Below are 115,343 nucleotides of genomic sequence, written 5' to 3'. Positions count from 1 at the left end.
GTTCTTTGAAAGCTGATAACTTCACCTAGTTCGGAGTACTATCCAAGATACGAAGCAAAACAGCGGAGAAAACCGTACTGCTCCTGCAGCACTGCGTGCTTCGTCGCAAAGACTTGCCCTCGCAGGCTTCGGGTAAGTCTTGCCTGCGGGAAAGCGAGACGGCTGAGACCCCGCAGGGAGCGTAGCGACTAAGGAGGCTTAGACGCGAGCCCGCGGCAAGCGCAGCTGTTTTGCGGAATATCGATTGCTGAAATTATTTATAGAAGATATAAAACTAACTCATCTTAACTAGCCGTAAAAAAAGACGCCCCTTTAATAGGCGCCTTTCAGCGTTTTCAAGACATCCATTTTGACCGGTGCCCAGCCTTTTCCGTCAATCCATTCCAAATGGACGCGGTATTTCTGGGATTCATCCTTGGATTGCACAACGCCGATCGATTTCTGTGGACCGCCGCCGTTTTTTACCATCATGATGTACATATTGTCTTCCGACAATCCGGTTGCATATGAAATCGCTTTGATTTTTTCATTCCAATCGGGTGACCCTTTTTGGTAGACCGAAACGTGTTCGCCTTTTTGGGTGGTCCCGACCGGCTCCCAGCTTGTGTTAATGACGGTCTCTTCCACGATCGGATCGCTTGAATCTTCACGGGTAATCGTTCCGCCGACCGTCACAGTGCCTTCTTCTGTTTCTTCAGCAGACTCTTCTTCTTTATCCGCCGGAGCTTCTTCGTTTTTGTCAGCTTCTTCGGTTTCATCTGCACCGTCTTCAGCCGGAGCTTCTTCGCCGCCTTCCGGTTCTTCAGCAGGCAGCTGCTCTTCCGACTCTGAGGCGATTTTCACGGATTCCGGCTCCTGGACGCTTTCTTCACCGCGGTCCAGGAAAATGAAACCTGCCGTGATCAAGATCAGCGTGAACACCAAGCCGATCATCATATTAAGAACGGAGTTGGAACGGTTCTTCTTATTCTTCAAGCGAGAAGGATATCTTTTTTCTTCATTTGCCATTCTTTCGCCCTCCTCTTCTAATTATTTAGGTCCAATGAACATAACAACTTTGACGTATTTTAGATAGGAATGTTTCAAAAGAACGCAAGTTTTTTTGAAAAACGGCCATTCAGACTCTGAATGGCCGACCTTATTAATTGATTGAAACGATTTTGATTTCCATTTCGCCGCCTGGCGTCAACACTTTGACAATTTCGCCGACTGTACGGCCGATCATGCTTTTCGCGATAGGGGAATCGTTGGAAATGCGGCCTTCAAGCGGATCCGCTTCAGCCGATCCGACGATTGTGTATGCTTCTTCGTCGCCGTCCGGAACTTCAACGAAAGTCACGGTCGTGCCCAAACGGACGATGTCTTTATTCAATTCGTTTTCATTTATAATAACTGCATTGCGAATCATCGATTCCAATGTTGAGATGCGTCCTTCTACAAAAGCCTGGTCCTCTTTCGCCGAATCGTATTCAGCGTTCTCGGAAAGGTCTCCGAAATCGCGTGCGATTTTGATGCGTTCAACCACTTCTTTGCGTTTGATCGTTTTCAGGAAGTCCAGTTCATCCTCCAACTTCTGCTTTCCTGCAGCTGTCATCGGAAATTGTTTTTCGTTAGCCATTTTTCCCCACTCCTTCAACTGCTGACTCTAGATGCCCAGCATCCGTCAGTCTCGTATCATCATATTATAAACTGTCAATCTATTCAAGAATTGTTTTAATTTTTGTAACCATCAAATCAATTGCCACTTCGTTCTGTCCGCCTTCGGGAATGATGACGTCCGCATAACGTTTCGTCGGCTCGATGAATTGGTTGTGCATCGGACGGACAACGGACAAGTACTGTTCGATGACAGAGTCGATCGTCCGTCCGCGTTCGTTGATGTCGCGCAGCAGCCGGCGGATGATCCGCAGATCCGCGTCGGTGTCGACGAACAACTTGATGTCCATTAATTCGCGCAAGCGCTGGTCCTCAAGCACCAGGATGCCTTCGAGGATAATGACGTCCTTCGGTTCAATGTGGATCGTCTCATCCGCACGCGTGTGCACCGCATAATTATAGACCGGCTTTTCGATCGCTTCGCGCTGCAATAGCTTGTTGACATGGCCGATCAAAAGGTCGGTGTCGAACGCCAGCGGATGGTCATAGTTCGTCTCCAGCCGTTCTTCAAATGCCAGATGGCTTTGGTCTTTATAGTAATAGTCCTGTTCGATGACCACTACGGAATGCTCCTTGAATACTTCATAAATGGAATTCGTTACGCTCGTCTTGCCTGAGCCCGAACCTCCTGCTATCCCGATTACGACTGGACGGTTTTTCGACATTATTTCAAGCTCCTTGCAAACTTCATTATTTTTTTTGGCTTTTCTTCCTGCAGACCATGATTCCGTCCCCGACCGGCAAGAGCACCGTCTCATAAGCGGGGTGGTCCAGCATATGTTCCCTGAACGCCTTCAGGTTGCGGATCATCGTCCGTTTTCTGCGGGGGATGTCCGATAGCGGCCCTTCAGCCATGCCGTGCATGTACATATTATCACAGTAGATGATGCCGCCTTCTGCCAGCAGCCCTTCGTACTTTTCGAAAAAGCGCTCATACTGCCCTTTTGCGGCGTCGATGAAAATGGCGTCATAGGCCGGCGCCAATTGGGCCAGGTCGAACTCCAGCGCATCGCCGTGGAAGATGCGGATCCGGTCCGACATGCCGGATGCCCGGACGAACTCCACGGCTTTTTGGAAGCGGCTGTCGTCCCGTTCGATCGTATCGATCCGGCTGTCCGGCAGGCCTTCCGCCATTTTGATGGCCGAAAACCCGATGGCTGCCCCGATTTCAAGGATCCCTTCCGGCTGCTGCTCTTCAAGCAGATGCACCAGCTCGCGGATGCCCTGCTCTTCCATGATCGGCACGTGGTGCTCCTGCGCGTATCTCCGGATCGATCCGAGCGTTTCACGTAATCTTTCTTGGTCCATCGTACAGCTCCTTTTCGCCTTTGCAAAAATTACTCCTATACTAACATAAAACAAGAAGGAATGCGAGGTCGCTTCCTTCTTGTCTAAGTTGAAACTTAAGAAATCATGAATTTTTCAGCTCTCTGTTTATTGTCCAGACTCCAACGGCCAGGTTCTCGGATCATAAGCCGACCTGGCTGCGCGGTAAACCACACACCGCTTCGCCAGTCCGTCTTATGACTGTCGAACCTGAACGGCCGTTTCCGCTTTTCTTAAGACATTTTATTGGCCGATATATTTGTCGCGGTTTTGCAGATGCTCTTCATAGGTGACCGCGAAATGGTTCTTCCCGGTGGAATCCGCCAGGAAATAAACATAATCGGTATCCGCTGGATCGAGCACAGCCTGGATGGAGCTCAGCCCGGCTGAAGCGATCGGCCCCGGCGGCAGGCCTCTGTTTGCATAGGTGCTGTACGGGTGCTCGAATTCATAATCTTTATTGAACAAACGCGCTTTATGCTCGCCTTTCGCATATAGGACGGTTGGGTCGGTCTGAAGCGGCATGTCCATCTCCAAGCGGTTATAGAACACGCTGGCAATCGTCTGCCGGTCGCTTTGCGCCGTCGCCTCTTCCTCGAGTAGCGAAGCGAACGTCAACAGCCAATGCGGCGTCTTGCCCATTTCGTCAAGCACTGCCTGGTACTGCGATACGTTCGACTGCGTCGCGTTGAGCATCTGTTCGATGATCAGGTTCAACGAAGGGTCTTCTTCGTAGAACGGATACGTCGCCGGGAATAAATACCCTTCGAGGGCAAATTTGACATTCTCGCCTTTGATCTCATCCGTCAACAGCGTCGGGTATTTCACCATCAGCTCTTCGATATAGGCTTCATCTTGCACTTTGGCCATGAATTCCTCGGCCGTGAAATCGGTTTTCTTCGCAATGACGTTCGTGCCGATTTCCTCAAGCGTCAGGCCTTCCGGCACCGTGATCGTAAACAACGGCTCGCGGTAGACTTTGCCGGTCTTCAAGGATTGCGTGATTTCGTCAAGCGTCATCGATTTCGTCAAGCCGTACGTCCCGGCCTGGAACTCCGACTCGTTATTGAACTTGACGTAGTATTTATAGACGCGTGCGTCTTCGATCAACCCGTTCTCTTCCAATAGCGCGGCGATCGAATCCAGGTTGGAGCCGATCGGCACTTCCAGGTTGACGACTTCCTCGGATTCCGGATCAACCGGCTTCAAGGCGTCCGTCACGAAATTGTATACCTGAAAGCCGGCGATGCCGACGATAATCAGGAGGACCAGCGCGATGATGGCTACAATGCGGCGCACGACTCTCACTTCTTTCTTCTTTTCTCTCATCCGTTCGTACATGATCTCTTTTTTCGATTGCTTGTCCACGGGTTCCCCCCCTTAACTTAACATTACCAGTATACAGAAATTCCGGCAAAAGAAAAAGGCGGAATCGACAATCAATTCCGCCCCTTTGCGTGATGAACTTAAAGTTCTTCGTTCTCTTCTTCTTCGTCAAGGAACGTGTTCAGCATTTCTTCGATCATGTCCCATTCTTCGTCGGTTTCAACCGGGCGCAATTCGCCGCCGGCGATTTTCCCGTCAACATCCGCGTTTTCCGTGAATGAAGAAGCCTGGATCTCGATTTCGCCTTCGTCATCTTCTTCCGCACCTACCGGGTAGTACAAGACGTAAGACTTGCCGAATTCTTCGCTTTCGAATGTGAACAATACTTCAAATAATTGTTCGTTGCCGTTTTCATCAACGACTGTGATGTGTTCTTGTCCGTGTTCCATCTGCGTCACCTCATATTTTTTTAAAATCAAGATAGCCTTGCAAAATCATGACTGCGGCCATCTTGTCGATCACTTTCTTGCGGTTCTTGCGGCTGACATCCGCGGAAATCAACATCTTCTCCGCAGCCATTGTCGTCAGGCGCTCGTCCCAAAGTACCACCGGTATATCATACGCTTCTTCGAGCAAAGCTGCAAACTTCTGCGATGCTTCCGCTCTCGGGCCGATGGTGTTGTTCATGTTTTTCGGAAAGCCCACGACCGCTTGGGTCACTTCATACTGCTTGATCAATTCGCCGAGGCGCGCCAGGCCGAAATCGTCCTGCGCCTCGTTGATCTTGACCGTCTCGATGCCCTGCGCCGTCCAGCCCAGTGCATCGCTGATGGCGACCCCGATTGTCTTCGAACCGACGTCCAATCCCATAATTCTCATTATTTTTCCTCATTATTCTTTTTGATATAGAATTTCACAAGCTCTTCCAAGATTTCATCCCGCTCGAGTTTGCGGATCAAATTGCGTGCATCCTGATGGCGAGGAATATAAGCCGGATCACCTGATAATAAATATCCGACGATCTGATTAATCGGGTTGTATCCTTTTTCTTCAAGTGCAGTATGAACCTGAAGCATCACTTGCTTCACTTCCTGCTCCATCGATTCATCAGACGGATTGAATTTCATTGTTTGATCAAATGAACTCACGACAAGCACCTCGCTTTCGGATTTAGATAGGAGAATCTCGCTCTCGCTGCCTGATTTACATTATAAACGATATGGAGCATTTATTAAACTTATTTGAGCAAGTCGTAGACAGATTCGAGAGCTGCATCCAATTTGCCAGGTTCTTTTGCACCGGCCATCGCCATGTCCGGGCGCCCGCCGCCTTTGCCGCCGCACTGCTCTGCTACATGTTTGACGATTTGTCCGGCATGATAGTTCCCGCCAACCAAATCTTTTGTCACACCGGCCACCAGCATGACTTTGTCGCCGTCAGCCGCACCGAGGACGATGACCGCTTTGTCGAATTTCTGTTTCAGCTCGTCCATCATCTGGCGCAGCTGGTTGTTGTCTTTCGCCTCTACGCGTGCCGAGAGGACCGTGATGCCGCCGACTTCGCGGGCAGCCGACAGGATTTCCGAAGACTGTGCATTCGAGATTTTAGCCATCAGCGATTCATTCTCGCGCTGCAGCCCTTTCATCTCCGCTTGGAAAGCCTGGACTTTTTGGACCATGTCTTTCGGGGAAGCTTTCATCAAGCCTGCCGCTTCCTCAAGCGTGCGTTCGCTTTCTTTTAAGCTGTCGTACGCGCCTTTGCCGGTGACCGCTTCGATGCGACGGATGCCTGCGCCGATGCCGCTTTCCGACACAATCTTGAAGACGCCGATCTCAGACGTGTTGACGACATGGACGCCGCCGCACAATTCCAGCGAATAGCCGCCGATTTCCACAACGCGGACAACGTCGCCGTATTTCTCGCCGAACAGCGCCATTGCGCCCATTTTTTTTGCTTCCTGGAGGTTGTGGTAGCCGGTTTCGACGCCGATGCCGCTCCAGATCTTCTCATTGACGATCGTTTCGATGCGCTCCAGTTCCTCTTTCGTGACGCCGCCGAAATGCGAGAAGTCGAAACGCAGGCGGTCAGGGCCGACGTACGAGCCTGCCTGGTTGACATGCTCACCGAGCACATCTTTCAGCGCCTGGTGGAGCAGGTGCGTAGCCGTATGGTTTTTCACCGTATGGCGGCGCAGCGAAGAATCGACTTCCGCGAGCACTTTCGCACGCGTCAGTTCGCCGGAATCGACGCGGACCGAATGGAGGTTCTGGCCGTTCGGCGCTTTTTTCACATCAAGCACGGACGCCTGCACCAAATCGTTGCTGAGCGTGCCGCGGTCAGCGATCTGCCCGCCGCTTTCAGCATAGAACGGCGTCTTGTCGAGGATCACCTGGACTTCGTCGCCTTCCTGTGCGCTGTCGACGATTTCGCCGTCTTTGACGATGACGAGGACATTTGCATCCGACAACGTCAAGTTATAGCCGATAAATTCGCTTGGCTCTTTGATATTGCCGAGCACTTCGGATTGCGTCTGCATCGAGTTGACGTTCTGGCGCGCTTTCCGTGCGCGGTCGCGCTGTGCTTGCATAGCCGCTTCAAAGCCTTCGTGGTCGATCGCCATGCCTTCTTCTTCCGCATACTCTTCCGTCAGTTCGACCGGGAAGCCGTAGGTGTCATACAGGCGGAATGCATCTTCGCCCGGGATTTCATTGTTCCCTGCAGCTTTTTGCGCTTTGATCACTTCGGACAAAATCGCCAGTCCGTCATGGAGTGTTTCATGGAAGCGCTCTTCTTCGAGCTTCATGACGCGGATAATAAAATCCTGTTTTTCGGTGACTTCCGGATAGAAGTCCTGCATGATGCTGCCGACAACCGGTACGAGCTCGTACATGAACGGCTTCTCGATGCCGAGTTTTTTCGCATAGCGGACAGCGCGGCGCAGCAAGCGTCTCAATACATAGCCGCGGCCTTCGTTCGACGGCAATGCGCCGTCGCCGATTGCAAACGCGACCGTGCGGACATGGTCAGCAATGACTTTGAACGCCATATCGGTTTCAGGGTTCTCGCCGTATTTGACGCCGGAGATCTCTTCGGTTTTCTGGATGATCGGCACGAACAGGTCTGTATCGTAGTTGGTCGGCACGTCCTGCACGACTGACGCCATGCGCTCGAGGCCCATGCCTGTATCGATGTTCTGCTTCGGAAGCGGTGTGTATGTGTTGTCCGGATTGTGGTTGAACTGAGAGAACACCAGGTTCCAGATTTCCAGGTAGCGTTCGTTCTCGCCGCCCGGGTACATTTCCGGATCACTCGGGTCATTCCCGTAAGATTCGCCGCGGTCGTAGAAAATCTCCGAGTTCGGTCCTGACGGGCCCTCGCCGATATCCCAGAAGTTGCCTTCAAGGCGGATGATGCGCTCAGCCGGCACGCCGACTTCGTTTAGCCAGATGCTGTAGGCTTCCTCATCTTCCGGATGGATCGTCACGGAAAGCAGTTCCGGATCGAAGCCCATCCATTTCGGATCGGTCAAAAATTCCCACGCCCAGTGAATCGCTTCTTTTTTGAAATACTCACCGATCGAGAAGTTCCCGAGCATTTCAAAGAATGTATGGTGGCGGGCTGTTTTTCCGACGTTTTCGATGTCGTTTGTACGGATCGACTTCTGCGCGTTGACGATGCGCGGGTTTTCCGGGATAACGCGCCCGTCGAAATATTTCTTGAGCGTTGCCACACCGCTGTTGATCCACAATAGCGACGGATCCTCGAACGGAACAAGCGGTGCGCTCGGCTCCTGGTCGTGCCCTTTTTCCTTAAAGAATTCAATGTACAGTCTTCTGATGTCTGCAGCTTTCATGTTTTTCATCCTTTTTCTCCTCCTCAGCATAATAAAAAGCCCTCATCTCTTGCGCGTGCGCAAGGGACGAAGGCTTTATTCGCGGTACCACCCTAATTACACGGACAAACTGCTCCGTGTCTCTCATTGCGCCTTAACGCGGCTAGAACGGCAGGGATTAGCTGCACTCCGGAGTAGCTTTCTAAAACAGCGGGGCGAAGGTCCTTTCAGCCTGGGAACCTCTTTCTGGACGCTTGCGGTCTTATACTTTCTCCATCTGGGTGTTGGTTTATTAAACTAACTTGAATTATATAGAAAAGGGTTCGGCTGTGTCAATAGTCAGGCGATTCGCGGTTCTGGAGTTGTGGTTTTCCGGCGAAAGCGGCGAATACGCACAGCGAAGGTTAAAATATGCTCAGCAAAGGTTAAAATACGCACGACGACCGAAGAAATACGCTCAACGAATGTTAAAATACGATTCTGCCTGACCAGACTGCAATAAAACCTGATCCCCTCCCCACGCAAAAAAGGAGCACCCGCGGGCGCTCCTCAGCTTTCGATGAAATCTTTCGGCTTGATGCCTTCCATGCCGATGAGCGGATGGATGGCATGGACGTTTTCTGAGGTCAGGCTGGCAGGACCGGATGGTTTCACCGGCTGCTTTGCCGGCTCGCCGAGCGCTGCAGCCTGCTGCGATGGTGCTGATGGCCCACTGCTCTCTTCTAGAATCTTTTCCACTGGTTCCGCTTCGAATTGCCTCAGCCGGCTTTTCAGCGTCGTCATGCGCTGCGTGTCGTCGGTGCGTTCAACGCCATAGCGGAACACCTGCGGGTCGCCGCAGAGGATCAGGAAGTCCTTGCTGCGGGTGATGCCGGTGTAGAGCAGGTTGCGCCGCAGCATCTTCATATAGCCCCGGACGACCGGCATAATGACCGTCGGGAATTCCGACCCCTGCGCCTTGTGGATCGAGCAACAGTAGGCGAGCGTCAGCTGGTTCAAGTCGCTGCGCTCGTAGGTCACTTCGATGCCGTCGAACGACGCGACGAGCATGTCCTGCTTTTCAACGGTTTCTTTTGCTTTCATGATGGCGATGACTTCGCCCATATCGCCATTGAAGACGTTGCTTTCGGGCTGGTTGACGAGCTGCAGTACTTTGTCGCCGATGCGGTACGTGATGTCGCCGAATACCAATTCTTTGCGTTTTCCGTCCGTATTCGGGTTGACCATCTCCTGGATCATGCGGTTCAGCGCATCGATCCCGGCAGGCCCTTTGTACATCGGGGCAAGCACTTGAATGTCTTTGATGGAATGGCCTTTGGCAAGCGCGCTTTTCACGACTTTCTCGACGACCGATGCAATCTGGTCGGGACCGGCTTTGATGAACGACCGGTCCGCGGTTTTGGCGGTGATGTCCGCCGGCAGCTGCCCGTTCTTCATTTGGTGTGCGAGCTCGATGATCGACGAACCCGACGACTGGCGGTAGATATCTGTCAGCTCGACCGTCGGAATGCGCTTTGATTCCAGCAGGTCGCGCAGCACTTGCCCCGGCCCTACCGGCGGCAGCTGGTCCTGGTCTCCGACAAAGATGATCTGGGCATCTTCCGGAACGGCCTTCAATAATTGATGGGCGAGCCATGTGTCGACCATCGACATTTCGTCGATGATGATCAGGCGGCCCTCGATGTCTTTTTCGGTTTCCTCTTCTTTTTCCTGGCCGTTAAAGCCGAGCAAACGGTGGATCGTCATCGCCGGCAGCTCCGTCGATTCACTCAGGCGCTTCGCCGCGCGTCCCGTGGGTGCAGCGAGTATGATCGGGAACGGCTCTTTTTTCTTGGCATAATCTTTCGGGTCGAGCGACAAGCCGTGGAGTTCGGCGTACACTTCGACGAGCCCGCGGACAACCGTCGTCTTGCCGGTACCTGGGCCCCCTGTCAGGATCATGACCGAGGAATTGATGCTCTGCTCGATGGCATCGACTTGCGTCTCCGCATAATTGACGCCAAGCCGCTCTTCCGCTTCGCCGAGCGCTTTACGGACTTCGGACGCCGGGAAGCGGTCGCGGTTCGCCTGGGATTCGAGCATCGTCTCCAGTTTCGACGCGATGCCGACTTCGGAATAATACAGCGACGGCAAATAAAGCCGGGTTTCTTCGCCCGCCACTTTGCCTTCTTCATTCAGTTCAATCATCGCCCTTGAGATCGCTTCAACCGGGATGTCCTCGCGCTGGCTTGCTTCAAGCATCCCTTTGACCATCGGGATAAGCGTCTTCGCATCGACGTAGACATGACCCTCAGACAACGATGCCTGGTTCAATAAATGCAGCACCGACGCCTTGATGCGGTCAGGGTGGCTGCCGGTGATGCCGAGCTTCGAGCCGAGTTCGTCCGCACGCTGGAACCCGATCCCTTCGATTTCCTCGATCAGTCGGAACGGATTTTTCGTGAGGATGTCGATCGTCTCTTCCCGGTATGCCTGGTAGATGCGCATGCCGATCTGCGGGCCGAAGCCCCAGTCATTGAGCTGGATCATGACGCGCTCTAGGCCAAGGTTCAGCTGCAGCGTTGAGCGGATCGTGTCTTTTTTGTCATCCGACAGCCGCGGAACAGCATCGAGCGCTTCCGGATCTTCAAGAATCTTCTTGATGGCATCCTTGCCGAGCTTTTTGACGATGTTCTCAGCCGTCTTCCGGCCGATGCCGTCGAACATATCGCTCGACAAATAATGGACGATGCCCTGCTCCGTCTCCGGCACTTCCTTCGTGAACGTCTCCACCTGGAACTGGACGCCGTAGCGCGGGTGGTTCTTTACCGCGCCCGTGAAGCGGTATTGCTCCTCAAGCGACAGTTTCGGGAAATAGCCCGAAACGATGATTTCTTTTTCGGTGTACGAGGTATTCGTTTCCTGGATCTTCACTTTCGCAATGGAGAAAAGGTTTTGGGGATTGTGAAAAATCGAGACGACCGGCCGGCCCAGCACGAATTGCACTTCTTCTTGGAATAAATCGATTTGTCCGGTCACACGAGCCGCCTCCTTTCACAATGGTTGATGGATTCTCATATTTTGATAATTGATACTTCGCAAACTGCTGCGCTTGCCGCGGGCGAGCGCCGAGCCTCCTCAGTAGCTTCGCTACTTGCGGGGTCTCGGCTTTCTCGCTTTCCCGCAGGCGTCTCCGCAGGTTTGCTACGTATCAAAATAGAAGTTGTAACTATTCCACTCTTACTTTTAAAGAGCTTTTCCAGCGCCAGCGCGCTCCCAGGGTTAGGCGGAGCAATGAGACGGGTGTTCTTCCCGGCTTATTGCGGGAGCCATGCCCAAAGCGCCGAAGCGGCGGTCAATAAACCACTTTTTTATATTACTTCATTACATATTTGTTTTATTGCGTCCTTCAACAATCATATCATACGCATAGCGCGCCATTTCGTTCGTTTCATCGAGCGTGTATGCCTGCTTCAAGTGGAACATGGCATCTTCGACGCGGTTCGTCGACACGGCATAGAGGACGCCGAGGTTGTAATGCGCATCCGCATGGCCCGGCTGCTGCATCAGCACTTCAGCGAACTGCGGCTCTGCAAGCTCGAAAAGCTCGAGCGAAGCGAGTGCAATGCCGTAGCTGAGGCGCGCCTGCACGTCTTCCCCGTCCAATTCGACCGCCCGTTGAAGATATGGAAGCGCCAGTTTCGGCTGGTCCATCTTCTCGAGGCATTTGCCGATCATGAAATGCGCGTCCGCGCCTTCCAATCCGTATTGGACGGCTTTTTCATACAGCTTCAATGCTTCCGCATAGCGCTCGGCATTGAAATAAAGGTTGGCGAGGCCATAATAGGCGGTCGCCGATGTTTCATCCAGCGTGATCGCTTTCTGGAAAAAGCGCTCGGCGCGCTCCGCATCGTCCATCGAAGTCAGGACGTGGCCGAAATTGATATAGCCAAGCGGATTGTCCGGCTCTTCCTCGATCGCTTTCGTGAAGGCTTCGACCGCTGCTTCCGTATTGCCTTCCTGCAGCGCCTGGATGCCTGTTTCATTGTAATTCATCGAATTCTCCCCCATCAGCCGACATACTCCAATCGTGCGCCGTTCTTGAAGACGCGGTCGATCGTGCCGCCGCCGAGGCATTCTTCGCCGTCGTAGAAGACGACTGCCTGGCCCGGCGTGATTGCACGTACCGGCTCGTCGAATGTCACAAGCGCTTCGCCGTCTTTCATTTCCACGGTGACGCCGACGTCAGCCTGGCGGTAACGGAATTTCGCCGTGCACGTGAATGTACCGGTCGGTGGCGTGTCAGACGTAAAGCTCAAGTTCACCGCAGACAGGCTGTCAGAGAACAGGGCTTCGTGCTGGATGTTCTGGCCGACGAATAAAACATTTTTTTCAAGGTCTTTGCCGATGACGAACCACGGGTCGCCCGCGCCGCCGATGCCAAGCCCTTGGCGCTGGCCGATCGTGTAATACATCAAGCCGTCATGCGTACCCATTTTCTTGCCGTCCATCGTCACCATATCGCCTGGCTGCGCCGGCAGATATTGGCCGAGGAACTCCTTGAAATTGCGTTCGCCGATAAAGCAGATGCCGGTCGAATCTTTTTTCGTCGCTGTGGCAAGGCCGGCTTCGAGTGCGATTTCGCGCACTTTCTTCTTTTCCATATGGCCGATCGGGAACATGACTTTCGACAATTGCTCCTGGTTCAGCTGGTTCAAGAAATAAGTCTGGTCTTTGTTATTGTCTTTGCCGCGCAGCATTTTCGTTTCGCCATTTTCAGCATGTTCAACTTGCGCATAATGGCCGGTCGCGAGGTAATCCGCGCCAAGGCTCAATGCGTGCTCAAGAAATGCCTTGAACTTGATTTCTTTATTGCACATAACATCCGGGTTCGGCGTGCGGCCTGCTTTGTATTCTTCGAGAAAGTACGTGAACACTTTGTCCCAATACTGCTTTTCGAAATTGACGGCGTAATACGGGATGCCGATCTGGTTGCAGACGCGGATGACATCTTCGTAATCTTCCGTTGCGGTGCAGACGCCGTTTTCGTCGGTATCATCCCAGTTTTTCATGAAGATGCCGATAACGTCATAGCCCTGTTCTTTCAATAAATACGCGGCCACCGAAGAGTCGACCCCTCCGGACATGCCGACGACAACGCGTGTATCTTGTGGTGCTTTTACGGTCATTTTTTCTCACCTTTTCATTTTTGCGCCAGTCGTTTATAGATCTGCGCTGTTTTTTGGGCGGCTTCTGCCACCGCTTCTTCCGTCAAGCCGAGGCCGAAACTGAAGCGGATTGAATTCCGCAGCTCTTCGGCATCGGCTCCGTACATGGCGACAAGGACGTGCGACGGATCGATCGACCCTGCCGTACACGCCGAGCCGCTTGAAGCCGAGATGCCGGCCAAGTCGAGGTTCACGAGGAACGATTCGATCTCGATGCCGGGCATGCTGATATTCAAGACATGCGGCAGCGGGTTCGTGCCATTTTCCTTGAACGGTACGCCTTCACTTCCTATGATGTCCCGGAAAATCCGCTTGTAGCTTTCGTAAGCTTCCGCTTTTTCTTCACGTTCAGTTGCGGAGATCTCCACCGCTTTGGCGAACGCCGTGATTGCCGGCACGTTTTCCGTGCCTGCGCGGCGCTTGCGTTCCTGCTCGCCGCCGTATAGGAGCGGCGCGAGCGTGGTGCCTTTTTTCTGGTACAGGAAGCCGATGCCTTTCGGTCCGTTCAGCTTGTGCGCCGATACGGACAAAAGATCCACGCCCAGGCTTTCCACGTCGATCGGCAGGATGCCGTATGCCTGGACAGCGTCAGTATGGAACGTCACATCGGTCCCTTTTAGGAGCTCCCCGATTTCTGCGACCGGCTGGACCGTCCCGACTTCATTGTTGCCAAGCATGATGGTCACTAGAATTGTATCGTCCCGCAGCGCATTTTTCACGTCTTCTGCTCGCACGAGCCCGTTTTCGTCAACCGGCAGGTACGTCACGTCATAGCCTTCGTGCTCCAGTTTTTCGCACGCATGCAAAACCGCATGGTGCTCGATGGCCGACGTGATGATGTGCTTGCCGTCCTTTTTCGCCGCTGTGCCGAAGATCGCGAAATTGTCCGCTTCGGTCCCGCCGCTGGTGAAAATGATTTCCGGGTCGTTCGCGCCGATGCTTTTCGCAAAAACGCGTCGCGCGTCATCGAGCGCCTTGCGCGCTTCGCGGCCGGTGCCGTGGATGCTCGACGGATTGCCGTACAGCGTGCCGAGCGCCTCTGTAAATACATCAGCCACTTCCGGATGCATCGGAGAAGTGGCTGCATGGTCCAAATAAATTCGTTTCATTGTGATTAACTCCTTATATATAGAACATATAATTATCGTTTTCCGTTTCGTTCTGGTTTGCCAGATCGTCGATCGTCGTCGTATCAAGCACGTTTTTGACCGCGTCACGGATGCGCACCCACAACTCGCGCTGCGGCTGGGCTTCGTCTTCGATGCCTTCGACCGGCTGGATTGGCCCTTCAAGTACGCGGATCACGTCGCCCGCTGAAATTTCTTTCGGGCTGCGCGTCAGCATATAGCCCCCGTATGCGCCCCGGACACTTTTGACGAGACCCGAATTGCGCAGCGGCCCCACCAATTGTTCCAGGTAGGCTTCCGACAGCTCGTAATCCTCCGCAATCTTGCGCAGCGGCATCGGCCCTTCGCCGTAATGTTTTCCTAATGCGATCATGATCGTCAGGCCGTAGCGGCCCTTGGTTGATATTCTCATCGTTACACCTCTAAGTCAGTTTCCGGTTATTCTCCCTAAAAGTATAGCATATCAAAGCAAAATGGACTTGCAATGACTTTTATTTCCCGAAACGATATACTAAAGAATAGAACGAATGTACGGAAGGGGTTTTTTGTTTGCAGAACGAACCATTGGCGTTCCGCATGCGTCCGCGGACCATCGACGAAGTCATTGGCCAGAAAGACGTCATCGGCCCGCATACGGCTTTATATAAAATGATCCACAACGGCCACGTGCCGTCCATGCTCCTCTACGGCGAACCGGGAATCGGCAAGACATCGATCGCCCACGCCATCGCCGGCACTTCGAAGCTGCCGTTCATCGCATTGAACGCGACGACGTCCGGCAAAAAAGACGTCGAAACGGTCGTCGCCGAAGCACGGCTGACCGGCAAAGTGCTGCTGTTCCTCGACGAGATCCACCGGTTCAATAAACTCCAGCAGGATGCGCTCCTGCCGCATGTCGAAAGCGGCGCCATCGTCCTGATCGGCGCGACGACGGAGAATCCGTTCCACGACGTCAATCCCGCGATCCGCTCCCGCTGCGGCGAGATCAAGCAGCTGAAGCGCCTGACGCATGACGATATTGTCCAGCTTCTGAATTCAGCCTTGACGGATCCGAAGCGCGGGCTCGGCAACTACCAGATCGAGATTTCCGAAGCGCAGGTAAACCGCATCGCGGACGGCACGAACGGCGACGCCCGAAAAGCTTTGACGATGCTCGAATCGATCGTTGTCGCATCCGACGAACGCGACGGCAAGTACATTGTCGAAGACGGAATGGTCGAACAGATGATCAAACGCGTCGGCGTCTTCGGCGATAAAAAAGGATCGCATTATTTCAATTTATTGAGCGCGCTGCAGAAATCCGTACGCGGCAGCGACGTCAACGCGGCGATGTATTATTTGGCGCATCTATTAGAGAACGGCGATTTGACCGCCGTGACGCGCCGTTTGCTCGTCATGGCATACGAAGACATCGGCCTCGCAAGCCCCGAAGTCGGCCCGCACGTCCTTGCCGCATGCCAGGCAGCGGACCGCCTCGGCTTGCCGGAAGCGCGAATTCCGCTCGCCCAGGCCGTCGCCGAAATGTGCTTGTCGGAGAAATCGAACTCCGCCTACAAAGCGATCGACGCCGCCATCGCCTCGATCAACAAAGGCGAAGTCGGCGACATCCCGATGCACCTGCGCGACACGCATTACGCCGGAAGCGCAGAACTCGGCCACGGCGGCTATAAATACCCGCACGACACGCCGCTCGGCTCGTTCGGCGGCTGGGTCGACCAGGACTACCTGCCAAAAGAAGTGAAAAAAGCGGAATTCTACAAGCCCGTCGTCGCCGGCGCCGAAAAGAAATTCGCCGGCATCTACGAAAAACTCAAATCGTTCCGCAAAAAATGAAGAATCTCCGGCCATTTCCTTTTTGGGAAATGGCTTTTTTGTTTTGTTTGCGTCCGTGGCGATTTATTTGCGTTCAGAACGTTTTATTTGCGTTCGCGCCGCGGTTATTTGCGTTCAACAAATTTCGACAAGTAAAACCGTCTCCTCCTCCGGGGGGTTATGGCTTTTCGCCCAGCGAAAAGCGCCCTTTCCCTTGGCATTCATCTTTCATGCCTTTCTGCTGGAACTTTATGCTCGTTTAGAAAATTTTATGATCGTTCAGCGGAGCGTTGTGATCGTTCAAAAAGTTTTATGATCGTTCAGCACTCTACCACCAATAAAACCAACGCAAAAGCCGGCCCAAAAACCGGGCCGGCTCGGAATCAATTATTGCGCACGCGATTCAAGGGAATCGAACGGGTGATGTCGTTGATGACCCAGCTCGCACAGATCAAGCCGACCGCAGACGGCGTAAACGCGTTCGAGCTCGGCGGCATCTGGGCTTTGCGGATTTCCGCATCCGGCTTGCCGACGGTGCCGACGACGTCTTCGCGGACAATGATCGGGCTTTCGTCTGAGAACACGACCGGAATCCCTTTGTAGATGCCTGCTGCCCGCAGCTTTTTGCGGATCACTTTCGCGAGCGGATCGGTGTGCGTCTTCGAGATGTCGACGATGCGGAAACGCGTCGGGTCCGTCTTGTTCGCGGCGCCCATGCTCGAGATGATCTTGATGCCGCGTTTGTAGCATTCCTGCATCAAGTGGACCTTGTAGATCATCGTGTCAGATGCATCGATGACGTAATCCGGTTTGTAGCTGAAAAATTCCTCATAAGTTTCTTCTGTATAGAACATGTGCAAGGAAATGACTTCGCATTCCGTGTTGATGTCGGCGATGCGCTTCTTCATCACTTCCGCTTTGGATTGGCCGACGGTCGACAAGTTCGCGACAAGCTGGCGATTGATGTTCGTGATGTCGACATTGTCCTTGTCGACGAGGATGATGCGGCCGACGCCGCTCCGTGCGCACGCTTCAGCGGCGAATGAACCGACGCCTCCGACGCCCAGGATGGCGACGGTCGTGCCTCTGACCATTTCAAGGCCTTCTTTGCCTATTGCAAGTTCGTTCCGGGAAAATTGATGTAACATAATCTGCCTGCCCTTCAAAGTTGATTGTTCTACTAGGGATTATACACAAATAAAAACCCCCCGACAAATTGCCGGGAGGCGAAAAGTTGAAATAACGGAGAATCCCAATCGTGCCGTCCGTTTTGGTGCGCATCGTTTTTGAACCCGCTTCTAGCAGGTGGGTGACCTCGTCATCACTTATAACTTCCGGTTAGGGCATGTTAGCCATGATGAAATCTGGTCTCCCGACGACAAAATGTTGGGTCAAAACTGAATAGCTCGTAACGAACACATCAGGATTCTCTACTACTTGTATGTTAGCACACCTTTTTTGCTGTGACAACTCTTTTACTCTGGTTCTTTCTCAGTATTCTGAACATTCAGAGATAGGCTTAATTCTTCAAGCTGTGCACCTGAAACTGGACTTGGCGCGTCCATCAGCAAATCGCTGGCGCTCGCCGTTTTCGGGAAAGCGATGGTGTCGCGTAGGTTCGTGCGCCCTGCAAGCAGCATCACCAGGCGATCCAAGCCGAAAGCGATTCCGCCGTGCGGAGGCGTGCCGTATTCGAACGCGTCCATCAAAAAGCCGAACTGTGCGCGCGCTTCTTCGTCCGAGAAGCCGAGCGTCTTGAACATTTTTTCCTGGATGTCGCGGCGGTAGATGCGGAGCGATCCCCCCCCGAGCTCATAGCCGTTCAATACCAAGTCATAAGCCTGGGCGCGCACGTTCTGCGGCTCCGAGTCCAATTTCTCGATGTCTTCTTCGAACGGCATCGTGAACGGATGGTGGGCGGCATAGTAGCGGCCGTCCTTCTCATCGTATTCAAACAGCGGCCAGTCCGTGATCCACAGGAATTTGTAGACCGAGTTGTCGATCAAGCCGAGCTCCTTTCCGAATTTCAGGCGCAAGGCACCGAGTGCATCTGCAACTACCGAAGCGGAATCCGCTACGAATAAAAGAAGGTCCCCCGCTTCGGCTTCAGCGCGCTCTGTGAGAGCTGCTGCCGCTTCGCCTTCGAAGAATTTCGCGATTGGGCCTTTGACGCCATCCGCTTCCACTTTCAGCCAAGCCAGCCCTTTCGCGCCGTACACCGCTGCAAACTCGCCGAGCGCGTCGATGTCTTTGCGTGAATAACTGGCTGCTACGCCTTTGACATTGATCAGTTTAACCTGGCCGCCGTTTGCGACAGCGCCGGAGAAGACTTTAAAGGAACTGTCCTTCACCAAATCGGAGACGTTCACAAGCTCAAGCCCGAAGCGCACATCCGGCTTGTCCGAACCGAAACGGTCCATCGCTTCCGTGTATTTCATGCGCTGGAATTTCGCCTCGATGTCGACGCCCTTGACGTCTTTCATCATCTGCACCATCAAGCGCTCGTTCATCTCGATGATTTCTTCCATTGTCTTGAAGCTCATTTCCATATCGACTTGCGTGAATTCCGGCTGGCGGTCTGCACGCAGATCCTCATCGCGGAAACAGCGGGCGATCTGGTAGTATTTATCGAATCCGGATACCATCAGCATCTGCTTGAACAATTGCGGCGACTGCGGAAGCGCATAGAATTCGCCGTCGTGCACGCGGCTTGGCACGAGATAATCGCGCGCGCCTTCCGGAGTTGACTTGGTCAAAATTGGCGTTTCCACTTCAAGGAAGCCTTCTTCGTCCAGGAAACGGCGGATCGATTTCGTCACGTCCGAACGCATCTTGAATGTCTCATACATCGCCGGGCGGCGGAGATCCAAGTAGCGGTATTTCAAGCGGAGGTCTTCATTGACATCGGTATTGTCCTCGATGGCAAACGGCGGGTTTTTCGCCGCGTTGATGATCGACGCATGGTCGACCTGCACTTCGATTTTCCCGGTCTTCATCGCGGCATTGACCTGCCCGTCCGCACGTGCAACGACAAGCCCGTCAATGTGCACGACAAACTCGTTGCGCAATTTCTCGCCGATCTGGGCCGCCGGCTCCGAAATTTCCGGATTGAAGACGACTTGGACGATGCCGCTGCGGTCGCGGACATCGACAAAGATCAACCCGCCCAGGTCGCGGCGCTTCTGCACCCACCCTTTTAATGACACGCGCTGCCCGATGGCTGCTTCACTGACTTCCCCACAATAATGCGTTCTCGACATATTTATTCCTCCAATGATTTCTTATTCTTGATCTCAGCTGCGATATCAGCGAATAAAACCTCTTGCTGTCCGCCGGTTGCCATTTCTTTCAATGCTGCTTTGCCGTTCGCGAGCTCCGTCTCGCCGATGACGATGACGTATTCGGCGCCTTTTCGGTCGGCCGATTTCATCTGCGCTTTCAGCTTGCGTCCGGTATAATCCATGTCCGCGGAGATTCCGTTGGCACGGAGGTCCTTGACGATGCGGAAAGCCTGTTTTTTCGCCGACTCGTCCATTGCGATGACGTAGACACCGAGGGCATCCGAACTGCCGATCTCGACTTCTTCCATCTGCAAGGCGAGCAGCAAGCGCTCGATGCTCATCGCGAACCCGATGCCCGGCGCTTCCGGTCCGCCGAGATCCTCGACAAGCCCGTTATAGCGTCCGCCGCCGCACAGCGTCGTGATGGCGCCGAAGCCTTCCGCGTCGCTCATGATTTCAAAAGCGGTGTGGTTATAGTAATCCAATCCCCGCACGAGGTTCGGGTCGACAACATAGTCGATGCCGAGCTCTTCGAGGTAGCCTTTCACTTCAGTGAAGTAGGCTTGCGATTCTTCGTTCAGGTAATCCGCTAGCGACGGCGCAGTCGCCATCAACGGGTGGTCGCGGTCGACCTTGCAATCGAGTATGCGCAAAGGATTTTTCTCAAGGCGCGTCTGGCAGTCGTTGCAGAACTCGTCGATGCGCGGTGCGAAGTGTGCCACGAGCGCTTCTTTGTGCGCGATGCGGCTTTCCGTGTCGCCGAGCGAATTGATGACCAGGCGCAGGCGCTTCAGTCCGAGTGATGCGTACAATTCCATCGCGAGTGAAATGACTTCCGCATCGATTGCCGGATCCTTCGAGCCGATTGCTTCGACGCCGAACTGCACAAACTGGCGCATGCGGCCGGCCTGCGGGCGCTCATAGCGGAACATCGGACCCGTGTAGAACAATTTCACCGGTTGGTCCGGAAGGCCGAACAATTTATTTTCCACAAACGACCGGACGACCGAAGCCGTTCCTTCCGGGCGCAGCGTCAGGCTGCGGTCCCCGCGGTCCTTGAATGTGTACATCTCTTTTGTCACGATGTCGGTCGTATCGCCGACGCCGCGCTGGAACAATTCCGTGTGCTCGAAGATCGGCGTGCGGATTTCCTTGTATTGGTAAAGGCGGCACAGCTCAATGATCTTTGCTTCGATTTCCTGCCATTTGGCGGACTGGTCCGGCAGCACGTCGTATGTGCCGCGCGGCGCTTGAATATTATTGCCCATTTTTCTTCACTCCTTCATTTTTCCATACAAAAAAGCCCCCGCCCCTTGCTTGCGCAAGGGACGAGAGCTCTGTATCAGCTTCCGCGGTTCCACCCTAGTTGATGCCAAAAAACATTGCCGGCATCCTCTCATTCCGGGTAACGGCCGGTTCCGTCCCCTCCTAATAAGCAGACATGCCGCCTTTCAGAAAGGAGCCTCGTAAGTGTTTTTCGTCGCAGATCCCTGTAAGGAAGTTTTCAGCCCAGGACTTCCCCTCTCTTGTCAGCCAATCTTGCAATTACTTTCTTCGTCAACAGCAAATATATAAGGATAATAAATTTAATCTTAAGGACTCCCCTATTCGTTGTCAACCTTTTTTGACAAACGGCCGTTTTTTTTTCATAATACAAGTAGATGGAATCTATAGGAGGTGCTAAATGTTCCGCAAGTGGTCTATTGGTCTTATTTTATTTATTTTATTGATTGCCGGCAATGTCCCGCTCCTTGAAGCGGAGCCAACACTGGCAAGGGCTGGCGACGTCGTCGTCACCGGTTCGACAGTCAACGTCCGCTCCGGGCCCGGCCTCTCCTACAGCGTGCAAGATGCGCTGAAAAAAGGGGATAAAGTCACGATCGTTTCCCAAAGCGGCGAGTGGTTCGAAATCGAATCAGGCGGCGGCACGGGCTGGATCGCTTCCTGGCTAACCGCGAAGGCTTCCGGCGGCGAGCAAAAAAGCGCCAGCGGCAAAAACGCCGTCTCCACCGTCGACCGGTTGAACGTCCGCAGCGAACCGGACCTGTCCGCATCGGTGCTGGCACAGATGAACGCCGGCGACGGGGCCAAAGTCATCGGGGAATCGAACGGCTGGCTCGAAGTGGAATTCCGGAATACGCGAGGGTTTGTGTCCAAACAATACATAAGCACATCCGAACCGACAAAAGCGGAACCTGCCCCTGCAAAAGGCGATGTCTCTTCATTCCAGATTGCAGTCGACGCCCTGAATGTCCGCAGCAAGCCCGACCTCAGCTCGTCCATTGAAACGACCGTGAAAAACGGCGAAGTGTTTCCAGTCGAGTCGATGGAAGGCAATTGGGTGGAGATCCGGCTTTCCGAAGGAGCAACGGGCTGGGTCTATGCCTTCCATGGCCACCTGTCGAATGAGTCTGTGAAAAAGGCGGCGAGCCCGAAAGAAGATACGGTTACCGTATTGACCGACGGCACGAACCTCCGGGCTGACGCCTCCACTTCATCTGGCGTGGTTGCCCGTGCAAATGCAGGCGACCAGCTTGGAGTCGTCAGCAAAAGCGGCGACTGGTACCAAGTTGCCCTTCCGGATGGACAGCAGGCGTTCATCGCCGAATGGGTCGTGACCAGCGATGAAACAAAAACGGCTTCAAAAAGCACAGAGAAAAAAGAAGTCCGCAAAGAAGGAACGCTGAACGGATTGACGATCGTGCTCGACCCGGGCCACGGCGGCAATGACGGCGGCACAGTCGGCGCGCGCGACACGAAGGAAAAAGACCTGACGCTCGAAACCGCCGAAACGCTGTCGCACCATCTGCGTTCAGCCGGCGCTGAAGTCATCCTGACGCGCCAGTCCGATACGTACGTCGATCTCCGGAAACGGGTTTCCGCCGGCCATCAAGTTGCGGCTGACGCGTTCATCAGCCTCCATTACGATGCGGCGGAAAACAGCAGCGTCTCCGGCTTCACAACGTATTACCAGCTCGATTATCAGCAGGCGCTCGCTGAATCGGTTAACGAAGCGCTCGGGCGCAAAATCGACCTCCGCAACCGCGGCGTGCGTGCCGGGAACTATCTGGTGCTGCGCGAAAACCGGCAAGCGGCCATCCTTGTGGAACTTGGCTACCTGAGCAATTTCAACGACGAACGGATTGTCACTTCCGGTCAGTTCCAGGAACAGGCTGCACTTGGCCTGTATAACGGAATCGTAAATTACTTCGATGCAAAATTAGATTGATCATGTTGAAAGCAGTACAGGAAATTTTCCTGCGCTGCTTTTTTATTGCCGGAGTTTTAGCGTGTTTTGCCGATTTGGTTCAAAAATTGGTTTATACGGATCTCCTCACCCAGTTCAAAATTGAAAATGGAATGCTGCACCTTCTCTTCACAAGAAGCGAATCTACGATTAGAAAAAATTGGTTAAGGGTAGTTTTTAAAATAAAGGCCGCTGATAAAGGAGGAATTGTTGATGATCATGGAAGAATTCCATTTGAAGACGATTGACCTTGGGGATATAAAAATCCGCCTGCGCCACGGCGGCAACGGGCCCCCGCTGCTGCTCCTCCACGGGCATCCGCAGACGCACATGATGTGGCACCGCATCGCGCCGCTTCTGGCAAAAGATTTCACCGTCATCATGCCGGACCTCCGGGGGTACGGCGACAGTTCGAAGCCGCCGACAACGAATGACCATTTCCCTTATTCCAAGCGGGCGATGGCAGGCGACCAGATCGCCTTGATGAAAGAATTCGGGTTCGACAAGTTCTCGGTCGTCGGCCATGACCGCGGCGGCCGGGTCGCTTACCGCCTCGCGCTCGATTTCCCGGAAGCCGTCACCCGACTGGCCGTGCTCGACATCATCCCGACCGGCGAAACGTTCCGGCGGGCTGACCGGGCATTCGGCCTCGGCTACTGGCACTGGTTTTTCCTGGCCCAGCCGTTTGACCTGCCGGAGAAAATGATCGGGGAGAACCCTGACAATTATTATTTCCGCGGCAATCTGGACCTGTTCCATCCGGAAGCGCTGGCCGATTATCTGCGCTGCATCCGCCAGCCGGGCACTGTCCACGCCATGTGCGAGGACTACCGGGCCGGCGCAACGATCGATTTCGAACTGGACGAAGCGGACCGGGGCAAGAAGAAAATCGGCTGCCCGATGCTCGCCCTCTGGGGCATGAAGAACTTCCTCCCCGAATGGTACGACGTACTGTCCGTTTGGCGGGACTGGGCTGACGACGTGGAAGGCCACGGCATCGACTGCGGACATTACCTGCCGGAAGAAGCGCCGGACGAAACGTACGAAGCGCTGCACGGGTTTTTGAAGAAGTAAGGCCAGAATATAAATAAAAACAAGCTGAAGAAAAATCTTCAGCTTGTTCCGATTTTAAAAGAAAGAATTAATTAAAATTTCCCTTATAGAAAACCTATCCAGCGCCGGCGCGTCCAAGGGCTAGGCGAAGCCAGGAGACGGGTGTTCTTCCCGGCTCATGGCGGGAGCCAAGGTGGTGCCGGGCACTTTCGGCAGCGCCTTTGCGACGAGCTTGCGCAGGAGCAATCGTCTTTGCTCTCCCCAAAGCCGCCGAAGCGATGTAAAAAAATTATTTTATTAATTAACTTAATATTAGAAGGTTGCTTGATAAGAAAAAAAGAGCCGGAGAACAATCTCCAGCTCTTTCTTCGTTTATTTCGATTCGACGATCATCGTCACCGGGCCGTCGTTGATGAGTTCGACGTCCATCATGGCGCCGAACACGCCGGTCTCGACTTTCAGCCCGTAGCCGCGGAGCGCGTCGTTGAACGCCTGCCAGAGCGGCTCAGCGGTTTCCGGGCGCGCCGCTGCGATAAAGCTTGGGCGGCGCCCTTTTTTGACGTCGCCGTAAAGCGTGAACTGCGAGATTGACAGGATGTCGCCGCCCGCTTCAAAGATCGAGCGGTTCATCTTGCCTTCATCGTCTTCGAAAAGCCGCATTTCGGCGATTTTCTTTGCGACGTATTTTGCATCTTCGACTGTATCTTCATGCGTGATGCCGACAAGCAGGACGTAGCCGGAATCGATCGCTCCGGCCACTTCCCCCGCTACCGTCACCGACGCTCTTTTGGAACGCTGTAAAATGACCCGCATAATGCCTCCTTAATTTGTCACGCGCACGACCGAATAGACATCCGGGATCTGCTTGATCTTTTCCACGACGCGGTTCAATTGCGAGATATGCGGAATCATGATGGTCATATTGATCGTCGCAATTTTATTGGAATCGGCTTTGCCGCTGACCGCCGTGATGGTCGTCTTCGCTTCGCTGACCATGTGCATGACTTCGTTGATCAAACCGGTGCGGTCATAGGCCTGCACTTCGATATCGATCTGGTAGTCTTTTTTGTCCGGCGAGCCGGCGTTCTCCCACTCGACCGGGATGAGCCGGTCGGTTTCGTCCGCCTGGACGTTCGGGCAATCGGCGCGGTGCACGGAAACGCCGCGGCCTTTGGTAATAAACCCGATGATGCTGTCGCCCGGAACCGGGTTGCAGCATCGCGACAGCCGGATCATCATATTGTCGATGCCCCGGACGATAACGCCCGATTCGGTCTGTTTGCGCGGTGTGTTCGATTTCATTTCCACCGTAATTTTTTCGATGGCTTCTTCCTGTTCGCGCTTTTTGCGCTGTTTTTCCGCCAGGCGGTTCACCACTTGCTGGGCGGTGATGCCCTGGAATCCGACAGCTGCGTACATATCGTCTTCGCCGGCGAAATTGAATTTATCACAGACGCGTTTGATGTTTTCGTTTGTCAGGACTTCCTTGACCGGGAATTCCTGGGCACGGATTTCCTTCTCGATCAATTCCTTGCCTTTAAGGACATTGTCCGCGCGCAATTGCTTTTTGAAGAATTGCTTGATCTTGTTTTTCGTCTGCGTGGACTTGGCGATTTTCAGCCAGTCGCGGCTCGGGCCGAACGACTGCTTCGACGTCAGGATCTCAACAATGTCGCCGGTCTTCAGCTCAGTATCAAGCGGCACCATCTTGCCGTTCACTTTGGCGCCGATGGTCTTGTTGCCGATCTCCGAGTGGACACGGTAAGCGAAATCGATCGGCACGGACCCGGCCGGCATCTCGATGACATCGCCTTTTGGCGAGAACACATAAACCATGTCCGAGAACAGATCGTATTTCAGCGATTCCATGAATTCCTCGGCGTTGTCCGATTCGTTCTGGAAATCCAGGATTTCCCGGAACCACGTCAGGCGGGAATCGACGGTGTTTTTCGGCATGTCGACTTTCCGGCCTTCTTTATAAGCCCAATGCGCCGCCACCCCGTATTCGGCGATGCGGTGCATCTCCTCGGTGCGGATCTGCACTTCCAGCGGATCGCCTTGCGGGCCGATGACGGTCGTATGGAGCGACTGGTACAGGTTTTGTTTCGGCATCGCGATGTAATCCTTGAAGCGGCCGGGCATCGGCTTCCAGGTGGAATGGATGATGCCGAGCACCGCGTAGCAGTCCTTGATGCTTTCAACCGTGATGCGCACGGCGAGCAGATCGTAGATTTCATTGAACTGCTTGTTCTGCAGCGCCATCTTGCGGTAGATGCTGTAAATATGTTTTGGACGGCCAAAAAGATCCGCCTTGATGTCGACTTCGTCGAGCTGAGTGCGAATTTCATTCATGACATTATTCAAGTACTCTTCCCGCTCGGTGCGCTTCTTTTTCATGAGATTGACGATGCGGTAGTATTGCTGCGGGTTCAAATAACGGAGGGCGGTGTCTTCCAGTTCCCATTTGATCGTATTGATCCCGAGCCGGTGTGCAATCGGCGCGAAAATCTCGAGCGTCTCGTTCGCTTTCATACGCTGCTTTTCGACCGATTGGTATTTCAGCGTCCGGAGGTTATGCAGCCGGTCCGCAAGCTTGATCAGGATGACACGGATATCCTGCGCCATCGCGACAAACATCTTGCGGTGGTTCTCCGCCTGCTGTTCCTCTTTCGACATGTATTTGATCTTGCTGAGTTTGGTCACGCCATCTACGAGCATCGCGACTTCTTCGTCAAAGTCCCGTACGATGTCTTCACGCGTTACTTCGGTGTCTTCGACGACATCGTGAAGAAACCCAGCAGCGACCGTTGCCGGGTCCATCTGGAGCTCAGCGAGGATGCCGGCGACCTGCACCGGATGGACAATATAAGGCTCCCCGGATTTCCGGAATTGTCCCTCGTGGGCATGCAGCGCTACTTCGTAGGCTTTCTTGATTTTTTCCACATGATCGGCATTCATATAAGACGCTACCATTTCGAAAACGTCTTCTGGTGTCCTAACTTGATCCTTCGCCATAATTGCCCACCTTGCTTTTAATTTTTCCAAAAGTATATCTTACTATTATAAAAAACAAATGGGCTAAAAGTAAAGCTTTGTCACTGCTGCTCGATGACTTTAATAAATTCCCGGAGATAATCCGGCAGATCCGGCGGACGGCGGCTCGATACAAGATGGCCGTCGACCACCACCGCTTCGTCGAACCATTCGGCGCCGGCGTTCACCATATCGTCCTTGATGCCGGGCGTGCTGGTCACTTTGCGCCCCCTCAAAACGTCCGCCGATATGAGCACCCAGCCGGCATGGCAGATCTGGCCGATCGGCTTTTCGTTCTTGTCCATATATTGGACAATATTGAGCACTTCCGGGAACCGGCGGATCTTATCCGGCGCCCAGCCGCCCGGAACGAGGATTGCATCGTAATCGCTCGGCGTGATGTCGCCATAGGCAAAATCGGATTCCGCCGGCACGCCGTACTTGCCGATGTACTCCTTGCCTGCTTCCTCCCCGGCGAGGTGGACTTCCGCCCCTTCTTCCCGGAGCCGCAGGATCGGGTACCATAATTCCAGGTCCTCAAATTCATGGTGGACAAAACTGAGTATTTTCTTATCTTTCAAACGCATATGAATTCCTCCTTGAAATAAATTCCTTGATTCCATCTGTCCGCCTTAGCCGAAATGGATTTCTTCCTGGACGACGGTTTTATTGCCTTTACCGACCGCGACCGCTTTGACCCCGGCCGCATTGCAATGGAGATTGCGCAGCGTGATGTCGGTGGCGGGCTGTCTTCCGCCTGCGACGTAGACCGCCGACTTGGCGTTCTTGAAGCCGAGGATCCGGCCGTTCGCAAGCGCCGCATGGCCCGACTTGTACTGGATCGCCACTGCCTTATTGCCGGCGTAGTCCGTCTCCGGGTCCCCGATGAACAGGAAGCGGTTGACGGCGATGTTGCGGTAGCCGGAAACGACGAGCGAGCGCGGAGCGGACCCCGCATACATGTCCGTGCGGACCGGCGCGACCGATACGAGCCGCTGGGCAAGGATGTTGAACGCCGTCACCGAATCCGGGTCGTCCGCGCTATGGTGGCCGATGTGCCGGAAGTTGAACGACCGGTTGTCGTTGACCGACAGGTGCCCCGAGATGAAGACGCCGGTTGCGGCTGAACTTGTCGCATGCGCTTTGATTTCGACACCGCCGAAGCAGCGGGTCGTCGAGTTGTTGAGCAGCCAGACAAAGCGCGAGCCGTCGTCGATTTCAATGCCGTTCGAGTTGGAGAAGCCTTTTTTATGCGAACGGCCGGAAGGGTCGCTGAAATGCGAATTGGAGATGAAAATATAATCGCTGTGGTGCGTCGTCACGCCGTCGTCGCCGAAGCCGTGGCCGCTGCAGCCGTCGATCCACACAAAGCGGCTGCCGCCCCGTGCACGCCGTCCGTCGCCGCCGTAATTGTAAAGCGTCGAGGAGACATCGAAACAATGGAGGCCGGGATTTTTTGCGGCGACGTCCTTCGCCCAGCCGTATGTAAGTTTCGCGAATGTCAGGCAGCTGGAGAAATTATTGCCCGCGCTTGTATTCCTCACGTTCCCGAGCCGCTCCACATTCCAATCAAGGCCGATATTCTCGACAGCGACATGGTGGTTGCCGCGGAACGGATTGGCGTTCATCACCAACCGCTGGCGCTTCGGCGCAGCATCGTGGAGCCTTAAAATCGTTGCGCCTTTGCCCAATCCGCGCAGCCGAGTCAAAGAAGGCAGTTTGATATGGCGGACAACAAAAATGCCCTTCGGCACAAAAACATCCACCCGCCCCTTGCCGATGGCACGCCGGAACGCATCCGTGCAATCCGTCACGCCGTCGCCGACCGCACCGTAATCCTCTACGTTCACGCAGCGCGTCATGCCCTCCTCTAATTTTTCATATTCAGCGTCAAAATGCGGCTTCCATTCCGGAACGACGTCCTCCCCTTCGATCCGTTCCGTATAGCCGTCCGGGTCATACAGGTCGTTCCGGGTGGCGAGCGGCGCCCAGATCCGTTCATCCCAGGAATGCTTCCGCCGCACCGGCAATTCCGGCTCTTCGGCCCGGATTTCATCGAACAGGCTGCGGGTTTCTTCTGTAATGTCAGCGATTGGGATATCGTCCTTTAGAATTGCTTTGAGCAATTCGCGGTTTTTCCTTGGATCGTGGTATTCACTTAAATGCATCAATCATCACCTCAATGTTCCATACCCCTTTTCGGAATGACTATGTAGGGTTTCGGGTTTTCTTTCATGATACCGCGTCCTTTTCAGGATGGATATCAGGGGGATGCGGCGTTTTTTGGGGTTATGAGCGTTCGGGGCTGCGGTATGAGCGTTCGAAGCTTCGTTATGAGCGTTCAGCCAGCAGTTATGAGCGTTCAGCCAGCAGTTATGAGCGTTCACCATATTTCCCACGCCAATAAAAAAAATCCCTCCGCCAAATGCGGAGAGATTCCTCATAATTAATATTGGATCAACGTCATGACTTCGTAGCCTTCTAATTTATCGCGGCCGTCCAAGTATGTCAGTTCAATCAGGAATGCACAGCCGACTACAACGCCGCCAAGCTGTTCAACTAGGTTGATCGAAGCTTCGATCGTGCCGCCAGTTGCAAGCAAGTCGTCCGTGATCAATACTTTCTGTCCGGGTTTGATGGCATCTTTGTGCATCGTCAAGACGTCTTTGCCGTATTCCAGGCCGTATTCGGCGCGAATCACTTCGCGCGGCAATTTGCCTTCTTTGCGGACAGGGGCAAAACCGATTTCAAGCGCATAAGCGACCGGGCATCCGATGATGAATCCGCGGGCTTCCGGGCCGACAATGACTTCCGCACCGACCGTCTTGGCGTATTCCACCATCTGGTCTGTTGCGTATTTATAGGCAGGGCCGTTATCCATGATCGTTGTGATGTCTTTGAAACGGATGCCGGGCTGCGGCCAATCTTCAACAATTGTTACGTACTGCTTTAAATCCATATTTCTTCCTCCTTGGCAGACACCTTCGCGTCAAACCACTGTTTTAAGTCTTTATAAGATGCGTACAGCAGCTTCTGTTCCAACGCAATCTGCTGCTGCCGCTTCTTGTAGATCGGCGCTTCAGTCAAATCCCGTTTGCTCGGAGCTTTAGCAATCTCTGTAAGTCCATTGTTAAGTGTAACAAACTCAAGTTCAAAAAACACCTGCAGCATGAAAAATAATGTCTCACGCGTCCAGCCTTTATGTTTCGCCAGCTCGTCGCAATGCTTCTTGAAGTCGAACGAACCGCGTTTTTTGATGAATGAAAACAGCCACGCGAATTGTTCGCGCGTCGGGATCTGTTCGAAGTACTGCGATTCTTTCGCATAGAAATGGGCATAGATGCGCTGCGGTTGGGTCGAAGCCAGAAGTTCCGCAAGCTGCTCTTCCGAATCCGGCAGATCGAGCAGGACAAGATGCTGCTTCGGCGTTTCGCATTCCGACAGCGTCTCAGGCGTGAATATCGGCTGCCCGATGAGCGTCTGGAAGACGGCGACCGTTTCCGGATGAAATGCGACGAACACTTGCCCTTTGTCGGGGATCAGCTTCGACCAGCGGGCTACTTGGCGGATGCCGCGGATATCGAACAATTGCCACTGGTCGGTCCGGACATCCTCGATCATCAATTGCGGCTTTTTGCTGCCGTTCCATTCATTGATCTGCAAGTCGCCGATGACGTCGATCTTGACGTCCGGCGTCAGCTCATCGCCGACGGAGCCGATGCCGAAGCCTACTGCATCGATCTTCGCATCGTTTTGCGCAAGTTCCATTTTCAAGTGGTTCTGCGCTGCGCCGATTTTGCGGATCGAGGCGACCGTCACGTCGTCCAGGAAAAATTTCGGCTTGGCAAAGCCCATACCGAACGGCGCCAAAAAGCGCATTGATTCGATTGTCTTGATATCGATTTCATCGAGCCGGACCGGGATGTCGATTTCTACGACCGGCACCAGGTCCTCTTCGGTCAACGAGACGGCCGCCTGATCGTTCAAGCGGTCGCGGAGTTCGTCGACATGTTCCATCTCGAGCGTCATGCCGGCAGCCATCGGATGTCCGCCGAAATGCGGAAGGATGTCGCGGTTTTTTGCCAGTTCGTTATACAAATGGAACCCTTCGATGCTGCGGGCCGACCCTTTCGCTTTGCCCGTCTCCGGGTTTAGCGAAAGGACGATCGTCGGGCGGTAGTATTTCTCCACCAGTTTTGACGCAACGATCCCGACGACGCCGGGATTCCACCCTTCCTGCGCGACCACGATAACGTGCGGTGCGCCTTCAGGGTAGCGTGCTTCGACCTGCGCCGTTGCTTCGTCAGCGATCTGTTTTACGATCGCCTGGCGTTCTTTATTCAAAACATCTAGGCCGCCGGCAAGGCTCCGGGCTTCCGACGGGTCGTCCGTCATGAACAGCCGGACGGCCGGGTCCGCATCCTGCAGCCGGCCGATGGCGTTGACGCGCGGCCCGAACATAAAGCCGATCGTCTCCTCGGTGATTTCCCGCTGCTTGACACCGGACACTTCCGACAGTGCTTCGATTGCCGGGCGCGGCGTATTGCGGAGCGCCTCAAGCCCCACCTTGACCATGATGCGGTTCTCGTCGTGAAGCGGCACCAAATCGGCGATTGTGCCGATGGCGACCAGTTCAAACAGATGGTCCGGCACTTCTTCGTACAGCGCCTGCGCCATCTTGAATGCGACGCCTACGCCGGCGAGTTCGCCGAATGGGTACTTGCCTTCCGGATGCCGCGGGTGGACGATCGCCAACGCGTTCGGCATCGTCTCCCCGATGTCGTGATGGTCACTGATGATGACGTCGAGGCCGAGGCTGTTCGCAAACTCGACTTCGTCGATGCCGGAGATTCCGTTATCGACGGTGACGATCAGCTTCGCGCCTTCATCAAATGCCTGCTGGAACAATTCTTTATTTGGGCCGTAGCCGTGCTTGAAGCGGTTCGGTATTTTAAAGGAGACGTCCGCTCCGAGGTCTTCGAGCACGGTCATCATGACCGATGTGCTCGTCACACCGTCCGCGTCGTAATCTCCATAGACGACGATTTTTTCTTGTTGTTCAATCGCGCGCTGAATCCGCTGGACTGCAACGTCCATGTCCTTCATCAAGTACGGATTATGTATGCCTTCTATTCCCATATCCATGAATGCGCGTGCTTCCTCGGCAGTGGTGATGCCCCGCGTCACTAATATTTTCGCCAAAACGGATGAAATCGATAATTCCTGCTGGATTGCCTGCACCATTTCCGCATCGGGAGTGGTCAAGCGCCATCTTTTTTTGGATTCAATCATGCTCTTCACTTCCTCACCGGTACATTATACCGCAAAAAGGGATTGCCCAAAAGTACTTTGGGCAATCCCTTTATAGCTTCCAGCGGAGAATGGCGATGCAGCACTGCATCCTATTCCCGGTCTGCCGCCGGTCTTTCTTCACTTGTGACAACCATTGCTTCCGGCGTAATGCCGGCTTTCTGGTATTCGGCAATCTCGTTCTGCTGCGTCGCAATCAGCGATTCCTTGACGGCCATCTCTTTTTGCAGCGCTTTGACTTTCCGTTTTAAGGCGTAGGTACGGATGATGGAGACCGTTGCGCTCAACAGAACGCCAAGTAGTGCTGATATAAGGATGACAAGAATAAGCGGCCACTGCGCTTCGCCGAAGACATAATTCACCGGCACGTCGTCGACATTGACCACGGCGAAAATCGCGATGATGACGGCGAACACCAATCCGAGCAAAATAAGCCATTGAAATTTCATATTGTACAACTCCTTCCATATAAGAATAAAAAAAAGAACAGGGTGTTATGAATCCATACCCTGTTCCTTTTCATTTATAAACTTATACGACAGGCTCGTCAGAACCCCATTTGTTTTTCTCTTCCAATTTCTCGATATCGATCGGGCCGTTTTTGCGGAACTCGCGCTTTTTCAAGACGAGCCACAATTGGGCAGCGATGAAAATCGAAGAATACGTTCCAGCGACCAATCCGATCAATAATGCAATCGAGAAGTTCGTAATGGACGGTGCACCGAAGATCAATAAGGCAACAACCACCAGCACCACGGTCAATACGGTGTTCACCGAACGGCCAAGCGTCTGGCGAAGCGATTTGTTGACGATGATCTCGAGCTGCTCCTCGGAATCGATCTTCTTGATGTGGCGCATATTTTCACGGATCCGGTCAAACGTGACAATCGTATCGTTGATTGAATAACCGACGATTGTCAGCACGGCTGCAATGAACGTCACATCCACTTCTAGCCGCAAGAGGCTGAATACCGCAATGATGAAGAACGTATCATGGATCAACGCGACAATAGAAGCAAGAGCCATGCGCCATTCAAAGCGCAAGGTCGCGTAGATAATGATGCCGATTGCAGCAATGGCAAGTGCGTAAAGCGCATTTTTTGCCAGTTCCTGTCCGACGGTCGGCGATACGGTCGAAACGTTCGGCTCGATGCCAAACTCTTCAACGGCTGCATTTTTCAGCTCTTCGATCTCTCCCTGGCTGAATTCTTCAGTGTAGCGGGTTACGCCAAGGTTCGAATCATCGCCGGAGATGACGATATCATCCGATGGGAATCCGGCTTCTTCAAGGAAGTCTTCCACCTGATCTTTTGTAAGCGCTGAATCCGCCGCAATTTCCACGCGTGTTCCTTCGGTGAAATCAATGCCGAGGTTCAGGCGGAAAATGCCGAGCACGACCATGCCTGCAAGAATCAATACAAGCGAGATCGCAAAGAATTTATTGCGGTTGCCGGCAAAGTCGAAACGGTCGAAACGCGTCGACAAGTCGAGGATTTCCAAGTTCTCGCTCTTGTCGTGGATCTGCGATTTCCGCAGTCCGAACAATCCAGGTTTGCCGTCCATTATGCCGCTGCCGACCAGAAGGCCGAGCAATAGGCGCGAGCCCCAGACAGCAGTCAGGAAGCTGACAAGGATCGAGATGATCAACAGCGTCGCGAATCCTTTAACGGAACTTGTTCCGAACCAGAACAAGACGCCGGCTGCGATCATTGTCGTCACGTTGGCATCCAGGATCGCCGAGAACGAGGAAGATGCCCCCGCCTTGAACGATTCCCGCACCGAACGGCCGACGCGGAGTTCCTCGCGGATCCGTTCGTACGTGATGATGTTGGCATCGACTGCCATCCCGACGCCGAGCACGATCGCCGCGATACCCGGCAGCGTCAGAACGCCGCCGATCAACTCGAATACCAGAAGGATCAGGTAGACATAGACGGAAAGCGTCACGACTGCGATCAGTCCAGGTATACGGTAGAAAATCACCATGAACAGCAATACAAGAGCAATACCGATCGCCGCAGCGAATACGGTCTGGTCAAGTGCCTGTGCACCGAACTGTGCACCGACGGATGTCGAATAGATTTCTTCAAGCGCCACCGGCAATGCACCGGCGTTCAGGATGCCCGCAAGGTTCTGGGTCTCTTCTACAGTGAACGCGCCGGAGATTTCAACAGACGGTGAGTTGATGCGCTGGCGAACGTTCGGGTCGGAAACGAATTTCGGATCCGGTTTCCCGAGTTCAGCTGCGTACGAATCAACGCCTTCCTCGAAATCAAGCCAAATCACCAAAACGTTGCTTGGCGGCGGCAATTGAGCAATTTCGCCGGTGATTTCAGCGAATTTGCCCGGGTCGTTCAATTCAAGCGTAACGATCGGCTGGCCATCCTGTCCGAATGTCGCCGTAGCGCCGCCTTGCTTCAAGTCGCTTCCATCCAGCATGACTTCGTCTTCGAAGTTGCGGAATGTCAAATTGGCTTCAGTCGAAAGGAGTTCCCGGGCTTGCGCCTGGTCTTCCACGCCAGCCAGCTGCACGCGGATGCGGTCGTCCCCTTCGATCGTGATGACCGGTTCACTGACGCCGAGCACGTTGATCCGGCTCATCAATGCGTCAGTCGTATCGGCCAGGACATCCTGTGTGATCTCCTGGCCTTCTTCAAGCGGCTGTACTTCATACAGGACTTCAAATCCGCCCTGCAGGTCGAGCCCTAATTTAATGTCTTTAGCGATGGGTAAACTCGTGGTGCCAATCAATCCTGCCAGTACGATGACCAGTAAGAAAAAGGCTATGATGCGACCTCTTGCTTTCATATGTAACTATTCCTCCTCGATGTGAAACACACAGCACTTTCATTATGAAACAGGCGTTGATGGGTGTCAAATTGATTTTGGCTTTTTATGGGATGGCCGCAACAGCTCTTCTAGATCCGCCATATTGCCTTCTGTGAACCAGCTTCCGCTCTTCAGGCCTTCGACTTGGTTATAGGCGACGAAGTCCGAAGCCCGGATGTCCATGATGTCGTTGACCATCTCGTGGATGCGCAATTCACCGATATCTTTTTTCTTCCATTTTTTCTTCAAGCAATACTGCCAAAGGTCTTCAGTTGAGAATGTATCGTACTGAAAATAATGGAATTCAGCCACTTTGCTTTCAAGCGCTGGCAATACCGCATCGTATTGATCGGTAAATTTTAACATTTCTTGTCTCCTTCCATCCGTTCTTTTCCATTGTAGCCGATTGCAGAAACATTTTGAACATTGGTTTATTAATATTTTATTCTTTTTTAGCATCGCTGAGTTTTTCTATTGCTTAGAGATTGTTGAGCGCGTGCTGCTAATATAAGATGCTTCTTTAATTCCGCTTCGGCCGCTTGGGGAAAGCAAAGACGATTGCTCCTGCGCAAGCTCGTCGCAAAGGCGCTGCCGAAAGTGCCCGGCACCACCTTGGCTCTCGCGATGAGCCGGGAAGGACGCCTGTCTCTTCGCTTCGCCTAGCCCACTGGCGCGCCGGCGCTGGTACTGTTTATTGCAGGCTGATAATTCCATCATTAGCAGTACTATCTAAGATATGGAGCAAAACTGCGGAGACGCCCGCGGGAAAGCGAGACAGCCGAGACCCCGCAAGCCGCAAGGCGGCTGAGGAGGCTTGGCGCTCGCCCGCAGGCAAGCGCAGCTGTTTTGCGGAATATCGGTAATACAATTTCTCAGTTCAATTTATATATTCATGGTTTTATTCAAAAAAAATCGCCTTCTGCAAGGAAGGCGAACTTTTCTTAGACGGTCGTTTTAGCTGTGTCCACCACGCGTGCGATCGCTTGGCGCTCGAACTGCATGCGAGTTCCGTCAGCTACTGTGATGTAGATTGTTGCATCGTCAACTGCATCGACGGTGCCGTGAAGGCCTCCGATTGTGACGATGCGGTCGCCGCGGCGCAATTCCGACTGCATGTTCGCCGTCGCTTTCTGGCGTTTTTGTGCAGGACGGATAATGAAAAGCCACATTAATAGGAACATTAACAATAAAGGTGATAACGCAATAATTGTATCCATTTTTCAATTTCCCCCCTTCGCTGTCTCTTTTTCTAAATCAGAAATTCTTAGCGTTTGGCTTATTGAAACCGTAGGCTTCAAAAAATTCTTCGCGGAAATCTCCCAGGCGGTCTTCGCGGATTGCTTGACGTACCTGCTCCATTAAGTTTAACAGAAAATGAAGATTATGATAACTAGTAAGTCGAAGGCCGAACGTTTCGTCTGCACGAAGCAGGTGATGGACGTAGGCGCGGGAATAATTCGTGCATGTGTAGCAATCGCATTTCTCATCAAGCGGCTTGAAATCATGCTTGAATTTGGCGTTCTTGATGTTCAGGCGGCCTTCGCTTGTCATCAAGGTGCCGTTGCGCGCGATGCGGGTCGGCAGGACGCAGTCGAACATGTCGACGCCTCGAATCGAACCGTCGATTAAGGAGTCTGGCGAACCGACGCCCATCAGGTAGCGCGGTTTGTCAGCCGGCATGTGCGGCGTCGTGAATTCCAATACGCGGTTCATGACGTCTTTCGGTTCGCCGACGGACAAGCCGCCGATCGCATAGCCCGGGAAGTCGAGCGACACAAGGTCCTGTGCGCTTTGTTTGCGCAGGTCTTCGAATTCGCCGCCCTGGATAATACCGAACAAGCCTTGGTCCTCTTTGCGCGCATGCGCTTCGATGCAGCGCTCTGCCCAGCGGGATGTCCGCTCGACGCTTGATTTCATGTATTCATGCGTTGCCGGGTACGGCGGGCACTCGTCGAAAGCCATCATGATGTCGGACCCCAAATCGTTCTGGATCTGCATCGCTTTTTCCGGGCTCAGGAACAGCTTGTCGCCGTTCATGTGGTTGCGGAAATGGACGCCTTCTTCTTTGATGTTGCGGAATTCGCTCAGCGAGAACACCTGGAATCCGCCGGAATCGGTCAGAATCGGACGGTCCCAGTTCATGAATTTATGGAGGCCGCCCGCTTCTTTGACGACGTCATTGCCGGGGCGCAGCCACAAGTGGTACGTATTGCTGAGGATGATGCCCGCTCCCATCGCTTTCAGTTCTTCCGGCGACATCGTCTTGACAGTCGCCTGCGTGCCGACCGGCATGAATGCCGGCGTTTCGAATGAGCCGTGCGGCGTGTGGACGATCCCGAGGCGCGCGCCGGTCTGTTTGCAAGTTTTGATGTGTTCGTACCATACTGCTTGAGTCATTGGTGAGTCTCCTTTTTCTTCGGTTCAATAAACATCGCGTCTCCAAACGAGAAGAAGCGGTAGCGTTCTTGGACAGCTTCGTTATAGGCGTTCAAAATGGCGTCGCGGTTCGACAGCGCGCTGACCAGCATGACAAGCGTCGATTTCGGCAAGTGGAAATTGGTGATCAAACCGTCGATCGCTTTGAACTCGTAGCCCGGGAAAATGAAAATATCGGTCCAGCCGCTGTCTTCCTGCAGCTCGCCGCCGAAACGATTCGCCACGGATTCTAGCGTCCGGGTCGACGTCGTGCCGACCGAAATGACGCGTCCGCCGTTCTTCTTCGTGTTGTTGATGAGGTCAGCCGTATCCTGGTTGATGCGGTAGAACTCGGCGTGCATTTCGTGGTCTTCGATCGAATCGACCGATACCGGGCGGAACGTGCCAAGCCCGACGTGCAGCGTGATAAAGGCGATATTGACGCCTTTCGCACGGATTTCGTCCAGCAAGCTTTCCGTAAAATGAAGGCCGGCAGTCGGCGCCGCAGCGCTCCCCCGCTCTTTTGCGAACACCGTCTGGTAGCGGTCCTGGTCTTCGAGTTTCTCGCGGATATACGGCGGCAGCGGCATTTCGCCGAGCTGGTCGAGGATCTCATAGAAGATGCCGTCGTAGATCATCTTGAAATGGCGTCCGCCGTGGTCCAAGAGGCCGACGCATTCGGCTTTCAATAAGCCTTCGCCGAATGAAATCACAGTGCCGACTTTCACTTTCTTCGCCGGTTTCACAAGTGTTTCCCAAACATCTTCCTCGATTTGCTTCAACAGCAGCAATTCAATGTTCGCACCGGTGTCTTCTTTCGTGCCCATGAGGCGCGCCGGCAAGACGCGCGTATCGTTCAGGACCAGCGTATCGCCTTCGTGGAGGTGTTCGATGATGTCGCGGAAATGGCGGTGGGTGACGTCGCCGGATTCCTTGTCCATGACCAAAAGCCGGCTCGACGTACGGTCAAGGAGCGGCGTCTGGGCGATCAGCTCTTCCGGCAATTCGAAATCAAAATCATTTACGTTCATGTTAAAACTTCCTTTATTTAGATTCAGGCATTTCCATATTGAAATGCTCATAGGCGGTGTGGGTGACAACGCGGCCTCTCGGGGTCCGCTGAATAAAACCGATCTGCAGGAGATACGGTTCGTAGACGTCTTCGATCGTCGTCGATTCCTCGCCGATGCTCGCGGCAATCGTATCAAGTCCGACCGGGCCGCCGCGGAACCGCGTGATCATGCCCATCATCAGCTTGTGGTCGATGTGGTCGAGGCCGAGCGGGTCGACCTGGAGCATCTCAAGCGCCTGTTCAGCGATGGTTTCGGTGATCGTGCCGTTGCCGCGCACCTGCGCAAAATCGCGCACGCGCTTCAAGAGGCGGTTCGCAATTCGCGGGGTCCCACGGCTTCGACGGGCAATTTCAACCGCAGCGTTCGAGGCGATGTCCGCCTCGAACAGCTTCGAACTCCGCTCGACGATGTCCGTCAGCGATTCCGTGTCGTAATAGTCAAGACGCGCATGCACGCCGAAACGGTCGCGCAGCGGCGCGGACAAGGCTCCTGCACGCGTTGTGGCACCGATCAAGGTGAACGGCGGGAGATCAAGCCGCACCGAGCGCGCTGTCGGGCCTTTGCCGACGACGATATCGAGGCAGAAATCCTCCATCGCCGGATACAGCACTTCTTCGATCGAGCGGTTCAGGCGGTGGATCTCGTCGATGAACAAGACGTCTCCGGGTTCAAGCGAGGAGACGATCGCCGCCAAGTCGCCCGGGCGTTCGATCGCCGGGCCGCTCGTCATCTTCACGCCGACTTCCATTTCGTTGGCGATAACCGCAGCGAGCGTCGTCTTCCCGAGTCCGGGAGGCCCGTACAACAGGACGTGGTCCAGGCTTTCCTGGCGCATCTTCGCCGCTTCGATGAAAATCTCGAGGTTGTGCTTCACTTTTTGCTGGCCGATATATTGGGACAGGAATTGCGGGCGCAGCGACTGTTCAAAGCGCTCGTCAAATTCCGATATTTCGCCGCCGATTACACGTTCTTCCATGCCGTTCGCCTCCCTTTCATCAAGATTGTTTCAATAATAATTGCAAGGCCTTCTTCATATAGCCTTCCGTATTCAAGTCCAGGTCTTTCAGCTTCGGCTTCACTTTGGCGATTTCGCGCTCCGAATAGCCGAGGGCGCCAAGGGCGAGCATCGCTTCTTCGAGTTCGATATCGTCATCCGACAACAAGCCCGGCGCATCGTTCGAAAGGAACGGCGCATCGAAAAACTCCGCCAGCTTGCCTTTCAAGTCGAGGATCATCTGGCGTGCGGTCTTTTTGCCGACGCCCGGGAATTTCACGAGGTACGACTCGTCTTCCCGCTCGATCGCTTCGATGACGTGCTGCGGCTCGCCACTCGCCAAGATAGCCAAGGCCCCTTTCGGCCCAATGCCCGACACCGAGATGAGCTTGCGGAACAATTCCCGCTGCTCGAGCGTCGGGAAGCCGAACAGGAGATGTGCATCTTCCCGCACGTGGTGGTGCAGGAACACCTGCAACTCCTCCGTGCCGAATGAGTACGGGTTCGGGGCGAAAATCTGCCAGCCGACCCCTTGCTGTTCCACTACCAAATATTCAGGCGTCACCCGCGTGACGACCCCTTTTATGTAATCATACATGTATGTTCGCTCCTTCAATTTAACCTATTGATTATAGCATATTTGTTCGCCTTATACGAAATAAACCCGTTCGGAATTTGTCCGTGGTAAGATAGAATTATTATATTGAGAAAGCTGGGATTTCTTTATGAAAAAACTTTACGGCGAACAGCGCCGCCAGATTTTATTGGAGAAATTAAAGACAGCGGGAGCTCCCCTGACCGGCGGCGAACTCGCGTCATTTGCGGGCGTTTCGCGCCAGGTCATCGTCAGCGACATGACGCTTCTGAAAGCGCGCAGCGAACCGATCCTCGCGACGAGCCAGGGCTATCTGTACATGGACAAAGGGGCAACCGGCGAAGCGAGCCGCCAGATCGCCTGCCGCCACCTGCCGGATGAAACGGAAGAAGAACTGCTGATCCTCGTCGGTGCGGGCGCGACGGTCAAGGACGTCTCGGTCGAGCATCCGGTGTACGGTGAATTGACGGCCGGCATCCACGTCTCGAATGCTGCGGAAGTCGGCGTGTTCATGGAACGCGTACGCGCGACCGGGGCTAGCTACCTGCTTGAGCTGACGGACGGGACGCACCTCCACACGATCACCGGGCCGACTGAAGCGGTACTCGATGCGGCGGTCGACGCGATGCGTAAGCACGGGTTTTTGTTGGAGGATACGGAATAGGGTTTATAGAAGGAGCGCGGAATCTTCATTGATTCTGCGCTTTTTTTGTTGGGAGATTTTTTGGGTGTGGTTTATCGGCGATATTTGAATTTTATCTGCAATATTTCGGATTTATCTGCGATTCTCGAATTTTATCTGCGATTCTCGAATTTTATCTGCGATTCTCACGTTTTATCGACGATTCACCCTTCTCCGCGGCTTTCTCCAAAACCTTGAACCCCTCCGAATGCCGGCTTTTTGCAAGCGAAAAGCGAAAATGCCACATTACTTGCAGTATTCCATATTTACTTGCAGCAAACTGAGTTTTACTTGCATCATTCCTCCTTTTACTTGCACCACCCCCTTTTCACATGCGGCACCCTCTTTTATTCCATCCCTCGCCCACAAAAAAATCCCGCAGCACCCAGGCTGCGGGACAGATCTTACGAATTCTTATAGACATAATACGAGCCGAGCGTCTTGACTTCGCAGCCGATCGCTGCGAGTTCCTCGAGGGCGCCGCGCATCATCGTCGCGCTTTCGTCTTCGAGCACGTCGACGATGAAGAAATAGTCGCCGAGCCCGGTTTTCAGCGGGCGCGACTCGATTTTGCTCAAGTTGAGCTGGCGCCACGCGAAGACGGACAGGATCTGGTGCAGCACACCCGACCGGTCGTCTTTCGGCGGCGAGATCATGAGCGTCGTTTTGACCTGGTCTTCGTGCCCCGGAATCTCCAGTTTGTGGTCCGTTTTCGACAACACGAAAAAGCGCGTGTGGTTGAAATGGAAATCGTGGATGTCGCGGTGCAGGATCGTCAAGCCGTATTTCTGGGCCGAGAATTCATTGCCGATCGCCGCAATCGGGCGCTCCGGAAGCTCCGACACCATCTTCGCCGCCGCCGACGTCGAGCTGTACTGCTCGAGCGGCGTGTTGCGGTAGGTGTAGAACAGGAATTTATGGCTCTGCGCGAGCGCCTGCGGATGCGAATAGATCGCTTCGAAGGACTCGGCATCGGCATTTTCCGGATGCACCAGGAAATGCTGACCGATCGGCGAAAGGACTTCCGCCGTGACGTACAATTGCGCTTCGTGGAATAAATAATCGACGGTCAATGACACGGATCCTTCAAGTGCATTTTCAAGCGGCACGACCGCGTACTCGACGCGGCCTTCCGCCACTGCTTCGATGCATTCGGGAATCGTGGGAAATGGCACGAGTGGCCCTTCCGGAAACACCCGGGCTGCCGCCAAATGGGTGAATGAGGCTTCGGGCCCCAAATAAGAAATCCCGTTTTTCACATGTTGTTCTGCCATCTTACCGCTCCTCACTTATGATGATCCGCTTGATACCACATCAGCCGATTCGACAAAGTCGAGCTTTTTCAGCTGCTGCAAAAACGCATCCAATTCCATATCCATCGCCGTCACATCCAGCGACAAGGTGACGTTCGCACGGCCTTGGATCGGGATGGTCTGGTGGATGGTCAAAATATTGCACCCGGCTTCCGCAACCGACTGGAGTAGGGTCGCAAGCGTCCCGGATCGGTCCTCAAGCTGCAGAAACACAGTGAGGATCCGTTCCTTGACGATTGAATGGAATGGAAATACCGCATCCCGATATTTGTAGAATGCGCTGCGCGAAAGGCCGGTCTGGTTGACCGCGTCCATGATGGACATGCGGTCGCGCTGCAGGAGGCGCTTGACTTCGAGCGTCTTCTGCATCGCTTCGGTCAGGACGTCCTCCCGCACCAAATAATACCGTTGTTCCGATACATCCTTCATCCAACTACCTCCAACTTAATCCATAAATTCGAATTCGAACTCAAGCAGGCGGACTGTGTCGCCGTTTTCGGCGCCGCGCTCACGGAGAGCGTCATCGATGCCCATGCCGCGCATCTGGCGCGCAAAGCGGCGGATCGAATCTTCCCGCGAGAAATCGGTCATCTTGAACAGGCGCTCGATCGCGTAGCCGCTCAAGACGTAAGCACCATCCGGATCGCGCGTGATGTGGAAACCATCCGCATCCGATTCGTGCTTGTAAAGAACCGTGCTTTCCGACTCGTCGGCCGCTTCGTCGATGAGCGGGAATTCCGGCGTGACTTCGATCAGGTCCGCAATGGCGAATAAAAGATTCGACAAGCCCTGGCGGCTGAGTGCGGAGATCGGGAAAATCTGTGCATCTTCCGGCATCTTCTCGCGGAACTTCTTCAAGTTCTCTTCAGCATCCGGCATGTCCATTTTGTTCGCCACGATCAATTCCGGGCGTTCTGTCAGGCGCATATTGTACTGCTTCAATTCTTCTGTGATCGTCATATAGTCTTCGTACGGGTCGCGGCCTTCCATGCCGGACATGTCGATGACATGGATGATAACGCGCGTGCGTTCGATGTGGCGCAGGAACTGATGCCCCAGGCCGACGCCTTCATGCGCGCCTTCGATCAGGCCGGGAAGGTCCGCCATGACGAAGCTGCGGTGATCTTCCGTTTCCACCATGCCGAGGTTCGGCACGATCGTCGTGAAGTGGTATTCCGCAATTTTCGGTTTTGCTGCCGAAACGACCGACAGAAGCGTCGATTTCCCGACGCTTGGGAAGCCGACAAGGCCGGCATCCGCCAACACTTTCAGTTCAAGCACGACATTGCGCTCAAAGCCCGGTTCCCCTTTTTCCGAAAGTTCCGGTGCCGGGTTCGACGGTGTGGCGAAACGGGAGTTCCCGCGTCCGCCGCGCCCGCCGCGAGCGATGATCGCCGTCTGGCCATGCTCGACCAAATCCGCAATCGTTTCACCCGTTTCAGCGTCTTTTACCACCGTGCCCGGCGGAACTTTGATATACGTATCCGGTGCTTTCGCGCCGTGCTGGTTCTTGCTCATTCCGTGCGTACCGCGGTCGGCCTTAAAGATCCGCTTGTAGCGGAAATCCATCAGCGTGCGCAAACCTTCTTCAACCACAAACACGACATTGCCGCCTTTGCCGCCGTCGCCGCCTGCTGGCCCGCCGTTTGGTACATATTTTTCGCGGCGGAACGCAACCATACCGTCCCCGCCGTCGCCACCTCTAACATAAACTTTTACGTGATCGACAAACATATTATCCCTCCATCTGTGCGCGGATGGTCCATTTCGACCGATCGCCTTCGCACGCTTTTGTTGCATTTATTGCTGATTCTTCGGGGAACTCGAGACTTGCCCAGTCCCCGTTCAATGAAACCTCCGCCGCAAGCGACGGGCCTTCACCGAAGATCCTTATCGTACAAACATATTCAACGTACGGATCCAACTCTGCGCGGACCGACTGGAAGAACGCCTCCAGCGTCCGGGCGTACGCTCCGTCCAGTTCCGGATTTCCTGTGCGCGCTGAAACTTCCAGCACAAACCGGATCTCCGGGAACCGCCACTTCGAAACCAGCAGCCATTCCTCCATCTGCGGCATATGGAGCGCCGACAGATGGCTCAACTGCACAGCCGCTTCGGCATGCGCGCGAATAATCGCTTGGGCCTTTTCGGGTTTCCCCAGGTCCAGGTACATGCTGATCAACTGCAATTCATTCAGAAAATCATGCCGCGCATGGCGAAGCGATTGTGCCACCGATTTTGTCATGTCCATAAGTCACTTCCCGTTTCAGCCTCTTTTATTAGTATACCAATTTTCAGCTGCAAAATCCTGAAATTGAGCCGGGTCGCCCCGATGTCCCGGTGCCTTTATCAAAAAAAGAAAAGGGCTGCCAAAGCAGCCCTTTTCATCTTTTATTAAGCTTCTTGTGCAACTGGGTATACGCTCACTTTTTTGCGATCGCGTCCGTAACGTTCGAAACGTACGATTCCGTCAACTTTTGCAAATAGTGTGTCGTCTCCGCCGCGTCCAACGTTCTCACCTGGATAAATTTTCGTACCGCGTTGACGGTATAAAATTGAACCACCTGATACTAGCTGTCCGTCTGCACGTTTAGCGCCAAGGCGTTTTGATTCTGAGTCACGTCCGTTTCTCGTTGAACCTACACCTTTTTTGGATGCGAAAAACTGAAGATCTAATCTTAACATTCTGTCCCACCTCCTAAGCTGTGAAGGTTATTTTGATATATTGCCCGTAGTCTTGTTCAATCGTTTTCAAGGAAACAATCATCGCGCGTACGAGCAGTTGAACCTGCCCGTCCGTTTTCTCGTCCAGATCCGTTGGGAACACGACTTTCAAAAAGCCGCTGCTCGCCTGCTCGATCTCGGGTTCAATCCCGGTCAGCTCCATAATGGCATTCACCGCTCCAAAAGAGACAGCAGATGCGCCAGCGCAGACGAGGTCTTGCCCGTGTTCGGCAAAGTCCGCATGCCCCGACATTTCAAACGACAAAATGCGGTTGGCTGTTTCTTTCACTTTTACACGTATCATTCTTACAGGTTGATCGCGTCGACAGTCAATTTCGTGTATGGCTGACGATGACCTTGTTTTTTATGGTAGTTCTTTTTAGCTTTGTATTTGAAGACAGTGATTTTTTTCTGTTTGCCGTGTTTTTCAACTTTAGCTGTAACAGTAGCTCCTTCAACAAAAGGAACACCCACTTTAGCGTCATCTCCACCTACAAATAGAACTTTGTCAAATGTGATCGTGTCACCAGCTTCTCCGTTCAATTTCTCAACGTAGATCTCCTGACCCGCTTCAACTTTGATCTGTTTCCCACCAGTTTCAATAATTGCGTACATATCCTTGCACCTCCTCTTAGACTAAGACTCGCCTATTCAGGTGACCTGCATCGCTGCCGGTTCTTGTACCCGATTCGAGCGGTTGTAGCACAGGTGCGCTACAAACATAACATTAGAATAATACCACGCCAGACAACCCGCGTCAACCCTTATTCAAAAGTCGGTGCCGGTGGAATAAACCCTATCGGGAGATTCCTGCTTACGGGCAAGCAGCGGCGAAAACCCAGCGGGCGGAATCCGCCTGCCTCCGGCAATGCGGGAGAGTCCTCTTCTGTTGTTTTCCCGGCTGGGTTCGGGGTTGAAACGCTTTTCTGCGTTTTTATGGTGTCGAGCTGCGTATAGGGTTTTCTTGCGGGAAACGCATCACTAGCGGATGTACACGGTTTTCCGAATTTATCGGCGATATTGACGTTTTATCGGCGATTCCGGAAATATATCGGCGATTTTAAATTTTTATCGACGATATTGGAGTTTTATCGGCGAATCTGAGATTTTATCGGCGATTCCGGTTTCCCGCCTCTCCACCAAACCCAAAACCCTGATTTGAAAAGACCTTCGCTCAGGCGAAGGTCTCCTTTAAAAACAAAAACGCATTTCGCCCCCGGTGAAATGCCATCAAACAAAGAAGTTCATCGTCTCCCGCCCCACAAAAAAACCTCCGCACAAGGTGCGAAGGCTGATCCATTCCTATTTAGAGAAAACCGCTTTGATCTTCGAGAAGAAGCCTTGGTTTTTCTTGTCCATTGTCATGAGCGGCACCGATTCGCCGAGGATGCGGCGGGCGATGTTGCGGTAGCCGAGCGCAGCCGGGTTGTCCGGGTTCATGACCACAGGCTCCCCGCGGTTCGAGCTCGTGATGACGCTCTCGTCGTCCGCGACGATGCCGAGCAAATCGATCGACAGGTGCGTCGTGATTTCATTGACATCCAGCGCTTCACCGGCATTCATCAAATGCTGGCGGATGCGGTTGATGATCAATTTCGGCGGTTCGATATTCTCTTCCATTTCAAGCAGGCCGATGATGCGGTCGGCGTCGCGCACCGCTGAGATTTCAGGGGTGGTCACGACAATCGCCTTGTCCGCACCGGCAACGGCGTTTTTATAGCCTTGCTCGATGCCTGCTGGGCAGTCGATGATGACGAAATCGTAATCTTTCTTGAGTTCCGTCACAAGCTCCCGCATCTGTTCCGGGTTGACGTCGTTCTTGTCAGCCGTCTGAGCAGCTGGCAATAGATACAGCATGTCGTCGAACCGCTTGTCCTTGACGAGCGCCTGGTGCACTTTGCAGCGCCCTTCGAGCACATCGATCAAATCATAGATGATGCGGTTTTCGAGACCCAGGATGACGTCGAGATTGCGCAGGCCGATATCCGTATCGATCAAGCATACTTTCTTACCCTGAAGGGCCAATGCAGTGCCGAGATTGGCGGTTGTCGTCGTTTTGCCGACGCCTCCCTTGCCTGATGTAATTACAATAGCTTCTCCCACACTAGCTTCCTCCTTTAAACGTTGAAATTTCCGGCCGTAAGAATCTGAGTTCCTGCAAACGGTCGATGATGATGCTGCCATTTTTATGAAGATAAGCGCATTCCATTTCCGGCTGTTCCGAGAGCACCGTCAGTTCGTCGGTCATCGTCTCGAGCTCGTCGTCGATCTGCAGATGCGTCGCTTCTAGCCATGAGGCGGCGATGACCGCTTCGCGGTTGCCGTTTGCCCCTGCGTGCGCGATGCCTTTCAATCGGCCGAGCACATAGATGTTGCCGCCGGCGACAATGCGTCCGTTCGGGTTGACGTCGCCGACGACGACGAGGTCGCCTTCCGCTTTGACAACCTGCCCGGAGCGCACGATGCCGACGTAAGTCTCGGACTGGCGTTCGTGGATGCGTTTATTGCTTTCTTCTACGGTGATGACGTCGCTTCGTACGCGCGAAACGCGCAAGTTTTCATTGCGCTGGATCGTCGCGATGATTTCCTTCACCTGGGCTTCGGTGCAATACCGGTGGCCCAGCTGAAGCTGTACTTCCGCACTGCCGTCAAGCGCAGGATCCGACACCTTTGCCTGCAATTCAGCCAGCAGATCGGTGTAAGAACACTGGTCATCGAGTTGCAGCACGAGCCCTTGTTTCGTCCCCTTGATATTGACAAGATTCTTCAAAAATGTGTCACCTGCGCTCTCTTAGTATAAACTCGGGTTCTTTTCCCGCTCAATCAATTTGCCCACCATCACGGAACGGAACGCCCAGCCGAGGATGACCAGGAACAAGGAGTTCGCAATCATCGTCGGCCATAGGCGCGTCGCCAAAAAGGCGTCAAGCGCCACGTCCGTCAGCGAGATCAATGAGAAAAACAGGTACAGCACAAACTCGAAAAGAGCTGTGAGCACCAGTGTCAAAAGCGTCGCTACAAATAAATTCCGGTGGACGGTCTTTACCGTATAGCCGGCAATCACACAAAGCGCCGGATACAAAAAAGAATATAATCCAATAATATCAATGAAAAAGACATCGTACAAGAGCCCGAAAAATAAACCGTAAAACATCGCATGCTTCGTGTCGTAATAAACCGACACGAAAATCAGGAACATGATCAAAAAGCGTGGGACGATATAATAAAATTCCCCTTCAATCTGCAGCGGTGAAAACAGGCCGAAGACGGGCTCGAGGAAAAACAGCACGAGCCCGAATACGAGGATCAAGTATTTCATCATGATTCTTCTTCCTTCGCCGTTTCGCCGTTGTCTTCCCCGTCCACTTCCGGCACGACCCGGTCAGCGATGACCACGTGATTCAGGAGCGAGAAGTCGGCTGCCGGCTTGACGTACGCAAGCTTCGTCAGTCCGAACTCGTCAATCGCGACTTCCGTGATCTCGCCTATGACGATGCCTTTCGGGAAGATGCCGCCCAGGCCGCTCGATACGACCTGCTGGCCTTCTTTCAGTTCGATGTCCGCATCGATCCGCTTGAGGAGCAGTTCGCGGCGTTCGGAGTCATAGCCTTCGATCAGTCCGAAGACTTCCTTCTTACCGCCGAGCACGAGTGCGGACACCCGGTAATTCGGATCCTGCGTCGACACGAGTTCAACGGTCGACGTGAACGGCGTCGTCAGCGTGACTTTGCCGATCAACCCTTGCGCCGTCATGACTGCCATGTTCTCGGAGACGCCGCTTTTGGATCCTTTATTGATGATGACTTTTTCTTCCCATTGATCCGGGTTGCGGGCAATGACCGTCCCTTGGATCGGGTTGTAATCGCGGAGGTCTTCCTTCTTGCCGACCAATGCCTTCAGTTCGGCATTCTCAGAACGGAGATCCGTGACTTCCGCTTTGACGCCGGCGAATTCCTCGAGCCGGGATTTCAAGTACTTGTTTTCCTGATATGTATTCAAAAGAGAATCCACATTATCAAAAATTCCAGTAACAAAATGGGCGGGGCCGGAAAAGACCATTTGCCCCGCACCGACGCCATCCTTGATAAGCTGCTCCGGCAGCGACACGTTATCGCGGTCGCGGAGCGAGAACGAAATCAGCCCTACCAGAAGGATGACGCCCAACAGCAGCAAAATAAGCCGCTTGTTTGACAAAAAATGGAACATTACGGCAATCCTCCTTATTTATGTGATTGCAGGCGTCGGATCTGGTCGATGTTGTCGAGTGCTTTGCCGGTGCCGATCGCTACGCAATCAAGCGGATCATCCGCAATGAAAACAGGCATGTCTGTCTGGTCGGCGATCACTTTGTCGAGGTTCTTCAACAAAGCGCCCCCGCCCGTCAGCACGATGCCGCGCTCCATGACGTCCGCTGACAGTTCCGGCGGCGTCTTCTCCAGCGTGCGGCGCACGCCGTCGATGATGGCCATGACCGATTCTTTCAACGCTTCCGCAATCTCCGGCGCCGAAATTTCGATCGTCTTCGGCAGTCCCGTCAAAAGATCGCGGCCGCGGATATCCATTTTCATGTTCTTATCGGCTTCGGTGATCGTGCGCGCCGAACCGATTTCCATCTTGATCGCTTCCGCAGTACGTTCCCCGATCGTCAGGTTGTACGTTTTACGGATGTATTGGGTGATGGCCACGTCAAGCGCATCTCCGGCTACCCGGACAGATTCGCTCGTGACGATGCCCCCAAGCGAGATGACAGCGACTTCCGTCGTACCGCCACCAATATCGACGACAAGGCTCCCGGTAGGTTCCCATACCGGCAAGTTCGCACCGATCGCAGCTGCGAACGGCTCTTCGATCGTGAACGCTTCACGCGCGCCTGCTTGGCGCGCTGCGTCAATTATGGCACGTTTTTCGACAGAAGTGATGCCTGAAGGGACGCAGATCATGACGTTCGGCTTCGACATCGAGCCGCCCGCCGCTTTCAAAGCGCCTTTCAAGTAATACTGTATCATTGCTGTCGTCGTATCGAAATCCGCAATTACTCCGTCTTTCATTGGACGGATCGCGACGATAGACCCAGGCGTCCGCCCGATCATATTGCGCGCGTCGTTGCCGACTGCGACGATTTCGTCTGTCTTGGTATTTTTCGCCACAACTGATGGTTCGCGCAGCACAATCCCTTTATTCTTAATGAATACCAGTGTATTCGCAGTTCCTAAATCAATTCCTACATCCTTTGAGCCTATTCCAAACACGTCAAATCTTCCCTTCTTTATATGCCAAATTGCCATAGAGTGAACACAATACTACTCATTATAGACGATAAAGAAAGAAAGTAACAGTCCTACATGAACCCCTTTTCATTCAAAGAGATGAACTGATGGTCCCCTATGATGATATGGTCCAATAGTTCGATGCCGATGATGCTTCCGGCTTCCATCAAACGCTTTGTCACCGCAATATCTTCTGGCGACGGCGCCGGGTTGCCGGACGGGTGGTTATGGGCGCAGACAATCGACGCCGAAGAGCGCCGCACAGCCTCGCGGAAAATCTCGCGCGGGTGGACGATGCTCGCGTTCAGGCTGCCGACAAAGATCGTTTGTTTGTGCATTACTTGGTTTTTGATGTTGAGGAACAGGACAACGAAATGCTCCTGTTTTAGTGAAGTCATGTCCGCCATCAAATAATTGGCGGCATCTTTCGGGGACCGGATCGTGAATTTCTGGTCGGTCTGCTTGGAAGAAAGGCGGCGGCCGAGCTCGATGGCAGCAAGGAGCTGCACCGCTTTCGCTTGGCCAATGCCTTTGATGGATGTGATTTCTTCGATTGTCGCGTCTTTCAAGTGGTGGAGGTGTTCAAAATAAAGCAAGGTCCGGTTCGCGAGGTGCAACACCGATTCCTGCTTCGTGCCTGTGCGGAGCAGGATCGCAATGAGCTCCTGGTTCGACAAGCTCGTCGCTCCCTGGTTGATGAGCCGCTCGCGCGGGCGGTCGGCGGCATGGACTTCGCGCATCATCAGCGCCCCTTCTGGCAGCATTCCACACGGCTCCCTTCAATGCGGATATAGCCGGACAAGCTCAGCTTCTGGGCAAGTTTCGCAATCGGCAAGCCGACGACCGCGTTGTAATCGCCATTGATTTTCTCGACAAACAAGCCGGAGACGGTCTGGATGCCGTACGCGCCTGCTTTGTCGTACGGGTCTTCCGTATCGACGTACGCATTGATCCACGCTTCCGGCAGTTCGTAGAATGTTACCTGTGTCAGTTCGTGGAACGACTCTTCGCTCGCGCCTTTGATGATTGATACGGCAGTGATGACGTCGTGCGTCTTGCCGGACAGGCGCGTCAAATAATCGACCGCCTCTTCCCGGCTCTTCGGTTTCAGCAGGATTTCGCCGTCGAGGACAACGACCGTATCGGAGCCGATGACGACCGCTTCCGGATGGTGCTTGGCGATGTCTTTCGCTTTCAGGCGTGCGCATTCGATGACATAGCCCATCGCCGTCTGGTAATCCGCCGGATTCGGTTCGTCTTTCGGGCTTGGTTTGACGGTGAACTCGATGCCGAGCATCGCGAGTAATTCAGACCGGCGCGGCGAAGCGGATGCCAGGACGACCGATTGGTTGGCTGTAAATTTCATGGTTGGATTCCTCCCTTTTCTGTCATCATACCCAAAATTCATCCCTTTGCAAAATGCGCAAAAATGATTTTTGGCTGCATTTCAGGGAATAAAAAATGAGATTTGAGTCTATTACTCAGTAAGAAGCGATCCGCTGCGCGGTTTTAAAAATTTTTTTGAGTAAATGAAGAATTGCTTTTTATAGCCGCTTCGCCGCTTGGGGCATGGCTCTCGCCAAAAGCCAGGCAAAGACCGCCTGTCTTTTGGCTTCGCCTAGCCCACTGACGCGGCGGCGCTCTTGTACTGCTTCTATGAGACAGCTATGTATAAATAAAAAACTGCCAACCGCCTCAAGTGTTTGAGGCAGTTAGCAGCTCTTTCTAGAATATTGACTTATCCCCAGAAACCCATATACCAGGCGAGCAGTTCGGCTCCCCAGAAATAGGTGATGACGGCGCCGAGTGCAATGGACGGGCCGAACGGGACCGGCGTTTTTCGTCCCTGCTCTGATTTTTGGAGCATGAAGAGGCCGGCGATGGCGCCGATGAGCGACGCTAGGAACAGCGTCAGGAGCGTGCCGGACACGCCGAGCACCAGCCCGATGACGAAGAACAGCTTGATGTCGCCGCCACCCATACCTCCTTTTGAAACGATGGCGATCAACAGCAATAGCCCGAATCCGACAAGCGCACCGGCAATCGCGTCCCACCACGGATCAAGCGGAATAAAGAGACGCAACGCTAGAAGAACAATTCCTATCGGCAGCAGCACCTTGTCCGGAATCAGCATGTACGCGATGTCCGACACGGTGATGATGACTAGGAGCGAGACGAACAGGAGCGCGACAATGAGTTCCGGCGTGAAACCGAATTTCCAGAACGACAGAGCGAAGAGCCCGGCCGTGATGAACTCCATGAGTGGGTAGACCCAATGGATTTTCGCGCCGCACGTGCGGCATTTCCCTTTCAGGAACAGGAACGAAAACACCGGAACGAGGTCGAGTGCGGTCAGCCGGCGGTCGCATTTTGTGCAATGAGACGGCGGATAGGCGATCGACTCGTTTTTCGGCACGCGCAGTCCGACGACGTTATAGAACGAGCCGAAGACGAGCCCGAAAATGGAAAAGAAAACGGTATATGTGAGTGCCATGGGCTTCTCTCCTTAATAGGTGAATTAGTAATGGAAAAAGGAGAAATCAGAGTGATTTCTCCTTTTAAGGCCGTGCTGGAATAATCAAGTTCTGTCCGGTCTGAATCACATCCGACTCCAACTCGTTCGCTTCTTTGATCCGTCCCATGCCCTCGTTGTTGTTGAAATAGCGGAGCGCAATCGTATAGAGTGTTTCGCCTTTTTGCACTTTATGCGTCATCGCTGTCTGCGAACCGGCGACGTTCGGATTCGGCGCTTCTGTTGACGCACCGACCGAATCATCGTCCAAGTTCACTTCAACGTCTACTTCGACATCTGCATCGCCCACTGCCGGTTCCACTTCTTCTTCGTCCGCTAAATCCGTGCCGTCATTTTGCGGCAGCGGATTCAGTTTGCCGGCCGGCGCCGGAGCGTCGACTTTCGGAAGCGTGTCCGCTAGAGCAATTAGGTCCGGACGGTAATATGCGCTGAAGCTGAGCGTCACATCAAGAAGTTCATCTTCCTGATCCGCCGCTGTCACTTCATCACCCGCACTGAAGTCGATGTTCTCGACGATCATGATGCGCTTCATCGATTCGATTTCGTCGATGAACGTCGTGATCGCTTTGTAATCCGGGACTTCGATCGTCACGGATGTGTTGACTTGCTGCAAGTTCTCAAGCCCTTCAACTGGCACCGGAAGCGTCACCGCTTCTTCGGCAATCGCGATATCCGTCACCAAAGCGCCGGCCATCAATTCCGCTTGTTCGATCTGGAGAACGATTAATTCAGAAAGAGGTTCAACCGCAACTTTCTGTTGCAGTTCACTCGTGCTGATCTTTTCGCCTTCCGGCACTTCCTTCAGCTGCGCTTCTAAAGCCATCAAAACTTCACGCTCTGACATAAGCAATTGTTCCGCCTGGAGCTTAGCGTCTCGTGCCGGCCCATACATCATAAAGTAGGAATAAGCCGCTATCGCAAGTAAAAAGAGAATCGCTAGAAATATAAGTGCACGTTCTTTTTGGCGTTTTGTCATGCTGCTCATTGGCCTGACCCCTCCGTTCCTTCAGGAGTTGTCGTTGCCGGTGTCTCAGTTGGTGCAGGAGCAGCCGGCGCCTCTGGTGTTGCAGGTGTCGCAGGTGTCGCAGGTGTCGCAGGTGTCGCAGGAGTTTCTTCGTTCACTTCAACATTCACATCGACCTCTTCAGCAGGTGCTTCTGCCGGAGGTGCAGACGGATTGACCGGTTCCGCAATCACTTCACCTTCCGGTGTCAACGCTGGAACTCGTCCATCTACAAAAATCAATGTATACGTGGCGATATAACGAGGGTTCTGAAGTGGTGAATCTTCGTCGATAATCACCGTTTCTCCTTCAACCGTTTCGGTTTGAATATCTTCTTGGGTCACTGAATCAAGCGTTGCAGACTCGAGCATTTCGGAAGCTTTCAGCTGCGCAAGGTAATAAGCTGACTCACGAGCTGTATCGAATTGGACCGTCAAAATCGCCTGATCCATCCCGGTATAAGCGAAGCTATCGAAAAATCCGCGCTGTGGCAGCTTTGATACCAATTCATCGAGCAACGGAACCGTATCGAATTGATAGCTCTCTGCCCAGTCAACTGTCACTTTCAGCTGCTGTTCTTCATTCAAGCCTTGTGTCGCTTCCAGCTGTTCGCGAAGAAGCGCCTGCTCTGAAGCGACTTGCGCCGATTCAGCAGCAAGTGCCGCCTGCTCTTTTTCAAGGCCGTTTGCTAAAAACGCAAAAACGCCCCAAACGATTACGCCAAGCAATAAAATCGAAAGGGCCGCAATGACAGAGGCGGGGCGGTCCCGCTCCTTTTGCGGCAGTAAGTTAATATCGACAAGCATGTGCTACACCTCTTTCAGCGCTAGGCCAATGGCGCGGTTGAAACGGCCCGGAACACTTTTCTCGCTGTCAGAAGGAATGTCTTCGATGACAATCGGAGCGACCGGCAATAAGAAACGTTCTTCCAGGCGGGCCTGGAAGTTCGGCCAGTCATTGTATTCACCGTTGCAAATCACTTTCGTGATGCCGAATTCGCCTTCATTCATATTATAACGGTAAAAGTTCGCTAATTTCTCTGCTTCTTCTTCAACGATTTCCATGACCGATGCCGGATCTTCCGTAATGGAATTGTCAACATCGAATTCGACCGGACGCATGAAGAGCGGGAAATGTTCATGGAAAATCGACACCGTCATCTTCTTCGACTGGATGTCGATCATCATAATGTGCTCTTCTTCCGAGAAATCATGTTGGAGATAAGCCAATCTATATAGTGCAAGTGGGGTAATATCAGCGACGACCGCTTTCATTTTCGAACGGTCCAATGCTGTTTCATAATCGTTTATGACAGATTCCTTCGAAGCGATGATGATCACTTCCGGCGTCTCCGTATCGGTGTGATAAGGCACCACATCAAAGACGGGATCTTCGAATGGCAAGTAAAGCGTCGAACCGATTTCAATGAAGAAATGGCCTTTCAATTCATCGGCTTCAACATCTTCGGGGTATGGTACTTTGCGGATAATAACAAATTCGTCAGGGGCGAGGAATCGGACTGACTTCTTGGAGAGACCCCACTGATTGACAGCCTTATCGAGCATCGATTCCAGCGCTTCCATATCGACCACTTTCCCGTCTTCGATAATGCCGGGCGGAAGAAGGATCTCTTCCGCACAGCTCAATTCGATCGGGGAAACGGATTTCAAGTCGACATGACGGATCGCGTCTTCTTCTATAGTAATTGTCGCGACTCGCGCTTTCTTCGATAAGAACGATAAGGCCATTTTTTCAGCTCCTAGGTAAATAAAGATTATTATCTTGTTATTGTAACTGTTCCTACAACTTCTCCAGTTGCATTTCCATCAGAATTTGAGACTGCTGTAATATCTGCATTTGTAGAAGCGGAAAAGTCAAGTTTTACTCCTCCATCTTCACCGGCCCCAGTTATTGTATTCCCCCCAGAAACCTTAGCTACAGAAGTTCCAGCAGTTAATGAACCACCGTCTTGCAAATAGTCCGCAGCCAATAACTCGGTTACAGTTACTCCACTTGGGGCACTTGCATTATCCGTATAGTAAATGGTTGCTGCAGATAAAACATTCTGAGCGTCTGACTTAATTGCTCCAACACGACTGTTTTCAATGATATTACCAATCGCTGGAATAGCGATTGCTGCGATGATCGCGATGATAACGATAACTGCTAAAAGCTCGATTAACGTCATCCCTTTTTCGTTTTTCAACTTCTTCTGTAAGAATTTTTTCATTTCCATTTTCCCCCTCTTAATCAATTATTTTGTACTATGTTGAGTACACCTTTATTATATCAATAGTCTTGAATTAAACAATACTCTTTTTCAATTATTTTTGAAAATATTTCAAAAATTTTTAATAATATATACCTATAATTTATCTACATTCTGGAACATTTCAAACATTGGCATCATTATAGCTAGTATAATGGTCCCGACCAGAGTCGCTAGAACAACAATCATCAATGGTTCTATTAACGCTTTTAACCGGTCAGTCTCCGCTTCCACTTCTTTTTCATAGAATTCGGCTACTTTTGACAGCATGTGATCAAGTGATCCAGTCTGTTCTCCGATTGAAATCATATGAGGAATCAGCGGTGGAAACGCCCAGTGGCTTTTCATCGGTTCAGTGAGCGATCCGCCGCGTTCAAGTGAGTCGCGCGACGCAATGATCACTTTTGACATGACGGCATTGCCGACGACTTTCTCTGTCATCGTCATTGCTTGCAAAATCGGCACCGAGCTTGAGAATAACGAACTTAATGTACGTGTTAATCTAGCAAGCGCAGATTTTTTGAAAATTTTACCGAATATCGGCATGCGGAGAAGGAATGTATCTAATATAAATTTTCCACGTTCATTTCGTCTCATAACCCATAATACTCCTGCAAATATGAGCGCAGCCAAAACTAAGATGTACCAATACACTTTCACAAAATCACTGGCTCCCATAACGAACTGCGTCACAAGTGGTAATTCCCCTCCGAAACCTGCAAACATATCTGCAAACATAGGTACAATGGAAGCCAATAGGAAAATAACAACCCCAATTGCTATAACCCCAACAACTGCTGGATATGACATAGCCGATATAACTTTCTGCCGCGTTTGGTAAGCTTTATCATAATGCGTTGCCAATCGATCAAGCGATTCATCAATGTTCCCTGATAGTTCTCCGGCTCTTATCAAGTTAATTGTCAGCGGCTCAAAAATCTTCGGATATTTCGCAAGCGAATTGGAAAGCGAGTTCCCTTTCCGCAGTTCTTCATCGATTTCAACCAACGTTTTCCGCAATGCTTTTGATTCGGATTGTTGAGATAAAATTTTCACCGAGTCAACAATCGTCACTCCTGCACGCATAAGCGTTGAGAATTGACGCAAGAACATAATGAACTGGTCACGTTTAACTGGGTTGCCTAGCGTAATGTCTTTTTGGAGAGCGGTCGCAGGTATCTCACGAATATCAATGACCCGCACACCTTCATCTCGAAGCTTCTCGATCGCTTCGCGGCGATTGCCTGCCACCATGATACCCGACCGAATCTTCTTCCGATCGCGTCCTTCGTATTTAAAACGGGCCAAATTATTCCTCCCCCTCTAAATAAGGCTGAGCGATTTGGCGAGAGATCTTTCCTTTTTTAAGGAATTCTTGCACGGATGTCGACATCATATGCATACCGGCTGCGCGGTTCGTCAAGATGACGTTAGGAATTTGATGTACTTTTTCCGTGCGGATCAAGTTGGCGATGGCCGTATTGTTAATCAGTATTTCGGTCGCGGCCACGCGCCCTTTTCCGTCAACTGTCGGCAAGAGACGCTGGGAGATAACCGCTTTTAAGATGCCACCGAGTTGCGTTCGTACTTGTGATTGCTGGATAGGCGGAAAGACGTCAATAATACGTTCGATAGTCGAAGCTGCGCTCGAGGTATGGAGCGTACCCAGAACCAAGTGACCTGTTTCTGCGGCAGTTATTGCAGTAGTGATAGTCTCCAAGTCCCGCATCTCACCGACGAGGATAACGTCGGGATCTTGACGGAGCGCAGCGCGGAGACCATCGGCGAAGGACTGAGTATCGAAACCAACTTCGCGCTGATCGATGACGGACGTACCGTGCTTATGCATATACTCGATCGGATCTTCTAAGGTAATAATATGTTTCGTCATCGTTTCATTCATATGGCGGATCATTGCAGCAAGCGTGGTTGATTTACCAGAACCGGTCGGGCCAGTCACAAGAATCAAACCTTGGTGCGTCTCCGAAAGTTTTTTCAAGGTATCCGGCATATTCAGATCATCTACGCTTGGAACTTTCGTCGGAATCATCCGGAATGCATGCGAGATTGACCCTCGCTGATGGAATGAGTTCACACGGAAACGTGCAACGCCTTGGATGGAGTAGGAATAATCCATCTCGCCTTTATCAAGAAATTTCTCCCATAAGACTTCCGGCATCAGGACGCGGGCAATTTCTTTCGTCAAATCTGGCATGACTTTTTCTTCGCCGTATTGCTTTAAGGTTCCGTGCATGCGGAAAACTGGCGGGACGCCGACTGTTAAGTGAACGTCTGAAACCCCTAATTCTTTGGCAGCAGTAAGTATTTTATCAATATAAGCAGTAGGCATAGGCTAATCGATCATGGCAACGCGCAATACTTCTTCTGTCGTTGTCATGCCCTCCTTTACTTTTAATAAGCCGTCGTCGATCAAAAAGATGGTTTTGTTCTTGATAGCAATTTCCCGGATTTCCGCTGCGGTTCCGCCGCGGTTGATAATGTCTTTCATCGGTTCATCGACAACCAGCACTTCGTGGATTGCCATCCGGCCGCGGTAGCCGGTCATATTGCACTGCGAGCAGCCTTTGCCGCGCGCCACGAAGTCAATGGTGATGCCGCGTTTTTCAAAGATATGTTTTTCGCGAGAAGTTGCAGGCTGGAGCTCGCGGCAATCACGGCAGACCCGGCGGATCAAACGTTGGGCGACGACCGCGTTGAGCGACGCGGTTACCAGGAACGGCTCGATGCCCATGTCCATTAAACGAGTAATCGAAGCGATCGAATCGTTCGTGTGGATCGTGCTCAAGACCAAGTGGCCAGTGAGTGACGCCCGGATGGAAATCTCCGCTGTTTCTTTGTCACGGATCTCCCCGACCATGACGATGTCAGGATCCTGGCGCAGGATGGAACGCAGCCCAGCGGCGAACGTCAAGCCGACGTTCGAGTTCACCTGGATCTGGTTGATGCCTTCGAGCTGATACTCGACCGGGTCTTCAACTGTAATGATGTTGACTTCTTCGCTGTTGAGTTTATTGAGTGCGGCGTAAAGGGTTGATGACTTACCGGAACCGGTCGGCCCTGAAATAAGGACGATGCCGTTTGGCTTGTCAATTTCCTGCATAAACCGCTCCATATTCGTTTCGTTGAAGCCGAGCTTCGAGATATCGGTCAAGTTATTGCTTAAGTCGAGAATCCGCATGACGATTTTCTCACCGAACACTGTTGGCAGCGACGATACCCGGAGGTCGATTGCCCGAAAATCGACATTTGTTTTGATGCGCCCATCCTGCGGCACCCGGTTCTCGGTGATGTCGAGGTTCGCTAAGATCTTGATGCGCGCAGTAACCATTTGCTGCATATTCTTTGGCAGCGTACGCTCTGTGCGCAGCGTGCCGTCGATGCGGTAGCGCACCAGGATTTTATTCTCCTGCGGATCGAAATGCACATCGCTCGCTTTTAGGCTCACGGCAGTAGAAAGGATCTGGTTGACGAGACGCACAATCGGTGCGTCGAGGTCGTTCAGGTCTTCCTGCTGCTCGTCCATCTGCGGCAAGTCTTCCATCATTTCGTCGTACGATTCTTCTTCGTAGTATTTCGCGATCGTCTTCATGATGTCTTCTTTCGACGCGATCGCTGGTTCGATCTGGAAACCGGTCGTCAGGCGGAGATCGTCGATTGTGAAAAAATCCGTTGGATCGGTCATCGCGATAAATAACTTGTCGCCTTCCGTTTTCAGCGGCACGAGTGATTTCCGTTTCGCAAAATCTTTCGGCACCACGTTGAACAGTTTCGGGTCGAACGGATAGCGGAACAGCGAGACATGCGGGATGCCCAGCTGGACTTCGAGCGTTTCGATCAATTGCTGTTCGGTGATGAGCCCGCGTTGAAGCAGCGCGTCCCCCAGTTTCTGGTCGGACTGCTTCGCGTCGAGCGTGCCCTGAAGGTCCCCTTCTGAAATGAGCCCCATCTCTATTAATATGTCGCCTAGTCTTTTTCGAGTTCTTGCCAAAACTTTTCCCCCTCAAAACCGGTTAAGGATTGATGCTGTTGCCGCCTTTATCATAAGCCGGATCTTTTTCTTCATCGTCCTTATCCGTATTTCCATCGTGCACGCCGTCGCCGTCGATATCGGTATAGCCCGGCCAGCCTGGCTGCGGTATTGTCGTCGTGCCGTCATGCTTTCCGTCTCCATCAAGGTCGATAAATCCTGGCTGCCCCGGCTGCGGCGTAGCAGGTGTGCCGTCGTGGACGCCGTCGCCGTTTTGGTCGATGAATCCAGGCTGTCCTGGCTGCGGCGTTGGCGTTGTACCGTCTGACGTATCATCATGAACTCCGTCGCCGTTCGTATCCACAAAACCGGGTTCTCCTGGTTTCGGTGCTGTTCCGGTTGCCGGCGCTTCTGCTTTAACAGTCAGCGGGTACACTTCAACAATATGGACTGGCGGATAAAAGTCGGTCGATACTGTTTCGACTTCCATTTCCTGCCCGTCAGCTGTAATCGTACGGATGACATTCAAGCGGAGGCCGTTGCGTCCGGTTTCTTCGACCACTTTGCCGGAAGTTACAAACGCACTGTATTGCTTGATTAAACGCGGTTTCACTTTGTCTTCTTTACCTGTCGTAATTTGGTAATCATAGACGAGCGGATAGCCGTTCAGGGCTGCGCCGATTGTTGAGCTGTCGAGCGACATGCCGAGCGTGAACGAGCTCGCGTTTGGATTCGTGAAGACGAAATCGACGCCAAGCTGGCGGTTGATCGCCGCTTCGTGTCCAATCGGAATGGCGGTCGGAGCCGTTGCCCCAATGCTGCGCTCATCCACTAACAAGTTGGTTTTTAGAACAGCTGAGTAAATGGCGGATGCGATTTGGGATAATTCCGCATCCGTGATATTAGACAGCTCTACATTCGCCAAGAAATCCAGGAATGAAAAGGTAGCGCCCGGCTCCAACACAAACCCGTTAAGCGATTCGGCAATGACGAACGCATCCTTGCTTTCGATACTGTGCGTAAACGCCGCTTCTGCAACAGTTTCTTGTTGTAGGGCAAGCGTATCATCGCTGATCGTCACCCGGGACTGCTTCTGGCCGGAAGCCAGAGCTGCTTCCAATTTTGTGTTTATGGTCTCTACATCGGCATCTGAAAATGCCGCAACCGGAAATTGCTCCGCTAGGAATTTAGCTGTCGTTGCTGCGGACAGATCATAGACAAATTGATTCTGTGTGCCGTCTTCTGCGCCCGCCACTGTTTCATCCAGCAGGATCTGTGCTGAGTCCAATGGATACGGCACAGTGACGTCCTGATAGGTAACCAGAAGTTCTGCGCCTTGGCGCCATGATTCAACCTGGCCGCCGAACAAGAGCTTCGCATCTGCAAGTTCCATGTTCGAAACATCGGTCGTGCCAATATACGTGTTGTCTCCGAACTCTTCGGTCGGGAACAGCCACGTGTCTACGGCAAAAGCGCCCGCGTTGGCCGCTCCAAAGAACACCACGCCTGACGCTAATATAGAAGAAAACGTAATTCCGAATGCTTTGTTGTCCATCTTACCGCTCCTTACCGACAGGCTGAATCGATTGCATGCCGTAAGGCTCTTTCGGCATTTCTTCATCGTCAGGCACTTTGATCGTTTCTCTTATTTGAATTTTTTCAGGTTGCATAGTTGTCCGGCTAGCTGGAACGGTTTCGCGTTCTTCCACGGTCTCACGTACAGAAACCATCTGCGGTTCCGCAATTCGCTCAGGCTCCATTGGTGGAGCTTTTTCAATATCGATTTTATTCTCTGTTGAAGCAGTTGCCTCGATTTTCTGCGGCTCCGCTTTTTGAGCCAATTTCTTCGCTTCCGCTTGGCGGCGTTCTTTCCGTTCCTCTGCCTCGCGTTTTTTCTCAAGTTCTTCCCGCTCGTCAAGCTTCATGTAAACCATGGCGGCTGCGAGCGACACTGCGACAATTGCGAGAATTGTCAAATACCAGGCGAATCCGTTTTGCAGCGTGATGCCTACTGCAGCAGCGGCTAAGCCTCCGCCTGCGATGGTCATCTTTTTCGCCAACGGTACGCTTTTAAACTGGAAGAATGCGAACGCCAGGACAATTGCAGCTATGATGAGTAAAAATAGAAAACGTATCAAAACGTAACCTCCAATATGTTGGTGTAACCGAATCTCTTATTGCTTAGTATTCCACTTCGAAATCAAAATCCGGTTCGAGTACGTTCGGCACTGCCACTTCAGTGGAATCGATAATCGTTTCTGACAACGTAACATCGCAAGCAGCAAGGAAGGTCGTATAATCCGACATGCGTTTGACGAATTGCGTAGTCCGAGCTGGATCATTTACATAGCTGTTCCCATCTTTAGATTTGAGAATAAAGTTTTTGCTGGCATCTCTCGAATAATAGATCATAGTTCCGCTATTGCTGAACTTGACTTCTTCAGCCAGTCGAGTCAAGTCTGCCGGCAGAATGCGATCGATGTCGACGCAGAGCTTCGAGTAGTTATCGATTTCGAAATTCGAGCCCCATTTAAGTGCAGAGTCGGATTCCGTCGTACCGGTTTTTCCAAGGATGAGTAAATTCGTATAGTAAAGGTTTTGGATATTGCTTCCAACATTCAACTCCTTGACGATAACGATTTGCCGCGAACCGTTTTTCCCAAGATTGATCAAGTTATTTCCGGATGCCAATTGACCGTTAACGATCAAATTTGAATTGATTAGATTGTTCATGTTGTTAAATGCATTTGTATCAGTTGAATCAATTGATAAGGTGAGGCCTTTTAGGTCCAAGCTATTGCAATTTCCTGGGCAGACATTGCTTGCGAAATCATCCGTAAACACTTTAAAGTCTTTCGGATTTAACCCTTTTGCAATAAGCGAGTTCAGGATGTCCGTCAGGTTCTCCCCTGCTGCAAGTTTGCATTCATACACCGGTGACGGGCGTACTTCTCCCGGATTCAAGGGACGAGTTAATTCAGTCAAAAGTGCTGTACAAGAAATCGTCGGTTCTGCGACATCAAAAATATCGGTATAAGTCACATTAGGATTGGTTGTATTAATGACGGTTTCGATTGTGAGTGCTTCACTCGGATTCAGGAAAGTATCAGGTACCTGGATATTGAAAAGCGCTGTCAAATCCTTCGAGATTGTATCAGACATACCTGAAGCCACCAAATCGACTTTGACTTTCTTGACTGCATCCGGATCGGTAGTTACGGTTCCAGTCGAATCGACTGTTGCTCCAGCTGCTGAGGAGACGGCGTAGGAAATCTGTTCTGCCGTGAATGGCTTGACAGGCGTTCCTGCGGCGAGTGCGTTAAGCTCATTCACTTTAGCTAAAATCTTTTGGATATAGAGCGCACGCATGTCTTCATCAATTTGATCTTCGATAATATCAATTTTTGCATCGCTGTCGCATCGTGTTTCGCGAGGTGGCTGGATGCAGGAAATCAGATCATTGATTCGCAATTGAGTTTCTGCTGACACATCCAATTTGATCAGTTCTAATTCACGCTTGAAATCGGCTGTATAATAACGGACGCCCATTTCAGCTGAAGCTACCGACTGGTTAGTGGTGTCTACTGTTTTTTCCTGTTTTGCGTTGCTTAATGAACCTGCCATAAATGTTGCTGATATGCTTAAAAAGAGCACAATGATTAACAATACTATTAATAATGCATAGCCTTGCTGGTTTTTTAGCTGCTTCATCTCATATTCTCCTCCGATTCTACTGAGTTATAATCCTGGTTAATTTTGTATCAAGGGTAACTTTATTATTAGGATTGTTTAAGTCTGTAAGAACCAAGGTGATTTTTGTATGAGCAGCTTTCGGCTTCAGGTCCAGCACTTCATCAACTACACTGTCGTGCGAGTCAATGACAGTGGTATTTACGACTGTCCCCGTATAGTCATAGGTTTGATCAATCGTTGTTACCGAGCAAGCTCCTGTTTTATCACAGGAGTTAATTTTCAATTGATTACCTTCAAATAGAAGGGAATATTTTTCACTCCTGCGGTGTTCGTTCGTTAGGGTCGTCATGATCAAGTTTGCGCTTTGCTGGAGTTTGGTTTTCTCGGTTTCGACCGCAGTGTGCTTGAATCCGATGGATAAAGCAGTCCAGGCAATGGCGGCAATAGTTGCTACGAGAGCAAGTGCAGCAAGCACTTCCACAAGCGAAATGCCTTTTTGATTGTTAACTGATTTAAAGTTCCAGTTTTTAAGGTCCAATTGGTTCAACCGCCTCGTAAGAAAGAAATGAAAATGTTTCACTGCTGAGCTGATAGGTCCCAGGCGAAATATCGTTTTCCTTAAAGACTTTCAAATGGGTCCGGTAGAGTTTGATCGGTTCCAGTTTGGCGCACATGCCTGCTGCCGGCGGGGTTCCGATAACTGCTGGATTAAGATACGTTTCGCAGTTCAGATAGATATCTGCTTCATAGCGATAATCAGTTTCTTTTCGATACGTCGCCATTGTGGCAGTCCGGGAAACCAGGTTATAACCTACCAATGCCATTTCATCGTCCATTTTCGTTTCCGATAAATAATCCGGCAATCCTGTGTCAGGGGTCACCGCACTCGGGACAAGCACCTTCTGCCATTTGTTGGCCGCAACGATATTGGCCATTTCTTCCCTCGCCAAGTTCATGGTGTCGAGTTTAGCTTCTGTCTTAGCATTGAAAAGCGTCATCTGCGGGAAAATGGTCATGATGCCGACAAAGACGATGCCGAGTATCGCCAGCGCCGCCAGCACTTCTATGAGTGTTAACCCTTTTTCATTCCTCAGAGCTTTCATTCCCATCCTCCCGTTCTTCAGCATCCCCATATATGCCGTTTTCTTCCTTTTAAAACATTCTTTCTCTCTAATCTCATCATATGCTTATTATTACATTATATTTAGAATCTTGCACTGTTTTATTACAGGAAAATGTATTCTTTTTACTATTATTTTTAACAATAGTAACACTTTTAATAGGAAAAAAGACTATGAAACAGGACACGCCCCTGTTTCATAGTCTTATTTTGCGTATGCTGCTACTTTATTGCGCCCGGCTTGCTTGGCGCCGATATATAATGCGCGGTCGGCATTGCGGATCAGGGCATTCGGCTCATCGCTGTCGTCCGGCGCCGTGGAGACGCCGATGCTGAGCGTGATGTGGACGGCCATGGCCATGCGTTCCGCGCCTAAATCATTCTTGATCATAAAGTCATGCTTCTCGATTTTCTTGCGGAGCGCTTCTGCGAACAGCATCGTCAAATCTTTTCCGTAGTTCGGGAACAGGATGACGAATTCTTCGCCGCCGTAGCGGGCGACCGTCCCTTCGTTGCCGACTTCGGCTTCGAGTATTCTGGCCAGTTCAATCAGGATGTCGTTGCCGCTTTGGTGGCCGTACGTATCGTTGATGCTCTTGAAATGGTCGATGTCCATCATGACGAGCGACAGGTTCTTCAAGTCGCCCCGCTTCACGCGGTTCATCGTCTTCTCGAGCAGTTCATCTAAGTAGCGGTAATTATAAAGCCCGGTCAAGCCGCAGCGCTCGCTTTTCGCAATCGCTTTTTGTACGTAGCCTGCTTTCTCAAGCGATACGGCGAAGTACGTGCTCAGGATATCGAGAATCTGGAGCTGATGGTCGACATAGGCGTATTTCTCGCGTGAGGCAATCAGCAGTACGCCTTCGATTTTATTGTTCCTAGCGACCGGCGTACACATGATGCTTTCGGCGTCGTCCGGGATATAGCCGCTCGCAATATCCGCCCATTCCTTCTTCTTGTTGTAGCTGACCGAAGTGCCGGTGACGACGACGTTGCCGCCGATGCCTTTATTGTACCGGACAGCCGGGACGTTCAAGTCGACAAAGCGGTTGTCCTCGTACATGCGCAGCATCTGCAGCTGGCTGTCGCGGTAATCGATGACGTAGGCGTAATCGCTTTTGAGCAGGTCGGATACCTGGATAACGAACTGGTCGAGCACTTCGTCGGTCGACAGGCGCGCGGCCAGCTGGTGGCCGATCTCCCCTGCCTTCTTCAGGTCGATATTGACTTTCTCGGAGCTGCTGTACATCTGCAGGAGCCCGGCGACCATGAGGAACGGGATGCCGAGCAGGAGAAGTGCGGCCCAGCCGATATAGGCTTCCGTGATGTAGAGCGTAATGGCATACGGGAAGACGAGCAGGGTGATGGCAAAATCCCAGATGGTATCGAGCGAGAAGAACGATTTGTCGTTGCCCATAATGGCGTCGTCCAGGTACAAGAAAAGATGGTTGGCCACGATGGAGACGATTTCGTAGATCATGCCGAACGCGATGACGTGGACCAAATCGAGCGAGCCGATTTCCCCGCCGAGCTTCATGTACGTCATACCGGCGATGATCGAGACGACAAAGAACATCAGCGAGTTGAACGGCAGGCGCTGCGAGTGCGGCGCGGAACTGCGGCTTCTGAAGAGGAGCACCAGCACGGTCAGCTGGGACAGCAGCACTTCAGCGAAGATGCCGTATTTCAGAAACAGCGCAATCGTCACGCATTGCACGAGGTACATCGGCGTGCCGTTGATGTTAAGCGGCATCAGCGAAGTCAGGATGGCCAGCACCGTGAAGGCCAGGACGTTCCAGGCATCCATCTCGGGAGGCGGGTAGAACTGATAGGTCAAATACAAACCGGCCGGGACGATTGCTGCCCAAAGAAACCAAAGGACCATGCTTCGCTTATTTATCTGTTGCATGCCATCTTCTCCCTCTTTATGTGTTTTTCTAGTATGCTGTCGGTCAAGGTTGGTTTTTAAAGTTTTGGAGCATGTGGAAATCCTGTTTCTTCAAAGCGGACAGGAAATACAGCGAACCCGTGACTATTGTCACTTCTTTTTTGTTTGGTACAGGTAATATATCATATAATGTTTTAATTGTCTTTATTTTACTTCTATTTTGTGAAAATAAAATATTAGAAGATATTTCCTTTTCATTTCCAAAATCGACGAACGTAAAATGGTCGCTGATTTCTTCCAAAAGGCGTAGGATCGCCTGGTAATCCTTGTCTTTCATCAGGCCCATGACGACATGGATATTTCGGTCCGGATACGTTTCCTTCACCGTGTCGACAAGCGCCCGGATGCTTGCTTCGTTATGGGCGCCGTCGAGGATGACGTCCGGATACAGCTCCTGGAAGCGGAACGGGACAGTCGTTTCGATGAGCGCCCTTTCCGCTTTGGCAGGATCGAATGAAAACCCAAGCAGTTCCTGCGCCGCTTCAAATGCGAGGCAGGCATTCCATTGCTGGTGCTTCCCTTTCTGCTTGAGCGGGAGCGCGAGCGGCACCGAGGGCTGGATGAGGTCAGCATGGAGCGCTTTTGCAGTTTCTTCTATAATATAGAGCGCTTCCGCAGGCAGTTGCCCGACGATGATTGGTTTCCACTTTTTTATAATTCCTGCTTTATGGAAAGCAATTTTTTCCAACGTATCCCCGAGGAAAGCCGTGTGCTCAAGCGAAACCGATGGAATGATGGCGATTTCCGGGTCGATGACATTCGTGCTGTCAAAGCGCCCGCCCATCCCCGCTTCGATGATTGTGAAGTCCGGTGCCGCTTCTTCGAAGATGAGGAATGCCGCCGCCGTCAGCAATTCGAAATCGGTGAGCGGCGTTTGGACGCGGGCGAGCCGCTCCATCGCTCGGTCCATTTGCTGCAGCGTGACCGGGATGCTGTCGAGCTGGATCTGGTCGTGCAAGTCGAGGATTGCCGGCGAGAAAAAATTGCCGACCGAATAGCCGTGCGCTTTTAGGATATTTGCCAGAAATGCGGACGTCGAGCCTTTGCCGTTCGTGCCGGCGATATGTATGTATGTTCCTTTTGTTTCGGGGTGGTCCAGTTCGGCCAAGGCAGAATGAATCGCTTCGAGTCCGGGTTTGATTGCCGAATCGGTGTGGATCTGCCATTTCTTTTTGTATTCATCGAGTCCGTTTATCATTTTTGGCCTTCTTTCTGCGTGAAACGTGATACACTTTTTTGAGACTTATTATATCATGAAGGTGGAGTAGAAATGACAACTTGTTGGGTTATTTATAACGGCAGCCTGGTTTCCGATAAATTCGCAGACCAGGCGCACCTCGTTGCGGAAGCGGCTGAGCGCGCCGGCGTATCCGTGCGCATCCTGAAAAATTACGACGTGATGATGGACCTGTCGGCTGAGGCCGCCCTGCCCGACTTCGCGGTGCTGCTCGACAAGGACATCCTCCTCGGCTATTTCCTGAAAAGCCGCGGCGTGCCTGTCTATAACGACCCGGCAATCATCGACCTGTGCGACAATAAAGCCACGCAATACATCCGGCTTGCGGCGTCCGGCCTGCCGATGCCGAAGACGATCGTCGCACCGAAAGTCTACCCGAACTTCTCGATTCTGGATTCCGGCTATTTCGAGCGTGTGATTGGCGAACTCGGCTTCCCGATGATCATCAAGGAAGGCCACGGCTCGTTCGGCATGAAAGTGTACTTGATTGAAAATGAAGACGCGTTCTACGAAAAAGTGGAATCGCTCCGCGGCATCGATTTCGTGTTCCAGGAATTCGTCGAATCGAGCCGTGGCCGCGACATCCGCGTCAACATCGTCGGCGGCAAGATTGTCGCGGCGATGTACCGCCATTCGGAAACGGATTTCCGGGCGAACATCACCAACGGCGGCACCGCTTCCCCGGTCGAGTTGACCGATACTCAGGCAGCGCTCGCGCTTGCAGCGGCCGAGTCGGTCGGTGCGGTGTTCGCCGGCGTCGACCTCCTGTTTGATAAGGACGAAGCGCCGCTTGTGTGCGAAGTGAACGCTGCCGCCCATATCCGCAACATCCTGAACGTAACCGGCATCAACGTCGCAGATGCGATGATCTCATATATACTGGAGGACTTACGATGATCCTATTGTATGAAACGGAAGATTCAATCCGCAACGCCGGGTTTATTGAAGAATTGCAGCGCTTCGGCGACTTCGACCTGCTCGTTTGGGACGATTGGTCAAAGTCCGGCCAAGTCGAGCTCGCTTTGCAGCTGTCCGGCAAAATGGTGCTTTACCGCGTCCGGCGCCCGGAAGCGGCACGGCTATTGGAAGACAGCGGCGCCTACCTCGTCAACCGCGCGGAAGTCAACCGCATCGCCAACGACAAAGCACACAGCTTCCAGCTGCTCGCGGTCATGGGGCTGCCCGTCATCCCGACGTACACGCAGCCGAGCGCCTACCCGTGCATTATGAAGAAAGTCGACGGCTTCGGAGGTTCGGACGTCACCGTGGTGAATTCTCCTGACGATTTGCCGGAAGACCTTTCCAGCTACATCTTCCAGCCGGTCATCGAGCATACCGCCGATGTGCGTGCGTATGTCATCGGCAACGAGGTCGTCGGCGCCGTGAAACGCACGCCTGTGGGCTCGTTCAAAGCGAACTACTCGCTCGGCGGCTCGGTGGAGAAATTCAAGCTTGATGCCGAACAGGAACAAGGCGTGCTGGAAATCGCCCGGGCACTCAAGAGCGATTACATCGGCGTCGATTTCCTGCTCCTGCCGGACGGCCGGCACCTGTTCAATGAAATCGAGGACCCGGTCGGCGCGCGGTCGTTCTACGAGACACACGACGAAAACATTGCGGAGCTCTTGGTGGATTATTTGAAGGACCTCGAAAAGGAACGGCCGTTTCGGGTGAAAGAGTAAAATACGAATTGTGTCCGTGCCTGGCACGCGATCAATTGGTTTTGCGGTCCGCCCCTTTGGCGGGCTTTTTTGTTTTGTGCGGGAGGTCATCTGGCGGAGTGTCGATTAAATCTTGAATAGTGTCGATTAAATTTCTAATAGTGTCGATTAAAATGCTAAAAATGTCGATTAAATCTCGGATAGTGTCGATTAACGGGCCAAGAGGATCGATGAAATTTAATTGAAGTTCCTCCACTGAAAAACTGGCTGGCTCGTAAGGTTTTATTCCTTCTATTGAATAACCCCGGCATAATCGGGTAATTGGTTTAAAGAATCAAATTTTTTAGGAGGACTTTCATGAAAATACAAGCAGCCGTGACACACGGCCTAGGCGAAGAGTTTAAAATGGAAGAAGTTGAACTGAGCGAACCGAAAGCACATGAGATACTGGTGAAGATTGTAGCAACGGGCGTCTGCCATACGGACGCGGTCGCAAGAGATTTGGGCTTGTCGCCGTTCCCGGCGGTGCTCGGCCATGAAGGCTCCGGCATCGTGCAGAAAGTCGGCTCGGCGGTGACGACGATCGAGTCGGGCGACCACGTCGTGCTGTCGTTCGCTTATTGCGGGCATTGCGAAAACTGCCTGACGGGTCACCCGACCGTCTGCCTGAATTTCAACGACTTGAATTTCGGCGGCAAGATGCAGGACGGCACCCACCGCATCCACCAGGACGGGCAGGACGTCTCGACGTTCTTCGGCCAATCTTCGTTCGGCACGTTTGCGGTGACCAATGAACGCAATGTCGTCAAAGTCGACCGCGAAGTGGACTTGGCGCTGCTCGGTCCCTTAGGCTGCGGCATCCAAACCGGCGCCGGGACGGTGTTGAACCGTTTCAAGCCGGAGTTCGGTTCGTCGATTGCGGTGTACGGAAGCGGTGCAGTGGGCTTGAGCGCCGTCATGGCCGCAAAGATTGCCGGCTGCCTCAACATTATTGCGGTCGACATTCACGACGAACGGCTGGAGCTTGCGAAAGAACTCGGCGCGACGCATACCTTGAACAGCAAGAACGTCAACGTCGTCGAGGAAATCAAAAAGATCACGAACGGCGGCACGCATTATGCCGTCGAGACGACTGGAGTCCCTCCTGTCGTGAAGCAGGCGATCGACGCGCTGCGTCCGCTCGGTTCGTGCGCGATTGTCGGCGTAACGCCGGAGATCACATTTGACGTCCACAACGACATCATGGCGGAAGGCAAAACAGTGATGGGTGTCATCGAAGGCGACTCGATCCCGCAAGTGTTCATTCCCCAGCTTGTGGCTTATTACAAGCGCGGCCTATTCCCGTTCGACAAGCTGGTGAAAGTGTACGATTTCGAAGCGATCAACGACGCATTCGAGGATTCGAAAAACGGCTCTACCATTAAACCGATTGTGAAGATCGGCTAGACGAAAAAGCGCTCCCGAGGGTTTCGGGAGCGCTTTTGTGTTTGATTATGAAGTCAGTTCGAAGCCGACAACGCAAATTGTATGTGTGCCAGGCACACACGCAATTCCCGGACTTTTCCAGGAGTGCTTTCGTGCTTGGTTATGAAGTCAGTTTCAAGCCGACGACTGAAGCGAGGATCATGGCGATAAATAGGATCCGCTTCCAGTCTTTCGATTCGCCGTACATGAACATGCCGACGAGCGTCCCGCCGACCGTGCCGATGCCGGTCCAAACGGCATAGGACATGCCCATCGGCAAGGTTTCCATCGCGAGCCCCAGCAAACTGAAACTCACCGCAAAGCCGCCGACGAGGACTGCATAGGAACTGATTGTTTTGTATTTGACCGCGCGGTTCATGCCGATGACCCCCAGCACTTCAAACCCGCCTGCCAATATCAGATAGACCCAAGCCATATCACATTACCTCTTCTTTCTTGTCGGGATCCGCCGTGACGAGCTTCAAACCGATCACGCCGGCCAGCAGCATGCTGATGAAGAACACTTTCGACCAGCTGAAAGGCTCCCCGAAGACGATCATTTCAACGATGACCGTACCCGCTGTGCCGATGCCGGTGAACACCGCATAGGCGGTCGCGACCGGCACTTTCTCCAGCGCCTTCAGGAGCACGACGAATGAAACAACGATCAGTGCCGCGACGGCAAGCCACGCAAGCCAGCTTGATGCGTATTTCAACCCGATTGCCCAAAGTATTTCAATAATGCCCGCTATGATAACAAGCATCCACTGTTTGTTCATATTTGATTCCTCCGCAACTCTTTTCAATCTTTGGCGATTCCACGCCAGTAGAAATGCCAGGACGCTTCCAGCCGTCTTTTCGTCCGGTCGGGTCCGCCGTAAAGCATCTCCACAAATACACCGTCAAGGACACCGAGGAAAGCCGCTGTCGCTTCTTTGGCATCGATTTCATTGCTCAATTCGCCTTCCCTTTGCGCCGCTTCCATGAGCGGTTCGAGCAATTCCTCGAGCTTGTCCAGATAGGCATAGACCTTCCCCATCACCTCATCGTACAGATGGGCCGGCGGGAAAAATGAGATGCGCAGCCAGAACTTGGTCGCAGCGTTTTGATCGTTCCGCTCCTTATGATATAGAAGGAAGTCATACAGGAACTCCTGGATGGGCCGTGCTTTATTTTGTTCAATAAACGCGGTGACCGATTCGATCTCGCTTTCGACTACATCGCTGAAGACCTGCAGGAACAATTGGTCCTTCCCTTTGAAATGGGTGTAGATGGACTGCTTTTTGATGCCGACGTCGTCAGCGATATGCGCCATCGACGTGCCGTCAAAGCCGTGTTCTGCAAAGCGGTTCAGTGCTGCTTGCTTGAGTTGATCCAGTGTCATGATTTCACCCTTCCGAACGTTCGTCAGGTAACTATAACAAATGATTTTGTGGGAGTCAACCGAAGAGGATTGGTTCTGGGCTTTGCGGTCAATTCAAGAAACATCGATAGAAAATCGAGAAACGTAGATAGAAAGCTGAGAAACGCCGATAGAAACGGTTGAAACATCGATAGGACCCATGCAAACAATCGATAGAAAAACTTTTAACGCCGGTAGAATCCTCCCGCCCTTCCTCTTTTTCGCTTTTCGCCGGGGCGAAAAGCCGGCATTCGGGTTTTGGGTTTCTTTCTGGAGAAGTGGAACGATGAATAAACGCCGCAAAACGATGAAAGAACTTCTTGAAACGATAAAAGAAGACGCATGAAACGATGAAAGGATCTATAAGAAGTGATGAAAGAAAACTCTTCTTTAAAGTCGTCGGCTCTATACGCTCAAAAACCTTCTAAAAAGAACACTATCGATAGGATCCACTCAAACCCTCGATAGAACCCTCCACCCCTTCCTCTTTTTCGCTTTTCGCTCTGGCGAAAAGCCAGCATTCGGCTCTTCCACGCAAAAAATGCGGCCAAACCCGATACAGGGTTTGGCCGCATTCCAACTTACAGGTTCTTCAATTCTTCGATGCGCTTTTCTACCGTCGCGTGCTTCTCGAGGTAGTCGGCTTCTTTTTTGCGTTCTTCGGCTACTACCGCGTCCGGCGCTTTAGAGACAAAGCGTTCGTTCGACAGTTTACCTTGGACGAGTTTCACTTCTTTCGCCCATTTCTCAAGTTCTTTGTTCAAACGTGCAAGTTCCGCGTCAATGTCGAGCAGGCCTTCAAGCGGCATGAACAGCTCGGCGCCTGATACTACTGCGGACATCGATTTTTCCGGTGCTGCGATGTTTTCGCCGATCGTCAATGTTTCCGGGTTGCAGAAACGTTCGATGTACGCGGCATTCGCTTCAAGCACGGCGTGGATGTCCGCGTCTTTTGCTGAAATCGTCAATGGCACTTTCTTGCTCATCGGCGACTGCACTTCTGCGCGGATCGTGCGGACGGCTGTAATGATGTCCATCAACAGCTTCATGCTTGATGACTGGCTTTGGTCTGTCAACGACTCGTCGACTGTCGGCCAAGCGGCAACCGTAATTGATTCGCCTTCATGCGGCAGGTTCTGCCAGATTTCTTCTGTGATAAACGGCATGAACGGATGCAAGAGGCGCATCGTGTTATCAAGTACATAAGCGAGAACCGAACGCGTCATTTTCTTCGCGTCTTCGTCTTCTCCGTACAATGGCAGTTTCGCCATCTCGATGTACCAGTCGCAGAAATCATCCCAGATGAAGTTGTACAGCGTGCGGCCCACTTCGCCGAACTCGTAGCGTTCCGCTAATGAAGTCACTTGCTCGATGGTTTCATTCAAACGGGTCAGAATCCATGAATCCGCAACCGAACGTTTGCCGGAAAGATCGATCTCTTCATACGTCATGACTTCCATATTCATCAATGCAAAGCGGGAAGCATTCCAGATTTTATTCGCAAAGTTCCAGATGGATTCCACTTTCTCCATTGAGAAGCGAAGGTCCTGCCCTGGGCTTGATGCTGTTGCCAGGAAGTAGCGCAGCGAATCCGCTCCGTATTCCGCGATAACGTCCATCGGGTCAACGCCGTTGCCGAGCGATTTCGACATTTTGCGCCCTTCCGCGTCGCGGACAAGTCCGTGGATCAATACGTCTTTGAACGGTTTTTCTTCCGTGAATTCAAGCGCCTGGAAAATCATGCGCGATACCCAGAAGTAGATGATGTCGTAGCCGGTAACCAAAGCATCCGTCGGGTAATAGCGCTTCAGCTCATCGCTGTCAGCCGGCCAGCCAAGCGTCGAGAACGGCCATAAGGCGGATGAGAACCACGTATCGAGTACGTCTTCGTCCTGCGTCCAGTTCTCAGCGTCCGCCGGTGCGTCCATGCCTACGTAGATTTCACCGGTTTCGTTATGATACCAGGCCGGAATTTGGTGGCCCCACCACAATTGACGGGAAATGCACCAGTCGCGGATGTTTTCCATCCACTGCAGATAGGTCTTCTCGAAGCGTTCCGGCACAAAGTTGACGCCTTCTTCGCCGTGCTGCAGGTCGATCGCTTTTTGTGCGAGCGGCTTCATGTCGACGAACCATTGTGTGGAAAGGTACGGCTCAACAACGGCGCCGCTGCGCTCGGAATGGCCTACCGAATGCATATGCTCTTCGATTTTGAATAAAACATCCATGTCCTGCAGGTCTTTGACGATTGCTTTGCGGCATTCGAAGCGGTCCATGCCTTCGTATTTGCCGGCGTTCTCGTTCATCGAGCCGTCTTCGTGCATGACGAGCACGCGTTCGAGGTTGTGGCGGTTGCCGATCTCGAAATCGTTCGGGTCGTGTGCCGGCGTGATTTTCACGGCGCCGCTTCCGAATTCCATGTCGACATAATCGTCGGCAACAATTTCGATTTCACGTCCGACGATCGGCAGGATGACTTTCTTGCCGATCAAGTGCTCGTAGCGCTCATCTTTCGGATGGACCGCTACGGCCGTATCGCCGAGCATCGTCTCCGGACGCGTCGTCGCAACTTCGATGTATCCGGAGCCGTCTGCGAGCGGATAGCGCATGTGGTAGAAGCCGCCTTGTACGTCTTTGTAGATAACTTCGATATCGGAAATCGCGGTCTTCGTCGCCGGATCCCAGTTGATGATGTATTTGCCGCGGTAGATGAGTTTCTTTTCGTAAAGTTTTACGAATACTTCCTTAACCGCTTCCGACAAGCCTTCATCAAGCGTGAAGCGCTCGCGGGAGTAATCAAGACCAAGGCCCAATTTCGACCATTGCTCACGGATGTGCCCAGCGTATTCGTCTTTCCATTTCCATGACTCTTCCAGGAATTTCTCGCGGCCAAGGTCATAGCGCGATTTGCCTTCTTCGCGCAATTTTCCTTCCACTTTCGCCTGCGTCGCGATGCCGGCGTGGTCCATGCCCGGCAGCCATAGGGCGTCAAAGCCCTGCATGCGCTTCATGCGTGTCAGGATGTCTTGCAGAGTTGTGTCCCAGGCATGGCCTAGGTGCAATTTGCCGGTTACGTTCGGCGGCGGAATCACAATGGTGTACGGCGTCTTGCCGCTTTCAGGTTTCGCTTCAAAGAATTTGTTGTTGATCCACCATTCATAGCGTCCTTTTTCAATGGACTGCGGATCGTACTTCGTCGGCATCTGTGGTGTTGTCGGCATTTCAGTCATTGCAATTCCTCCTTTTAGGTATGGTGCCTTGAGAAAAGGTTTCCCGGAAAACAAAAAAACCCCTTCGTCTGTAAAAGGACGAAGGAGTTGTTCGCGGTACCACCTTTATGCACAAGTCAAAAAGAACCTGGCTCTCAAGTTCGATAACGGATTTCACATCCGGTTCCCATTACTCAACTTTCACGGGAACTGCTCCGAGGTGACATTCAAATGATTGTTCATGAAAACCTCTCACCACTCGGTTTTCTCTCTGAAATGTACGCACATTCTACTATCCTCATCAACGCATCAAATATATACTTTCATTCATTATACTCAAGCTCCGCTTTTAGCGTCAAGTTTTTTCACAATATAGGCAACAATCGGCGACGCCACGAGCAGAATGAAAAACAGCCGGAACAATTGGAAACTGGTGATCAGCGCAACATCCCCGCCGGTCGCGAGCGCTGTAATTGCCATTTCCGCAATGCCTCCTGGCGCAGCGCTCAGGAAGAAATCAAGGAAGATATAGGCCGGCAATAGTTTCGCGAGGATGTACGCAATAAAAGCCGTGAAGCTGATCAGCAGCGCATTGTTCAGGACGATCGCCGCGCCCAAGCGGAACGTCAGTTTATCGCCGATGTGCTCCATCTGCAGGCCGAGCCCGGCGCCGATGCACACCTGTGCGAGCGCAATCAGCCAGTACGGCATGTCGACGAGAAGGTCACCCGTCACCGTCTGAATAATCGCCATCGTCAGGATCGGCGCGAGCAGTTCTGCGGCCGGAAAGCCGATTCGCTTCATGCCGAAGTAGAGCACGAGCCCGACAGCGACAGCTGCGAGGAATGCGAGCGGCGCGAACGTGAAGACGCGCTCGCCGAGCTCCCCTTCTTCCCGGCCTTTGAGGAACACGGTGAAGAACGGCACGATCGTCACTACCATGAAAATGCGGATCGTCTGCATCATCGTGACGACGGTGATGTTTGCGGACTTTACGTCTTCCGCGATGACGACCATTTGCGCGAGCCCGCCCGGAATCGACCCAAGGAGGCTCGTCGCCAAGGATTCATCGACCATTTTCATGAACAGCAGACCGAGCAGGATCGACAAGCCGACGACCGAAACTGTCATGAACGCCATATACGGCAAATCGAGCCACATAAGGAACACCGCGTCGCGCGTGAACGACGAACCGATCTGCACGCCGAGCATGACGAGCCCCGCTGTGCGCAGGATCTTCGGCCAGTAGAGTTTCATTTTGGTGAACTGGCTGACGATGAGCATTGCCAGCATCGGGCCGAGCAGCCACGGCAGGAACATGCCGACCGCTTCGAACAGCCAGCCTGCCAGCACCGCTATGATCAATGTCCGTAGGAATATGTACATCCGCTCCCCCTGCCCTTCGCTTTCCGAAATTCTTTCTCTTTCTATCGTACAGGAAAACGGAGGTGAAATCTTCTGAAGGATGCAAATTCTTTGGTAATTGTTTGTGTGCCTGGCACGCGCAGAATTCAGGGGCATATCTTTTTCTATCGGCGCTTTGGGCAGGTTCTATCGGTGTTTCTTTGAGTTCTACCGGTGTTTCTAAGGTTTATACCGGCTTTACGGGGTTTTCTATCGATGTTTCTCTTTTTCGGTAGGTTTGTGGACGAAGCAATTCATCGTTTAGAGTCGATCCCGAGCAGGAAAGATTTCTTTCATCACTTCTCACAGGCTCTTTCATCGTTCCGCGGAGTTTATTCATCATCCCCCCTCTTCCAAAGACAAACCCAAAAACCCGAATGCCGGCTTTTCGCCGCAGCGAAAAGCGAAAGGGCCACTTTACTTGCGGCAAATCCGATTTACTTGCAGAATACGTAATTTACTTGCGGAAACGGGCACTTTACTTGCACCAAATGAGATTTACTTGCGGCATCCGCCGCTTTACTTGCAGCAAGCCGGTTTTATTCGCAAAAAGCCGTAGTCTGTTCAAGTACATAAAAACCCGGCCGCTAGGAAAGCGGCCGGGCAAAGGATCTTATTTATCTCGCTAATTTCGCAAACACCATATGGAACGCATCAACCGTTTTGGCGATGTGTTCTTCGGTATGCGCAGTTGACAGGAACATGCCTTCGAACTGGGACGGCGGCAGGAAGATGCCTTCTTCCGCCATCAAACGGTAGTAGTCCGCAAACAGGTCAGTGTCGGATGTCTTCGCGGATGCGAAGTCGACGACCGGTTCATTTGTGAAGAAGAAGCCGATCATCGAGCCCGCACGGTTCACAGTGTGCGGGATGTTGTATTTTTCAGCCGCTGCACGGAAGCCGGCTTCGAGCTGGTCGCCGCGTTCGACGAACCCTTCGTACGAGCTTTCGTCCAAACGTGACAGGGTTTCAAAGCCAGCCGTCATAGCGAGCGGGTTGCCGGAAAGCGTACCTGCCTGATAGATCGAGCCGCTCGGTGCGACTTGCTGCATAATTTCGCGCTTGCCGCCGAATGCACCGACTGGCAGTCCGCCGCCGATGACTTTGCCGAGGCAAGTCATGTCCGGCGTGACGCCGTAATGGCCTTGTGCACAGTTGTAGCCGACGCGGAATCCAGTCATGACTTCATCAAAGATCAATATCGTGCCGAATTCCGTCGTCAGGTTGCGGAGTTCCTGCAGGAAGCCTTCGTTCGGCGGCACGACGCCCATATTACCGGCAACCGGCTCAACGATGACCGCGGCGATTTCGTCGCCGAATTTCTGGAATGCCAAACGCACGCTTTCTAGGTCGTTGTACGGCACCGTCAAGGTGTTTTGCGCCACGGAATCAGGGACGCCTGGAGAATCCGGCAAGCCGAGTGTCGCGACGCCTGAGCCCGCTTTGATCAAGAGGCTGTCTGCGTGGCCGTGGTAGCAGCCTTCGAATTTCAGGATTTTATTGCGTCCGGTATAGCCGCGTGCGACGCGCAATGCGCTCATCGTGGCTTCGGTGCCGGATGACACCATGCGGACCATTTCGATCGACGGGACGCGTTCCATGACGAGTTTCGCCATTTCGTTTTCCATGAGCGTCGGCGCGCCGAAGCTTGTGCCGAGTTCAGCGGTCTTCTGTATCGCTTTCACGACTTCCGGATGGGCATGCCCAAGGATCAGCGGCCCCCAAGACAGGACATAGTCGATATACGTGTTGCCGTCGATGTCCGTGATGGTCGCGCCGTTTCCGGATGCCATGAAGATCGGGTCCATATTGACCGATTTGAATGCGCGGACCGGCGAGTTCACGCCGCCCGGCATCAATTTTTTCGCTTCAGTGAATGCTGCAATCGATTTTTCGTATCCCATTTATTTCCCCTCCAGCCAGCGTGCTGCGTCTTTGGCGTGGTACGTCATAATGATGTCCGCGCCCGCGCGTTTCATGCTCAGTAACGTCTCAAGGACGATCTTCTCTTCGTCGACCCAGCCGTTCAATGCGGCTGCTTTGACCATCGCATATTCGCCGGAGACGTTATAAGCGACGATCGGCAAATCGAAGTTGTCGCGCACTTCGCGGATGACGTCCAGGTACGAAAGCGCCGGTTTGACGATCATGAAGTCCGCACCTTCTTCGACGTCTGCCGCCGCTTCGCGCAAGGCTTCAAGGCGGTTCGCCGGGTCCATCTGGTAGGTCTTGCGGTCGCCGAACTGCGGTGTGGAATGCGCCGCTTCACGGAACGGACCGTAGTAGGCGGACGAGTATTTCACGCCGTAGCTCATGATCGGCGTGTTTTCGAATCCGGCCTGGTCCAAGCCGTAGCGGATCGCCGCAACGAAGCCGTCCATCATGTTCGATGGTGCGATGATGTCAGCGCCGGCTTTCGCCTGCGATACTGCCGTACGGGCCAAGAGGTCCAAAGTTTCGTTGTTCAGGATGACGCCCTCTTCGATAACGCCGCAATGGCCGTGGTCGGTATATTGGCAAAGACACGTATCCGCGATGACAACCAATTCCGGATGGCGGTTTTTCGCAAAACGGATCGCTTCCTGCGTGATGGCGTGGTCGTGGTAGGCTTGCGAGCCGACCGCGTCTTTTTCATTCGGCACGCCGAACAGGATGACCGACGGAATGCCGAGCGAGACGACTTCATCCAGCTCTGCACCTAGCGTATCCAGAGAGAAATGGTAGACGCCCGGCATCGAGGAGATCTCCTCTTTGACGTTCTCCCCTTCCACGACGAAAATCGGGTAGATGAAATCTTCTTTCTGAACGCTTGTTTCGCGTACCATGGCGCGCAGGTTCGCAGAAGTGCGAAGCCGGCGGCCGCGGTGGAAATTCAATTCAGCCATGTAAACAACTTCCTTTCATTATTTCATTGATGACTTCGGTGTACGTATATTTTTGGGGAATAAATTCAGCCGTGCCGCCGCTTTCCGTGATGGCGCGCTCGGTCACATGGCCGATGGCCGCTGCCCGGATCGCTTTCCAGTCGCCGCCTGCCTCCGTAAAGGCCCGGACGGCGGAAGGGCTCGCGAATATGACGATCACTCCGTGCATGCCGGCCAATTCCCGTGCATTATCTATTTTAAGCGCCGTGTCGTAAATAATCCATTCATCCACCTGCATCGGCATCGAGGCGATCGTATTTTTGGCGAGTGCCCCTTTGATGAACAGGCATTTGGCATTGCCGGCAACGGCCGGAAATTCCTCCACGAATCGGTCGGCGCTGTAGACAGTCGGCATAAAGTCGACGGTGTAGCCGTATTGTTCGAGCTTTTCAGACGTCTTCTCCCCGACCGCGGCGATTTTCGCATCGGTTCCGGCATGGAGCTGGCCGAATGCATCCGCGCTCGTCGCGCTCGTGAAGATCAGCCAGTCATAACAGCCGAAATCCGGCAGCTGTGACTGCCGGACCGATGTTTCTATGAGGGGCAGGTAAAGTGCCTTGCCGCCGTATAATTCGACCATTTCCAAGGATTCCATAGGCTTTTTCGAACCGGTGAAGACGATGGTTTTGCCTTTCAGCGGCAGTCCGTCAAACATTGCTTTCTGCTTTTACCTGTTGGATGAGCTCATAGCCGCCTTGCGCGCTGATGCGCTTTGCCACGTCCTGGCCGGCAGCGATCGGATCGCTGTGGACCGCTGATTCCTTGTAGACGACGTCGCCGTCCGGAGAGGAAATCAAACCGGTGAACGACACGCTGCCTGCCTCCACAGTTGCGTAACCTGCAATCGGCACTTGGCAGCTGCCGTCCATGTCGCGCAGGAATTGGCGCTCTGCATTGACTGCAAGCGCGGTGTGCTCGTCGTTGACTTTCGCCAGTTCCGCAAGCAGTTCCGCGTCGTCTTCGCGGCATTCGATCGCAAGGGCGCCTTGGCCGATTGCCGGCAGGCAGTCTTCCACTTGGAGGAATTCCGTAACGATATCGTCTTTCCAGCCCATGCGCTTCAATCCGGCAGCCGCCAGGATGATGGCGTCGAAATCGCCCGTTTTCAATTTTTCAAGCCGCGTGTCGATATTGCCGCGGATCCACTGGATATCAAGGTCCGGACGCATCAACAGCAATTGTGAGCTGCGGCGCAGGCTGCTTGTGCCGACGACCGCTCCGACTGGAAGGTCCATGAATTTCACGTGGTTGTTCGCGATGAACGCATCGCGCGGGTCTTCGCGTTCCGGGATGCAGCCGATGACCAGGCCTTCCGGCAGCACCGACGGCATGTCTTTCATGCTGTGGACGGCAAAATCGATTTCTTTGTCGTAGAGCGCCTGCTCGATTTCTTTGACGAACAAGCCTTTGCCTCCGACTTTCGATAGAGTGACGTCGACGATGCGGTCGCCTTTTGTCACGATTTCTTTGATTTCAAATTCGAACGGCGCTCCGGCCGCTTTCAATTTATCGATAAACTGGCCCGTCTGTGTCAGTGCGAGTTTGCTTCTTCTTGAACCTACGATGATTTTTCTCAAATGAATCCTACCTTTCCTTAATACCAAAAATGAAATTCAGACAACCGGCTGCCGAGGAAGAAATTGACCAGCAGCAGCAAAAATGAATACAGATGCGCCCACGCGTATGCGGCTCCGTTCAAGTCGCCTTTCCGGTGCTTGTAGAGCACGCCGCTGTAGACGATGAGCAGGATGAACGAACCGACGATCTTCATGTCTAAGAGCGAAAACTGATCGAGCGAGATGTACGCCCATTGCAGTCCGAGGACGAGCGACACGAACAGGAGCGAAATCCCAACGAGAATCGAGATCGTCATGCCGGACTCGGTCTGGCCGAGCGACGGCAGATTGCTCCATTGCTTGGTCCACTTTTTCTTCTTCAACAGGCGGTACAGCACGAGGTGCAGCGCCGAGAAGACGAACGACAGCGAAAATGCCACATACGACAGGATCGCAAACGTGATATGGATCAGCAAAAGCTCCGACACAAGCGCTTCCCCGACCGGCGACCGTTCGATCTGGACCGGGGCGAACGTATGGATCGTCATGAAGATAAAGCCGATGATGTTGATGAAAAACACCGCAAAATCAAAGCGGTAGAATATGCGCAGCACGATCGACAGCGTGACGAGGAGCCATGCATAGAAATAAATGCCTTCAAACAGCGTCAGTATCGGGAACCGCTGCGTCTCGATGATGTACAAAACCAGGAAGACCGTCTGCAGCAGCCATACTACTCCGAGGAGCGACATCGCGATCCGGCTGGCTTTTTTCTCTTTATATAAATAATCTATAAAATAAAAAACAAGGCTGACAGCATATAGAATAACCATAGCTTCGTGCAGCCTTGCCATTGTTATATCAGCCATCCCATTCCCCTTCGTTTCCATAATTAAAGGCGTTGCGTCTCTACATTTTAACATATAGATCCGCAAACGCCTGTTTTAGAAAGCTTTCATTGAATATCCGGGAGTTTCCTGTTTGATTGCTGTGCCTTGTTCCGCAGGTGTGCGTTTGGCCTGTGTCTGTTTCTGGATTTCCTGCTCCACTTCGTCCTCGATCCCGAAGATTTGCTGGAACAATTCAAGCTGTTCGCGCGCATTCTTCGAACCGGCCATTTCCTTCGCTTGAAGGATCGGATCTTTCAGCAATTGGTTGATGATCGATTTGGTGTGTTTGTTCAGGATCTTCTTCTCGCGGTCGGTTAGGTCCGGCATCTTGTTCTCGATGCTCGCCATCGTTTCCGACTGGATGTTCAATGCTTTCTGGCGCAGTGCCGAAATCACAGGAACGACGCCGAGCGTCGCAAGCCAGTCGTTGAACTCGCCTTTTTCCTGGTTGATCATCGTCATGATCTCGCCTGCTGCGCGTTCGCGCTCAGCCAGGTTCGCTTCGACGATGCCCTGCATATCATCGATATCATATAGGAACACATTCGGCAGATCCGCAATGCGCGGATCGATGTCGCGCGGCACGGCGATGTCCACCATGAAGAGCGGCTTGCCTTTGCGCAATTTATCGACAAACTGCATCAATTCGAAATCGATGACGTAATCGGTCGCGCCTGTAGACGAAATCAGGATATCCGCTTCAAGCAATGCGCATTGCAGCTGCGTCATCGGCTTCGCGATGCCGCTGAATTTATCCGCCAGCGCTTCCGCTTTCTCGAATGTCCGGTTGATGACCGTCACTTTGTCCGCTCCGCTGCCCTGCAAGTTCTTGATGGCCAGTTCGCCCATCTTGCCGGCGCCGAGGATGACGACATGCTTGTTTTTCAGCGTGCCGAAAATCTTCTTGCCGAGCTCGACCGCCGCATACGAAACCGATACGGCGTTCTCGCCGATCGCCGTTTCCGAATGTGCGCGTTTCGCAAGTGTTACTGCCTGTTTGAACAATTGGTTGAAGACCGTGCCCGTCGTGCCGTTTTCCTGCCCTGACAAAAAGCTCGATTTCACTTGTCCGAGGATTTGCGTCTCCCCAAGGACCATCGAATCGATGCCTGCCGTCACGCGGAATAAATGCTCGACTGCTTCTTCCTTTTCATGGACGAACAAATACTGCGAAAACTCTTCCGGTGCGATCCCGAAATAGTCCGCAAGAAATTGCTTCACATAATAGCGCCCAGTGTGAAGCTGATCGACAACGGCATAGATCTCCGTGCGGTTGCATGTCGAGACGATGACGTTCTCCAATATGCTTTTTTGGTTTTTCAGCGCCTGCATCGCATTCGGCAATTCGCTTTCGATGAATGAAAGCTTCTCGCGAATCTCGAGCGGTGCAGTACGGAAGTTCACCCCGACCACTAAAGTATGCATGGGTACAAAACACCTTTCACGTTCAATATTTCATATAAATAAGTATACCACTCTATCGGATTCATAATCTTTTTCATTTGTGAACAACCCATGAAAACTGAACAGAATGAACTAAAAGTTAACATGGTTGAATCGCTTCGCCGTATAAGAAAAAATTAAATAAGAATTAAATTGGTGAAGAAAAGAAACATCTCTCCTGAAGCGGTGTTGCTCGTTATCATCTATGAACATTCTAGAGTCGAACAGATTTAAGTTATTTATATTAATTATAATGTAAGTTTAGCAAAGGGCTAAGGGACTAACAAGCGTTACGCTCTTAGTCGAAATAGTGCGAGAACTCTTTCAGGGATTTGGGTTTGGGATGGTGTGTCAGGATGTGATGTATACCGGCGGCGATCTGTTTTATCGGCGATATTTTGAATTTATCCGCGATATTTCAGATTTATCGACGATTCTGTGGTTTTATCGGCGATTTTACGGATTTATCGGCGGTTCTGGAATTATATCGGCGATTCTCGAGATTTATCTGCTTTCAGCCGGATTTCCGGGTTTATTCAAACCCCAAAACCTTAAAGAATGCCGTCTTTTCGCAAGCGAAAAGCGAAAGTGCCCTTTTACTTGCGGCAAATCGGAGTTTACTTGCAGTATTCCGAGTTTACTTGCAGAAAATCCACATTTACTTGCAGAAAGGCTCCACCGACTTCTTCTCCACAAAAAAAGACGCAGCCAAAGCTGCGCCTCTCCTTCTACATCCGGTCTTCAATTTCTTTCCACGCGGCATCTTTTCCGAGGCCGGTTTCTGAGGAGAAGACGATCAGCGGATCGCCTTTTTCCATATCGAGTGTTTCGCGGACAATTTTTTTATGCTTGTCCCATTTGCCTTTCGGGATCTTGTCGGCTTTCGTCGCAATGATGATGCACGGAATGCCGTAATGCTTCATGAAGTCATACATATTGATGTCGTCGCGGCTCGGCGGGTGGCGCAAGTCGACGATCTGGATGACCGCTTTCAGCTGCTCACGGTCGGTGATGTAGCGTTCGATCATCTTGCCCCACGCTTCGCGCTCGGACTTGGAGACTTTTGCATAGCCGTAGCCCGGCACGTCGACGTAGAACAGCTTTTCTTCGATCTTATAGAAGTTCAGCGTCTGCGTCTTCCCCGGCTTCGAGGAGATGCGGGCCATGCTTTTGCGGCCGATCATTTTGTTGATGAACGACGATTTCCCGACATTTGAGCGGCCGGCAAGTGCGAATTCCGGCAAGCCGTCCTCCGGATACTGGTCGGGCCGGACGGCGCTTATTACAAGTTCTACGTTATGGACAATCATTCGTTTGCTCCTTCTAATGCGATTTGAAGTGCTTCATCGGCTTGGGAAACGAGCTTGAACGTCAATTGCTCCCGCACGCTTTCCGGGATATCTTCGATGTCGCGTTCGTTGTCTGCCGGCAGGATGATCGTCGTCAATCCCGCACGGTGGGCGCTCAAAGTCTTCTCTTTGACGCCGCCGATCGGCAGGACGCGTCCGCGCAGCGTGATTTCCCCGGTCATGCCGACTTCACGGCGGATCGGCCGCTTCGTCAATGCAGAGACCAGCGCTGTCGCGATCGTGATGCCCGCAGAAGGGCCGTCTTTCGGCACAGCGCCTTCCGGTACGTGGATATGGATATCCTGCGATTCATAGAACATCGGATCGATGCCGAGTTCCTCTGCCTTCGAGCGGACAAACGACAACGCCGTCTGCGCCGATTCTTTCATGACATCGCCAAGCTTACCTGTCAGCTGCAGCTTCCCTTTCCCTGGAGACAAGGAAACTTCAATCTGCAAAGTATCGCCTCCGACAGTTGTATAAGCAAGCCCGGTTGCCACGCCGACTTGATTTTCCGTTTCGGCCATGCCGTAGCGGAAAATGCGTTTGCCGAGGTATTCCTCGACCAATGCAGCGTCGACTTCCACTCGTTCTTTCTCCCCGGAGACGATTTCTTTCGTCACTTTCCGGCAAATCGAAGCAATCTGGCGTTCGAGCCCGCGGACGCCGGCTTCCCGTGTGTAATAGCGGACAATGCTCATGAGCGCTTCATCCGTAAAGTGCAGCTGTTCGTCCGTCAAGCCGTGCTCTTTCAATTGCTTCGGCGCCAAGTGATTTTTCGCGATCATTTGCTTTTCCACTTCGGTATAGCCGGCAATCGAAATCACTTCCATCCGGTCGCGGAGCGGGCCCGGGATCGATCCCAAGTCGTTCGCAGTCGCGATGAATAAAACATTCGAAAGGTCATAGGTTTCTTCGATGTAATGGTCGCTGAACGTGTTGTTCTGTTCAGGATCCAGGACTTCGAGCATGGCAGACGACGGGTCGCCGCGGAAATCGGACGACATCTTGTCGATTTCATCCAGCAGGAACACCGGATTAGTGGTCGCCGCTTTTTTCATGCCCTGGATGATGCGCCCCGGCATCGCGCCGACATACGTCCGGCGATGCCCGCGGATTTCCGATTCGTCGCGCACGCCGCCGAGCGAGATGCGGACGAATTTGCGGTCAAGCGATTCGGCGATCGATTTGGCAAGCGAAGTTTTCCCGACGCCCGGAGGTCCAACGAGGCACAGGATTGGCCCGCGGAGCGAATGCGTCATCTGGCGCACCGCCAAATATTCGAGCACCCGTTCTTTGACGGTTTCAAGGCCGTCGTGGTCGCGGTTGAGGATCTCTTCCGCGTAGTTGATGTCCAGCCGGTCCGTTGTCGATGCCGACCAGGGAATCGTCACCAGCCATTCGATGTAATTGCGGATGATGCCGCTTTCGGCAGCTGCAGCCGGCAATTTTTCGTAGCGGTCCAATTCTTTCAACGCCGCTTTTTCTGTCGATTCCGGCATACCGGCATCTTCAATGCGTTTTTTCAAATCGACCACTTCGGCTGATTTGCCGTCCTTGTCGCCAAGTTCGGTCTGGATCGCTTTCATCTGCTCGCGCAGGTAGAATTCCTTCTGCGTCTGCTCCATCGATTTTTTCACGCGCTGGCTGATGCGCTTCTCCAAGTCCAGGACTTCCTGTTCATTATGGAGGCGCATGATGAGCGCTTCTAAGCGCTTGTCGACGTCGAATGTTTCCAGCACGGATTGTTTTTCGGAAAGTTTCAAAGGCAAATGCGAGGCGATCATGTCTGCCAGGCGGCCCGGCTCTTCGATGTCAGCAACGGTATTGAACGTTTCCGTCGTCACTTTCTTCGACGCTTTCACGTATTTCTCGAAATGCTCGAGCAATAAGCGCATCAACGCATCCTGCTCGGCCGATTTTTCCTCTTCATCAGGATAGGACGAAACATCAACCATATTGAACGTTTCGCCTTCCGCGTAATTTTTCCACTGTCCGCGCTCCAGCCCTTCGACCAACACGCGGATGGTGCCGTTCGGCAACTTCAGCATCTGCTTGATGTTCGCCAAGGTCCCGATCTTATACAGGTCCTCTTTTTCAGGCTGCTCCGTGCTCATTTCTTTTTGCGTCGCCAAAAAGATGATGCTGTCTTCCAGCATCGCCTGTTCAAGCGCCGCTACCGACCGCTCGCGGCCGACATCGATATGCAAAACCATTGTCGGAAATACCAATAGGCCGCGCAGCGGCAATAAAGGCACTTGTTTGGTTGTTTTACGTTTCGCCATTAGGAGTTACACCTCCGGTTGATTTTCTTCTATAAAAAATACGGCCTGTCTCCGAGCGCGCGGATGTGCACGATCAGAGTCAGCCCGTATCATCCTTTACTGCCCAACTTCAACGGGCATGTGATCCTGCTGTCGCAATAGATCAACAGGCCGTTAAAGTCCGTTTGGTCCACCGGCAACCTGGAAGGATCTCTCCCAGGACGGCAGCTCCACAATTATGCGGATGTTTTCTCGTTATTGTCAGCCTTGTATTCAGATCCATCTTCCAAAATGAGTTTTGGCTGTGCGTTCTCGGTAAATGTTTCTTTTGTGATGATGCATTCTTTGATATCTTCGCGGGATGGAAGATCGAACATAACTTCAAGCATGATGTTCTCGATGATCGAGCGCAGTCCGCGGGCGCCTGTTTTGCGTTCAATCGCCAATTTCGCGATTTCCACCAATGCGTCCGGTTCGAACGTCAATTCAACACCGTCGAGTTCCATCATCTTCTGATACTGCTTGATCAATGCGTTTTTCGGTTCCGTCAAAATTTGAACCAGCGCATTCTCGTCCAATTGCTCAAGGCTTGCCAATACCGGCAAACGACCGATGAATTCAGGGATTAAGCCGAATTTCAACAAGTCTTCCGGAATCAATTGGCTGAGCAATGTCTTGTCATCCATTTCTTCCTTGTTCGGATCTGCACCGAAACCGATGATTTTATTGCCCAGGCGGCGTTTGATGATCTGCTCAACGCCGTCGAACGCTCCACCTACGATAAACAGGACATTCGTCGTGTCGATCTGGATGAATTCCTGGTGCGGGTGCTTGCGTCCGCCTTGCGGTGGAACGCTAGCTGTCGTGCCTTCCAGGATTTTCAGGAGGGCTTGCTGAACGCCTTCGCCTGAAACGTCGCGCGTGATGGACGGGTTCTCTGATTTACGGGCCACTTTATCGATTTCATCGATATAGATGATGCCTTTTTCAGCGCGTTCCACATCGTAATCCGCTGCTTGGATCAGTTTCAAAAGAATGTTCTCGACGTCTTCACCGACATAGCCGGCTTCTGTCAAAGAAGTAGCGTCTGCGATGGCGAACGGTACGTTCAGGATGCGAGCCAAAGTTTGGGCAAGCAAGGTTTTCCCGCTCCCTGTTGGTCCGATCAGAACGATATTCGATTTCGACAATTCCACATCGTCGATCTTGCTGTTGGAATTGACGCGTTTGTAATGGTTATAAACCGCGACAGCCAGCGATTTCTTCGCTTTTTCCTGTCCGATGACATAGCCATTCAGGATGTCCAGAATCTCTTTCGGTTTCGGGACTTCCTTGAATTCCACTGCTTCTTCTGTACCAAGCTCTTCTTCTACGATCTCCGTGCAAAGCTCAATACATTCGTCACAAATATATACACCTGGTCCTGCAACCAGTTTACGAACCTGTTCTTGCGGTTTTCCGCAGAAAGAACATTTCAAGTGGTCTTTTTCGTCATTGAATTTGAACAATGTATTCACCCCTATTCAAGCCATTATCTTACAAGATTATGCTTATTGTAGCAACTAATTAGATTTACCACAAAGACTAAGCTTTTGAATGTGCATTTATTCATATGGAATAAATTCCGATGTGCTTATGAACACCAGTTTGATGCTAAAATGCTCCATTTAATATAAGTAGAGTTTAGCAACCGCTAATATTCGCTTCAGCGCTTAGGGCATGGCTTACGCCATCAGCCGGGAAAACCACCCGTCTCATGGCTTCGCCTAGCCCATAGGCGCGCTGGCGCTGGTATAGCTCATTAAGAAAAGGCAGCTCTATCTGTCTTTGCAATGCTATCTGAGATATGGAGCAAAACAGCGGAGAAAACCGTACTGCTCCTGCAGCGCTACGCGCTTCATCGCAAAGCTATCAGCCAAACTACCTTCGGCCAATAGCTTCGCAGCTGTTTTGCGGAATATCGGATAAAAAATTATATCTTATAATATATATCGAGCTTAGCTCATTCTTCTATGTAGAGTAAAAACAAGGCGCGTTGCCGCGCCTTGTTTTATTTTATTGCTTATGTGTTCGCTTATTCAGCGCTTTGTGCGTTGTCCACTTCAGTTGTGATGTTCGCGTTTTCCACTAGGAACTCAACTGTGTTCTGCATGCGGATGTCGTTTTCAAGCATTTCTGTTCCGCCAAGAGCGGCTTTGATCTGCTCGATGTCCATGTTGAACTGGCCGGACATTTTTTCAAGTTCTTTGTCGATGTCTTCAGCAGACACTTCCATGTTCTCAGCAGCAGCGATAGCTTCAAGAACCAATGACACGCGTACGCGAGTTTCAGCGTCGTCATGCATTTGTGCACGAAGAGCTTCTTCGTCCTGGCCTGAGAATTGGTAGTAAAGATCAAGGTTCATACCTTGCTGAGTCAAGCGCTGTTCGAAGTCCTGCATCATGCGGTCCATTTCAGAATGGATCATAGCGTGCGGGATTTCGACTGTTGCGTTTTCAGCAGCTTTTTGGACCAACTCGTCGCGAAGCTGTGCATCTGCACCGGCTTGCTTGTCAGCTGCCAATGTTTCTTTCATTTTCGTGCGAAGTGCTTCAAGGCTTTCAACTTCAGGATCGATTTCTTTAGCGAACTCGTCGTTCAGTTCAGGAAGCTCTTTAGATTTCACTTCGTTTACTTTCACTTTGAATGTTGCAGCTTTTCCTGCAAGTTCAGCAGCGTGGTATTCTTCAGGGAAAGTGACTTCAACGTCTTTTTCTTCGCCAGCTTTTACGCCGACCAATTGTGCTTCGAAGCCTGGGATGAATGAGTTTGAACCGATTTCAAGGGAATAGTCTTCGCCTTTTCCGCCTTCAAACGCTTCTCCGTCAACAAATCCTTCAAAGTTGATGACAGCTGTGTCGCCTTCAACGATCGCTTCGTCTTCTTTGACAGCAAGTTCAGCGAAACGCTCCTGGTTTTCTTTCAATTGGCTTTCGATTTCTTCGTCAGTCACGTTTGTGTCCTGCTTGGAAACTTCAAGGCCTTTGTATTCGCCAAGCTGAACTTCCGGTTTAACCGTCACTTTAGCTGTGAATACAAGCGGTTTGTTCTTCTCCATCGTGGTGATGTCGATTTCCGGGCGGTCAACAGGGTTGATTCCGGCTTCTTCTACTGCGTTTGCGTAAGCATCCGGCAGGATGAAGTCAAGCGCGTCCTGGTAAAGCGATTCAACGCCGAAACGCTGTTCGAACATCGGACGCGGCATTTTCCCTTTGCGGAAACCTGGCACGTTGATTTCTTTTACCACTTTCTTGAATGCTTTGTCTAATCCGGCGTTTACTTGCTCCGCTGGCACTTCGACTGTAAGTGTTCCTGTGTTACCTTCTTGCTTTTCCCATTTTGCTGACATTTTATAAGCCCTCCAAACATTTTCTACAAAGTCATAATCAGTTCTTTTCGATTTTTGACAACCACCATATTATATCATAGATAGCGCCATGTTCAACTATTTCTACCTATCGCGCAATTCGAACCATTGCTCGGCATGGATGATTAGCGTCAACAGCTCCCGGTTTCCTGAAAAAGCGGTCTCGCCGGAAAACAGGACATCCAGGTAAGCGGTGTAGCTTTCCGCCACTTCCGCTTCGCTATGGCCTTCCCACATGAACGGATAAAAAAGGAAGACGTGCCGTTCGAACAATTGGCGGACCATCTCTAGCCCGCTCGGATCTTTTGCGAGCCGCTCCTCGATCTGCGCTTTGATGGCGCGGATGCGGCTGTGGTTCTGCGGGTCCGGCAAGTCGGCAATGGAGAAGGTCCCTTCAAACGAGAACTTCACAAGGTGGACGTCGGCTTTCACCTTTTCCTGGTGGAGCATGAACAATATGTATGTTTTGGCAAGCAGGTCCGTCTCCGGATGTTCAGCAAGCGCCAACAGGCTGCCTTTCATCACTTCATAGGATGCGGGCGGCAGCTCCATGATTAGCCTTTCCTGCTCGGCCGGCGGCAGCGACGTAAATGTCGCGGCCGCAAAAAGCGTGGGGTCGATTTTGACAGCAGCTTTGTTCGATGTGATGCGTTCGTTCAGATCGCGCAAGTGCTGGAATTGCTCGAGCCGCTCTTCCGGCAGCACTTTCTCCTCGATCAGGATTTCGATCATCCGTTCCGCTTCCTCGAATTCTTTCACTTGCATCAGAATGCTTATGTATAATTCCATCGTTTCAAGATAGTGGACCGGGCCGACTTTCAGCAGTTCCTTGCATACTTCAAGCGCTTCTTCGTATTCGCCCAGCTCAAAGAGGCAATAGCAATAAGCGCCGAGCGCACCGGCGTGCTCCGGCTCATAAGCCAAGACTTGGTACAGTTTATCGCGCGCTTCTTCGTACTTCTCGTCTTTCAGCAGATTCATGCCTTCAGTCAGCAAGCGGTCCACGGTCTTGGGAAAAACGATGACATTCCCTTTGCGCTTCAAGTCGCTGTACTTCTTTCGCATATTAACACCCCATTTGTACTGTCTATGATAACATAATGGAATTTTACGGGAAAACGAAAAAGGGTTTAGTAACCGATTCCCGCTCCCGCCCTTCCACAAACAGGCTACATGCTTAAAAGGTTTTGGAATTGGTTGGTCCGGAACCAGCGTGGCAGGAATTGACGAATTTCGTCGTCGTTATAGCCGACTTGCAGCTTTCTTCCATCATGGATGATTGGAAGGCGGAGGATGCCGGGGTTATCTTGGATGACTTGGTACAGTTGGGGCATGGACAAGGAATCGATATCCACTTTCAGCTTTTTGATGGCATAGGCCTTTTTTGAAATGATTTCTTCGGTGCCTTCATTTGTCAGCGACAGGATTTCCTGGATTTCCTCTACTGTGATAGGAGTGGTCGATATATTCTTTTCGGTGTAGGGGATGTTGTATTCATTCATCCACGCAATCGCCTTGCGGCAGGACGTATTGCTCGTAGCCGTAAACAATTTCGCTTTCATACTTTTCACGGTCCTTTCCATTCATTTAGCGTGCCATTTCTCATTTTTTGGATCACTTCAGGCGGGAACAGCATCCGGCAAAATATCTTGGAGAATGCCTGGTAGTCGACCGGCAAACCTTGGTCGTTGCGCGATTGGAGCTTTTCCATCAGCGACTGGAGCGACCAGCCGAGGGTTTCGATATCGATATCCTGCCACATCAGCCCTTTGCGGTGGAGCAGGTGCAGGTGTTCCGTCACTTTTTCCAGCATGCGAGTCTTCGCTTCCTGCACCACTTCAGCCAGTTCAGCGTCGCGGAATAAAATCTCAGGCATGAGCCTGCGCAAGTTTTTCTCGTTGATTTTGTGGTAATGCATTTCAAGGCGCCCGGCGAGCAGTTTCTCCGGATCGCCGCTTTTCCATTCCAGATCGATCGGCATCATGTCGTCGATATGGTCTTCGATCAAAGACATCAGCAATTGCCGTTTGTCGGAGAAATACCGGTAGAAAGTTCCGGTTGCCACTTTGGCATGCGCGGCAATTTCTTTAGCGGTTGTGTGCTCGTATCCTCTTGCACTAAAAAGGATCCGTCCGCTTTCGAGCAGCGCCTGTCTTTTCTGCATGGATCGTTGTTGTTTCGGAAACGTCGGAAAGTCTCCGATAAGGTTCTCGTGCGCCATATTCTCACCTCTAGTTATAACAATACCATGCCGGCCCATTAAACATGAACTTTGGTTCATGTTTGGAACGGCATTTATTTATCCTGCTTTTCACAATTTCGCCATTTAATCTACAGTTCCGGCGTTTCCTCATCATTTAGCACCAGCCGGTAGGTCAGTTCCGGCAGGATGGAATGGGCGACCGGACAGTATTTGTCCGCACTTGTGCGGATGGCGTGCCAGACCCACTCCGGCTCGACTTCGCCGTCTACTTGGAATGTGGCGGTAATCGCCGTGAACTCCTTCGGCGGCTTGTCGTTTTTTGCGCCTTCTGTGACGATTTTAATCCGTTTGATCTTGTCCATACGGGGTCGCAGAATCGCCACCACATCCATCCCGACACAACCTGCCAGCGACCCCAGAAGCGCCTGCATCGGCAAGACGCCATTCCCTTCTCCGCCTGTCGCCTGATGGGCATCCATTTCCAGCTAATGCCCTCCTGGGGTCGTCATCGTAAACAAGAAATCCTGCTACCACTTTGTCGCCACTTTCAACACCGGTCCTGCCATTCACTCTCCGCCTTCCTGTCCTTATTTTACATTCATTCTATCATTATTTTTCTGAATATTCCGTTCACAAAAAATATATTTTAACTCCAATAGAAAAACCCCTTCGATCCGTATTAGACCGAAGGGGTTTCCCTATTGCATATGTAGTCATTTCCATAACGTCCCAGGAGAGATTCGAACTCCCGACCGACGCCTTAGAAGGGCGTTGCTCTATCCAGCTGAGCTACTGGGACATGGTTTTCTGAAGTTACCTGGGCTCTAGCACCCGGCTCCAACGAAAGACAATTTTAATTATAGAAATGATTGGAGGAAAAGTCAATGCTATTTTGAAAAAACATTAATTTGTCGTTTATTCGTCTGTGTCCAGAATTTTCGAAAGGGAGACCTGCAATTTGCGCAGCGCATTTCCGCGATGCGAAATAGCCGCTTTTTCATGCGGGTTCATCTCGGCCATCGTACGCCCTTCTGCCGGGACCCAGAAAATCGGGTCGTAGCCGAAGCCGTTTTCCCCGAATCGCTCTTCCAGGATATAGCCTTCGCATGTACCGTGGAACGTTTTCGTTTCCTTGCCTGGGGCGGCGACAGCCAATACGCAGCGGAACCGCGCGCTTCGCTTTTCTTCCGGTACGCCTTTCAGCTTTTCCAATACCTTGTCAATATTTGCGGAATCGCTTTTCTCGCCGCCGGCATAGCGCGCAGAATAGACACCCGGTTCTCCGCCCAGCGCGTCAATCTCGAGTCCGCTGTCGTCTGCAATGACCGTCGTTTTCAGCATATAGGCGATCGTTTCCGCTTTCAGGATGGCGTTCTCCTCGAATGTAGTGCCGGTCTCTTCGACATCGACGTCTTCCGCCACATCCCGGAGGGTCAGCACTTCATAGCCGAACGGCCGCAGAAGTGCTTCAAAGTCCTTGGCCTTGCCGAGGTTTTGTGTCGCAATGATCACTTTTTTCATACGTTTGAGTTCACCTCTTCCCCTACCCGGAGAGCGACCTCTCCAAGTGTCTGTTTTTGCATGGCGATCAATTGGCTGATGCCAAGTTCACCCAGATCCAGAAGTTCATTCAGCTGGGCCCGCGAGAATGTTGCTTCTTCGCCGGTCCCCTGCAGTTCCACAAAGCGGCCGGAGCCGGTCATGACGAGGTTCATGTCGACGTCCGCCGTCGAATCCTCGACATAGTTCAAGTCGAGGATCGCCCCCATGTCATTGTCCATGCCGACGCTTGTCGCCGCCAGGAAATCGGTCACGGGAAAGACAGGCAGATCAAGTTTGCCGATTGCCATCGTCATTGCGACAAACGCACCTGTAATTGATGCGGTACGTGTGCCTCCGTCCGCCTGGATAACGTCGCAGTCGATCCAGAGGGTACGTTCCCCAAGTTTCTCCAAGTCGACGACAGCGCGCAGTGCACGGCCAATCAGGCGCTGGATTTCCATCGTGCGCCCGCCGACTTTCCCTTGGGACGATTCACGGCGGTTCCGTGAATTGGTTGCACGCGGCAGCATGGAATACTCTGCAGTGACCCAGCCCTTCCCTTGGCCCCGCAAAAACGGCGGCACTTTCTCTTCAATCGTTGCGGTGCAGATCACTTTTGTCTGGCCGACCGTGATCAGGACCGAACCTTCCGGGTGGATCAAGTACTCCGTATCCATTTGTACCGGACGCAGCTGGTCCGCTTTTCTGCCATCAATTCTAGTCATATATATCCTCCTCGTATCTTCCTCATAAGATTACCATATTTGTGCCGCTGAAAACAAAAAACCCGGCAGCCAGGCTGTCAGGTTTTCGGAAAACGGATTGAATGGATAAAAGGTTCTTCGATCCCCAGCCATTTGCGGATGATTGACTGGAAGATCGGCAATGAGCCGGTCGTGTAGAAATGGTGCACCGGAGGCTGCGTGCGCGTCGACATCTGTCCCATGAAACGCAGATGCCGCTCGACGTCCTTCGCCGTCTCTTCGGCGGAAGAAAGCACACGGACCCCTTTGCCGAATGCCTCTTCGATAAAGCCCTGCAGGAGCGGATAATGGGTGCAGCCGAGGATTGCCGTGTCGAAGCTTTCACCTTCGATTTCAGCCAATGTCTCGCGCACGATTTTGCGCGCAAATTCCCCTTCGTACTCGTCGCTTTCCACAAGCGGAACGAACAACGGGCACGCGAGCTGGACGACATGGGCCGATGAGACGAGCGATTTGACCGCTTTCTCATAAGCGCCGCTCTTCACCGTCCCAAGCGTCCCCAGCACCGCAATGTTCTTGCTCGGGGATGATTTGACTGCCGCCCGTGCACCCGGAAAGATGACGCCGATGACCGGGATGGGCAGTTTCTTCTGAAGCGAATCGAGCGCAGCCGCTGTCGCCGTGTTGCAGGCAATTACGAGCATCTTGATTTTCTTCTTCATCAACGCCTGCGCCATCTGCCATGTGTAGGTCTTCACTTCCTGCAGCGACCGTGGGCCGTACGGACAGCGGGCATTGTCCCCTATGTAAAATATTTGCTCATTGGGCAAAAGCCGCATGATTTCCTTGGCGACGGTCAGCCCGCCGACTCCTGAATCTATAACACCGATTGGCGCATTCACGTTCAAATCGCCCCATTCTATTTCATGTTGGTATGAAGCTTCTCAAGCAGGAATGAAAGCTGTCCGACTTCTTCTTCGCTGAAATCCGACAGGACATTTTCCAGGTAGTCCTGGCGCTTTTTGATCACTTCTTCTATGATGCGTTCGCCTTCTTGCAATAATTTGATGCGTACCACACGGCGGTCCTGTTCTTCGCGGATGCGGACGACCAGTTCATTCTTTTCCATGCGGTCGACGAGATCCGTCGTCGTACTGAATGCCAAGTACATCTTGTTCGAAAGATCGCCGATCGTCATATCCCCATGTTCAAAAAGCCATTGCAGCGCAACGAACTGCGGCGGCGTGATCGTATAGGAATTGAGGATCTCCCGGCCTTTTTGCTTGATGATGCCGGATATATAGCGCAGTTCCTTTTCCATGAACGCTACCTTTTCGGGGTCATGCGGATGGTTTTTAATATTTTCACTCATTGAAATCAACTCTCCTTGGCTCAGAATCCTTCCTTCTATAGTGAAGGTTTTTTAATGATATGGCAAGAATCCTCTCAACTTTTTGCGGAAATTAAGTTTTTGGCGCCAAAAAGTTGTCTTTCCGCTTCTGTCCACGGATGGCCTTTTCCAGTTTCCCGCGAAATCTGCACCATGGCGCCCCTGCCGGTATAGCATGTTTCCCCGTCGGCATTGACGATCCAGTAATGCACATCGATCGACGAATTGCCGACAGAAGCGACTTTGACGAAAACCTGCAGCATCTCATCAAAATACACCTGCTTGGCATAATCCACCTGAATATCCGCGACGACCGGGAAAAATGCGCTGCCGCGTTCGAGCCAGCTCTGCATCAGGCCAATTTCTTTCATAAACTCGATGCGCGCAAATTCGAAATAAGTGATCGGCACGGTGTTGTTGACATGGCCGAACATGTCGGTCTCTGAAAAGCGGACTTGGACCGGCACGGAAAAATGAAATCCTTCTGCCCAGCCCTCGAAATCCTCGATATAATTCGCTTTCATTTAAAATCCTCCTGTACCCTTTATTTTCTCAGTATAACAAAATTCACCGCACAATGGGCATTGCCAACAGGTGCAGGCATCAAAAAAACCCCGCAGCTGCGGGGTTTAAATATATTGTCTAGTCTTCAGCGCCCAGCTCCTCGAGTCGCTTCGGTCTTACTGCGAATGGCAAAGAACGCCATTCACTCTAAGCCCTCCAGCGCTTGTCGGAGCTAAACGGGCGCTTTCGCTTTTCTAGACTAATCCACCATTCTGTCGCTTCCGAAGAAGTTGCGGAACATTTGGACGGTTGTGTCGCGGTTCAACGCAGCGATTGAAGCTGTCAAAGGAATTCCTTTTGGACAAGATTCAACACAGTTCTGCGAGTTTCCGCAGCTTCCCAAGCCGCCTTCACCCATGATGGCGTTCAAACGCTCATCACGGTTCATAGCGCCGGTCGGGTGGGCGTTCATCAAGCGTACTTGTGAAAGTGGAGCAGGTCCGATGAAATCGGATTTATCGTTGACGTTCGGGCATGCTTCCAAGCATACGCCGCAAGTCATACATTTTGATAATTCGTAAGCCCACTGGCGTTTGCGTTCAGGCATACGCGGCCCTTCGCCAAGGTCATGCGTTCCATCGATTGGAACCCAAGCTTTGACTTTCTTCAGGGAATCGAACATCCGGCTGCGGTCAACGATCAAATCGCGGACGACAGGGAATGTCTTCATCGGCTGAAGGCGGATCGGCTGTTCCAATTGGTCAACGAGAGCTGTACACGACTGGCGTGCTTTGCCGTTGATGACCATTGAACAAGCGCCGCAAACCTCTTCAAGGCAGTTCATGTCCCAAGTGACCGGAGTGGTCTTTTTCCCGTCCATGTTGACCGGGTTGCGGCGGATTTCCATCAAGGCGGAAATGACGTTCATGTTGGGACGATATGCTAATTCGAACTTTTCCCAATACGAATCTTCATTCGTAGAGTTTCTGCGTTCGACTTCAAATATTACCGTTTTTGCTGCTTCACCCATGGTAAATTAGCTCCTTCCTTAATACTATGCTTTCGCTGAGTAATCGCGCTTCCGTGGTGGAATCAATGAAGTATCGACTTCTTCGTAATGGAAAATCGGCTCATCAAAGCCATTGAATTTAGCCATTGTCGTCTTCAGGAATTCTTCGTCATTACGTTCCGGGAAGTCCGGCTTGTAATGGGCACCGCGGCTCTCGTTGCGTTTAAGTGCGCCGATCGTGATCACTCGTGCTAAATGTAGCATATTTTTCAATTGGCGCGTGAACATTGCGCCTTGGTTGCTCCAAAGCTGTGTATCTGTGATGTTGATATGGTTGAAACGCTCCAGCAATTCCTGGATCTTCTCATCCGTTTTCTGAAGACGGTCGTTATAGCGCACAACTGTTACGTTGTCCGTCATCCACTCGCCTAGTTCTTTGTGGAGAACGTAGGCGTTTTCAGTGCCGTTCAACGAAAGGATCTCATCCCATTTGCGCTGCTCTTCAGCAACCGCTCTGTCAAAAATGTCAGTTGGAAGATCTTCAGCCAATACGTCCAAACCTTTGATGTATTCGATCGCGTTCGGCCCAGCTACCATACCGCCGTAAACAGCGGAAAGAAGCGAGTTGGCGCCTAAGCGGTTAGCTCCGTGCTGTGAATAATCGCATTCACCGGCAGCAAGAACGCCCGGAATGCTTGTGAATTGGTGGTCATCAACCCATAATCCGCCCATAGAATAATGGACAGCCGGAAAGATTTTCATCGGCACTTTGCGCGGATCTTCGCCTGTGAATTTCTCGTAGATCTCGATGATTCCGCCAAGCTTGATGTCCAATTCTTTCGGGTCTTTGTGTGAAAGATCCAGGTAAACCATGTTTTCGCCGTTGATGCCGAGCTTCTGGTTGACGCAGACATCAAAAATTTCGCGCGTTGCGATATCGCGCGGAACCAAGTTTCCGTAAGCCGGGTATTTTTCTTCAAGGAAGTACCAAGGCTTGCCGTCTTTATAAGTCCAGATCCGTCCGCCTTCACCGCGTGCCGATTCAGACATCAGACGAAGCTTGTCGTCTCCTGGAATCGCAGTCGGGTGGATTTGGATGAATTCGCCGTTCGCGTAATATGCGCCTTGCTGATAAACGATGGAAGCCGCAGAACCTGTGTTGATGACAGAGTTCGTCGATTTCCCGAAGATGATTCCCGGTCCGCCGGTTGCCATAATGACAGCATCGGCAGGGAATGCTTTGATTTCCATTGTCGACATGTTCTGGGCAGTGATCCCGCGGCTGACGCCTTGGTCATCCAGAACCAGGCCAAGGAATTCCCAGCCTTCGTATTTCGTAACTAGCCCGCTCACTTCGTGGCGGCGCACTTGCTCGTCAAGAGCGTAAAGCAATTGCTGGCCCGTTGTAGCGCCCGCGAAAGCTGTTCTGTGGTGCATCGTTCCGCCGAAGCGGCGGAAATCGAGCAAGCCTTCCGGCGTACGGTTGAACATAACACCCATGCGGTCGAACAGACGGATGATTGCTGGTGCTGCATCCGCCATCGCTTTGACTGGTCGCTGATTCGCTAGGAAGTCCCCGCCGTAAACCGTGTCATCAAAGTGGATATCCGGTGAATCTCCTTCACCTTTTGTATTTACTGCCCCGTTAATCCCGCCTTGCGCACAAACGGAGTGGGATCTTTTTACTGGGACGATTGAAAATAAATCAACGGGAGAGCCTGCTTCGGCTGCTTTGACAGCTGCCATCAAACCGGCAAGGCCGCCCCCGACAATAGTAAGTTTGCCTTTCGCCATTTCGGTATTCACTCCTCTTTTAGTTCACCAATGATCGAAATGTTCTTAAACGAACGCGAATAGCGCCCGGATACCGATAATAGAAAGCACTACGAATACTAGAAGCGTGAAATAAGTAGCGCCTCTTTGAGCTTTTTCGGACTGTGTGATTCCCCATGTTACAAGGAAAGACCAAAGGCCGTTAGCCAAGTGGAACGTCGCAGCCAGAACACCGACGATGTAGAAAGCCAGCATTGCAGGATTGCTCAAGATGTTTTCCATCATGTTGAAATCTGCTTCTGCCGCATTGCCGATCGCAACCTGGAAGCGCGTTTCAAACACGTGCCACGCGATGAAGATGACCAGGAAGACACCTGTATAGCGCTGGGCTACGAACAATGTGTTGCGCAAATAGCTGTATTTGCCAACGTTATTCTTCGAAGTGAACGCTATGTATAATCCGTAGAATGCATGGTACAACAATGGCAGATAAATAACGAAGATTTCCAAGAAGATTACGAATGGAAGGTTCGCCATGAAGTGAGATGCCGTGTTGAACGCTTCAACACCTTGAGTCGCAAAGTGGTTGACGATTAAGTGCTGCGTCAAGAATAGCCCGATCGGGATAATCCCTAACAATGAGTGCAGCCTGCGCATTAAAAATTCTCGATTTTCCAAAATTTTACCTCCCTCAGACGTTAATAGGCAGAAAAAAGAGCCGTCGAATTATCGCGAAAGCATCCATTGACTGCATATATCATCATGATACAATAATATGACATATTTATTGTACTCCCCCCCTTTGGGAGCGTCAAGGCAACTTGCCTTTTTCTAAGAGTTTCACCCCTTGTATTTATTATATTGAAAGTAGGTTCAACATGACTGTCACAGACACGAAATTCAGTGGGCAATTCGGATATGAAATCATACGGGACCACGTGATGCCTGACATCCTGGGCAAGCACGAAGCGGACATCCTTTATTGGGCCGGGAAATCGCTTGCCCGCAAGTTCCCGCTGTTCTCCTTGGACGAAGCGCCCGACTTTTTCAGGCAGGCGAACTTCGGCGAGCTGGCTGTAGAGCGCACCAGCAAAGACGAAATTGTCTTTCAACTCACTCCGCCGAAAGCGGATCAACGATGCTTTAAGCTCGAAGCCGGTTTCCTGGCTCAGCAAAAGCAAAAAATTGACGGATTTGTGACAGAAGCCCACGAGGAAGTGTTTCCGAAAAAGAACCGCGTCCTCATTACCTTAAAATGGGATCTTCGCGACAAAGCCTGACACTTCTTCCTGTGCCTACGAGCACAGGTTTTTCATTTTCATCTCGTGCTCCTATCTGCCTACGAACTTAGACTCTTTCAGAAAACCCGTTTCTATTGTACGATGGAATCAGAATATTTTATCTAATTGAAACATTAACAACTATTCACTATGTATTTTTTGAAGGGAGATATTTAATGGAAAAAGTTCTTGTCACTATCGGCATTCCCGTCTACAATGGCGAACGCCATGTCCAAATATGCATCGATTCGATTTTGAATCAAACGATGCCGCAATACCATATTGAAATCATCGCCGTCAATGACGGCTCGACAGACCGGACGGCAGCGGTACTTGATGCCTATGCCAAGGAGTACCCGAATTTCCGTGCGATCCACCAAGCCAATACCGGCGGTCCCGGTGCCCCCCGCAACACAGTGATTTCTGAAGCTCGCGGCGAGTATATCTTCTTCGTTGATGCAGATGACTTCCTGGGGGAAGAGGCACTGGAGCGCATGTACCGGATGGCGGCGGACAACCGTTCCGATATCGTGCTCGGCAAATTCGTCGGCGTCAACGGCCGCGGCGTCGCCCAATCCATGTTCCACCGCAACCAGCCCAGAACGACAGCGCTCCAATCCGATGTGTTCGATGCAATCGGCCCAACTAAAATGTTCCGCACCAAATTCCTCCTCGAAAAAGGAATCCGCTTCCCGGTCGGCATCTGCACTGCCGAGGACCAGCCTTTCATGGTCCATGCCTATATACTCGCCGACGCCATCTCCATCGTTGCCGACTATCCTTGTTATTATGTCGTCAACCATACCGACAAAGAACATGCTTCAGTGATGCCAGCCTCTCCTGCCGATTACTACGGCACCCTGGCCCAATCTGTCCGCATCATCAAACGCCATATCAAAAACCAGGTTCATCAGGACGTGCTGATCGCCAAATACCTGAAGAAAGAATTCACGACCGGCCGCAGCGTGTCGCTCGCCTCATCTGCCCTTGGCCAGCGTGAAAAGACTGCTTGGCTCCGAGAGTTGAACCGCTTCTTGGCCAACTGGTCCAATAATAAAATCATCAGCCTCCTCCCGGCTCCCTTGCAGCAGTATGTGAGCTGCGCCAAAACTGATGATCTCCAGCAAGTGCTGGCATTTTTCTCAAGCGACATCCCCGATGCCGGGTAATAGGCAAACAAATAGGCAAGACCCGCTTTATTGCGGAGCTTGCCTTTTCAATATATAAAGAAACTGTCTATAGAAAAGTTGATTATCAGTATAGAGTATACACACCGCTTTGGGCATGGCTTTCGCCATGAGCCGGGAAGAACACCCGTCTCATAGCTTCCCCAGCCCGTGGACGCGCCGGCGCTGGTACAGTTCTTTGAACGCCGATACTTTACTTATTTAGCAGCACTGTCTGAGATATGGAGCAAAACAGTGGAGACGCCTGCGGATAAAAACCTTGTGCTCCTGCGCGCTATGCGCTTCGTCGCAAAACTATTGGCCGAAGTGTCTTCGCCCAATAGCTTCGCAGCTGTTTTGCGGAATATCGGCTTAACAATTGAAGGAAAGTCAATTGATATCTTTCTTTACTTTGAAAAAGGCAAGCCCCGCTTCATTGCGGAGCTTGCCTTTTCGTTATTCAGATAGCCCGTATGCGTTGTGGAGTGCATTGGCCGATTTTTTCATTTCTGTTTCCGGCACGACGACCGAAACTTTGATTTCGGATGTGGAGACCATTTTCACCGGAATCCCTTCTTTTCGCAGGATGTCGAACATCTGCGCTGCGACTCCCGGATTCGATACCATGCCGGAACCGACGATGGACACTTTCGAAAGGCCGACTTCATAGTTCGCTGAAACGAAACCGATGCTTTCCTGGTTGTCATTGAGCACCCGGCGCGTTTCTGCCAAACTGTCCTCTTTGATGGAGAATGAAACCGAGGGCGGAAATTCGTCGGTGATGCTTTGGACGATAATATCGACATCGATATGGTTTTCCGCCAGTTTAGTGAAGATATTGGCCAATGAGCCGTTGAATGCTTCTTTGTAAATGACCGTGACGCGGGCGATTCCCGGTTCGAACGCGACGCCTCTAACGATTAGATTTTTTTCCACAGTGACCACCTCTTGTATAGTTGTGCCCGGTTCATCCGAATAGCTCGCGCTGACGGATAATGGGACCTGGTTGTTTTTGGCGAATTCAACAGCCCGCGGGTGCAGGACGCCTGCCCCGAGATTCGCCAGTTCCAGCATTTCATCGTAGGAAATCTGTTCGAGCTTGCGGGCGCCCGTCACATACCGCGGATCGGACGTGTAGACGCCGTCAACGTCGGTATAGATTTCGCAGGCATCTGCGTTGAGAGCAGCAGCAAGGGCGACCGCCGTCGTATCCGAACCGCCGCGGCCGAGCGTCGTGATATTGCCGATCTTATCGACTCCCTGGAATCCGGCCACCACACAGAAAAAGCCATTTTCGAGCACGCGCTCGAGGCGTTCGGTATGGATCTGTTCGATGCGCGCATTCCGCGGCACCGATTCGGTTTCTATGCCTGCCTGCCATCCGGTGAAAGAAAGCGCTTCGTGTCCGAGTGCCTTAAAGGCCATGGCTAGGAGCGAAATCGTCACCTGCTCGCCGGTCGCAAGCAGCATGTCCATTTCACGTTTCGGCGGATCGGCGGAGATTTCATTCGCCAACCCGAGCAAAGTGTCCGTCGTTTTGCCCATGGCAGAGACGACGATGACGACACGGCGCCCTTTTTCCTTTTCGCGGATTGCCCGCTTTGCAACCCCGATGATTTTCTCTGGAGTCGCAACTGATGTGCCTCCGAATTTCATGACTACTGTTTTCATCTCATCCACTCCCATAATGTAAGTGGCCCTCAACATGAATGCCAAGGCGCAAGCACCCCGGCCAGACAATAAAAAAAGGCAGCCCGCCGCGTCTGCGGCAAACTACCTCTTTAGCATGTACGAATACGAAAAAACGTCCATGTGAGATAGCCCTCCAGAGATTGACTCTGACAGCCCGGCATCTATTAAATGCAGGACCAGCACCCGGGGTTGCAGGAACCCGGGCACTTCGGCGACCGCCCCTTTCCCCATCCTTCACAGATTCAGCAAATCTCCGGATGGCTACTTTTGACGTTCGCACCTCTATCATCACTTTTCCAAGTGATTCATTTCTGTTTTTACGATAGCACGTTATTGTTCGCTTGGCAACGATTGTTGTGAAAAATGCTGGCGGATCTGTTCTGCCAGCTTCACCGGCATGCCCGCTTCGCGCAGCTCTTCCACGCCGGCTTCCTTGATGCGCTTGACCGAACCGAAATGCCGCAGCAGCTGCTGCTTGCGCTTCGGCCCTACGCCTTCGAGTTCATCAAGCGCCGACTGGATTGAATTTTTGCCTCGCTGCTGGCGGTGGAACGTAATGACGAAGCGGTGGACCTCGTCCTGGATGCGCTGCAGCATATAAAACGCTTCGCTCGTCCGCTTCAGCGGCACCACTTCAACCGGGTCGCCGTAAAGCAGCTGCGAAGTCTGGTGCTTGGTGTCTTTGGCAAGCCCGGCGACCGGGATCGACAAGCCTAGCTCATCTTCGAGCACTTCCCTTGCAGAAGAAATCTGCCCTTTGCCTCCGTCAATGACGATCAAGTCCGGCAACGGCAAGCCGTCTTTCAGCACGCGCGTATAACGGCGGCGGACCACTTCGCGCATAGCGGCGTAATCATCCGGCCGGCCGGCGCTGCGCGTCTTGTATTTCCGGTAGTCTTTTTTCGACGGTTTGCCGTCGATGAAGGTGATCATCGCAGAAACAGCGTCCGCTCCCTGGATATGGGAGTTATCGAACGCTTCGATGCGCAATGGCGTCTGGATGTTCATCGCTTCGCCGAGTTCGACGCAAGCGCCGACTGTCCGTTCTTCCTGTCGCTCAAGCAGCTGGAATTTCTCCTTGATCGCAATTTCGGCGTTTTTCCGGGCGAGCGACAAGAGGTCTTTTTTCTTGCCCCGCTGCGGAACCAGGACGCGGATGCCGAGCCAATCGCGGACCAGTTCCGCATCCGTCCCTTCCGGCAGCAGCACTTCGTTCGGTTTCACATGGTGCGGCTGTTCATAGAACTGGCCAAGAAACGTCAGGAACTCGTCCTGCGGATCCCGGTAGAGCGGGAACAGCGAGACGTCGCGTTCGATCAATTTGCCTTGGCGCACAAAAAAGACCTGGACGCACATCCAGCCTTTGTCGACCGCGTAGCCGAAGACATCCCGGTCGGTGAAATCGTTCATCGCCATCTTCTGCTTCTCCATGACGGTCTCGATATGGGAAATCTGGTCGCGGTATTCTTTCGCCCGTTCAAACTCCAGGTTTTCGGCAGCTTCCGACATCTTCTCGATCAGGTCCTGCTTCACCTCGCGGAAACCGCCGTTCAGGAACTTCGTGATGCTGTCGATCATTTCCTGGTAGGTTTCCTTTTCCACGGGCTTGATGCACGGCGCCAGGCATTGCCCCATATGGTAATAAAGGCAGGCGCGGTCCGGCATCGTATGGCATTTCCGGAGCGGGTAGAGCCGGTCGAGCAATTTCTTCGTTTCACTGGCGGCATAGGCGTTCGGGTAAGGGCCGAAATACTTTCCTTTGTCCCGCTTGACCTGGCGCGTCGTGATCAGCTTCGGATGCCGCTCCCCGGTAATTTTCAGGTAAGGGTACGATTTGTCATCCTTCAGCATGATGTTGTATTTCGGGTCGTGCTTTTTGATCAGGTTAAGCTCCAGGATGAGCGCTTCCACGTCAGAAGACGTGACGATATACTCGAAATCCTCGATTTCGCCTACAAGCCGCTGCGTCTTTGCATCGTGGCTCCCCGTGAAATACGAGCGCACACGATTTTTAAGCACTTTGGCCTTCCCGACATAGATGACGGTCCCTTGCCGGTCTTTCATCAAGTAACAGCCCGGCTGATCCGGCAATATCGCCAGTTTGTGTTGTATCAGTTCGTTTGCCATATCCTCACCCTATTAAAAAACCGGGCACCATTTCTGGACCCGGTTAAGAATTATGCGTGTTGGTTAACCAATTCTGCCAAAGCTTCTTTCGGACGGAAGCCGACTACTTTGTCTACTGTTTCTCCGTCTTTCATCAAAAGAAGAGTCGGGATCGACATGATGCCGTACTGGCTAGCCGTTCCTTGGTTTTCATCCACGTCCACTTTTACGATTTTCACTTTGCCGTTCATGTCAGCGTCCAATTCTTCTAAAACTGGAGCGATCATTTTACAAGGTCCGCACCATGCAGCCCAAAAGTCTACTAGTACTAGGCCTTCAGAAATTTCTTGTGAAAAGTTTTGATCTGTCCCTTTAACGATTGCCATGAATAATTCCTCCTTATGTTTTAACAAAATCTAAACTGATTATACCATGTGCCATTTGGCGTAGCTATTTATATGCCTAATGCTTGTTTACCCTTGAGAGGGTTCGATAAAACGTTCAAACAGATCTTCAGATATTCCGCATAAACGTATAGATCTGCTCATTTCTAAAGGGCTTACCAAGCACTGGCGCGTCGACGGGCTAAGCGGAGCTATGCCCAAAGCGCCGAAGCGGTAATGAATAATAAATAACTTTTATTCAACTCATTTTGAAACTGTAACCTTATCCATTGCCTTCTATTTCCACCCATAAAAAAAGGCCTGCACTGGGCAGGCCTTCTAGGTTTTATTACATTACTTTCTTGAATTCTTCTGTAAGCATCGGGATGACTTCGAACAAGTCCCCTACGATTCCGTAGTCAGCGACTTTGAAGATGTTCGCTTCCGGATCTTTGTTGATCGCTACGATGACTTTCGAGTTGGACATGCCGGCCAAATGCTGGATGGCGCCCGAGATGCCTGCAGCGATGTAAAGGTCAGGCGTAACGACCTTGCCTGTTTGTCCGATTTGAAGCGAATAGTCGACATAGTCAGCGTCGCAAGCTCCGCGAGATGCGCCTACTGCGCCGCCAAGCAAGTTTGCAAGTTCCTGAAGCGGAGCAAATCCGTCAGCGCTCTTCACGCCGCGGCCGCCTGCAACGATCACTTTCGCTTCTGACAAATCGACGCCTTCAGCTGATTTGCGGACAACGTTCTTGATGATTGTGCGCAAGTTCGTGATGTCGACCGATAACGAGCTGACTTCGCCTGAACGCTCTTCTTTTGCAAGCGGTGCGATGTTGTTCGGGCGGACCGTGATGAATGCGATGCCTTCTTTGTTTTTCACTTTTTCGAACGCTTTCCCTGAATAGATCGGGCGGATGAATACTGCGTCATCGCCTTCGCCTTCGATTGCAGTAACGTCCGAAATCAAGCCGGTCTGCAGCTTGGAAGCGATTTTCGGAGATAAGTCTTTGCCGACTGCCGTATGTCCGAATACCAATGCTTCCGGGCTTTCCTGCTCGACAACTGCCATGAACGCCTGGCCGTATCCGTCAGAAGTGTAATGCTTCAAATGCGGGTGTTCCACTGTAACGACGCGGTCTGCGCCGTAGTTGACCAATTCCTGGCCGAAATCGCTTACTGCGTCGCCAAGCAAAACGGCAACGACTTCCCCACCGCCTGATACTTGCTTCGCAGCGGCAATTGCTTCAAATGATACGTTGCGGAGCGCGCCTTCGCGCGTCTCTGCCAACACTAATACTTTTTTCGACATAGTCCGTTTACCCCCTAAGTAGATGTGAAGAAATTTATGGAACGTTCGGTTTTATTGGTAAGATTCAGCGGCCCTTCTGAAAAAGAAGGACCCGGTTCTGCCCGAGGCAGGATTAGATCACTTTCGCTTCATTGCGGAGCAAGCCGACCAATTCAGTGACCTGGTTGTTCAAGTCGCCTTCAAGGATGCGCCCTGCAGCTTTTTTCGGCGGCAAGTAGATTTCGATTGTTTCCGTCTTCGCTTCAACATCGTCTTCTTCGATGTCCAGATCGTCCAATTCCAGTTCTTCAAGCGGTTTTTTCTTTGCTTTCATGATGCCTGGAAGTGACGGGTAGCGCGGCTCGTTCAATCCTTGCTGTGCTGTAACCAATAGCGGCAATGATGTTTCAAGCTCTTCTGCATCCCCTTCGATATCGCGGGTGATCGTGACAGTTGTGCCGTCGATTTTCAACTCTGTGATCGTTGTTACGTAGTTGATGCCAAGAAGATCAGCAACACGCGGCCCGACCTGTCCGGAACCGCCATCGATCGCTACGTTTCCTGCAAGGATCAAGTCCGGATTTTTGTCTTTCAAATACTCAGCCAATATGTATGCTGAAGTGAACTGATCCATTTCTTCCACATCGTCTTCAGTGTTGATAAGGACCGCTTTGTCAGCGCCCATCGCAAGTGCTGTGCGAAGCTGCTTCTCAGCATCTTCCCCGCCCATTGTGATGACAGTGACTTCGCCGCCGTGCTCATCGCGGACAGTGATCGCTTCTTCGATCGCGTACTCATCGTATGGGTTGATGATGAATTCCGCTCCGTCCTCCTGGATTTGGCCGTTGGAGATAACCAGCTTTTCTTCTGTGTCGAATGTGCGTTTAACCAATACATAAATGTTCATGAACGTAAACCTCCCAAGTATTATTTCCCTTTGAATTGTGCTTCGCGTTTTTCCAGGAAAGCCTGGATGCCTTCTTTTGCATCTTCCGATACGAATACCGTACCAAAGGATTTCGCTTCCGCTTCCACGCCTTCATGATACGAAGCGTGTTTCGCGAATTGGAGCATATCGATTGCCGCTTTCACGGATACCGGGCTCTTTTTCGCAATCTTCTTCGCAATTGTAAGCGTTTGCGAAAGCAGGTCTTCTTCGGCGTAAGCACGGTTCGCCAACCCCAATTGGGCAGCTTCCGTACCGGAAATCGGATCGCTCGTCAGCAGCATTTCGGCCGCTTTGGCTACACCGACATATCTTGGCAGGCGCTGTGTGCCTGCGAAACCGGGAATCAAGCCTAACTGCAATTCCGGTAATCCCAGTTTAGCATTTTCAGTGACAAATCGCATATGGCAACTCATCGCCAGTTCCAGCCCTCCGCCAAGCGCTGCTCCGTGGATCGCCGCGATGACCGGTTTGTGGAATGTCTCCACCCGTTCGAAAACTTCCTGGCCGCTCGCTGACAGCTTTGAAAATTCCTCGCCCGATGTGACTTGCGTGAATTCCTTGATGTCTGCCCCTGCAGAGAAGAACCTGCCTTCTCCGTGAAGGACAATCACCCGGACTTCGTCGTCGTTCTCCACTTCATCCAGCAAGCTGTTCACTTCCATGATCAGCGAGCGGGACAATGCATTCGCCGGCGGACGGTTGATCGTTGCGACCGCTACGCCGTCTTCTTTCTTCCAACTGATGAATTCCATTCGATAAGCCCCTTTCTTATGCGCGGATCCCTTTCATCAAAAGACGATGGACTTTCGGCGCCAATTCGACCAAATCATATTTATGATCATTCATCACCCAAGTGGTGATCGTCTCATCCATTGTACCAAAAACCATCTGCCTTGCTAAACGGATATCCATATCCTTGTCAAATTCGCCTGTTTCCATGCCTTTGACGAGGATTTTGTCCATCAGCAATAAATACTCCCTTAACACGCCATTGATTTTCATGCGAAGCTCGTGGTTGGATTGCCGGAGCTCGAGCTGGGTGACGATCGACAAATGCAAATCGTTCGCCAGCAGGTCAAAATGGCTCTGAATCATCAATTGCAGCTTGTCGGAAGCGGTTGCTTCCTTGTCAACGATTTCGCCGAGCTTGCTGACAAACAGCCCCATCTTGTCCTGGAACACGGATATGAGAATGTCTTCTTTGTTTTTGAAGTACAGATAGATCGTGCCATCCGCTACGCCGGCCTGTTTGGCGATTTTCGAGACCTGCGCCTGATGATAGCCGTTTTCAGCAATGACTATTACTGCCGCATCAACAATTTGCTTGTATTTCGGTTTTTCCTTTTTTACCAATTCGTCACCACCCAAAAAAATATGAAAATATGAATGGCGGTTCATTCATATTTTCATATTATAGTTTATTTATAAGAGTGTCAAGCATTTCCCTGTTAAGCGACTGGGTTCAGGACGGAATCGCTTCGTTCTGTTTCGCGCGCTCTTCATCCACCAATGACCGGCGCAGGATCTTCCCGACAGCCGTCTTCGGCAATTCTGTGCGGAACTCATAGATGCGCGGCACTTTGAACGCTGCCAGATGCTCCCGGCAATGCTTATCCAGTTCTTCTTCTGTTACAGTATACCCTTCTTTCAAGACAATGTACGCTTTTACCGTTTCTCCGCGGTAAGGATCCGGAATACCGGCTACGACACATTCCTGGATGGCTTCGTGCTCGTAAAGGACTTCCTCGATTTCACGCGGATAGATATTGAAGCCGCCGGCGATGATCATGTCCTTCTTGCGGTCGACAATGAAGAAATGGCCGTCGTCGTCCATATAGCCAAGGTCCCCTGTCAGGAGCCAGCCGTCGACGATTGTCGCTGCTGTATCTTCCGGACGGTTCCAGTAGCCTTTCATCACTTGCGGGCCTTTGATCGCGATTTCCCCGATTTCCCCGTGCGGCACTTCGTCTGTTGTGCCCGGAAGGAAGATTTTCGAGTCGGTGTCCGGATACGGCAATCCGATCGATCCTTTTATGCGCTCGCCCCATACCAGGTTCGAATGCGTGACCGGTGCAGTTTCTGTCAGCCCGTAGCCTTCCACCAGCTTGCCGCCTGTGATTTTCTCGAATTTCTCCTGGACTTCAGCAGGCAGCGGCGCCGAGCCGCTCAAGCAGGCTTCGATCGATGACAAATCGTATTTGCCGATATCGGGATGGTTCATCAAGCCGATGTATAAAGTCGGCGCTCCCGGGAAAAGTGTCGGTTTTTGCTTGTTGATCGTCTTCAATGCCGTCTCTGCATCGAATTTCGGCAAGAGAATCATCCGGTTGCCTTGCATAACCGAAAGGATCAACACCGTCGTCAATCCGTAGACATGGAACAGCGGAATAATGCCCATGATCGAATCTTCGCCTTTTTTCGATTTGTACAGCCATGCGCCGCACATCGTCGCGTTCGAAATCAAGTTCTTGTGCGTCAGCATGACGCCTTTCGGAGAACCGGTCGTACCGCCCGTATACTGGAGCAGCGCCAGATCTTCTTCAAAATCGAATTGCGGTTTGCGGACTTCCGTGGAAGCCGTTTTCATGATTTCCGTGAACAGGTGATTCACGCCGCGATGCTCGACTTTAACGCTGACACCGGACTGGCGCTTCTGGACGAACGGGTACACCACATTTTTCGGGAACGGCAGGTAGTCTTTGATGCCTGTGACGATGATGTTCTCAAGCTTGGTTTCCGGCATCACTTTGGATACCCGCGGATACAATAGATCGAGCGCGACAATCGCTTTCGCGCCGGAATCGTTCATCTGATAAGCGATTTCCCGCTCCGTGTACAGCGGATTCGTCATAACCACAACGCCGCCGGCATAAAGAGTCCCATAGAAAGAAATGACGGCTTGCGGGCTGTTCGGCAGCATGATCGCCACCCGGTCGCCTTTTTCGATTCCCAGCTTCTGAAGGTAATGCGCAAACTTCATCGATGACTCATAAAGCTCCTTGTAGCTGACATCTTTCCCGAGGAAATGGATGGCCACTTTATCAGGAAACTGGTCAAAAGCCTGAGTCAGGTATTCTTGGACCGGCATATGCGGATACTGCAGCGTGTGCGGAATTTCAGGCGGGTAATGTGCAAGCCACGGTTTCTCTGTCATTCTTTCTTCCTCCTTTTAAATAAAAGAATAGTGAAAATATTCCTACTTTTATTATAAGCGAGAATGAAAGGGCTTTCAACAACAAATGTTAGTCACTTGTTAAGGGTTCAAACATACGCAATACATACACACAAAAAATGACAGGTTCAAAGACTGACCCTTCCAGCTTGTTGAGAAGAATATTTATTGCCTGTCTTTTATTTGAAAACCGGCATTACACAATACTGCATGCTCATGTGCACTACGCTGCCTCGCTGGCGTCTCTACTATTTTGCTGCATATCTAAGAGGACGTTAATTAATTAAAATCATTACATGACCATTTACTCTATTAAAAATCCTATCCAGCGCCGGCGCGTCCGCGGGCTGGGCAAAGCTATGAGACGGGTGCTCTTCCCGGCTCATCGCGAAAGCCAAAGAGGCGCCTAAAACATTTGGGCGCCTCTTTTGCGACGAGCTTGCGCAGGAGCAACGTTCTTTCATGTTTCGAAGCTAGCGAAGCGATGCAGAAACAATCGTCTTTGCTCTTCCCCAAGCGGCCGAAGCGAGATAAAAGTGTGATTCACTCATCAAGTTATCTCTAGAAGGTTTCTCGACAAACAAAAAACGGCCGGTCCAGAGACCGGCCGCTCCTTCCCTATCAGATGACAAAGAGAAAGATGACGCCTACAAGCACAAACAGAATGCAGCAGACAAAAAGTATTTTGATGAGGTTTTCCATTTTCTACAACTCCTAAGAAATACTCGCGCCGATGACAAACGACAAGCCGACGGATATGGTCAATGAGATAAAGCCGACCGAGCGGTTGTCGTTTTCGATTTCCTCATCCACTTTGAATCTCGGAGTCAGAAATTCGAACAACAGGTAAGCGAAGATCAATAAGGCGAACCCGTACAGGCCCCAGCCGATCATTTGCGGCAAGGAATTGTGCTGGTCGATCGAGAAACGGAAGATGTTCGTGATGCCGAAGATTTTCCCGCCGGTCGCCATGGCCACTGCCAAATTGCCTTTTTTGATTTCTTCCCAGTTTTTGTACTTCGTCACGATTTCGAATATCACCATGGCGACGATCAAGCATAACACCACTACACTGAAATATCCGGCCGTTTCCACGAGCGGATGGGTCCAAAAGCCAGTTTCTGACATGTCCATTCTCCCTTACCCCTGAATTACTTGAGTTCTGCGACGGTGACGCCGGAGCCGCCTTCGCCTGCTTCACCGAAACGGTAGCTCTTCACCCTTGGATGCTTTTTCAAGTACTGCTGGACGCCTTGGCGCAGCGCACCTGTCCCTTTGCCGTGGATGATCGATACTTGATGGTAGTTCGATAATAACGCATCGTCGATGTATTTTTCAACACGCGCCAGTGCATCTTCATACCGCTCGCCGCGGAGGTCCAGTTCGAGTTTGACATGGCTGTCGCGGTTTTTGAGCGTAGCCATCGTCCGCGTCTCTTTCTGTTTCTCCGGTTTCGTGTACGACAGGTCGGATTCCGGAAGCTTCATCTTCAAGATGCCGATCTGCACGATCCATTCCTTGTCTGAAACCTTTTCGACCAGCGTGCCTTTTTGGCCGAATGATATGACCTTCACTTCGTCGTTCACTTTCAGCTCGCGCGTCTCGTTCGCCTTCGCAGCCCTTTTCAGGACGCGGTTTTCCGGCATTGCGGATTCCAGGCGTTTCCTGGCATCGATCAGCTGGTGCTCCTTGATGCCGGATGCCCCTTCCATCTGCATCTTGCGCAGTTCGGACATGACGGATTCCGCTTCGCGCGTTGCTTGGTCGACGATTTTGCGGGCTTTCTCTTTCGCTTTTTCTTCTAATCGTTCTTTCTGGTTTTCATATTCCTTCAATTGCTGTTCCAAGTCGCGCTTCAAGTTCTCCGCTTCCTGGAGCAGTTCTGCAGAACGTTCCGCGTCGTGTTCGGATTCGCGGCGGCTCTTTTCGAGCGATGCAATCATCGAATCGACTTCGCGCCGGTCGGTGCCGGTAAAGCTCTTCGCGTGGCTGATGATGTGGTCCGGCAAGCCGAGGCGTTTCGAGATTTCGAATGCATTGCTCCGCCCCGGAACTCCGATCAGCAAACGGTAAGTCGGGCTCAAGGTCTCCACGTCGAATTCCACGCTGGCGTTAGCGACGCCCGGCCGGTTATAGCCGTACGCCTTCAGTTCCGGGTAATGGGTCGTCGCGATGACGCGCGCTCCCCGGCCATGCACTTCATCAAGAAGGGAAATCGCAAGAGCGGCCCCTTCCTGCGGATCTGTCCCTGCGCCGAGTTCGTCAAAAATCACAAGCGAGTTTTCGTCAAACTTCGTCAGGATATCGACGATATTGACCATATGGGACGAAAACGTACTCAGGCTCTGTTCGATCGACTGTTCATCGCCGATATCGGCGAAAACCTGGTCGAACACCGCGAGCTCCGATCCATCGAGCGCCGGGACCGGAAGGCCCGATTGCGCCATGAGCGTAAACAAGCCTACGGTTTTGAGCGTCACGGTCTTCCCGCCCGTGTTCGGGCCGGTGATGACGATTGCGGTGATGTCTCGGCCGAATTCGATGTCGTTCGCCACCACTTCATCTGCAGGAATGAGCGGATGCCGCGCTTTTCTCAGGTTGATATAGCCCTCCGTGTTCATATCGGGCTTGGTGCATTTATGGGCAGAGCCGTATTTCGCTTTCGCAAAAATCAAATCCAGTTCGCCTAGCACCTCGACCAACAGGAACAGCTCATGCGCCACTTCCTGGACTTGTGCCGAAAGCATCTGCAGGATGCGGTCGATTTCCTCTTTTTCCTTCATTTTCAGGCGGCGAACTTCGTTGTTCGCCTGGACCACAGCATCGGGTTCAATGAACAAGGTCTGCCCTGATGAGGACTGGTCATGGACGATACCGCCGTAATGGCTGCGGTACTCTTGTTTAACCGGGATGACGAACCGGTCGTTGCGCATCGTGACAATCGTGTCCGACAGCATTTTCGCTGCATTTTTCCCGCGCACCAGGCTCTCGAGCCGTTCGCGCACGCGGCTTTCCTGTGCACGCAGCTGCTGGCGGATAGAGCGCAGGGCTGCGCTTGCGCTGTCTAAAACGCCCCCATTGTCATCGATGCACATGTTGATATCGTGCTCGAGCTGCGTCAGGATAGGCATCGCTTCTTTTTTCTCAAGGAAATGCGGGATCTGGATCGTACCTTCTTCCCGGATGCTTTCGAAAAACTGCCGCAAGATGCGGCTCGCCCGGATGGTCGATGAAACTTCCATCAATTCCATCGGGCTTAAAGATCCGCCGATCTGCGCCCGTCGTGCATGCATGCGAATGTCGAAAATACC

General features: G+C 52.1%; 107 protein-coding genes, 1 tRNA gene, 1 other RNA gene, 1 riboswitch and 4 other annotated features (1 of these 114 cut by a window edge). Of the genes, 10 read left to right on the top strand and 99 right to left on the bottom strand.

The features are described from left to right. Positions 1–312: 312 nt before the first annotated feature. From ACTL32_RS07750 to cymR, 14 genes are all read right to left on the bottom strand, one after another. Positions 313–1,008 (bottom strand): YrrS family protein, encoded by a 696-nt coding sequence (locus ACTL32_RS07750; RefSeq protein ID WP_441340913.1) that lies wholly within the window; start codon positions 1,006–1,008, stop codon positions 313–315. A 133-nt stretch (positions 1,009–1,141) separates the two neighbouring features. After that, a complete protein-coding gene (gene greA, locus ACTL32_RS07745; protein ID WP_204890408.1) occupies positions 1,142–1,618 on the bottom strand; it encodes a transcription elongation factor GreA in 477 nt (158 codons plus the stop codon). A gap of 79 nt (positions 1,619–1,697) precedes the next feature. Beyond that, positions 1,698–2,321 (bottom strand): uridine kinase, encoded by a 624-nt coding sequence (udk, locus tag ACTL32_RS07740; protein ID WP_441340912.1) that lies wholly within the window; start codon positions 2,319–2,321, stop codon positions 1,698–1,700. Positions 2,322–2,346: 25 nt separating this feature from the next. Then, positions 2,347–2,964 carry an O-methyltransferase gene (locus ACTL32_RS07735; protein ID WP_441340911.1) on the bottom strand — a complete coding sequence of 206 codons (618 nt, stop codon included), beginning with the start codon at positions 2,962–2,964 and terminating at the stop codon, positions 2,347–2,349. A 261-nt stretch (positions 2,965–3,225) separates the two neighbouring features. Further along, on the bottom strand, positions 3,226–4,350 hold the full coding sequence (gene mltG / locus ACTL32_RS07730; RefSeq protein ID WP_441340910.1) for an endolytic transglycosylase MltG: 1,125 nt from the start codon (positions 4,348–4,350) through the stop codon (positions 3,226–3,228). A gap of 98 nt (positions 4,351–4,448) precedes the next feature. After that, a complete protein-coding gene (locus ACTL32_RS07725) occupies positions 4,449–4,757 on the bottom strand; it encodes a DUF1292 domain-containing protein (RefSeq protein WP_204890404.1) in 309 nt (102 codons plus the stop codon). 10 nt (positions 4,758–4,767) lie between these two features. After that, positions 4,768–5,187, bottom strand: coding sequence for a Holliday junction resolvase RuvX (gene ruvX, locus ACTL32_RS07720; RefSeq protein ID WP_204890403.1), 420 nt, complete (start codon positions 5,185–5,187; stop codon positions 4,768–4,770). Next, the gene (locus ACTL32_RS07715; RefSeq protein WP_204890402.1) at positions 5,187–5,456 is read right to left on the bottom strand and encodes an IreB family regulatory phosphoprotein; all 270 of its coding nucleotides are present in this window, start codon (positions 5,454–5,456) and stop codon (positions 5,187–5,189) included. The genes ruvX and ACTL32_RS07715 overlap by 1 nt, the downstream gene beginning before the upstream one ends. Positions 5,457–5,545: 89 nt before the next feature. After that, the gene (alaS, locus tag ACTL32_RS07710; RefSeq protein ID WP_441340909.1) at positions 5,546–8,170 is read right to left on the bottom strand and encodes an alanine--tRNA ligase; all 2,625 of its coding nucleotides are present in this window, start codon (positions 8,168–8,170) and stop codon (positions 5,546–5,548) included. 50 nt (positions 8,171–8,220) lie between these two features. Next, positions 8,221–8,429 (bottom strand) — a binding site (T-box leader). A gap of 260 nt (positions 8,430–8,689) precedes the next feature. After that, positions 8,690–11,158, bottom strand: a complete 2,469-nt coding sequence (gene recD2, locus ACTL32_RS07705; protein WP_441340908.1) for an SF1B family DNA helicase RecD2 — start codon at positions 11,156–11,158, stop codon at positions 8,690–8,692. Positions 11,159–11,503: 345 nt separating this feature from the next. After that, positions 11,504–12,175, bottom strand: a complete 672-nt coding sequence (locus tag ACTL32_RS07700) for a tetratricopeptide repeat protein (protein ID WP_441340907.1) — start codon at positions 12,173–12,175, stop codon at positions 11,504–11,506. 14 nt (positions 12,176–12,189) lie between these two features. Then, positions 12,190–13,308: a tRNA 2-thiouridine(34) synthase MnmA gene (gene mnmA / locus ACTL32_RS07695; protein WP_441340906.1), complete on the bottom strand. Its 1,119-nt coding sequence runs from the start codon at positions 13,306–13,308 to the stop codon at positions 12,190–12,192. Positions 13,309–13,322: 14 nt separating this feature from the next. Further along, positions 13,323–14,456 (bottom strand): cysteine desulfurase family protein, encoded by a 1,134-nt coding sequence (locus ACTL32_RS07690; RefSeq protein ID WP_441340905.1) that lies wholly within the window; start codon positions 14,454–14,456, stop codon positions 13,323–13,325. 13 nt (positions 14,457–14,469) lie between these two features. Beyond that, on the bottom strand, positions 14,470–14,886 hold the full coding sequence (cymR, locus tag ACTL32_RS07685; protein WP_204890396.1) for a cysteine metabolism transcriptional regulator CymR: 417 nt from the start codon (positions 14,884–14,886) through the stop codon (positions 14,470–14,472). Positions 14,887–15,023: 137 nt separating this feature from the next. Here cymR and ACTL32_RS07680 point away from each other — a divergent pair, with 137 nt between their 5' ends. Then, positions 15,024–16,307 (top strand): replication-associated recombination protein A, encoded by a 1,284-nt coding sequence (locus tag ACTL32_RS07680; protein ID WP_441340904.1) that lies wholly within the window; start codon positions 15,024–15,026, stop codon positions 16,305–16,307. Between the two features lie 362 nt (positions 16,308–16,669). Here ACTL32_RS07680 and ACTL32_RS07675 read toward each other — a convergent pair whose 3' ends face one another. The 4 genes from ACTL32_RS07675 to hisS all read right to left on the bottom strand — a co-directional run bounded on the left by ACTL32_RS07675 (position 16,670) and on the right by hisS (position 20,835). Next, positions 16,670–17,434, bottom strand: a complete 765-nt coding sequence (locus ACTL32_RS07675; RefSeq protein ID WP_441340903.1) for a tRNA threonylcarbamoyladenosine dehydratase — start codon at positions 17,432–17,434, stop codon at positions 16,670–16,672. A gap of 97 nt (positions 17,435–17,531) precedes the next feature. After that, positions 17,532–17,716: non-coding RNA, 6S RNA (ssrS, locus tag ACTL32_RS07670), on the bottom strand. A gap of 45 nt (positions 17,717–17,761) precedes the next feature. After that, positions 17,762–19,546, bottom strand: a complete 1,785-nt coding sequence (gene aspS / locus ACTL32_RS07665; RefSeq protein WP_441340902.1) for an aspartate--tRNA ligase — start codon at positions 19,544–19,546, stop codon at positions 17,762–17,764. A gap of 2 nt (positions 19,547–19,548) precedes the next feature. After that, positions 19,549–20,835, bottom strand: coding sequence for a histidine--tRNA ligase (gene hisS / locus ACTL32_RS07660; protein ID WP_441340901.1), 1,287 nt, complete (start codon positions 20,833–20,835; stop codon positions 19,549–19,551). Between the two features lie 53 nt (positions 20,836–20,888). After that, positions 20,889–21,137: a binding site (T-box leader), on the bottom strand. A gap of 114 nt (positions 21,138–21,251) precedes the next feature. Between hisS and ACTL32_RS07655 the strand changes: the two genes are divergently transcribed. The 3 genes from ACTL32_RS07655 to ACTL32_RS07645 are packed head-to-tail and all read left to right on the top strand — an operon-like array spanning position 21,252 to position 23,888. Next, positions 21,252–22,796: an SH3 domain-containing protein gene (locus ACTL32_RS07655; RefSeq protein WP_441340900.1), complete on the top strand. Its 1,545-nt coding sequence runs from the start codon at positions 21,252–21,254 to the stop codon at positions 22,794–22,796. A 2-nt stretch (positions 22,797–22,798) separates the two neighbouring features. Beyond that, on the top strand, positions 22,799–23,062 hold the full coding sequence (locus tag ACTL32_RS07650; RefSeq protein WP_441340899.1) for a hypothetical protein: 264 nt from the start codon (positions 22,799–22,801) through the stop codon (positions 23,060–23,062). Next, the gene (locus ACTL32_RS07645; protein ID WP_441340898.1) at positions 23,028–23,888 is read left to right on the top strand and encodes an alpha/beta fold hydrolase; all 861 of its coding nucleotides are present in this window, start codon (positions 23,028–23,030) and stop codon (positions 23,886–23,888) included. Before ACTL32_RS07650 ends, ACTL32_RS07645 begins: the two co-directional genes overlap by 35 nt. A 351-nt stretch (positions 23,889–24,239) precedes the next feature. Here the strand turns inward: ACTL32_RS07645 and dtd are convergent, their stop codons facing one another. The 14 genes from dtd to ruvA all read right to left on the bottom strand — a co-directional run bounded on the left by dtd (position 24,240) and on the right by ruvA (position 40,119). Continuing rightward, the gene (gene dtd / locus ACTL32_RS07640; protein ID WP_441340897.1) at positions 24,240–24,680 is read right to left on the bottom strand and encodes a D-aminoacyl-tRNA deacylase; all 441 of its coding nucleotides are present in this window, start codon (positions 24,678–24,680) and stop codon (positions 24,240–24,242) included. A 9-nt stretch (positions 24,681–24,689) separates the two neighbouring features. Next, on the bottom strand, positions 24,690–26,882 hold the full coding sequence (locus ACTL32_RS07635; protein ID WP_441340896.1) for a RelA/SpoT family protein: 2,193 nt from the start codon (positions 26,880–26,882) through the stop codon (positions 24,690–24,692). Between the two features lie 80 nt (positions 26,883–26,962). After that, positions 26,963–27,487: a type 1 glutamine amidotransferase domain-containing protein gene (locus ACTL32_RS07630; protein ID WP_441340895.1), complete on the bottom strand. Its 525-nt coding sequence runs from the start codon at positions 27,485–27,487 to the stop codon at positions 26,963–26,965. A gap of 45 nt (positions 27,488–27,532) precedes the next feature. Next, the gene (locus ACTL32_RS07625) at positions 27,533–29,068 is read right to left on the bottom strand and encodes a glycosyl hydrolase family 28-related protein (protein WP_441340894.1); all 1,536 of its coding nucleotides are present in this window, start codon (positions 29,066–29,068) and stop codon (positions 27,533–27,535) included. 278 nt (positions 29,069–29,346) lie between these two features. Next, a complete protein-coding gene (locus ACTL32_RS07620; RefSeq protein ID WP_204890385.1) occupies positions 29,347–29,859 on the bottom strand; it encodes an adenine phosphoribosyltransferase in 513 nt (170 codons plus the stop codon). Further along, entirely contained in the window at positions 29,850–32,192 is a 2,343-nt protein-coding gene (recJ, locus tag ACTL32_RS07615) for a single-stranded-DNA-specific exonuclease RecJ (protein ID WP_441340893.1), read from the bottom strand. Before recJ ends, ACTL32_RS07620 begins: the two co-directional genes overlap by 10 nt. A gap of 110 nt (positions 32,193–32,302) precedes the next feature. Beyond that, positions 32,303–32,659, bottom strand: a complete 357-nt coding sequence (locus ACTL32_RS07610; protein WP_441340892.1) for a LapA family protein — start codon at positions 32,657–32,659, stop codon at positions 32,303–32,305. Between the two features lie 82 nt (positions 32,660–32,741). Beyond that, positions 32,742–35,018 (bottom strand): protein translocase subunit SecDF, encoded by a 2,277-nt coding sequence (gene secDF / locus ACTL32_RS07605; protein ID WP_441340891.1) that lies wholly within the window; start codon positions 35,016–35,018, stop codon positions 32,742–32,744. Between the two features lie 66 nt (positions 35,019–35,084). After that, positions 35,085–35,405 (bottom strand): post-transcriptional regulator, encoded by a 321-nt coding sequence (locus ACTL32_RS07600; RefSeq protein ID WP_441340890.1) that lies wholly within the window; start codon positions 35,403–35,405, stop codon positions 35,085–35,087. Between the two features lie 575 nt (positions 35,406–35,980). Further along, complete coding sequence (gene yajC, locus ACTL32_RS07595; protein ID WP_441340889.1) at positions 35,981–36,256, bottom strand: preprotein translocase subunit YajC; 276 nt, start codon at positions 36,254–36,256, stop codon at positions 35,981–35,983. Positions 36,257–36,293: 37 nt separating this feature from the next. Then, positions 36,294–37,436, bottom strand: coding sequence for a tRNA guanosine(34) transglycosylase Tgt (tgt, locus tag ACTL32_RS07590; protein ID WP_204890379.1), 1,143 nt, complete (start codon positions 37,434–37,436; stop codon positions 36,294–36,296). Beyond that, complete coding sequence (gene queA, locus ACTL32_RS07585; protein WP_441340888.1) at positions 37,433–38,485, bottom strand: tRNA preQ1(34) S-adenosylmethionine ribosyltransferase-isomerase QueA; 1,053 nt, start codon at positions 38,483–38,485, stop codon at positions 37,433–37,435. Before queA ends, tgt begins: the two co-directional genes overlap by 4 nt. Positions 38,486–38,498: 13 nt before the next feature. Then, positions 38,499–39,503 (bottom strand): Holliday junction branch migration DNA helicase RuvB, encoded by a 1,005-nt coding sequence (ruvB, locus tag ACTL32_RS07580; protein ID WP_441340887.1) that lies wholly within the window; start codon positions 39,501–39,503, stop codon positions 38,499–38,501. A gap of 19 nt (positions 39,504–39,522) precedes the next feature. Continuing rightward, a complete protein-coding gene (ruvA, locus tag ACTL32_RS07575) occupies positions 39,523–40,119 on the bottom strand; it encodes a Holliday junction branch migration protein RuvA (RefSeq protein ID WP_204890376.1) in 597 nt (198 codons plus the stop codon). A 127-nt stretch (positions 40,120–40,246) separates the two neighbouring features. On the opposite strand from ruvA, the gene ACTL32_RS07570 reads away from it, so the two are divergent. Continuing rightward, a complete protein-coding gene (locus ACTL32_RS07570) occupies positions 40,247–40,780 on the top strand; it encodes a transcription repressor NadR (protein WP_441340886.1) in 534 nt (177 codons plus the stop codon). Positions 40,781–41,202: 422 nt separating this feature from the next. Here the strand turns inward: ACTL32_RS07570 and pheA are convergent, their stop codons facing one another. The 29 genes from pheA to ACTL32_RS07425 all read right to left on the bottom strand — a co-directional run bounded on the left by pheA (position 41,203) and on the right by ACTL32_RS07425 (position 67,854). Beyond that, positions 41,203–42,072: a prephenate dehydratase gene (pheA, locus tag ACTL32_RS07565; protein WP_441340885.1), complete on the bottom strand. Its 870-nt coding sequence runs from the start codon at positions 42,070–42,072 to the stop codon at positions 41,203–41,205. A gap of 15 nt (positions 42,073–42,087) precedes the next feature. Continuing rightward, on the bottom strand, positions 42,088–42,540 hold the full coding sequence (locus ACTL32_RS07560) for an ACT domain-containing protein (protein WP_441340884.1): 453 nt from the start codon (positions 42,538–42,540) through the stop codon (positions 42,088–42,090). A 15-nt stretch (positions 42,541–42,555) separates the two neighbouring features. Further along, positions 42,556–43,845 (bottom strand): GTPase ObgE, encoded by a 1,290-nt coding sequence (gene obgE / locus ACTL32_RS07555; RefSeq protein ID WP_441340883.1) that lies wholly within the window; start codon positions 43,843–43,845, stop codon positions 42,556–42,558. A gap of 1 nt (position 43,846) precedes the next feature. Next, complete coding sequence (locus ACTL32_RS07550) at positions 43,847–44,362, bottom strand: Spo0B domain-containing protein (protein WP_441340882.1); 516 nt, start codon at positions 44,360–44,362, stop codon at positions 43,847–43,849. A gap of 143 nt (positions 44,363–44,505) precedes the next feature. After that, on the bottom strand, positions 44,506–44,796 hold the full coding sequence (rpmA, locus tag ACTL32_RS07545; RefSeq protein WP_204890370.1) for a 50S ribosomal protein L27: 291 nt from the start codon (positions 44,794–44,796) through the stop codon (positions 44,506–44,508). 13 nt (positions 44,797–44,809) lie between these two features. Then, complete coding sequence (locus ACTL32_RS07540; RefSeq protein WP_441340881.1) at positions 44,810–45,139, bottom strand: ribosomal-processing cysteine protease Prp; 330 nt, start codon at positions 45,137–45,139, stop codon at positions 44,810–44,812. Positions 45,140–45,141: 2 nt separating this feature from the next. Beyond that, complete coding sequence (rplU, locus tag ACTL32_RS07535; RefSeq protein WP_441340880.1) at positions 45,142–45,450, bottom strand: 50S ribosomal protein L21; 309 nt, start codon at positions 45,448–45,450, stop codon at positions 45,142–45,144. A gap of 14 nt (positions 45,451–45,464) precedes the next feature. Beyond that, positions 45,465–45,544 (bottom strand) — a sequence feature (ribosomal protein L21 leader region). Positions 45,545–46,137: 593 nt separating this feature from the next. After that, positions 46,138–46,938: a septum site-determining protein MinD gene (minD, locus tag ACTL32_RS07530; protein WP_441340879.1), complete on the bottom strand. Its 801-nt coding sequence runs from the start codon at positions 46,936–46,938 to the stop codon at positions 46,138–46,140. Position 46,939: 1 nt separating this feature from the next. After that, positions 46,940–47,605 (bottom strand): septum site-determining protein MinC, encoded by a 666-nt coding sequence (minC, locus tag ACTL32_RS07525; RefSeq protein ID WP_204890366.1) that lies wholly within the window; start codon positions 47,603–47,605, stop codon positions 46,940–46,942. Between the two features lie 21 nt (positions 47,606–47,626). Next, entirely contained in the window at positions 47,627–48,157 is a 531-nt protein-coding gene (gene mreD / locus ACTL32_RS07520) for a rod shape-determining protein MreD (RefSeq protein WP_204890365.1), read from the bottom strand. Continuing rightward, on the bottom strand, positions 48,154–49,041 hold the full coding sequence (gene mreC, locus ACTL32_RS07515; RefSeq protein WP_441340878.1) for a rod shape-determining protein MreC: 888 nt from the start codon (positions 49,039–49,041) through the stop codon (positions 48,154–48,156). Before mreC ends, mreD begins: the two co-directional genes overlap by 4 nt. A 14-nt stretch (positions 49,042–49,055) precedes the next feature. Continuing rightward, the gene (locus tag ACTL32_RS07510) at positions 49,056–50,084 is read right to left on the bottom strand and encodes a rod shape-determining protein (protein ID WP_377340354.1); all 1,029 of its coding nucleotides are present in this window, start codon (positions 50,082–50,084) and stop codon (positions 49,056–49,058) included. Between the two features lie 89 nt (positions 50,085–50,173). Further along, entirely contained in the window at positions 50,174–50,866 is a 693-nt protein-coding gene (radC, locus tag ACTL32_RS07505; RefSeq protein WP_441340877.1) for a RadC family protein, read from the bottom strand. Beyond that, on the bottom strand, positions 50,845–51,468 hold the full coding sequence (locus tag ACTL32_RS07500; RefSeq protein WP_441340876.1) for a Maf family protein: 624 nt from the start codon (positions 51,466–51,468) through the stop codon (positions 50,845–50,847). Before ACTL32_RS07500 ends, radC begins: the two co-directional genes overlap by 22 nt. Before the next feature lie 372 nt (positions 51,469–51,840). Continuing rightward, entirely contained in the window at positions 51,841–52,596 is a 756-nt protein-coding gene (locus ACTL32_RS07495; protein WP_441340875.1) for a prepilin peptidase, read from the bottom strand. A 64-nt stretch (positions 52,597–52,660) separates the two neighbouring features. Then, a complete protein-coding gene (locus ACTL32_RS07490; RefSeq protein ID WP_441340874.1) occupies positions 52,661–53,620 on the bottom strand; it encodes a LysM peptidoglycan-binding domain-containing protein in 960 nt (319 codons plus the stop codon). Then, positions 53,617–54,444: a PilN domain-containing protein gene (locus ACTL32_RS07485; RefSeq protein ID WP_441340873.1), complete on the bottom strand. Its 828-nt coding sequence runs from the start codon at positions 54,442–54,444 to the stop codon at positions 53,617–53,619. The genes ACTL32_RS07490 and ACTL32_RS07485 overlap by 4 nt, the downstream gene beginning before the upstream one ends. 3 nt (positions 54,445–54,447) lie before the next feature. Further along, positions 54,448–55,386 (bottom strand): type IV pilus biogenesis protein PilM, encoded by a 939-nt coding sequence (pilM, locus tag ACTL32_RS07480; protein ID WP_441340872.1) that lies wholly within the window; start codon positions 55,384–55,386, stop codon positions 54,448–54,450. Between the two features lie 29 nt (positions 55,387–55,415). Then, positions 55,416–55,874, bottom strand: coding sequence for a prepilin-type N-terminal cleavage/methylation domain-containing protein (locus ACTL32_RS07475; RefSeq protein ID WP_441340871.1), 459 nt, complete (start codon positions 55,872–55,874; stop codon positions 55,416–55,418). A 129-nt stretch (positions 55,875–56,003) separates the two neighbouring features. After that, on the bottom strand, positions 56,004–57,215 hold the full coding sequence (locus tag ACTL32_RS07470; protein ID WP_441340870.1) for a type II secretion system F family protein: 1,212 nt from the start codon (positions 57,213–57,215) through the stop codon (positions 56,004–56,006). A gap of 1 nt (position 57,216) precedes the next feature. Then, a complete protein-coding gene (locus ACTL32_RS07465) occupies positions 57,217–58,257 on the bottom strand; it encodes a type IV pilus twitching motility protein PilT (protein ID WP_441340869.1) in 1,041 nt (346 codons plus the stop codon). A gap of 3 nt (positions 58,258–58,260) precedes the next feature. After that, positions 58,261–59,916: a GspE/PulE family protein gene (locus ACTL32_RS07460; RefSeq protein ID WP_441340868.1), complete on the bottom strand. Its 1,656-nt coding sequence runs from the start codon at positions 59,914–59,916 to the stop codon at positions 58,261–58,263. A 22-nt stretch (positions 59,917–59,938) separates the two neighbouring features. Further along, the gene (locus tag ACTL32_RS07455) at positions 59,939–61,450 is read right to left on the bottom strand and encodes a VanW family protein (protein ID WP_441340867.1); all 1,512 of its coding nucleotides are present in this window, start codon (positions 61,448–61,450) and stop codon (positions 59,939–59,941) included. A 1-nt stretch (position 61,451) separates the two neighbouring features. Beyond that, entirely contained in the window at positions 61,452–62,033 is a 582-nt protein-coding gene (locus tag ACTL32_RS07450) for a hypothetical protein (RefSeq protein WP_441340866.1), read from the bottom strand. Positions 62,034–62,076: 43 nt separating this feature from the next. Next, positions 62,077–63,606 (bottom strand): hypothetical protein, encoded by a 1,530-nt coding sequence (locus ACTL32_RS07445; RefSeq protein ID WP_441340865.1) that lies wholly within the window; start codon positions 63,604–63,606, stop codon positions 62,077–62,079. 19 nt (positions 63,607–63,625) lie between these two features. Beyond that, positions 63,626–64,126, bottom strand: a complete 501-nt coding sequence (locus ACTL32_RS07440) for a prepilin-type N-terminal cleavage/methylation domain-containing protein (RefSeq protein ID WP_441340864.1) — start codon at positions 64,124–64,126, stop codon at positions 63,626–63,628. Beyond that, on the bottom strand, positions 64,116–64,691 hold the full coding sequence (locus ACTL32_RS07435; RefSeq protein WP_441340863.1) for a type IV pilus modification PilV family protein: 576 nt from the start codon (positions 64,689–64,691) through the stop codon (positions 64,116–64,118). Before ACTL32_RS07435 ends, ACTL32_RS07440 begins: the two co-directional genes overlap by 11 nt. Positions 64,692–64,913: 222 nt before the next feature. Beyond that, positions 64,914–66,617, bottom strand: coding sequence for a sensor domain-containing diguanylate cyclase (locus ACTL32_RS07430; RefSeq protein WP_441340862.1), 1,704 nt, complete (start codon positions 66,615–66,617; stop codon positions 64,914–64,916). A gap of 43 nt (positions 66,618–66,660) precedes the next feature. Beyond that, positions 66,661–67,854, bottom strand: coding sequence for a bifunctional folylpolyglutamate synthase/dihydrofolate synthase (locus tag ACTL32_RS07425; RefSeq protein WP_441340861.1), 1,194 nt, complete (start codon positions 67,852–67,854; stop codon positions 66,661–66,663). A 72-nt stretch (positions 67,855–67,926) separates the two neighbouring features. Here ACTL32_RS07425 and ACTL32_RS07420 point away from each other — a divergent pair, with 72 nt between their 5' ends. The 3 genes from ACTL32_RS07420 (at position 67,927) to ACTL32_RS07410 (ending at position 71,000) form a co-directional block, all read left to right on the top strand. Beyond that, positions 67,927–68,790, top strand: coding sequence for an ATP-grasp domain-containing protein (locus tag ACTL32_RS07420; RefSeq protein WP_441340860.1), 864 nt, complete (start codon positions 67,927–67,929; stop codon positions 68,788–68,790). Next, positions 68,787–69,575 carry an ATP-grasp domain-containing protein gene (locus ACTL32_RS07415; RefSeq protein WP_441340859.1) on the top strand — a complete coding sequence of 263 codons (789 nt, stop codon included), beginning with the start codon at positions 68,787–68,789 and terminating at the stop codon, positions 69,573–69,575. Before ACTL32_RS07420 ends, ACTL32_RS07415 begins: the two co-directional genes overlap by 4 nt. Positions 69,576–69,911: 336 nt before the next feature. Continuing rightward, entirely contained in the window at positions 69,912–71,000 is a 1,089-nt protein-coding gene (locus ACTL32_RS07410) for an NAD(P)-dependent alcohol dehydrogenase (protein WP_441340858.1), read from the top strand. A gap of 139 nt (positions 71,001–71,139) precedes the next feature. Here ACTL32_RS07410 and ACTL32_RS07405 read toward each other — a convergent pair whose 3' ends face one another. The 28 genes from ACTL32_RS07405 to ACTL32_RS07270 all read right to left on the bottom strand — a co-directional run bounded on the left by ACTL32_RS07405 (position 71,140) and on the right by ACTL32_RS07270 (position 100,671). Continuing rightward, positions 71,140–71,454: a DMT family transporter gene (locus tag ACTL32_RS07405; protein WP_441340857.1), complete on the bottom strand. Its 315-nt coding sequence runs from the start codon at positions 71,452–71,454 to the stop codon at positions 71,140–71,142. 1 nt (position 71,455) lies between these two features. Then, a complete protein-coding gene (locus ACTL32_RS07400) occupies positions 71,456–71,797 on the bottom strand; it encodes a DMT family transporter (RefSeq protein ID WP_441340856.1) in 342 nt (113 codons plus the stop codon). A 23-nt stretch (positions 71,798–71,820) separates the two neighbouring features. Continuing rightward, positions 71,821–72,402, bottom strand: coding sequence for a TetR/AcrR family transcriptional regulator (locus tag ACTL32_RS07395; RefSeq protein WP_441340855.1), 582 nt, complete (start codon positions 72,400–72,402; stop codon positions 71,821–71,823). Positions 72,403–73,001: 599 nt separating this feature from the next. Then, entirely contained in the window at positions 73,002–75,641 is a 2,640-nt protein-coding gene (locus ACTL32_RS07390; RefSeq protein WP_441341197.1) for a valine--tRNA ligase, read from the bottom strand. An 80-nt stretch (positions 75,642–75,721) separates the two neighbouring features. Beyond that, positions 75,722–75,943, bottom strand: a binding site (T-box leader). Positions 75,944–75,965: 22 nt separating this feature from the next. Further along, a complete protein-coding gene (locus tag ACTL32_RS07385; protein ID WP_441340854.1) occupies positions 75,966–77,015 on the bottom strand; it encodes an AbrB family transcriptional regulator in 1,050 nt (349 codons plus the stop codon). Positions 77,016–77,650: 635 nt separating this feature from the next. Further along, positions 77,651–78,937 carry a glutamate-1-semialdehyde 2,1-aminomutase gene (gene hemL, locus ACTL32_RS07380; RefSeq protein ID WP_441340853.1) on the bottom strand — a complete coding sequence of 429 codons (1,287 nt, stop codon included), beginning with the start codon at positions 78,935–78,937 and terminating at the stop codon, positions 77,651–77,653. After that, a complete protein-coding gene (hemB, locus tag ACTL32_RS07375; RefSeq protein WP_441340852.1) occupies positions 78,938–79,918 on the bottom strand; it encodes a porphobilinogen synthase in 981 nt (326 codons plus the stop codon). Next, the gene (locus ACTL32_RS07370) at positions 79,911–80,612 is read right to left on the bottom strand and encodes a uroporphyrinogen-III synthase (protein WP_441340851.1); all 702 of its coding nucleotides are present in this window, start codon (positions 80,610–80,612) and stop codon (positions 79,911–79,913) included. The genes hemB and ACTL32_RS07370 overlap by 8 nt, the downstream gene beginning before the upstream one ends. Beyond that, complete coding sequence (hemC, locus tag ACTL32_RS07365) at positions 80,605–81,534, bottom strand: hydroxymethylbilane synthase (protein ID WP_441340850.1); 930 nt, start codon at positions 81,532–81,534, stop codon at positions 80,605–80,607. The genes ACTL32_RS07370 and hemC overlap by 8 nt, the downstream gene beginning before the upstream one ends. A 17-nt stretch (positions 81,535–81,551) precedes the next feature. After that, positions 81,552–82,382, bottom strand: a complete 831-nt coding sequence (ccsA, locus tag ACTL32_RS07360) for a cytochrome c biogenesis protein CcsA (protein WP_441340849.1) — start codon at positions 82,380–82,382, stop codon at positions 81,552–81,554. Positions 82,383–82,457: 75 nt separating this feature from the next. Continuing rightward, a complete protein-coding gene (hemA, locus tag ACTL32_RS07355) occupies positions 82,458–83,828 on the bottom strand; it encodes a glutamyl-tRNA reductase (RefSeq protein ID WP_441340848.1) in 1,371 nt (456 codons plus the stop codon). 746 nt (positions 83,829–84,574) lie between these two features. Further along, positions 84,575–85,156, bottom strand: coding sequence for a ribosome biogenesis GTP-binding protein YihA/YsxC (gene yihA, locus ACTL32_RS07350; protein WP_204890333.1), 582 nt, complete (start codon positions 85,154–85,156; stop codon positions 84,575–84,577). After that, a complete protein-coding gene (lon, locus tag ACTL32_RS07345) occupies positions 85,153–87,480 on the bottom strand; it encodes an endopeptidase La (protein WP_441340847.1) in 2,328 nt (775 codons plus the stop codon). Before lon ends, yihA begins: the two co-directional genes overlap by 4 nt. A 215-nt stretch (positions 87,481–87,695) precedes the next feature. Further along, positions 87,696–88,967 (bottom strand): ATP-dependent protease ATP-binding subunit ClpX, encoded by a 1,272-nt coding sequence (gene clpX, locus ACTL32_RS07340; RefSeq protein WP_441340846.1) that lies wholly within the window; start codon positions 88,965–88,967, stop codon positions 87,696–87,698. Positions 88,968–89,533: 566 nt separating this feature from the next. Then, positions 89,534–90,847, bottom strand: a complete 1,314-nt coding sequence (gene tig, locus ACTL32_RS07335; protein WP_441340845.1) for a trigger factor — start codon at positions 90,845–90,847, stop codon at positions 89,534–89,536. Between the two features lie 102 nt (positions 90,848–90,949). Then, positions 90,950–91,930, bottom strand: a complete 981-nt coding sequence (locus ACTL32_RS07330; protein WP_441340844.1) for a tetratricopeptide repeat protein — start codon at positions 91,928–91,930, stop codon at positions 90,950–90,952. Positions 91,931–92,034: 104 nt separating this feature from the next. Beyond that, the gene (gene spx, locus ACTL32_RS07325; protein ID WP_441340843.1) at positions 92,035–92,427 is read right to left on the bottom strand and encodes a transcriptional regulator Spx; all 393 of its coding nucleotides are present in this window, start codon (positions 92,425–92,427) and stop codon (positions 92,035–92,037) included. Between the two features lie 5 nt (positions 92,428–92,432). After that, positions 92,433–93,086, bottom strand: a complete 654-nt coding sequence (locus ACTL32_RS07320; RefSeq protein ID WP_441340842.1) for a TetR/AcrR family transcriptional regulator — start codon at positions 93,084–93,086, stop codon at positions 92,433–92,435. A gap of 110 nt (positions 93,087–93,196) precedes the next feature. Next, positions 93,197–93,547: an OsmC family protein gene (locus ACTL32_RS07315; protein WP_441340841.1), complete on the bottom strand. Its 351-nt coding sequence runs from the start codon at positions 93,545–93,547 to the stop codon at positions 93,197–93,199. A gap of 246 nt (positions 93,548–93,793) precedes the next feature. Continuing rightward, positions 93,794–93,867, bottom strand: a tRNA-Arg gene (locus ACTL32_RS07310). 116 nt (positions 93,868–93,983) lie between these two features. After that, entirely contained in the window at positions 93,984–94,589 is a 606-nt protein-coding gene (locus ACTL32_RS07305) for an XTP/dITP diphosphatase (protein ID WP_441340840.1), read from the bottom strand. After that, the gene (gene rph, locus ACTL32_RS07300; RefSeq protein WP_441340839.1) at positions 94,586–95,335 is read right to left on the bottom strand and encodes a ribonuclease PH; all 750 of its coding nucleotides are present in this window, start codon (positions 95,333–95,335) and stop codon (positions 94,586–94,588) included. The genes ACTL32_RS07305 and rph overlap by 4 nt, the downstream gene beginning before the upstream one ends. 77 nt (positions 95,336–95,412) lie before the next feature. After that, positions 95,413–96,216 carry a glutamate racemase gene (racE, locus tag ACTL32_RS07295; protein WP_441341196.1) on the bottom strand — a complete coding sequence of 268 codons (804 nt, stop codon included), beginning with the start codon at positions 96,214–96,216 and terminating at the stop codon, positions 95,413–95,415. A 17-nt stretch (positions 96,217–96,233) separates the two neighbouring features. Then, a complete protein-coding gene (locus tag ACTL32_RS07290; protein WP_441340838.1) occupies positions 96,234–96,686 on the bottom strand; it encodes a MarR family winged helix-turn-helix transcriptional regulator in 453 nt (150 codons plus the stop codon). Between the two features lie 74 nt (positions 96,687–96,760). Continuing rightward, complete coding sequence (locus ACTL32_RS07285) at positions 96,761–97,228, bottom strand: acyl-CoA thioesterase (protein ID WP_441340837.1); 468 nt, start codon at positions 97,226–97,228, stop codon at positions 96,761–96,763. Positions 97,229–97,467: 239 nt separating this feature from the next. Next, positions 97,468–98,238 (bottom strand): succinate dehydrogenase iron-sulfur subunit, encoded by a 771-nt coding sequence (gene sdhB, locus ACTL32_RS07280; RefSeq protein WP_441340836.1) that lies wholly within the window; start codon positions 98,236–98,238, stop codon positions 97,468–97,470. 24 nt (positions 98,239–98,262) lie between these two features. Beyond that, positions 98,263–100,011 carry a succinate dehydrogenase flavoprotein subunit gene (sdhA, locus tag ACTL32_RS07275; RefSeq protein WP_441340835.1) on the bottom strand — a complete coding sequence of 583 codons (1,749 nt, stop codon included), beginning with the start codon at positions 100,009–100,011 and terminating at the stop codon, positions 98,263–98,265. A 45-nt stretch (positions 100,012–100,056) separates the two neighbouring features. After that, positions 100,057–100,671, bottom strand: a complete 615-nt coding sequence (locus ACTL32_RS07270; protein WP_377340527.1) for a succinate dehydrogenase cytochrome b558 subunit — start codon at positions 100,669–100,671, stop codon at positions 100,057–100,059. 197 nt (positions 100,672–100,868) lie between these two features. On the opposite strand from ACTL32_RS07270, the gene ACTL32_RS07265 reads away from it, so the two are divergent. Both ACTL32_RS07265 and ACTL32_RS07260 read left to right on the top strand, forming a co-directional pair. Beyond that, positions 100,869–101,270 (top strand): YslB family protein, encoded by a 402-nt coding sequence (locus ACTL32_RS07265; RefSeq protein ID WP_441340834.1) that lies wholly within the window; start codon positions 100,869–100,871, stop codon positions 101,268–101,270. Positions 101,271–101,446: 176 nt separating this feature from the next. Then, entirely contained in the window at positions 101,447–102,439 is a 993-nt protein-coding gene (locus tag ACTL32_RS07260) for a glycosyltransferase family 2 protein (protein WP_441340833.1), read from the top strand. A 453-nt stretch (positions 102,440–102,892) separates the two neighbouring features. Here ACTL32_RS07260 and ACTL32_RS07255 read toward each other — a convergent pair whose 3' ends face one another. From ACTL32_RS07255 to ACTL32_RS07210, 10 genes are all read right to left on the bottom strand, one after another. Then, on the bottom strand, positions 102,893–104,107 hold the full coding sequence (locus tag ACTL32_RS07255) for an aspartate kinase (RefSeq protein WP_441340832.1): 1,215 nt from the start codon (positions 104,105–104,107) through the stop codon (positions 102,893–102,895). A 139-nt stretch (positions 104,108–104,246) separates the two neighbouring features. After that, positions 104,247–104,421, bottom strand: a riboswitch (Lysine riboswitch). A gap of 37 nt (positions 104,422–104,458) precedes the next feature. Then, a complete protein-coding gene (gene uvrC, locus ACTL32_RS07250; protein ID WP_441340831.1) occupies positions 104,459–106,255 on the bottom strand; it encodes an excinuclease ABC subunit UvrC in 1,797 nt (598 codons plus the stop codon). Positions 106,256–106,305: 50 nt separating this feature from the next. Next, positions 106,306–106,620, bottom strand: a complete 315-nt coding sequence (trxA, locus tag ACTL32_RS07245; RefSeq protein ID WP_204890313.1) for a thioredoxin — start codon at positions 106,618–106,620, stop codon at positions 106,306–106,308. A 346-nt stretch (positions 106,621–106,966) separates the two neighbouring features. Then, positions 106,967–107,932, bottom strand: a complete 966-nt coding sequence (locus ACTL32_RS07240; RefSeq protein WP_441340830.1) for an electron transfer flavoprotein subunit alpha/FixB family protein — start codon at positions 107,930–107,932, stop codon at positions 106,967–106,969. A gap of 112 nt (positions 107,933–108,044) precedes the next feature. After that, entirely contained in the window at positions 108,045–108,818 is a 774-nt protein-coding gene (locus ACTL32_RS07235; RefSeq protein ID WP_204890311.1) for an electron transfer flavoprotein subunit beta/FixA family protein, read from the bottom strand. 20 nt (positions 108,819–108,838) lie between these two features. Further along, on the bottom strand, positions 108,839–109,612 hold the full coding sequence (locus tag ACTL32_RS07230; RefSeq protein WP_441340829.1) for an enoyl-CoA hydratase: 774 nt from the start codon (positions 109,610–109,612) through the stop codon (positions 108,839–108,841). A gap of 16 nt (positions 109,613–109,628) precedes the next feature. Next, positions 109,629–110,258 carry a TetR/AcrR family transcriptional regulator gene (locus ACTL32_RS07225; protein ID WP_441340828.1) on the bottom strand — a complete coding sequence of 210 codons (630 nt, stop codon included), beginning with the start codon at positions 110,256–110,258 and terminating at the stop codon, positions 109,629–109,631. A 64-nt stretch (positions 110,259–110,322) separates the two neighbouring features. Beyond that, complete coding sequence (locus tag ACTL32_RS07220) at positions 110,323–112,014, bottom strand: long-chain-fatty-acid--CoA ligase (protein WP_441340827.1); 1,692 nt, start codon at positions 112,012–112,014, stop codon at positions 110,323–110,325. A gap of 732 nt (positions 112,015–112,746) precedes the next feature. Then, positions 112,747–113,160 (bottom strand): DUF350 domain-containing protein, encoded by a 414-nt coding sequence (locus ACTL32_RS07215; RefSeq protein ID WP_204890678.1) that lies wholly within the window; start codon positions 113,158–113,160, stop codon positions 112,747–112,749. A 23-nt stretch (positions 113,161–113,183) separates the two neighbouring features. Continuing rightward, positions 113,184–115,343 carry the 3' portion of an endonuclease MutS2 gene (locus ACTL32_RS07210; protein WP_441340826.1) on the bottom strand. The gene runs 201 nt beyond the window's last position, so 2,160 of the gene's 2,361 nt are visible here — the last part of the coding sequence; the start codon falls outside the window, past its right edge; it ends in the stop codon at positions 113,184–113,186.

The sequence above is a fragment of the Planococcus sp. FY231025 genome, from assembly GCF_052078085.1.
GTDB lineage: Bacteria > Bacillota > Bacilli > Bacillales_A > Planococcaceae > Planococcus.
The sequence above is the reverse complement of the archived record's forward strand: the minus strand, read 5'-3'. Positions and strand labels throughout refer to the sequence as shown.

Bases quoted from the DNA above. Each gene is read 5' to 3' on its own strand.
- ACTL32_RS07750 (WP_441340913.1), bottom strand. From the start codon at position 1,008: ATGGCAAATGAAGAAAAAAGATATCCTTCTCGCTTGAAGAATAAGAAG.
- greA (WP_204890408.1), bottom strand. From the start codon at position 1,618: ATGGCTAACGAAAAACAATTTCCGATGACAGCTGCAGGAAAGCAGAAG.
- udk (WP_441340912.1), bottom strand. From the start codon at position 2,321: ATGTCGAAAAACCGTCCAGTCGTAATCGGGATAGCAGGAGGTTCGGGC.
- ACTL32_RS07735 (WP_441340911.1), bottom strand. From the start codon at position 2,964: ATGGACCAAGAAAGATTACGTGAAACGCTCGGATCGATCCGGAGATAC.
- ACTL32_RS07725 (WP_204890404.1), bottom strand. From the start codon at position 4,757: ATGGAACACGGACAAGAACACATCACAGTCGTTGATGAAAACGGCAAC.
- ruvX (WP_204890403.1), bottom strand. From the start codon at position 5,187: ATGAGAATTATGGGATTGGACGTCGGTTCGAAGACAATCGGGGTCGCC.
- alaS (WP_441340909.1), bottom strand. From the start codon at position 8,170: ATGAAAAACATGAAAGCTGCAGACATCAGAAGACTGTACATTGAATTC.
- ACTL32_RS07700 (WP_441340907.1), bottom strand. From the start codon at position 12,175: ATGAATTACAATGAAACAGGCATCCAGGCGCTGCAGGAAGGCAATACG.
- mnmA (WP_441340906.1), bottom strand. From the start codon at position 13,308: ATGACCGTAAAAGCACCACAAGATACACGCGTTGTCGTCGGCATGTCC.
- ACTL32_RS07690 (WP_441340905.1), bottom strand. From the start codon at position 14,456: ATGAAACGAATTTATTTGGACCATGCAGCCACTTCTCCGATGCATCCG.
- cymR (WP_204890396.1), bottom strand. From the start codon at position 14,886: ATGAGAATATCAACCAAGGGCCGCTACGGCCTGACGATCATGATCGCA.
- ACTL32_RS07675 (WP_441340903.1), bottom strand. From the start codon at position 17,434: ATGTTACATCAATTTTCCCGGAACGAACTTGCAATAGGCAAAGAAGGC.
- aspS (WP_441340902.1), bottom strand. From the start codon at position 19,546: ATGTCGAGAACGCATTATTGTGGGGAAGTCAGTGAAGCAGCCATCGGG.
- hisS (WP_441340901.1), bottom strand. From the start codon at position 20,835: ATGGGCAATAATATTCAAGCGCCGCGCGGCACATACGACGTGCTGCCG.
- ACTL32_RS07655 (WP_441340900.1), top strand. From the start codon at position 21,252: ATGTTCCGCAAGTGGTCTATTGGTCTTATTTTATTTATTTTATTGATT.
- ACTL32_RS07650 (WP_441340899.1), top strand. From the start codon at position 22,799: ATGTTGAAAGCAGTACAGGAAATTTTCCTGCGCTGCTTTTTTATTGCC.
- ACTL32_RS07645 (WP_441340898.1), top strand. From the start codon at position 23,028: ATGATCATGGAAGAATTCCATTTGAAGACGATTGACCTTGGGGATATA.
- dtd (WP_441340897.1), bottom strand. From the start codon at position 24,680: ATGCGGGTCATTTTACAGCGTTCCAAAAGAGCGTCGGTGACGGTAGCG.
- ACTL32_RS07635 (WP_441340896.1), bottom strand. From the start codon at position 26,882: ATGGCGAAGGATCAAGTTAGGACACCAGAAGACGTTTTCGAAATGGTA.
- ACTL32_RS07630 (WP_441340895.1), bottom strand. From the start codon at position 27,487: ATGCGTTTGAAAGATAAGAAAATACTCAGTTTTGTCCACCATGAATTT.
- ACTL32_RS07625 (WP_441340894.1), bottom strand. From the start codon at position 29,068: ATGCATTTAAGTGAATACCACGATCCAAGGAAAAACCGCGAATTGCTC.
- ACTL32_RS07620 (WP_204890385.1), bottom strand. From the start codon at position 29,859: ATGGATTTAAAGCAGTACGTAACAATTGTTGAAGATTGGCCGCAGCCC.
- recJ (WP_441340893.1), bottom strand. From the start codon at position 32,192: ATGATTGAATCCAAAAAAAGATGGCGCTTGACCACTCCCGATGCGGAA.
- ACTL32_RS07610 (WP_441340892.1), bottom strand. From the start codon at position 32,659: ATGAAATTTCAATGGCTTATTTTGCTCGGATTGGTGTTCGCCGTCATC.
- secDF (WP_441340891.1), bottom strand. From the start codon at position 35,018: ATGAAAGCAAGAGGTCGCATCATAGCCTTTTTCTTACTGGTCATCGTA.
- ACTL32_RS07600 (WP_441340890.1), bottom strand. From the start codon at position 35,405: ATGTTAAAATTTACCGATCAATACGATGCGGTATTGCCAGCGCTTGAA.
- yajC (WP_441340889.1), bottom strand. From the start codon at position 36,256: ATGGATACAATTATTGCGTTATCACCTTTATTGTTAATGTTCCTATTA.
- tgt (WP_204890379.1), bottom strand. From the start codon at position 37,436: ATGACTCAAGCAGTATGGTACGAACACATCAAAACTTGCAAACAGACC.
- queA (WP_441340888.1), bottom strand. From the start codon at position 38,485: ATGAACGTAAATGATTTTGATTTCGAATTGCCGGAAGAGCTGATCGCC.
- ruvB (WP_441340887.1), bottom strand. From the start codon at position 39,503: ATGGAAGAACGTGTAATCGGCGGCGAAATATCGGAATTTGACGAGCGC.
- ruvA (WP_204890376.1), bottom strand. From the start codon at position 40,119: ATGTATGATTACATAAAAGGGGTCGTCACGCGGGTGACGCCTGAATAT.
- ACTL32_RS07570 (WP_441340886.1), top strand. From the start codon at position 40,247: ATGAAAAAACTTTACGGCGAACAGCGCCGCCAGATTTTATTGGAGAAA.
- pheA (WP_441340885.1), bottom strand. From the start codon at position 42,072: ATGGCAGAACAACATGTGAAAAACGGGATTTCTTATTTGGGGCCCGAA.
- ACTL32_RS07560 (WP_441340884.1), bottom strand. From the start codon at position 42,540: ATGAAGGATGTATCGGAACAACGGTATTATTTGGTGCGGGAGGACGTC.
- obgE (WP_441340883.1), bottom strand. From the start codon at position 43,845: ATGTTTGTCGATCACGTAAAAGTTTATGTTAGAGGTGGCGACGGCGGG.
- ACTL32_RS07550 (WP_441340882.1), bottom strand. From the start codon at position 44,362: ATGGACATGACAAAATCGGTGGCACAATCGCTTCGCCATGCGCGGCAT.
- rpmA (WP_204890370.1), bottom strand. From the start codon at position 44,796: ATGTTAAGATTAGATCTTCAGTTTTTCGCATCCAAAAAAGGTGTAGGT.
- ACTL32_RS07540 (WP_441340881.1), bottom strand. From the start codon at position 45,139: ATGATACGTGTAAAAGTGAAAGAAACAGCCAACCGCATTTTGTCGTTT.
- rplU (WP_441340880.1), bottom strand. From the start codon at position 45,450: ATGTACGCAATTATTGAAACTGGTGGGAAACAGATCAAAGTTGAAGCG.
- mreD (WP_204890365.1), bottom strand. From the start codon at position 48,157: ATGATGAAATACTTGATCCTCGTATTCGGGCTCGTGCTGTTTTTCCTC.
- mreC (WP_441340878.1), bottom strand. From the start codon at position 49,041: ATGTTCCATTTTTTGTCAAACAAGCGGCTTATTTTGCTGCTGTTGGGC.
- radC (WP_441340877.1), bottom strand. From the start codon at position 50,866: ATGCTGCCAGAAGGGGCGCTGATGATGCGCGAAGTCCATGCCGCCGAC.
- ACTL32_RS07500 (WP_441340876.1), bottom strand. From the start codon at position 51,468: ATGAAATTTACAGCCAACCAATCGGTCGTCCTGGCATCCGCTTCGCCG.
- ACTL32_RS07495 (WP_441340875.1), bottom strand. From the start codon at position 52,596: ATGGCACTCACATATACCGTTTTCTTTTCCATTTTCGGGCTCGTCTTC.
- ACTL32_RS07490 (WP_441340874.1), bottom strand. From the start codon at position 53,620: ATGAGCAGCATGACAAAACGCCAAAAAGAACGTGCACTTATATTTCTA.
- ACTL32_RS07485 (WP_441340873.1), bottom strand. From the start codon at position 54,444: ATGCTTGTCGATATTAACTTACTGCCGCAAAAGGAGCGGGACCGCCCC.
- pilM (WP_441340872.1), bottom strand. From the start codon at position 55,386: ATGGCCTTATCGTTCTTATCGAAGAAAGCGCGAGTCGCGACAATTACT.
- ACTL32_RS07475 (WP_441340871.1), bottom strand. From the start codon at position 55,874: ATGGAAATGAAAAAATTCTTACAGAAGAAGTTGAAAAACGAAAAAGGG.
- ACTL32_RS07465 (WP_441340869.1), bottom strand. From the start codon at position 58,257: ATGCCTACTGCTTATATTGATAAAATACTTACTGCTGCCAAAGAATTA.
- ACTL32_RS07455 (WP_441340867.1), bottom strand. From the start codon at position 61,450: ATGGACAACAAAGCATTCGGAATTACGTTTTCTTCTATATTAGCGTCA.
- ACTL32_RS07445 (WP_441340865.1), bottom strand. From the start codon at position 63,606: ATGAAGCAGCTAAAAAACCAGCAAGGCTATGCATTATTAATAGTATTG.
- ACTL32_RS07435 (WP_441340863.1), bottom strand. From the start codon at position 64,691: ATGAAAGCTCTGAGGAATGAAAAAGGGTTAACACTCATAGAAGTGCTG.
- ACTL32_RS07430 (WP_441340862.1), bottom strand. From the start codon at position 66,617: ATGCAACAGATAAATAAGCGAAGCATGGTCCTTTGGTTTCTTTGGGCA.
- ACTL32_RS07425 (WP_441340861.1), bottom strand. From the start codon at position 67,854: ATGATAAACGGACTCGATGAATACAAAAAGAAATGGCAGATCCACACC.
- ACTL32_RS07420 (WP_441340860.1), top strand. From the start codon at position 67,927: ATGACAACTTGTTGGGTTATTTATAACGGCAGCCTGGTTTCCGATAAA.
- ACTL32_RS07415 (WP_441340859.1), top strand. From the start codon at position 68,787: ATGATCCTATTGTATGAAACGGAAGATTCAATCCGCAACGCCGGGTTT.
- ACTL32_RS07410 (WP_441340858.1), top strand. From the start codon at position 69,912: ATGAAAATACAAGCAGCCGTGACACACGGCCTAGGCGAAGAGTTTAAA.
- ACTL32_RS07405 (WP_441340857.1), bottom strand. From the start codon at position 71,454: ATGGCTTGGGTCTATCTGATATTGGCAGGCGGGTTTGAAGTGCTGGGG.
- ACTL32_RS07400 (WP_441340856.1), bottom strand. From the start codon at position 71,797: ATGAACAAACAGTGGATGCTTGTTATCATAGCGGGCATTATTGAAATA.
- ACTL32_RS07395 (WP_441340855.1), bottom strand. From the start codon at position 72,402: ATGACACTGGATCAACTCAAGCAAGCAGCACTGAACCGCTTTGCAGAA.
- ACTL32_RS07390 (WP_441341197.1), bottom strand. From the start codon at position 75,641: ATGCCGACAACACCACAGATGCCGACGAAGTACGATCCGCAGTCCATT.
- ACTL32_RS07385 (WP_441340854.1), bottom strand. From the start codon at position 77,015: ATGTACATATTCCTACGGACATTGATCATAGCGGTGCTGGCAGGCTGG.
- hemL (WP_441340853.1), bottom strand. From the start codon at position 78,937: ATGGGATACGAAAAATCGATTGCAGCATTCACTGAAGCGAAAAAATTG.
- hemB (WP_441340852.1), bottom strand. From the start codon at position 79,918: ATGGCTGAATTGAATTTCCACCGCGGCCGCCGGCTTCGCACTTCTGCG.
- ACTL32_RS07370 (WP_441340851.1), bottom strand. From the start codon at position 80,612: ATGTTTGACGGACTGCCGCTGAAAGGCAAAACCATCGTCTTCACCGGT.
- ccsA (WP_441340849.1), bottom strand. From the start codon at position 82,382: ATGGCTGATATAACAATGGCAAGGCTGCACGAAGCTATGGTTATTCTA.
- hemA (WP_441340848.1), bottom strand. From the start codon at position 83,828: ATGCATACTTTAGTGGTCGGGGTGAACTTCCGTACTGCACCGCTCGAG.
- yihA (WP_204890333.1), bottom strand. From the start codon at position 85,156: ATGATTGTCCATAACGTAGAACTTGTAATAAGCGCCGTCCGGCCCGAC.
- lon (WP_441340847.1), bottom strand. From the start codon at position 87,480: ATGGCGAAACGTAAAACAACCAAACAAGTGCCTTTATTGCCGCTGCGC.
- tig (WP_441340845.1), bottom strand. From the start codon at position 90,847: ATGTCAGCAAAATGGGAAAAGCAAGAAGGTAACACAGGAACACTTACA.
- ACTL32_RS07330 (WP_441340844.1), bottom strand. From the start codon at position 91,930: ATGCGAAAGAAGTACAGCGACTTGAAGCGCAAAGGGAATGTCATCGTT.
- spx (WP_441340843.1), bottom strand. From the start codon at position 92,427: ATGAAAGCGAAATTGTTTACGGCTACGAGCAATACGTCCTGCCGCAAG.
- ACTL32_RS07320 (WP_441340842.1), bottom strand. From the start codon at position 93,086: ATGGCGCACGAGAACCTTATCGGAGACTTTCCGACGTTTCCGAAACAA.
- ACTL32_RS07315 (WP_441340841.1), bottom strand. From the start codon at position 93,547: ATGGATGCCCATCAGGCGACAGGCGGAGAAGGGAATGGCGTCTTGCCG.
- ACTL32_RS07305 (WP_441340840.1), bottom strand. From the start codon at position 94,589: ATGAAAAAAGTGATCATTGCGACACAAAACCTCGGCAAGGCCAAGGAC.
- rph (WP_441340839.1), bottom strand. From the start codon at position 95,335: ATGACTAGAATTGATGGCAGAAAAGCGGACCAGCTGCGTCCGGTACAA.
- ACTL32_RS07290 (WP_441340838.1), bottom strand. From the start codon at position 96,686: ATGAGTGAAAATATTAAAAACCATCCGCATGACCCCGAAAAGGTAGCG.
- ACTL32_RS07285 (WP_441340837.1), bottom strand. From the start codon at position 97,228: ATGAAAGCGAATTATATCGAGGATTTCGAGGGCTGGGCAGAAGGATTT.
- sdhB (WP_441340836.1), bottom strand. From the start codon at position 98,238: ATGGGTGAAGCAGCAAAAACGGTAATATTTGAAGTCGAACGCAGAAAC.
- sdhA (WP_441340835.1), bottom strand. From the start codon at position 100,011: ATGGCGAAAGGCAAACTTACTATTGTCGGGGGCGGCCTTGCCGGTTTG.
- ACTL32_RS07265 (WP_441340834.1), top strand. From the start codon at position 100,869: ATGACTGTCACAGACACGAAATTCAGTGGGCAATTCGGATATGAAATC.
- ACTL32_RS07260 (WP_441340833.1), top strand. From the start codon at position 101,447: ATGGAAAAAGTTCTTGTCACTATCGGCATTCCCGTCTACAATGGCGAA.
- ACTL32_RS07255 (WP_441340832.1), bottom strand. From the start codon at position 104,107: ATGAAAACAGTAGTCATGAAATTCGGAGGCACATCAGTTGCGACTCCA.
- uvrC (WP_441340831.1), bottom strand. From the start codon at position 106,255: ATGGCAAACGAACTGATACAACACAAACTGGCGATATTGCCGGATCAG.
- trxA (WP_204890313.1), bottom strand. From the start codon at position 106,620: ATGGCAATCGTTAAAGGGACAGATCAAAACTTTTCACAAGAAATTTCT.
- ACTL32_RS07240 (WP_441340830.1), bottom strand. From the start codon at position 107,932: ATGTCGAAAAAAGTATTAGTGTTGGCAGAGACGCGCGAAGGCGCGCTC.
- ACTL32_RS07235 (WP_204890311.1), bottom strand. From the start codon at position 108,818: ATGAACATTTATGTATTGGTTAAACGCACATTCGACACAGAAGAAAAG.
- ACTL32_RS07230 (WP_441340829.1), bottom strand. From the start codon at position 109,612: ATGGAATTCATCAGTTGGAAGAAAGAAGACGGCGTAGCGGTCGCAACG.
- ACTL32_RS07225 (WP_441340828.1), bottom strand. From the start codon at position 110,258: ATGAACCGCCATTCATATTTTCATATTTTTTTGGGTGGTGACGAATTG.
- ACTL32_RS07220 (WP_441340827.1), bottom strand. From the start codon at position 112,014: ATGACAGAGAAACCGTGGCTTGCACATTACCCGCCTGAAATTCCGCAC.
- ACTL32_RS07215 (WP_204890678.1), bottom strand. From the start codon at position 113,160: ATGTCAGAAACTGGCTTTTGGACCCATCCGCTCGTGGAAACGGCCGGA.